This is a genomic window from Desulfovibrio sp. JC022 (genome assembly GCF_010470665.1).
Lineage (GTDB): Bacteria > Desulfobacterota > Desulfovibrionia > Desulfovibrionales > Desulfovibrionaceae > Maridesulfovibrio.
The window spans coordinates 57,672-173,014 of the sequence record NZ_VOPZ01000004.1 but is presented as its reverse complement, the minus strand read 5'-3'; the positions used below and the strand labels follow the sequence as shown (position 1 = coordinate 173,014).

The window sequence follows — 115,343 nt, the reverse complement described above, 5'->3', positions numbered from 1 at the left end:
TCCGGGATTCCGTTTTCTCACCGAAGAGAAGGTCAAAGCCGTGCGCGAAGCCGGGGTGGCTGTTAATCCTTACACTGTAAATGAAGTGGAGGATATGCAGCGGCTTACCAAATGGGGCGTGACTGGTTTGGTCACTGACTATCCGCAGAATATTTGAGTTATTGCAATTGAAATCAAAAAAGAAGGCCGATTCCAGATGGAGTCGGCCTTCTTTTTTGGGTATGGGTAAATGAATTTTACTGCTGTGCAGCCTTACTGGGTTCCCAGTATTCTTGATCAAGTTCATTTTCGCTGTTGGCTACAGCACAGGTTACGGCAAGGTCACCGGTAACGTTGGTGCAGGTGCGGCCCATGTCGAGCAGGGCGTCAATGCCGAAGATCATGGCGTAAGCCAGCGCGGTGGGTGATCCGGCTGTAACTTCCAGACCTACGGAGTTAAGCACGATCATGAGCATGATTGCGCCTGCTCCGGGAATACCGGCAGTTCCCAGCGATGCCAGTACAGTGGTTCCGATGACGGTGATCTGCTGGCTGGCGGTCAGGGGTTCGCCAATGGCATAACCGATGAACAGGGCACATACGCCCTGATAAATAGCGGTTCCATCCATGTTGATGGTTGCGCCCAGCGGCAGGGAGAAAGAATAGATGCTCTTATCCACGCCCAGTTCCTTGTCAGCAGTTTCCATGCTGATGGGCAGTACGCCGCTGCTGGATCTGGTGACAAATGCGGCAATGGAAGCGGTTTTTACCTTTTTGAAGAAGCTCATCGGGTTAACGCCGAAGAGCAGAAGTCCGCCGCCGTAGATAAAGAATATGTGGCAGGCAAAAGCAAGATAGGTGGCGATAACAACTACGCCCAGCGGGCCGAAAGCCTTAGAACCCTGAGCACCGAAAACAACGGCGATCAGCGCGAATACGCCGATGGGAACGTATTGCAGCACCCAGTCAATGATGATGTACATGACCTCGGCAAGGCCTTCAAAGAGGTAAAAGAGGGAATCCCCGGCATTCTTGATGCGTGCGTCTTCGCTGTGGCGCAGAATGGAGATGGCAATACCTGTGATGATGCAGAAAAAGATGGTTGAGAGAACATCACCGGTAGTAATCGCTGCAAAGGGGTTCTTGGGAATGATGTTGATCAGGATATCGAGAAAGGAAGTTGCTTTGGGAGCTGCTACCTTGAGAGTAGCACCTTCTGCGGCCAGTTCAAGGCCGTTGCCGGGCTGGAGGATGTTTCCGAAAAAGAGGCCGATGGCAACTGCGAATCCGGTGGTCAGCATGTAAAAGCCCATACACTTCGCGCCGACCTTACCGAGCTGACTTGGTTTTACACTGCCTGCGCCCACAATGATGGTGGAGACGATTACAGGCATGACGATCATTTTTAATGAGCGGACCAGAATATCTCCCAGCGGTGAGAAAATTTTGGCTTCAGGTCCTAAAATAAGCCCTGCAATTGCCCCTAAAACAAGGCCAATAATAATACGAATCAACAGGTTACTTTTGAAGTACCAAGAAAACATCTTCCCTCCTGATGTTAGTTAAGAGTGTGCTCGAATAGGATTTTCAGATTAATAAAATTTAATTAATCGAAAAAATGTATGGGATTTTATGAGAAATCCGAAAAAGAGAAGGGTTTGATAGCAGTTCTTGGTCTTCTTCGCAAGGTTGGCGGGATTGGGGTGATTTGCGATCGAATAAAGTCCCCCTACTTGACATGTTTTATATTTGGCAATATCGCCAAATAAATAAAAGGAGTGAATAATGAAAATTCAGGTTCTCGGACCCGGCTGCCCCAAGTGCGCTAAAGCTGAACAGAACGTAAGGGAAGCCGTCGCAGAAAGTGGCATCGAGGCGGAAGTCATCAAGGTTAGCGATTTTCAGGAAATAGCAATGATGGGTGTTTTTTCCACCCCTGCTGTTGTTATTGATGGTGAAGTGAAAGTTTCCGGTAAGGCTCCCAGTAAAAAAGAGGTGCTCAAGTGGTTGAAATAAAACAGAAGCGGGATTGTAGGGGGATGTTAAATCGAACCGTTGCATTGCTGGGGTGCCTGATGGTTGCGGGAATGTGCTTCATTGTTGGCCCGGCAACAGCTGACGATTCCGGGGAAAAAGCTCCCACAACAGCTGAGTTAATTTCCGGTAAACCGCATGAGCTGCCGATTAAGGGAATGGTAACTATGGTGGATATCGGGGCTCATGCCTGTATTCCCTGTAAGATGATGACCCCGGTGATCGAAGAGTTGTCAAAAAAATATGATGGACGTGCGGCAGTTGCCTTCATAGATGTCTGGGAACACCGCGAGGAGGCTGCTAAGTATGGCATCCGCACAATTCCCACCCAGATTTTTTATGATGCGCAGGGAAATGAACGATATCGCCATGTGGGTTTTCTGGACAAAGCAAGTATTGAAGCGAAGTTTAGCGAACTGGGCGTGAAGTAGGCTATGGATCAGTTTCTACTTGCCATCAACGGATGGATCGTAAGCGGGACGGTATGGGCTGCCTTTGGCTGCTTGCTCTGGGGGGTGGTCAGTGTCTTGTTTTCACCGTGCCACCTTGCCTCTATACCGCTTATCGTCGGTTATGTGGGAGGGCAGAATGAACTGGTGGAAGGGCGCAGAGCTTGGGGATATGCCGGACTGTTTACTCTCGGATTGTTCATCACCATAGCAGTCATCGGTATTGTCTGCGCCGTACTGGGCAGGCTCATGGGTGACGTAGGCCCATGGTGGACGGTTGTCGTCGGTGCGGTGCTGCTTTGGGTTGCGCTTGATATGTTGGGTCTTGCCAAGTGTTCCATGTCCGGTAACCTTATGGGCAGGTTCAAGCTTAAGGGGTACACTGGGGCGTTCGTGCTGGGACTGGCTTACGGTATTCTGTCCGGATCATGCACTTTCGGTTTTATTGCACCTATTCTGGCTATAATTACTGTGCAGGGCCAAATTGCCACCGGAATTTTGCTGATAGTCCTTTTCGGGATCGGTCATTGCCTGCCCATTGCTGTGGCCGGAAGTTCAACGGCTTTGGTCCGGCGCATGCTGGAAAGTAGCCGCTGGCAGCAGGGTGGCAATCTTTTCCGCAAAATGGCGGGAGCCTTGATAGGCCTGCTCGGGATATATTTTGTGGGGCAGCCGTTCTTTTAAGAAGTCAGAGATTTGATTAATCGGTCTTGCGCCCCTCTCCTCCTTTATTTCTTTCCAAATTCCAAATCCGTTTTACAAATAATCCGCATTTGCGTATTTTAAAAATAGGATGGAATAGCCATAAATAAAGGGGAGTGATTGTGCCTGAATCCAGAGATGCGATCTTTAAAGATTATATAAAAAAGCAGGTCCTTGGTGCCGGTGGGTACGGCACTGTCTATTTGGTTGAAAATGACAAGGGTATTCAGTTTGCCTTGAAAGTTTTGCATAAGGACGTGACCCTCTTTGAACGGGAAGCTCGGGAAACCCTGGGCATCAACGATTCCAGACTGGTAAAAGTGATAGATTACGGGGAATCGGTGGATGGTGAGCCTTGTATCCTCATGGAGTATGTCCCGGAAAATCTGGAAAATGCTCTCGACTGGGATAATGTTTCTGAGGAAAAGGCAGTGGCCCTGTTCAGGGAAATTATGCACGGCCTACAGACTCTTGAGAATCATGGGCTTTTGCATCGGGATATAAAACCGGAAAATCTGTTCCTGACCGGAAATGTTGTCAAAATCGGCGATTTTGGTTCATCGAAGATTACCAGCGGGGAAAGTGTTTCCATGTCTCAGAATGCGGCCCTGACTATCCATTATTCCTCCCCGGAACGGTTCGATACGCATTACGGATTTGAGGTGGACCGCTGGGCTGCTGCGGTTATTTTTTGCCGTATGCTTGGCGGGTATGTCCCTTTCGGTGCCGAGTCTAGCGATCTTCAGTCCATAATGAAATCCATTATTCTGGAACCGCCGGATCTGAGCCGGATGCCGGACCGCTTCAAGCCGTTTTTAGAAAAAGCTTTTGAGAAGAATCCTGAAGACAGGCATAGCGATGTGCAGGAGATGCGTGAGCATTTTGAGGAATGCTGCCGTATGGAGTTCAAATTTTCAACTTATGATGAAGAGGTGGAAAGTTCACCTGCTCAGGAATATGTCGAAGAGGCGGAAGAGAACGGTGATGATGCCGAAGACTCCTACGATTATGACGATGGTTATGAATACTCTCTTGAGGTGGATTGGGAGGATGAACCGGGGGAAGGCGAATATATCGATGATCTTGATTTAGGTGAATATATTTGGATTTGGGTGGAGCCGAGTACGGGTATTGAATTCGTATGGGTCTTTTCCGGACAATTTGATATGGGGGATGACGAAGGTTATGATGATGAGCAGCCTATCCATCTTGTTGAGTTGGATGGTTTCTGGATCAGCCGCTATCCCATCACCCAGCAGCAGTGGACGTCTCTTATGGGGAAAAACCCTTCGTATTTCGAGGGGGACGATCACCCTGTGGAAACGGTTTCGTGGTATGATACCCAGCAGTTTATCCGTAAACTGTCTTCAGCAGCGAATGGTAAATATACCTTTTCCCTGCCCACTGAGGCCCAGTGGGAGTACGCGGCACGGGGTTGCGGTATGTTCGATAAGTATGCCGGTTCGCAGAATGTGAACCGGGTGGCCTGGTACAGTGCCAACAGCGATGAACAAACCCATCCGGTCGGACTGATGATGCCTAATAGAATTGGGATTTACGACATGTCCGGTAATGTCTGGGAGTGGTGTGAGGACTGGTTCAGCCCGGATGCCTATGCGTCACATGACCGCAAGAATCCTATTCATAGGGAATACGGTGAAGAACGCAGCTTGCGGGGCGGAAGCTGGGGGCATGATGAAGAGCATGCCAGAGCAGTCAACAGATTCGGCCTTGATCCTGAAAGCAAGTTCAGTGATCTGGGGTTTCGCTTGATCAGGGAACGCTGATATAACTATGTGACCTGAAGGCATATCCAGCTGACGTTATCTTCAGACCTGTCAGGAATTACCGTTTCTTTCAGGTGTTGCAGGAGATATTGATAGGGATCATTCTGCTGCAACGCCTTTCTGCCCAGTTCTTCCACGCTTTTCAATTGTAGAAACTGGTTCAATCCGTCCGAACAGAGCAGGAATATATCTCCCCGCATTGTTCTTCCTTCAAAGCCCTGCAGTTTCATTTTTTTTCCCATACCCACAAATGAAAGCAGTCTGTTGTGTCCGCCGCCGCTAAGGTATTCTTCGTAAGTTTTGCGGCCCATTGAATACATTGTGAAAGCAATGTTCTGGTCTTCAGTGAGTAGTTCGGTTTTGTTGCTGTTGATGCTGAATATGCGTGTGTCGCCGGTATGGGCTATGAAATATTTGTCTTTTTCCAGCCACAGCGCGGAGCAGGTAGCACCCCGTCGGGACTGTTTTGATTCATTTATCCTGATGTTGGCCCTGTGCAGTACATTCTGAAGTTCTTCCAGACGGTTCGGGGAATCCATGATCTCGGTATAAGCCATTTTAAGAGAATTTTTGACCTCTTGAGCTGTTTCAGCTCCGTCCGATAATCCTCCCATGCCATCCACGACTGCGAAAAGAGCACAGCTGGAACCGTTTTCATCCCGGTTGATACAAAGCAGCCGGTCCTGATTTTCATTTCTGGTCCCCTGATGGGTAAATTCGGTGTGTTTGATTTTCATCCCAAGTCCTTCCTGCCGGAAATAATTACAGCAAATAATAAATTATAGCTGCACTGAACGTTACAAAGACAATGACTTTCAGGGTTACCCGTGTCGTTTTCGGCAGGTCCAGTTTGTAGCCTGCCGAGGGGATAATATAAAAAAACAGTATCAGGAATGATCCGGCCAAAAGGCCGAAAAGCCAGTTGCTTAGCAGGCTGAAATCGCGCAGTTTGGGTGACCATATTTGATCACTCCAGATTATGCGCCCTTTCTGGTCTGTTGCTTTGAGAAATATTTTTATGCGCACATGAGGCTGCTTGAAAAATCCGCTCTCGTGAATGCTGGATTTAACGTGTAGGGTGTGGGTTCCGTTCGCTGAAAAATCGTATCTGTTGGAAGAATCGGCCATGTTTGCCAGCAGAATTGATTCCAGTTCCGGGAAAGGACCGGATACTTTGAGCCGGATATCCTCATTACCGAGCAGGAAGATGCTTTCCGTATTTATGACCATGACTGCTGACTGGGCTGCCTCTTCAAGAAGTTTGGAGCTGCGGACATCAAGCTTGGACGCGGCTGAAGCGGGCAGGGCGTAGAGTAGCGTCAGAGTGATGATGAATATTTTGAGGTAGGTTCCGTTCACTTTATCTCACCTCGCTGTTGAAGGTGAACGATACGTTGCTTTCCTGAAGGGTTATTTCTGCGCCGGGCTTAATCTCTTTGTTGCCGTCTTTGCTGTACAATTGCAAAGAGTTATCCGAGCGGAGCAGTTCGAACTGGTGGTGCAATTGCGGAATTTTTATATGTCCGGAGTTGTCTGCGGAGAAAAGCAGGCGACGGTTAATCAGAACGATGGATTTTATCTGCGATGCAGATGCAATTTGGGATGCGACATGCGGTGTGAGTACAAGGGCGTTGCTGTCTGCGGCATCAACTCTGCATCTGAAGTTCAGCCCGAGTTTCAATTCGTCACCCTTGTTCAGACTCAGTTTGTCGCATTTTTTTCCGTTGACTGTTAATTTTCCATCAATTGATTCCAGTACAGGAATATCATCAATGAAGGATATTTTGGCATGTTTTTCTTTGATCATCGGTGCAGTCAGCGCAATGGCGTTGTGATTTTCAGCTGCCTTGCGGTTTCCGAAATAAGATTCATCCATAAGTATCAAATATCCCCCCCTGTTGACGATATGCAGCAGCATTCTCCCTTTGATCCCTGTTTGCTCGGTGACCATGCGTCTATAATCGGAGATGGATCCATATTTCAGGTTAAGCAGTCTTAGATTGCCTTCTGCCGGAAGGAGACGTGCCGCCCGGTCAAGTTCGGAGGATAGCTCTTCAAGCTGTGTGTCCGACATGTCGGCCGGAGAGTCTAGATTACGGTCCACTCTGAACATAATTTCCTGACCCTCGGCGATTCTTTCACGCATATCCATGGCCGAGATAAGTTGAGGTAAGTCAGAGCATATGGCTGAAGCTTTTTTTATATATGCAGCTCCCTCCGGGAGACGCAATTTTTCCAATTCCATGATAGCGAAGCGTGCCTGTTGTCCGGCTTCTTCGAGATCGCGCTCCAGTCTGGATATATGCAGCGGGTCGTTTTCGGCAAAGCTCAGGTAATCCCTTTTAAATGCATCAGCGGGGAGTTTCAGGAATTTTCTGTACAGGCTGCGGGCTTTGTGAAGTTCTTTGTTCTCTGTTTGTGCAATATATGAATCTTGTATGGCCGATGCCAATAGATTTATTTCCTTGGACATGTGTGGATGGGTGCCGTGTTTTTTTAAAGATTCAGTCACGACATCCTGATCCAGCAGGGCTGTTATGTTATTACCGTATTCCTGCCGTAGTTCCGAAATGGTCAGGATTTTGTTGCGTATGGATCGTTCCATTTTAACCATTTCCAGCCGTTCTTCTATCACTGGTGAATCCTTGAATGATTCATTCAGTAGCGAGAGGCTTTCCCGCATAGTTGAAAGATCCGCATCTGTTGCTTCTGCCAGTGGGTATGTGGTTGCATAATCAAGCTCCGGTAAAATCTTGCGAGCCTGATTGTTGTATAGCTCTGCGTCGGAGCGTGCTTGTTTAAGAAGCTGTGCTGCTTCTGAGCTGAGATTGATATCGGTAACAGCGGAAAGGGAAGAGATGGCTTTGTTCAGCTGGTGCTCAGAAAGTTCTTGTTTACCTTTTTCAAAGGTTTGATTCTGAGTACGGTATTCATTTCTTACCGCGGACAGCCGTTTTGCTGAATCTGTATCGTTAGGGTGCAGGGCCAGTAGTTGGAGCAGGCATTGCTGTTCGCGGTGCAGGTCCTGATCCATGCGGGCCCTTGAGGCTTCAATGCGAAGCTTTTCGGTCTGCAATGTTCTAATTTTTTTTTCGGCTTCCCGTCCAACTCTGCCATCGTCAGCCTTGCTGATTGTTTCCAGTTCGGAAATAGCTGTGGCAAGGTCCGGGGAGGACAAATCATGGTAGGGGGTATTGATGACGCTCAGCATGGCGGCCAACTTGTCGCCACGTTCAGTGCGCAGTTCCGAAAGGGGAGATCCTTCATATGCATCAACTGCAATGCATAGTTCGTCAAGCAACTCTTTTTCGTTGTGGATGTCCCGTGTGCTGTTCCTGAATCTTTCTATTCGGTCGTGTAGTTTTGATCTGCGCCCGGCTTCTTCCAGTGAATAAAGTGAGCAGGTTCGGTGGTCGAAGCGGCTTAGTTCCGCAAGGGTATCGTCAAAGAGCAGGGCAGTTGTTTTTGTTTTGATTTTTTTTAGGCTTGATTCAAAACAGCTACGAAACACGGCTTTAAGCTCAGGATATTCAGAGAGGTTACTGAAACTCGAGGCAAAATTAGATGTCAGCACGTATTCGGTAAACCATTTCACTGCTTCGTCCGGCCCTAAAGTTTCGTTTATGTGCAGGGTCTTGCCGAGCAGGTATCTCTTGGTTTTGCTTAGGAATTCCTGCTCCAGTCTGCGGGCAGCCGGCATCTCCGGGTTAAGTTTTACAAAATCAAACAGGTCGCTCCTTAGAGTTTCCAGTTCTTCAAGACTTAAATATGAGGTTGTTGCGCTTAGTTGTTTAACCCGCTGTTGCAGTGATTTTCCGTCAAGCAGAAGTCTTTTTCTTTCATTTTCAATTCTGAGTTTAAGCAGGGCTATTTCCGATGAAAGGTTTTTGAGGCTTTCTATTTCGCTGCCGTAGGTCGTGATAATATCCTTCAGAACAGATTCCGCTTCATCGTAGTTTTCATTTTTGATCAGGAACTCTATCAGTTCTTTCTTTTTCAGAATAAGATCATCCCGCCTGCTTCTGATCTCTTGATACTCCTGAAGGATTCTCTCCATTCTTTCCTTGAGATCCAAGTTTGCATCCAGATACTTCAGTTCCTGTTGCAAGCGGCTCACAGCCAGCCCCGAACGTCCGGTATTGGACATGTCGTCCAGAATATCGCTGACTTGGGCGCAAAACTGTTCTTCGAGTTTCAGCTTGTCTTTATGGCCTATGTAATTCCAGATATTGCTACCGAAGATGGTACATGCTTCAGCTATGGAGCCTTGCTTTGCGTCAAGAATATCTCTTACTCGGTCCATGGAGTACAAGATTGCCGGAAGCTCCACTTCAGCTGCCCGGTTAGCCTTTTTAAATCTTAAGTTTAACCATTGCGGGCTTCCGACCAGTTCGTTGATAGCATCGTAGTTGTCGTGACTCAGATGCTTCTTGAACTGTTCGAAAAGTTCTCTGAAGTGATCTTTTTCTGCAAACATTTTGACTTTCCTGATTTTCTTTGGGCGGTCTTCCACTTAAATCAAGTATATCTTTTTATTAAGGGCGGGTAAACCGGGAAAGGGAGAATGGTGTAGAGGCGAGGTGGGTAAATTTCTGGTTACCCGACAGAGTCCCCCATATGAAAAAAGGACTTAAGAGTTTCTTCTTAAGTCCTTGAACCCTAGTCAGTTGCCTGTTATGGAATTTGTGCTGAAATAATATAAGGAGTTGGAGATGCGAATTAATGTTTTTATCCTTTTTTTATTACTAAATGTTTGGGGAGTGAGCTTTGTTGAAGCCAAGGAAGATTTTGTTTCTTATATTTTAAAAACGGATTCAGGAAATCATTATACGGCACTAACTTCGATCACAGATAAGGAAGCTAGATTTTTTCATGATACTCTTAGGGTAAGGCTGGATCGAATGCATGATACTGCGCGGTATGAGATGAGTAATAATGTGAGGCCGGATAAAGAAAAATATCTAGGAAAGGTGGCTGCTGCAATTAAAGAAGCTGTCCATGATCAGAAACAGAACCCCATTAAGCCGAGTCTATTGCATAAGGTCATCAACAATACTTATCCATATAGGCAAGAAATAATCGATAAAATCGGCAAAATATACGGTTGGAATAAACTTTGGAACTTATATTCTGATAGTTTACATATTAGTAAAGTTGATATTGTTAAGGACACGGTTGATGCTATACTTGAAAACCCAACAGGTTTTGGTGAAATTAAGGGAGCTGCCAGAAATTTTTTAGAGATGGCTATACGTGCTGATGCCGCGGAGCGGTTGTACAAAACATTGTATTCCGGAGCATGGGAAGGCGATGAGTTTTATCTATATGATGTTGAGGTAAGGGTTTTTCTTTTTAAAAGGAATGGACATGAGTGGGATGGAGATGAAGAGGAGCGAGAACATAGAATTTATCACAAGCCAGACTTAGCATTGGGACTACGGTCAAGCTCAGTTAATTTTGATTACGAATATTTTCCTGTAAAATTTAACTCTGATGATAAAAATGAAGACCGCTATAAGAGATGGCTTGAACGTGCCTGCTTGTTTAAAACTTGTAATCAGCTTAGTTACAAGTTTCATAAAATAGCTATCAGGGGAAATGTTATTGATGTTGCGTTAAGAGATATTGATTATATGCCAAGTCCAGGAAGAGCCGAAGAGATCGGAACTGAAAAAAACTTTGATATGAATGCACATTTAGATCCATATTACTCCACAGATGAATATAACGGTTTAGTTAAGTGTAATATGAAGAATGCCGTCGTGCGATTTTATAAGCGCAGAACGGCAATTAATTCGAAGAATTTTAAAGTTTTTTTTGAACAACAGAACTCCCAACCCTCAGCCCTCGGAGTTATCTTGGAGCAGGACAGCAGTACAGCTGGAACCCTATCCGATCCCGGCAGTTCAAAACCTGTGCAGATCAATTGGTAATTAATATCAAAATATCCGCTAAAAAAAATCCCCGGATGTTTTGTCCGGGGATTTTTTTGCGTTAATTTTACTACGGTTTTATTGTTCAATAAAACACTTAGATTCTTTAAACTGAATATTCTTATCGGGGATGTTTATGCCCATCCCTTCAAGTACAGCCAGCAATCTTTCGAATACAAATTCATCAGATGTTACGCCTGCGGCAAGTGAAATTACAAGATTCTCGCCATCAATGCGGCTGTTTTGTACCATATTGTCTGAAAGTTTCTTTTTCAGATTGTACATGGTCCGTTTTGAATTGAGTTTTACATACACGTTGGCAGTGGAGGGATTTACGCTTCGTGTTTTAGCTTGAGCCATGGAACTCATTCGTCTTGCTTCTTTTTTGGCTCGGTTCATCAATAAGGACGCTGCATTGGACGCCACATCAGCAAGGCCGTCACGAATAGCAAGCCCCGGCTGTCCTTCTGGAATCATGGATACAAATTCCTGACTTCCGACAGATTTTGTTTCACCTGAATTCAGGTCATGCAGGGAGATGGACAGGGTCACGCTCAGTTTTCTGCTGACCTGGTCAAAATACAATGAGGCGATCCGGTAATAGAGAATGATTGTGTTTTTCGCTGCGAATTTGTTTTTAACGATACTGGTAAGTCGTCTATTGATAGCAAATTCTTCCGTGTCATTATCAAAGTATACGCCTACCAACGGGTCGTCATTGGACATTTTCATCCGTTGAAAATCGCTGATTGTGTCCAAACGGGTCAGTTTCAAGCCTTCCCGGTTGGCTCCTTCAATAATGCTGTCCCTGATGGCTCGCTGATATGATGTGTAGAAGATGACAAATGGCCCCAGTCCTCTAAGTTTGCGAGTTCCTGAAGCATCGGCAGAGTTCAGGATCATGGCTATATCGCCTTTGGTCGGCGGTTCTTCCATTATCAGCATTACTACTTCAGCGGCTCCGGATTGGGAACCACAGCCCAACTCTTCTAATCTGTAGTTGAGTTTTTCATCATCAATTCTGACCAGATAGGATGCTTCGAAAGCATTGTCCAACTGGGCAAATCCTTGAGCTGTAACACGTTGAATCAAAACCGCACGGTCATCCAGTAACTGCTTTTCGCATGAGCTGCCAACCGCAGCAGGACTTACCCGTTTTAAGTAATTGGTTATGGCTTGTTTCTGGGCTTTCATTTTTGCGGCTTTCTTGGCCTTGAAGCTGCGTTTGCCCTTTATTGTTACGGACACACCTACGTCTTCATAGGCGTGTCCGATTTTTATTGTTGTCAACAGAAACGCTACTGCTATGAGTATGATTGTTATCGATGATAACCGGCGAATCACGATGTTCTCCTATTTCTTAAGTCTGGTCATGCTTTGGGCGTCTTCTTTTGCTCCTGTGGCTTCATCTACTCTGGCGACCATATCCAGAGCTAGTGAACAACGTCCGATTCCGTCAGCCATATCCTGATCGGTATTTTCATACTCAGTGAATGCATAACGGTATATCTCAAGGGATCTTTCGAAATCTCCCAATCCTTCAAGGGTCAGTGCCAGATTGTATATATCACTGGTCATACCATCCAGATAATCCTTTGCGTCTTCCGAGAGTTCATTTGCAGAGGGCGCAGTGAAAGGCTGGCGTTCTTCTTGAGGCAGTTCCTGTTGCCGAGCTGTATGCTCGGCCTGCATCTGTCTTAAAAGAACCTCCTGAGCAACTTCCTCAAAGGTTAAGTCCTCAAGGAGGGTATCAGCCAAGTCTGTGTTCTTGTCAGCAATTTTCAAGGCTAAATATTTGGAAAGCCCATTATATGCTTGGGTAATGAAAAGAGTTTGAGTTTTTTTATCCTTGCCATGCATTTGTATATCGAATGATTCGAAATGCGGTTGAATAACATCGCGTAATCTTCCACTCGCGGTATGGGCAAGGGCGTTTTTCATATGTAGTTTTGCCGGGATACTGTCATTGTTATTGGTCACATTGACATCAAGATTTGATTTTTTTTGTATCGTATCCGGTTTGCCAAACAAGGACGACAGTGACGAGAGGGATGACAGTGAAGAAAGATCGAGGCCTTCAGTGGTCTTTAGAGTCGCGGATCTGTCTTTCATTTTTTCGAAGCCGATAATTTCCAGATCTGTTGAATATGCTCCGTTACGGATAATTGCCGGCTCTCTTGCAACTTCAAAAACTTGAGCCACCTTGTCTATTTTTCCATTGGGAGTAATCCGGTATACGGAAAGGCTCAGCATCAGACTGGCTGTAACTGCTCGGTAATGAGATTTGAAGAACTCATCTCGGTTTTGAGTGGTTACTTTTGTGGAACAGTATCTTGGGGATCCGTCATCCTTTGTTCCGCATACATAATCAACCATTCGCCACTTATCCAAAGTGATTTTGCTTGGAGTGAAGTTTTCATATTCATCAGAAACCTGCCACCATACCTGTCCGTAAAGAATGCCGTCCAAGCGATGTGTAGGTTTTGCTCCTTTATTAATTTTAGTCAGCTGTTTTTCAATGTCCAGATCAACCAATTGAAAGTATGGTTCATTGTATAATTTGTCAGTAAGACAGCGACGTGCAAGAGTGCAAACACGTGGAGATGCTGCGTATTTTCCTGCTGCAAAGTTTGGTTTAATGGTATTGAATGGAATCACCGAAATTTTACTGATTCCGGTGATTTTTATTTCTCCCGGTTGCAGGAGATTGATCTTTACTTTTTTTGCACAACCAGATCCAAGAAAGATCATGAACGACAACATTATTATCAAGAGTAAGTTCTTGCGCATTTAGTTCTCCTTAAATTTTTTCTGTATGTAGTTGTCGATTTTATTAGGGTCAGAGACCTTGAGCGAAGATTTCAGCATGTCACCAATTCTTTGGACTGAATCCAGTGCGGTTAGGTTTTCAGGATCCGCGTTCACGGCGACCTGATAATAATGCAATGCTTCGTTTTTATTACCAACTACTTCCTGAATTATGGCTAGGTTTTCATAATCCGGAGAATAATCTCGAGTACAATCAATTAGGTCTTCAGCTCTTTGTTGTTCAAGTGCGAGTCGCTTTTCTGGATCAGACTCTACTGCTATAAGCTGATCATACTCAGCATTAACTTCGGCTGAGGATTTCTCGATATTTTCCTCTGCCTCGGTCAGAAGCTCCTCAAGTCTATTTCTTGCATCAAAAAAAGCGGTACCCTTGATCAATGCTACAATAGTGGGATCGCCTTTTTCATTTACAGCCAAAGGCTTCTTTTCCTTGTGCGGGGAGATATCGGAAACTACTTTTGTGATTGCGTCGTTGAGTAATTTTTGGGCAACTTCAGGGTAGGGTGCTTCAGCTTTGCTGCCGGAGTCGCCGCCGGATTTGTTTTCAAATTCCAGATCATCAAATACCCTAGAATATACTTTTTTGCCGTTGATGTCGTACAACGTACAAATCAGCACACCCTTGGCCTTGACCTCAATATACGGAACGTTGCTGAATACTGTCCGTGATTTTGAGGAAGATGCCTTTGCGTACGGCACACCTTTGTCGGAATACGCAACACTGTAATTTTGCGTGGTGAGTCTGGTTTGTATCCGGTCGGTCCCTTTACTTCTGACATAGTTGATTCTTGCTTCAACTTTGAGCTTCGCTGTTTTATGGAACGGGGTGATTTTTACATTGTAACCGTGCTTGGATCTAGCCAGCTTTTTCCGTACCTGTTTAAGGCCGGCTTGAGCGCCGCAAAGTTCATCGGTAGTTTTAATATAGCCATTATAGTACAGCTTGGAGCTAAAATCGTTGACTATGATGTGGGTAAAAATATCTGAAATTTCCCGTGAAGATCTTTTGCTTAGCCCGGAAGTCTTTATCTGAATTTTGGGTTTGTCTATTTTCAGTTGCTGTATTTTGCTTACATCTGAAATTACTTTGGGGGGCATGATGTATTCAGCGTAGACCATTCTCTTGGTGCTTTTACAGCCTGCAATGACCATAATGGTCAGTATCAGTATTAATTTAAAAGCTAAGATATATTTTTTATTCTGCATGGATATTTCTCCTTGGATTAGAGCCTGATGCCCAAACGACTTGCCGTTTCTTCAAGTCTGGCCATTGAATCAGCTGCTGCATTTATCAAAGATTTGTCATCAGCCTGCAACATTATCTGGATATATCCGGTATGGATTGTATGTGCGCTTTGCTCTGATACTCCTCTGGCTTCCTGAGCCATGAAGAGCAGATAATAATTTGCCAGGTCCTCGTCCATGTCTCGTTTGGGAGTCCCGTTCTGCTCTGCTTCTTCATCCCATTTTTCATATAATTGCGGGGTCAGTGCCGTTATCTGTATAGGGGGAAGGATGCTTTTCAATCTTTCTTGAGCAGCTTTAGCTTTTCTGGACCGCAAGAGATGTTTAACCTGACCGTCGCCTCCTGAAGGGAATACTACCGGAACATTGCGATGTTCATTAGAAAGAAGGCTATTGATTTTGGTGATTATTTCACCTGTCATTTTTTTGCGGGCTGCTCTGGTATTGCAGGGTGATTTGGACTGCCTTTCTGATCCGGACCGTACCCACACAGTGTCTTCAGCGTTTACATTGAAATATACGAGAGGCTGCATGTTTTTCACTTCATAAATGCTAATCGCTCCGATAAGCGACGCGGTATATGATTTGCCGTGCTCTTTGACCAAATATTCATATCCACTTCCGTCTTTGTTCTTTTTAACTTTTTTCAGGAAACGGACGTTGTATTTTGTCTGTTGTTTGTTGTCGCAGCGTTCATCCCAGAATGTATCAAGATTAAGGACATAGCGGGGATTGGCTCCGTTATTGACTTTGAAGTACCCGATTTTATTTAGTTGTGAGGAAAGTTCCTTGGCTAAGCCGGGAGTTTCTTTCTTGCTTTCTTTAGTCGAAATAATTCTTAAAAGTGAATCTTTTTTGATGATTGAGAGCTTGGAAGGCACCTCAAAGTTGACCTGAGCATTAGGAACAGGACGTTTAGCGGCACATCCTGCTAAAAGGATGGTTAGCACTATTCCTGTTATGATAACCAGTTGATTTGACCTCATTTATTCCTCCCCGAATATCTTTAATTTGTTTAGCGCAAATTGCTTACCAAGAATTTTTCTGCATCATTTTGGATTTAAGTCCGCGGTTTTTGGCGATACTTATTTTCAGCCCGGAAACAGAAATGGTACCCTTTATGTTTAACTTGCCAAGCATTCGCGTAAAATCACGCTTTAGCTTTGCGGAATCGGCATTGGATTTATAGAAAAATTCATCATGACCTGATCTCGAACCTGAGTTTGGTTTGACCCGGTGAGCATCATATCCACTGAAAGTCCTGAACATGTCTTCCATGTCCATGACATCATATCTATTGAATCCATCGAAAACGATTACCCATTCCTGTAATCGTCCACCTTCAGCATCTACATATTGGATGATGCGCCCGGTCAAGACCTCACCGACTTCTTTTCCAAGGATATGTGCAGTGTCGGTGAGAGCTTCCTGTGAGCCATATTTATTGCTGATCGGTTTTGAAATCTGGGATTTAATATTGAAATTGCCCAATCGAGAGCCATCATAAACAGAGACAATGCGGCCTTCTACCCGTGGGGTAATTCTTGTGGAGTGAGTGTCGTTGTTAATGTTGGGGAAAATTGAAAATATGATTGCTATGTCGATCCCGAGTTTTTTTGCCTCCCGGATTAGCTCTGCGTCATCGCGTCTGATCTTTTTCCGAGTGGCGGATCCAGTGGAAAAAGCAGCTTCATCTTTTACATCAAATCCTTCGTTGAGAAGCGAATTAGAGATGGTATTGATAACTGCTTTGAAAGGCTGGGTTTCGCAGGATAAGCTTTCATGGCTGGAATCATCTCCCACGACCAAGAGGCGAGGTAAATCTGTGGCTGTAGCCGATGTAACTGAGGCTAATGCAAAATATAAAAAATAAATGACGGTAATAAATAACGAACGACACATATGAGAATCACCTCTTATAAATTATGTTAAACCGATGATTCTTTATCTAAAAAACATACTTATTACAAGCTAAGAGAAGCAATTTATGGAAACGTAATTTTTCACGCCACCATAGGCTTGTGGCCTTGTTTTTGGCGTAGACGCAGTGGTTTCCCAAACGGAAAAAGGACTTAAGAATTACTTCTTAAGTCCTTGAATCTTCTGGTAGGAACGAGCAGCTTTGAACTGCTGACCCCTTGCATGTCAAGCAAGTGCTCTACCCCTGAGCTACGCTCCTACTTTTTGATGCCGACTCGCTGTCGACGAAGAAGGTTCTACGTAAGAGGGGCTTCACTGTCAAGCAGGTTTTTTATGTTTTTGCATGATTGTGTTTCTTTTTTAGAATAATCAAATGGTTGGCACCTTGTTGTTTGCTGAATTGATGCTGTTTCATGGAAATATTTTAATCGAAATTCATTATTATCAGGAAGATATTTGCCTGTTTAGGCTTTTCTAAGGGGGTGCTCTCTGATAATAAGTTTTCTTATGAGTGGGCAGAGTGAAGAAAAAATTTATAAGATCGGGCAGGCGGCTAAGGCTGTCGGTTTGAAATCTTACGTGCTGCGATTCTGGGAAGGCGAATTTGAGCAGCTGGAGCCGATCCGTACCCCGTCCGGACAGCGTTTATATAATGAAGGGCACATTTCCTTGATCAGCCGGATAAAGACTCTTCTGCACGATGAGGGGTTGACCATTGAAGGTGCCCGCAAGCGTCTTGATTCCCCGGATGAGGAATCTGTCGAAATGGCGCAGGACTCATTTGCTCCCGCTCCTGATGCGGTCTCGCAATTGCCGCTGTTCAGTCATGAAGAGTTTGATTCTGGAGAGGATAAGGCCCTTTTAAGGGAAATTCGTACGGAATTGTTGGCGATCAAGGATTTACTGGGCTGATGCGCATTTTTCCAAAAACGAAAAGGGGAAGAATCAGTACTGATTCTTCCCCTTTTTATTTTGTTAGGGCAGCCTTTATTGCATGGGAAATTTTCGGGTATCCCTTGAGTGCAGATAGAGGCAGAAAGCCACAAATGACGCAATGAAACCGGGCAGCATAGGCTCCCATGGAATTTTATGGAAAACCGGGATGACCATGGATGCCCCGTAAAGGGTGGCAAAGCAGGCTATGAATGAGAGGTAAAATGACCTTGAAAGTGCCCCGGCTGCGGCAATGGCTATTCCGGTCCAGAATATTTTTTCCGGTACGATATGCGGATTCAGCGTATATACCTTCCATGAAATGAGCATGGTCCCGCCTGCAATGAGGGCTTCAAGGATGGGTGAGTATTTATTCTGGTCCAACAGGTACATGATTGAACGCGGCAGCAGGAAACAGGAATAGATACATAATCCCAGCGAGAGTGGGAAAATATAAAAGAAAGCCTCGGTCATATATGCCGGATTGGGGTCCGGGTTAAGCATATTGGGCAGGAATCCTTGATAATGGGCGTAAAAGAGAAAAGCACCGATGAGTACGGCAATGCTTGGCCATAGTATGGTTGCAGGCACTTTTCTATGCGGTTTGAGTTCAAATTTTTTTGCGATGACAAGGGGAATTATGGCTCCGAATACCGCCATGTGACCAAGGCAAAAATAGAGCAGAGGGGTATCACTCATCTTGCGGGCAAATCTGTACCCCACCATTTTGGGCCAGTTCGAATCTATTAGACTGTCCAGCATGCCGGGCAGTTTGACCATTGTCACCAGATATAATGTATAGGCGGCTATACTCGCCAAAAGAAGAGACCACTTATTTTTCATGAGCATTTTTTGCCTCATTCTCCGGTTCTTTGCAAATCATAATTGCACTGTTTGTGAGTGTGGGGATTCGCATCCTGAATAGAATCAGCTTTTTATATTTTTATAGTTTGATTTTATCAGAGGAGCAGATATATTTGAGGTGTGTATTTAATGATAATTGTTTTTCCGGGTCTGAATGACTTTTTTATAAACGCCGTCCATGGCAACGCTAAGCGGAGAGTTTAATAATGAGTAAGGCAGTTAAAATTATCGTAGCGTCGGTTTCGGCTCTGATTCTGATCGTGGGCGTAGCCATGGTGCTGGCCGTGGTATTGATTAATCCCAATGATTACAAAGGTGAAATTGCAGAGGCTGTGCGTGGCAAAACAGGGCGCGAGCTTGTTTTTGACGGAGATCTGGAACTATCTGTGTTTCCGTGGATCGGGGTTAAAACCGGAGGGATCGCACTTTCCAATGCGGTTGGTTTTTCCGAAAAGAATATGTTCAGTCTTAAATCAGCTGATGTTAGTTTGAAACTTTTACCGCTTATTACCGGTAAGGTTGAGCTTAAAAATGTTGATGTTGCCGATTTACAGCTGTTTCTGATGCGGAATAAAGATGGTCTCACCAACTGGGATGACCTTACCGGGGATAAAAAGAGTGAAGAGAAAAAAGATGAACCTTCCTCTTCCGGCAAGTCGGAATTGAATCTTTCGGTGGGCGGGGTAAATGTCCAGAATGCCCGCGTGGTCTGGGATGACCGTAAGGAAAATGTCCGTCAGTCTGTTGATGACTGCGATATCGTCATCGAAGGATTTGCGCCGGGCAGCCCTTTTAATTTTAATGTTCATGTTGCCCTTTCTTCCACCAAGCCTGAAATCAGTGCTGATATTAACACGTCCGGCGAGGCTTCAATTTCCGCAGACTTCAAACAATTGAGCGTGAAAGGGTTGAATGTTGTGGTGGATGCCGAAGGTAAAGCTGTTCCCGGTGGGAAGGGGCAGGTCAAGCTTTCCGGCGATGCCGCTGTTGATATGATTAAAGGTGCTGCCGATGTGGCCGGGCTGGTGCTGGAAGCATACGGCATGAAGGCGCAGGGGTCGCTTACTGCTGCCGGACTCAATTCCAAAGCTATGAGTTTTTCCGGTGATATGAGCATTCCCGGATTTAACTTGAAGGATACGCTTGATAAAATGGGTATGGGGCTGAAAACCGCAGACAGCAAGGCCCTGACTTCAGTGGGAATGAATTTTAACTATGCTGGCAGCAGCAAGTCTGTTGAGATAAAGGATTTGCAGGTTAATCTTGATGAAACCACCATCAAGGGCCTGTTTTCATTCGCCAATCCTGATCGACCCAATATTGTGGCCCAGTTGGGCATTGATAAAATTAATGTGGACAGCTACCTGCCTCCTGCGGAAGAAAAGAAGGCTGAAGCAAAAGACGAAAAGGCTGCTGAAAAGAAACCAGCCGAGGGCAAGCAGGAACTTATCCCGGTGGATATGCTGCGTAAACTGACCCTTAAAGCAGATTTGAACATAAAGCAGCTCATAGCCAAAAAGGCCAACATAACCGATGTGGTGGTCCGTGCCCGTGCCAAGAATGGAGTGCTGACCGTAAAGCCGGCATCGTTTAATCTTGCCAAGGGGGCTTTTACTTCCTCGGCTGTTGTGGATGTGCGTGGTAAGAGCCCGCTTATGTCCGTGACTGCGGGACTCAGCGGATTGGACGGCAAAGAGCTTGCTTTGCAGATGACCGGACAGGATAAATTCTCCGGTGAGATGAGTTTCAATACCGGCCTTAATACTCGTGGTAACGATATGAAAACCGTATACGCCAACCTTAACGGTAAGCTCGGTTTCAAGGTTATGAGCGGTTACGTATCCGGTTTTGACCTTCTTTATCTTGCCGGGGACGCTTTTTCCGTGCTGACCGGGGGAGCTTTCGGTCAGCGGGACAGCAAGCGTACCGAATTCGGTGAAGTTTCCGCTACAGCAGTCATTAAAAATGGTGTGGCTGATAACCGTGACCTGCTGATGCAATCTCCGCTGCTCAGAGCTGCCGGGGCCGGTAAGGTTGACCTGAATACCATGAAGATCGATTACGGTCTTGATACTAAGATTGTCGGGACTCTGGAAGGTCAGGGCGGTAAAGGTATGAAGGATCTCATAGGATTAACTGTTCCGGTTACTATCACAGGCGATGTTGCTGATCCTTCGGTTATGGTTGATCTGCCTCGCTTTGCGGCTGTTCTGGCAAAGTCCGGATTCAAAGTAGTAGGCAGCGTGATTGAAGGTGTTGGCGATGTCCTTGAAGGAATTGGTGATACTTTCAGTGGCAAGAAAAAGGCTGGTTCCGGTGATGAATCCAAGAAAAATCCGGTTCAGGAACTTGGTGGAGCGATCAAAAAGTTGTTTTAAGTCAATGTGATAGTTAGTATGTGGCGGGCCGTCTTTTATGTAAAGACGGCCTTTTTTTGTGTGCTGACAAGTTCTGCCAGAAAGTGTCTTTTTTATACTGTATTCTATATCTAGTTTTGAATATGTATATGGAGTTTTATAGATGAGGGAAAATGTACTCTATGATGTTCTGGTCCGCGAGATGAGTTATGTTAAATCCGGTATAAAGTGCCCGGAAAAAGCAGCTCTGTGTGTAATGAGTGAGTTTGCGCATGAAAGTGTCTATGTCTCGACCAGGTTTTTGAAGCATGCCGGGTTGGCTGTAAAGGTGGCCCGGCTTAAGGATTACGGTGTGGAAACATGTGATATTGCCGAACGTCTGGGGATCAGCAAACGGCATGTGCGCAGGTTGTACGCGTCTATGAAGAATTAATAGGAGGAGAAGAAAAAAGGCAGGCAGTTTATATAAAACCGCCTGCCTTTAAATACTAATGACATAAATTAATAGGGATTCCAAAGGGCCTTAGGTCCTTTGGCCGCCGGAGGCGAAATCTCCTATCAAAACGCGAAGCGTATCAAATTTTGTCTTTATTTAGTCCAGTCAAGGATGACTTTTCCGGACTGGCCGCTGCGCATCACATCAAAACCTTTCTGAAAATCATCGATTTTGAAGTGGTGGGTGATAGCGGGGGTTACGTCAAGGCTGGACTGGAGCATGGAAGCCATTTTGTACCATGTCTCAAACATCTCACGTCCATAAATACCTTTGAGTTTCAATCCCTTGAACACTACCTGATTCCAGTCAATGGCGGTGTTGTCAGGCAGGATACCAAGCAGGGCGATGTTTCCGCCGTGGTTCATTTTATCCAGCATTTCACTGAACGCGGCGGGGGAGCCGGACATTTCAAGGCCTACGTCAAAACCTTCGGTCATGCCCAGTCCGTTCATCACATCTTCGAGCTTTTCCTTGCTGACGTTCACGGTGCGGGTCGCGCCCATTTTTCCGGCCAGTTCAAGGCGGTAGTCGTTGATGTCAGTGATGACAATGTGTCTTGCACCGGCATGGCGGGCAACAGCAACGGCCATCATGCCGATGGGACCTGCTCCGGTGATGAGTACGTCTTCACCCACGAGATCGAAGGAAAGGGCGGTGTGGACCGCGTTTCCAAGGGGGTCGAAGATGGACGCCATGTCATCGCTGATTGAGTCATCGACTTTGAATACGTTGACAGCGGGGACACAGACGTACTCGGCAAAACAGCCGGGGCGGTTTACGCCTACGCCGATGGTGTTGCGGCAGAGGTGGCGTTTACCGGCGCGGCAGTTACGGCAGTGTCCGCAGGTTACGTGTCCTTCAGCGGAAACACGGTCGCCAAGAGCGAGTCCCTGAACTTCGCCGCCCATCTTTTCGATGGTGCCGACAAATTCATGGCCCACGACCATGGGGACAGGAATGGTCTGCTGAGACCAGCTGTCCCAGTTGTAAATGTGGACATCTGTTCCGCAGATGGCGGTCTTTTTGACCTTGATAAGGACATCGTTATGACCGCATTCAGGAATCGGAACTTCTTCCATCCAGATGCCTTCTTCGGCCTTGCTTTTTACGAGGGCTTTCATTGTACTCATTGTATTGCGCCTTTTCTATTTGATGATCTCGAGTTCCCGGCCGACTTTAATAAATGCGTCAACCGCTCTGTTTACCTGCTCCGGAGTGTGTGCAGCTGACATCTGGGTCCTGATGCGGGCCTGTCCGCGCGGAACTACCGGGAAGCTGAATCCGATTACGTAGATGCCTTCCTTGAGCAGTCCTGCGGCCATTTTCTGGGCCAGAACAGCATCGCCGAGCATTACCGGAATAATCGGGTGGTTGCCGGGTACGAGGTCAAAACCGGCTTCTTCCATACGGGTGCGGAAGATTTTGCTGTTTTCATTGAGTCTTTCGCGTAGCTCAGGCTTTTCAGCAATCATATCCAGAACCGCAATGGAAGTGGAGGCGATAACCGGGGCAAGGGTGTTGGAAAAAAGATAGGGGCGTGATCTCTGGCGCAGCCATTCGATGATTTCTTTGCGGCCGGAAGTGTAGCCGCCGGAAGCACCACCAAGGGCTTTACCAAGAGTTCCGGTGATTATGTCGACACGGTCCAGAACACCGCAGTATTCAGGGGTGCCGCGTCCGTTTTCACCGATAAAACCTACTGCGTGGGAATCGTCAACCATGACCAGTGCGCCGTACTTGTCAGCCAGGTCACAGACAGACTTGAGATCGGCGATGATGCCGTCCATGGAGAACACACCGTCGGTGACGATGAGCTTGTGGCGGCATCCTTCAGCTGCTTTAAGCTGTTCTTCAAGGTCAGCCATGTCGTTGTTTTTGTAACGGAAACGCTGGGCTTTGCAGAGGCGCACGCCGTCGATGATGGAGGCATGGTTGAGTGAGTCACTGATGACAGCATCTTCTTTACTGAGGATGGTTTCAAAAAGACCGCCGTTGGCATCAAAGCAGGAACTATAAAGAATGGTGTCTTCAGTTTTGAGAAAATCACTGATTTTCTCTTCCAGCTCCTTGTGTACATCCTGCGTTCCGCAAATGAAACGTACAGAAGAAAGTCCGAATCCGTATTTATCGAGAGCCTTTTTGCCTGTCTCGATGAGATCGGGGTTGTTAGCCAGTCCCAGATAGTTGTTGGCGCAGAAGTTGAGCACTTCCTGACCGCCCTCTACCGAAATAAGGGCTTGTTGCTGGGATGTTATGATTCTTTCATCTTTGTAAAGGCCGTTGGCTTTCAACTCTTCGGTCTGGGCTGAAAGTGCCTGAAGTAAATTATTTTTCATATACGTTTCTCCCGTCCAGAAATAATGTTGCTTCGTTTTATTTAAAGAACAACTATATAAATTCTGTCAAGCAAAATTTTAAGGATAAATTTTGCGTAAAATTTAAAATGCAGCCTGTTTTGATGAAAATATGTCTTTGAAATCAGATATTGACGGAATTGTTATTTTCCTCCTATGTATGTTTCGTTAAATGATAAAAAGTGAATTTATTTTAAGAAAAGGAGATTTCGCGTGAAAGAGCGTCCTTTGGTTCTTGATGAAGTTGATCGTAAAATTATTGAAGAATTGCAGCGCAATGGGCGTGAGTCGTACAAAAATATAGCTCGCAAGCTTGGAGTTTCCGATGGAACAGTGCGGCTGCGTACAGAGCGGATGATTAAAAATGATTATCTGAGAATTACTGCTTCTGTAAATCCGCTTTATTTTGAGAACAGCCTTATCGCCATGGTCGGTATTAACCTTGAGGAAAGGGCCAACCCTGAAGTTATGGAAAAGATGGCTAAAGTGCCCGGTGTTCAGTCTGTGATGAACGTGTCCGGAAGATTCGACCTCCTTGTTGAAGTTTTTGTTTCATCCCGAAATGCTTTCCGTCAGTTTCTGGTAGATGACCTGTCCAGTGTCGGCGGTGTAAAATCCACCGAAACTTTCATGTTTCTTGAAGCTGTCAACAAATGGGCTGAGCATAAGGAGTAGCACTGGCTGCTCCTTATTATGGTTTAAGAAATCTGATATTGCCTTTTTTGTAAGGATCAATCTTCAATTGCCCGTCCGGGCATATTCCCCGAAATGCAGGATCGCTACAGTCTATCTTTTTAGATGGTCTGTAACGGCGTTGCTGTATCAGCATGATTTTGCGCCTGCGTTTGCGGCGGAGCATCTCATCAACATCTTTAACGTGTTCACTCCAGCGTTTGTAGGCTCTGTAGGTCTTGCTGAGTTTTTCGTAGTCAACGGCCTCATCCTTGCGCCTGATTCCCAGCATGTTGAGTACCTTGCGGGCAAAAGTTTCTTTGGGTTTTATTTTGATTTTTACCTGTGATTTCTTGTGTTGCTCCCCGTGTTCGTCGGTTTCTTCGCCTTGTTTTTGTTTTTCCTTGAATTTGATGGCAGTGATGGTCAATTTAAGGTCCTTAATTCGGCGTGACCTCAGTTCTTCAGCATTTTTGCCGTTTTTTGAGAGAGGTTGATAATCAAGGGAAAGAAAAACATCCCGTCCGGTTTGGAGCATTACCAGATCATATACGGAAGCCATATTCATTTCAGCATAGGGTTGGTGGTAGAATAGTTCTTCTTCCACTTCCCGGATGTCGCGCTGTGTGTAGTCTAAACTGCCGTTACGATAGGCCTCAAGAACAGCTTTTAAGGCCGGAGAGGGGCTGACTTCTTCTGCCTTTAATGTTCTTCCGCCTGATTTGATAATGAGAAGGTCTTCCTCACTGACTGAGTAGTTAAATTTTGTAGTCGTTTTATTCGAATATTTCGGCAAGGTTCCGTTTTTTACTCTTTCTATAATTTCCTTAAGTTCAGTGGACGGTTTGATTTCATCGGCTTTCTGCGGGGTCACTTCCTCTTTGTTGGGGATAGGTGCCAGTCTGGGCAGCAGGACATTGGCGTCTGTGGTTTTCTTTTCTGCTCCTCTATGGAATTCTAAATTGATATTGCGGGCTGATTGCTCTTTGGGGCGTTGTGATGACAGAGCTGCTCCCGCAAGAGATGTGTTTAGCAACAGCAGTAAAATAAACAATGCCTGTGGCAGCAATGTTCTTTTTGCAGGATTTAAAGCTCCGGGCGTACCTTGCTGTGGGGCCATTTTTTATCCTTAAATGAAAATTATCGTTCCAGCTGTTTGTTGCATGAAAAAGGTGCCGGGGTTGTTTACAGCTAAATTTAATTCTTTTATTACAAAAGAATCTTTTATCCTTTAGCAATTTATGTCAATATACGCTAAAGAATACGTGTATAGAAATCATTTTCATTTGTTACTTTAGCTACACTTGCCCCGGTGGAGAATATGGTCAAGTTTTTTAGAATACGAAAAGGACAGGTCCTGCCATACAAGCTGCTTGTATACATTTTAATTTGCAGTTCCTTTTTTACGATTCTCGGCACCAGCGTGCAGCTCTATATGGAATATCGCAGCGATGTCGGTGAGATTCAGAAAGGATTCGGGCAGATTGAAAACAGTTACGTAAACACCATTGCAGCCAGTCTCTGGGATATTAATATCGACCATGTGAAAATTCAGCTTGAAGGAGCCATGAAGCTGCCCGGGATGCGCTATCTCGAAGTGGTGGAAATGTCTTTCGGATCGGTTGATCCGGTGGCTTTTATCGGCAAGGTTCCTGAAAGTGCCAATGTAATAGAACAAAATTTCCCATTGATTCATGTGATTGACGGCAAGAGTGTTGAAGTCGGGCAATTGCGCGCTGTAGCCGATCTGGATAATGTTTTTAAGAGGTTGCGACTGAGGGTTTTTGTGGTTTTGCTCACGCAGGCCGTGAAGACATTTCTGGTGGCCCTGTTTATTCTCATGATTATCCACTACATGGTTACCCGTCATTTGCAGACCATGGCCGAATATGCGCAGGACATGGATCTTAGCACGCTTGATCGGGAACTGGTTCTCAACCGACGTACAAAGCATTCCAAGCCGGATGAAATTGACCGTGTAGCTGAGGCATTTAATGAAATGCGGCTTAACCTGATCAGGGATATTGCTGAGCGTAAAAAGGCCGAGGAAGCTTTGCGCCAGTCCAATATGATTGTTGAGAAAAGTCCTATGGTCCTTTTCAAATGGAAGAATGAGCCTAACTGGCCTGTAGAGCTTGTCTCCCAGAATGTAAGCCAGTTGGGATTCAATGCGAATGACTTTATGTCCGGAAAAATAAAATACGGTGAAGTTGTTCATCCTGATGATATTGAAAGGGTTGAGTCTGAAGTCAGAGAATATGTTGAGTCCGGTGTGGACCATTTTAATCATGAGTACAGGGTAGTTGATCCGACAGGGCGATCCTATTGGATTGCCGATAGTACTGTGATTGTCAGGGACAGTGAAGGTGGTGTTTCTTCGTATCTTGGAATTACTTATGATTTTACTGAGAAGAAGGTTGCAGAAAATGAACTTGCCCGGTTGCGTAACCTGCTCAAGAACACCATCGACTCCATGCCAACCATGCTTGTCGGTGTGGATGAATCCTTACGCATCAACCAGTGGAATAGATCCGCTGAAGAAGAAACAGATTTGACCTACGAACAGGTGCGTGGAACGCAGTTGATGGATGTTTTTCCTCAGTTGAAGGATGAACGGGACTTGATCATGGATTCGGTTGAGAAACTTGAGGTCCGTGAAAAAAATAAAATTCCGTTTAATTCTGACGGGCACGTTCAGTACAAGAATATTAAAATTTATCCATTGCTTGAAAGCGAATCAGGACGTGGGGCAGTTGTGCTTATTGATGATGTGACCATGAAGTCCCGCCTTGAAGATATGATGATTCAGACAGAGAAGATGATGTCTGTGGGCGGATTGGCTGCGGGAATGGCTCATGAAATTAATAATCCGCTGGGAGCAGTTCTTTCAGGGGTCCAAGGAACGGAAAGAAGATTATCTCCGTCATTGAAGAAGAATGTTGAGGTGGCCTCTGAGTTGGGATTGGATTTGAATAAGGTCCATCAATATATGGATAGGCGGGGAATTCTCGGCTATCTGCGCGGTATAAGTGATGCCGGACGCAGGGCTGCCGTAATTGTCCGTAATATGCTTGAGTTCAGCCGCAAGAGTGAATCTTCCCGTATGCAGGTTCCGGTGAAAGGTATACTTGAAAAAGCCCTTAGCCTCGCGGAAAACGATTATGACCTTAAGAAAAAGTATGATTTCAAAGTCATCGAAATCCGCAGGGATTATGAACAGAGTCTGCCGGCTGTAAGCATCACCGAAACAGAGATTGAGCAGGTCTTTTTGAATATATTCAAAAATGCAGCTCAGGCCATGGCTGATAAGGAATTTGGTGCTGAACGTCCGACCCTGACCCTTAGAACCCGCAAGGATGGCGAGTTTGTGCGGGTTGAAGTGGAAGATAATGGTCCGGGAATGGATGAAGATGTTCGCAAAAGAGTTTTTGAGCCCTTCTACACCACTAAGCACGTGGGGCTTGGAACCGGGCTTGGCCTTTCGGTATCCTATTTTATTATTACCCGGAATCATGAAGGGGAATTCCTTGTGGAGTCTGAAAAGGGCAAAGGGTCAAAGTTCATAATAAGGCTGCCAGTCGGACCGCGTGCTGACAGTGTTTAATTGTTGTCATCTTATTGATAAAATTTGAAAAAAAAAGCCTTCTGTTTTTGCGGAAGGTTTTTTTGCAGGTGAAAATTGATTTATTAAGTTTATACTTCATTGTTTTTTGCAAATACCTTAAGGAATGCCCAACAGGAACGATAGTATATAATAGGTGGTGCTTACATTTATTTCGATGGAAACTATGGGAGGTTTCTTAAATGAGGTTAAACATTAAGAATAAGCTGATTCTGCTTATCCTGACAGCTGTGCTGCTCTGTGCAGGCGGTATGGCTTCTATTTCTTTTGTGAAGATGACTGATATGGCAAAGATTGCTTTTGGGGAGTCCTCGCTTAATGAATTGCAGCAAATAGATATGTATATATCTGAATTTATGCATGAGGCCGAGCTTAACGCGAAATTTCTGGCCGGTGAACCTGTTGTGATCAACTCTTTGGGGTCCAATCCTAATTTTGTCCAGGATTCATCCCTCGATGCGGTCAACCGGGAGAGGATGGACGATAAGGGAAAAGTGGCTTTCGATTTGATGAAAAGAATCGTAAAAAGTCATGACGCATATGACTTTGCCTTCTATGGTATGGAAGACGGTGGATTTAACATGTACCCCGAAGATGGCATGCCCAGTGGTTATGATCCAAGATCAAGACCATGGTATTCTGCGGCTCTTTCTGCATCCAAGGATACTTCAGTCAGTAAAGCTTACAAATCCACAACCGGAAAGGCAGTCAGTTCCGTTACCTCGAAAATTAGGGATAATGGTAGGGTTATCGGTGTAGTCGGCTTTGATATTAACCTTTCTACTCTTACCGACGTTGTTTCGGCTATTAAGATTGGGAAGACCGGGTATGTCATTCTGATGGAAGGTGACAATACGATTCTTTCTGATCCTATGAACAAGGATCATGCTTTCAAGAAAGCTGAAGAAGTAGGTGATTCCGGAATGGATGTATTGGCAGCCATGAAGGATGATTTCACTCAGGTTAATCTCGGGGGCGAGGATAAATTTGTGCGCGTATATACTTCTCCTGCTCTTGACTGGAAATTGGCGTTGTTGATTGATAGGTCCGAGATAATGGAAGGTGCCTACGACACTGTTAAGGATACTCTACTCATGGGTCTCGGTATTGCGTTGGTACTCTGTCTCTTTGGTTGGTTTGTGGCTAAAACTATTGCTACTCCTGTTCAAATGCTTGTTGTGGCGGCGCAGGCTGTCTCAAAGGGTGATTTTGATGCCATTCCCGATGAATCCCGCTTTTCTGGGGAGTTGCTTACTTTGCAACAGGCCCTGAAAGGTATGGTGGTTGATCTCGGGAAGTTGCTTAAATCCACAGAAGAGAAAAGTCTCGAAGCTGAAGAGCAGACCAAGCTGGCCAAGGAAGCTCTTGCGGATGCCGAAGAAGCACGCAGTGCTGCTGAAAGAGCCAAGCGTGAAGGTATGCTGCATGCTGCTGAGCAATTGGAGCAGATTGTAGATCAGGTTACCAGTGCTTCAACTGAGCTTTCCGCACAGATTGAGCAGTCCAGATCCGGTGCTGAGCTTCAGCGTGAGCGTTCTACTGAGGCTGCGACAGCCATGGAAGAAATGAACGCTTCTGTTTTTGAGGTTGCCCAGAATGCTTCACAGGCTGCCGAGAGTGCTGATGATGCCCGCAAGCAGGCTGAAGGCGGGGGCGGTATTGTAAATAATGTTATTTCAAGCATCGGTGAAGTTGATAAGGCCACCGGACAGATGTCGGACGGTCTTCACACCCTTGGGGAACGTGCTGAGGGGATCGGGAAGGTTATGAACGTGATTACCGATATTGCGGATCAGACCAACCTGCTGGCACTTAACGCAGCAATTGAGGCTGCCCGTGCAGGTGAGGCCGGACGCGGTTTTGCCGTTGTTGCGGATGAAGTCCGTAAACTGGCAGAAAAAACAATGGATGCAACCAAGGAAGTGGGGGATGCTGTTTCCGCCATTCAGTCCGGCACTCGCGACAGTATCAGCGATATGGAAAAAGCTTCCGGTATCGTTGAAAGGAGTACTACTTATGCATCTGAAGCCGGGGAGTCTCTGTCGTCCATAGTGAATATTGTTGAATCTACTGCTGATCAGGTCAGGGCCATTGCAACTGCTTCCGAAGAGCAGTCTGCCGCTTCTGAGGAAATCAACCGCAATACTGATGAGGTCAACCGTATTGCCGGTGAAACTTCTCAGGCCATGGAGCAGTCTTCTCAGGCGGTTCACGAATTGTCCCGTCTCTCTGAGGATCTCAAGAATGTTATTGATGATTTGAAAAATGTATAGACCGTAAATATAAAATTGATTCAAAAGCCGTTCTCTGTATGGAGAGCGGCTTTTTTATTTACTTATTTCAGGTCGACGCTGAAAATATAGATTGTTTCTGAACTCAAGAATATTGGAAATTGAAGTGATATGTTTTTGTAACATTGTGAGGCTGCAAAAGGTTGCGCTGCTCTACTTTGAGATATTAAGCAATGTGAAACTGTTGTATTAAATGATATGGTTTATAAATTTAAGTAGTATTATGTGGATGTTGGTTGTAATGCAGCTAAAGGTGTGCTTTGCTTGCTGTTAGTGTGTTTGTGGTGTGTCTTCTTTGGATAATATATTGTTAAGGTGCATACTTCCTCTCTTGATATTGTTTTGAAAAGTGGTTAGGTTCCGCTCTCAAAGATAGTGCATTTTTGAGGGGGAATGCAAAATCCGGCCTTTACTTGAGGGGGAAAACCTATGGTAGCCAGTGTTGGACTGAAAAGACGAGTTTTGCGTGATGATGTGGTAGAGCACATTGTTGGCTGTATTTTAAAAGGATACCTGAAGCCTGGAGATAAAATCGTTGAGACCAGAGTCTCGCGGGAATTGCAGGTAAGTCAGGGGGCTGTACGTGAGGCGATCAGGGATTTGACCGCCAGAGGTTTCGTTGAGACCGAACCTTATAAAGGGTCACGGGTGAAAGTCCTCTCCTCCGGTGAACTTTATGAGTATTATGCTGTTCGAAGCGAATTGGAGCCTTTGGCTCTGGGATGGGGATTTGAGCTGGACAGGATTGACGCTGAGGCCCTCATGTCTTCTGTTGAGAGTATGTTTGACGGAGTTGAGCATAAAGATATGACTGCTGTAGGGCAGGCTGATCTTGATTTTCACAGGACCATTATGGAATGCTCCGGAAATGGCTCACTTGTGCGTTCATGGGAAGCTCTTGCCAATGATTATTGGATGTTTACCCTTGCCAAGCAGCATGTTGAGAATGGTGTGGACCTGAGCGTGCACGCACAGGAACACAAGGATATTGTGGATGCTGTTAATGCCGGGGATCTTGAACTGATGAAAGATCGGTTGAAGAACCATTTTTCACTTTAAGCCCCTGAGCTTCTTTTCCGTGTTCAGCGCATTGCGGCGGCTATTTTTTGCTGCTGTCCCAGATATTTGTTGTGTCGGGTGGAGCGGATAAACGACTTTACTCCCTTCACCCCGTCTATGCTTGCGGCTATCTGCTTGGCATTAACGGCTTCATTGATACTGGCAACCCTGCCCATTAGCACCACATTACATTGTACTGATTTTACGGCGACGTTGGCACCCCATACGGAGTCATCGTTAAGTAATGCGCTTTTGACTGCCATCTGAATCATGTAGTCATCAGTCTTGTCACATGTGTTTTCTTTTTCTGCGAAAAGGTAGGTGGTGAGCGAGTTTACCTTTTTGTTTTTCTTGACGATTTTGCGGATAAGCTGAAAATCTTCCTTTTCATCATATTCACCAACAACATACACATGTCCGTTGTATGAATAGGTGCTCAGATCCATGATGTTGAGTTTCTTTTCATTGAGGATGTCAGATTGAATACTTGTTTCGAGCATTTCATCTTCAACTATAGTCTGGAAACCGCGTTCATCTGTGCTGATGGCGTAGGCTGTGTAGATTGACCCTACTGACGATGGAATCATCATAGGTCCGGGTAGTGGTGGTATGAGCACTGAAGCGGAGCAACCGCTCATGCAGGCTATGGCGAACAGGGCAAGGCAAATCTGTAGTTTCCGCATCTCGTCATCATCCTTGATTAGAGGTTCTGAGATCAGAAAAAGCAAAAGCTGTGCCGTTTTGTTTTAAACGTATTTAGTCTATGAAATTAAGTATGTTGTGGATTCTGTTTTTATATGTGTGTTTAGCCGTCGTAAGTTCCTGCCAATTTTTTGAAAGCTCTTTTTTCAGCTGCGGATGACTTTTAATGAAGTCTGTCTTTTCCGGGATTTGTTCAGGTGTTTTGAAGGTGCAGTATTGCAGCAAATCTTCCGGGAAAATGGAAAGCCCCGGTGTGTAATCGCTGAGCAGGAATCCCCCTGTGGTCCAGACATCGAAATTGCGCTGGGTCAGGCCGCAGGGCAGCAGCGGGCTGGTCATGTTCAGGCTGATTCCGGCACCGGCGTAGATTGAAGGCAGGGCTGTAAAATAATCCACCGGGGGACGCAGGTCCGCGTCAGGCAGGTATTGTGTCCAGCCCTCGTCGCCGAAGACCGTGAGTTTATTTCCGGCATTTTGGAGTGAAAGAATTCGCCAGATCAGCCCTGATTGTTCAGCCCTGAATCCTGTAGCTCGTACTTCGCGTCCTGGCCAGAATTTATCTAACCCATCTTTTGCGGCCCACCATTCAAAATTCGGTTTGATGTTATTCTCGATGGCTTGCAGGGCCGCTTTTTCGTCTTCAATGTTAAAACTACAACCTGAGAAAAAATTGTCCTTGGCCGGGAAGCTGGAGCGACCCACGAAAACTGTGCGTTCGCCAAGCTGCGGATATGGGCTGAGTTTAGCATTAAAAATAGCCGGATCGGTGGCAAGGGGCAGGTGTCGGACTTTTTTTGCCCCGTGTTTTTCAAGTGCGGGAATGAACCAGTGATCGGTGACCAGCAGCGGTACTTCCTGCCAATAATTTGATTTGATGCCGGATATGATGTGGAAAGGATTATCCACCATCCAGACAATAATTTTCACCCCGGCCTCGCGGAGCATGAAAAATGTTTCGCCCGCATTATCCAGTCCGTTGAAATTCACACTCAGGACAAGTTCCGGCAGGTCGCTGCTCAGCAGATTAAGCAGATCTTTGCGCATTGCATCCGGTTCGATAACCCTGTAAGAGAAGCCCTCGGCCTTGAAGGCCCGGCAGAGTTCCGGCAGCAGCAAGGAATTTTCGTCGCCGGGAATCCATACTGTTTTACTTCTTTTTTTGCGTCTGATTCCGGCGCGGGCTACGCTCAGCTTGGAGAGTCGCGGTTCCCAGAAAGAGGGAAACAGCCGTTTGCCCGGTGTGTATAGAATTATCCTGAAACCGGACAGGTCACCAGCTTCGTCTGCGCTGATTTGCTTAAATTGGGCCGGGGTTGTATACCCTTCGGGCAGTTGCGTCGAGAGTTCGGTGCATTCCATGTAATATAAAATTTTCGCCTGCGGGAATAGCTCCGCTGCCAAGGCCGGATTCGGGCCAAGACCGAGGAACAGGATTTCTCCCTCGCCGCCTAGGTCCTGAAAGTATCTTTCGCCTTCGGGCAGGGATTGCAGTTGGGCGGATTCGTTTTTTATGCGGATTCTTTCGGGGCGTTGCATTGCTTATCGATACTTGGCTTGCGGGCCGTAATAAGTTAATTTCCAGACACCTTATAACGCAGTCGGTCCTAAATGTCTTTGCTGGATCACTGCGAAACATAAATTCAGATTATGAAACAATATCGCGATCATTATTTTAAAAGGGCCAAAAAGGAAAACTATCCCGCCCGTTCCGTTTACAAACTTCAGGAACTGGACAAACGTTTCAAGGTTTTCGCAAAAGGCCAGAACGTTATGGATCTCGGGGCTGCTCCCGGTTCATGGACCCTTTTTGCCGCCAAGAAGGTTGGGGACAACGGACGTGTACTTGCAGTAGATATCCAGTCTACCGACACCGTCTTTCCTGATAACGCAACTTTTTTGCAGGCCGACGTATTCGAGGATTCCCCGGAACTTTTGGCTGCAATGGATAAGCAGTTGCCCTATGACCTGATCATCAGTGACATGGCTCCCAAGACTACCGGGGTAAAGTTTGCCGATCAGGCTAATTCTCTTGAGCTTTGCGAGCGTGCGCGTGACATCGTGCCCAGCAGACTTAAGGAAGGCGGTCATTTTATCGTTAAAATTTTCGACGGACCCGACGTTAAAGGGTATACCGATTCTCTGCGCAAGATGTTTTCCAAGGTAAAAAGATTCAAGCCGAAGAGTTGCAGAGAGGAAAGCAAAGAGTTCTTTATCGTAGGACTTGGCTTTCGTGGCATTGAAGGGTAAGAAGACTGGTTCTTCATACATATATAAATACTGTCCCGCCAAATTTAAGAGCGACGGGACTTTGATATTCTCAGGAGGAAAAAATGGCCGGACATAGTAAATGGGCTAATATTCAGCACAGAAAAGGTAGACAGGACGCCAAGCGCGGTAAAATTTTCACCAAAATGGCAAAGGATATCATCCTTGCAGCCAAGGGCGGAGGCGATCCGGCCATGAACGCTTCTCTGCGTCTTGCCATTTCCAAGGCTAAAGCTGTGAACATGCCTAACGATAAGATCGATACCGCGATCAAAAAAGGTACCGGCGAACTGGCCGGTGGCGATATTTCTGAAGTCATGTATGAAGGTTACGGTCCCGGCGGTGTAGCGATTCTTGTTGAAGCTGCAACCGATAACAAGAACCGTACTGTTGCTGAAGTGCGTCACGCACTTGGTAAAGCCGGTGGTTCCATGGGTGAAGCAGGCTGCGTTGCATGGATGTTCGATAAAAAAGGCGTCATGGTTTTTGATGCTGAAAAGTACACCGAAGACCAGCTGCTGGAAATCGGCCTTGAAGGCGGTGCTGAGGACGTAATCGCTGAAGACGATTCCCTCGAAGTTCACTGCATGCCCGAAGATTTCACCGAAGTTCAGAAGGCTTTTGAAGCAGCTGAGTGCGAAGCAAAAAGCTCCGACCTCGCTTTCGTGCCCAAGAACCTCGTAGAAGTTGATGTTTCCAACGCCAAGAAGCTCATGAACCTCATGGAAAAGCTGGAAGACAACGACGATGTGCAGAACGTGCACGTTAACGCTGACTTCCCCGATGAGCTTATGGCTGAAATGGAAGGCTAGATGGGAGATTCCGGTATTGTAATCATCGGCATTGACCCCGGAACCCGCGTAACCGGATACGGAATTGTACGCGAACTTTCCGGGCAGGTTTCCCTTGTGGATGCCGGGACAATCCGGACCAATACCAAGAATCCCATGTGCTCAAGGCTTGGGGAAATTTACTCCCGCATAGCTGAGCTTATAAATGATCATTCACCGGATGAGGCGGCAATCGAAAATGCGTTTGTCGCCTCTAATCCGGCTTCGGCCCTTAAGCTGGGGCAGGCTCGCGGCGCGGCTATGGCTGCCTGTGCGGTATCCGGGCTAGTGGTTTCCGGGTATGAGCCTACCAAGGTTAAACGTAATCTTGTGGGTAGCGGGCGGGCTGATAAATCACAGGTCGCCTTTATGGTGGAGCGTATCCTCGGGGTGAAAAACACCAAGTGGGCCAACGATACCACCGATGCACTGGGCATTGCGATCTGTCATCTCAATGAACGAAGATTCGCAAAGGTAGCTGGAAAATGATCGCCTATATCCACGGTAAGCTCTTAGAAGCTACAGATAAATCCTGCATCATTCTCACTCCCGGCGGAGTGGGCTATGAACTTTTCCTGACCCTCACCGCTATTTCCACCCTGCCGGAATCCGGCTCGGATGTGACTTTTTACGTTCATTCCGTGATCCGTGAGGACGCTTTTGATCTCTACGGCTTTCCCTGCTTTGATGACCGTGAGGTTTTCCGCACCCTTATTTCAGTCGATCGCCTCGGCCCTAAAAAGGCATTGGCTATCCTTTCCCAGTTCGGTCCCAAGGAATTGCAGGATCTCGTTTTTCGCGAGGATGTGAAGACCCTGTCCATTGTTCCCGGTATTGGCCCCAAGTCCGCTCGCCAGATTTTGTGGTCTCTTAAGGATAAAATGGAGACTCTCAAATCCGCCACTGTGCGTAGCGGTGCCTGTCCGGTGGAAGGTGACCGCAGTGAATTTCTCGATGCCCTTTCCGGCCTACGCAATCTTGGTTACGCTGACGACGAAGTACGTGAAATCCTCAAGGAAATATTTGAAGAGGAAGCGGATCTTGACGCTGGTGGAGCTATCCGCGTAGCTTTGAAAAAGATTTCCCAGAACAAGTAATTTTTCAGCAGGCAGTACCGGAATATGATTGAAAGCAACGGTTCAGACGATCACATCAGACCGCAACGGCTGGCCGATTTTATCGGGCAGGACGATCTGCGCGACAACCTTGATGTTTTCATTCAGGCTGCGCGTGGGCGCGGCAATGCCATGGACCATTCTCTTTTCTACGGCAACCCCGGCCTTGGTAAGACAACTCTTGCCCGGATTATTGCTTCCGAGCTTGGGGTCAATCTTATTACCACATCCGGTCCTGTAATAGAACGCAGTGGTGACCTCGCTGCTATTCTAACCAATCTTTCCCGCAACGATATCCTTTTTATTGATGAAATCCACCGTGTGCCTGCAAATGTAGAGGAAGTGCTCTATCCGGCCATGGAGGATTTTAACATCGACCTCATCATCGGGCAGGGACCTGCCGCCCGTACTGTGAAGATCGACCTTGAGCCGTTTACTCTCGTAGGTGCTACAACCCGTTTGGGGCTGCTTACTTCACCTTTGCGTGATCGTTTCGGCTGTATTTTTCGTTTAGAATTTTATTCTCCAGAAGAACTGGCCCGCATAGTTACCCGCGCGGCCCGTATTTTCGACCTCAAGGTCACCGACGAAGGCGCGCTGATAATCGGCAAGCGTTCACGTGGCACACCGCGTATTGCCAACCGACTTCTGCGCAGGGTTCGTGATTTCGCCACCGTGCATGGTGATGGGGTCGTAACCGGCGAACTGGCCGACATGGCCTTGAACAAGCTGGATGTTGATCCCCTTGGACTCGATTACATGGACCGCAAGATTCTTTCTATTTTGATAGACCAGTTCGGTGGCGGCCCTGTAGGTGTAAAAACCATCGCTGTGGCCTGTTCCGAAGAAGTGCGCACCATTGAGGATATTTACGAGCCGTATCTCATTCAGTGCGGTTTTTTAAAACGCACATCCCGCGGGCGTGTCGCTACCGCTAGAGCTTATCAGCATCTTCAGAAGGTTGCTTCCGGGGGACAGGGAAGTTTGTTTTAAGTGCCGGTGGTGGAAAAAATTATGGTTAATAGTAGCAAAGGCCGTTAGGCCTTTTTTTTCGCGGAGAATAAATGTCCATACGAGTTAAACTGATAATGGCAGTGACCGCTATTCTGGTTGGCGCATTTGTTCTCATCAGTCTGTTCAACTATAATGTTACCCGCAAAAATATTCATGATGAAATAGTTTATTCCGCCTTACCGCTGACTCGTGACAATATATATTCAGAAATTCAGTCCGGGTTGATGCGTCCAATTTTTGTTTCATCGCTCATGGCAAATGATACCTTTCTTCAGGATTGGACTGCTTATGGCGAGAAAGATCCAAATGCCATCAAACGTTATCTGAGCGAGATCCAAGACGAGTATGGATTTTTCAGTGCTTTTTTTGTCTCAGCGAGTACCAGAAAATATTATTATCCCGGCGGGGTTTTAAAAAAGGTTTCCGAACAGGACAGGCACGATGTCTGGTATTATGATTTTGTCAAATCCGGTGAGGGATTTGATCTTGATGTTGATACTAACGAGGCGGCGAGTAATATTCTGACTATTTTTATTAATCACCGAGTTGAGGATAATGATGGAAAGTTTCTTGGAGTTGCCGGTGTTGGCCTTAAGATGGATAAGGTTTCAAAGCTTTTAGCAAGTTTTTCTGAAAAGTATTCCAAGCAAATATTTTTAGTGGATTTAGCCGGTGTGGTGCAGGCGCATAGCAATGTGAATTTAATAGAAAAGGTAAATATCAAGAATTTACCGGGCCTGATGACAGTGGCAGAACAGATGCTCAGTCCCAACAGCGAACCCGCAATATTTGAGTTTTCTGCTGGCGGTGAAAAGGAATATTTGACTACTCGTTATATCCCTGAATTTGAATGGGTACTTGTGGTGCAGCAAAGTGAGAGAGGTTCCCTCGGCGCGGCGCGGGATAATTTATCAAGAACTCTTTTGGTTGGTGGCGGCACAACCCTGCTGATTCTTTTGTTAAGTATTCTGACTATTAATCATTTCCAAATACGGCTGGAAAAACAGGCCGGAACAGATGCCTTGACCGGGTTAGCCAACCGTCGTGCATTCGAGAATCGTTTTGATATTGCGATGAATAATTATTTCCGTAATGGGAACGATTTTTCAATAATTCTGCTGGATATTGACGGTTTTAAACGGGTGAATGATTTATGTGGGCATTTACAAGGTGATAATCTGATTAAGGACATTTCATCCAAAGTATGTTCCGCAATCAGAAATGATGATTTCTGCGCCCGTTGGGGTGGCGATGAATTTATTATTCTGGTTTCCGGTAATGTGGATATAGCCATGAGTGTGGCAGAACGCATTCGTTCATCCGCGTGTTGCAACTGTAAGTGTGGTGATGATTCTGCCGAAGGCGAAGAAGTCAGGATCACGGTCAGTTGCGGTGTAGCCGGATTTAACATGGATGATTCCCTTGATTCATTGGCTCAGCGTGCTGATAAGGCTATGTATGAATCGAAAGTGCTGGGGAAGGATCGGGTTGTTAAGGGTTGAGATTAGTTTTTTAGATATCTATGGGAAAGCCCCTTGCAGCTTTAGCTGTGAGGGGCTTTACATTTGAGCAACAGTTGTTATTTGATCAACTGGCATTTTGATTTATAAAATTACATAAATGTTTCAGGAGGTGGCATGGGCCAGCCGATCAAAGTTTATTTGGACACTCAAGACTACCACAATCTAGCGCATGCTTGTAATTCGGACCTTAAAGAGTACTTAATAGGACAAAGGCATAGTGGGGATGTTGAGTTTGTTTGTGGCCCTATTACTTTCTTTGAATTCATTCAGGACATTGAAAGTCCTAATGGCGAGTATTTTCAAAATCGGGTTGATCGAGCAAAGTTTGTAGGTGAGTTCGTTTCAGCTATAGACATTTATTTTCCTGAGATGCCCTTTCCTTTTTCATTTGAAGGTCTGATTACTTGGTTATCTGATTTGCATTTTAGGAAGAAGAAAAAGAGAAGTTTGTCTAGTAGAGTTAAAAAGTTAAAAGAGCATATTAAAGAGGTTAGCGCATTTGAGGATAAGCTCTCAAGGATGAATGAGTTAAACCTAGATAGAACAACGCAAGATGTTATGCATTATGTTTTTTCGAGGAAACCGATAACCAGATACCTTACTAATCAACTAACTAAGCAAGGTGTGGATGATATTGTTACTCGCATGTTTAGACCGGATGTGATTGTTAATGTTCTTGCTGTAAGTGGTGGAATTTCAGGATTTTCAGCTCTAGTGGATAATATTCCTGCAAAAATGGAAAACTTTATCTTACAATATAGAAAAGAGGCGCTGAAGACAGATGAGACTTTTGATGATTTTAGACAGAAGTTGTTGTCAGTCTGTAGATCCAAAGAACGTTATAAAAATACGCCTGTTATCAATAATATCTTGTTTTGGGATATTTATTCAAGGTATCTTTTTTCATATATAAAAGACACAAGTCGTAAAGTAAAAAGGTCAGATTTTTATGACGCAGCTCAAGCTGTATACCTGTATGAATGTGATCTATGGCGTACGGACAAATCTTTTGCAGCATCAATTGCAAAACATGAATACAAAGATAGAATTGTATCAAAGCTTGGATCGTTGAAGGGGCGAATCGAAAATTTAATTTCTCATTAACTTTTTAAATCCAGCGCTAAAAAACCTCCCCCGCTTACCAAAGCAGGGGAGGTTTTCCATTTCCTACCAATCAAAAAATCAATAAATACTAATCCACGTCCGGCACAATCTTACAAATATAAGTAGTCAATAAATCGAACAAATCCTTCGAACGATTGTTGAATCTAAATTCCAGTTCCTTCAAATATAAAGGAAAGCGATGCGGGGAAATTCCTTTGTAGCGCTTGAAACGCTGACGGGCGAATTGCCAGAATTCCCCGCCGGAAATTTCTATGTGCGGGGTGATGTCCGGGTACTTGCGGATGTAATCTAGCGGTAGGGAATCATCTCCGCATAGGATCAGGGAATCGTACTTCTGGTATCGGTCGGTGTGGATGATGCTTCCGTGACGGACCAGCTTTAGGTGGAAGTTGTGGTTGAAGTGGAATACCGATTCGGCGCTGATGTTCTGCATTAAGTCGATGAACACCCAGCCGTTTTTTTCCATTATTCCGAAAACAGGGATGGTTCCGGTGGACTTTTTGGAAGGCACTCCAGTGAGTTTTTTGTTCTTGAGATGGGTGTGCAGTCCTGTTTCGGAACTTAGCAATTGTTGGGCATCGATGGCCTGTGCCAGAATTGCAAATCTGAGCGCGGTGATGGCCTTGTAGGTTGCGTTGTAGGAAAGTTCAAGGTCTATGGAGATTGCATGTGCGGTGTGATCCTCGGCGAACATCTGGATGAGGCGCACCCATTCGCGGCAGGAGAGGCCACCGTTGTTGATCCAGCGACCGCTGAAATCCTGAAAGGTGTATTTGCAGGAAGAGCAGCGGTAGCGGTCGCCATTGAGATTATAGAGCTTATGCTCCCGGCAGCGGGGGCAGAAGGGGTTGCGGTCTCCCAAGGCTTTGTGCAGCAGGAAATTTCTGGCTTCCTCTTCGGAGGATACCAGCCGTTCAAGCAATTCATCCCTGCTTTCGGAAACAGCTTCCAGAGCCGCTTCTTCTATCCGCCTATTGCCGACATCTGTGTTTCGCATACACCTTCACATCCTGATCTTTGTTCTAAGAGATGGTACCCCAGCGGTTTGTCGAGAGTGGCTTCTGCGATTACTTTGCGCAGTGCGTCGTCATCGAGCTCGGGGTTCCTTAAAATGTCACGCAGCCCGTAGGTCTTGTCGGAAAAAAGACAGGTCCGCAGCTGACCGTCAGAGGTGATGCGCAGCCTGTTGCAGGTGGCGCAGAAGTGGGAGCTGACCGGGGAAATAAGGCCCAGCCTGCCTTTGCCGTTTTCAATGGCATACACGCGCGCAGGGCCGTGATTCTCAGGTCTGACTTTTTCCTTTGTGAGGACCGCATATTGCCGGGCTTGTTCAAGGATATCATCCGCAGACCAGAATCTGCTGTCGGATTTGGTGTCATCGCCCATGGGCATGAATTCGATGAAGCGCATGTCGATGGGATTTTCCCGCGCAAAATCAATGAAAGACCCCAGTTCCTTGTCGTTGATTCCTTTCATGGCAACAGCATTGACTTTAACCCTGATCCCGGCTGAGAGGCAGGCGGAAATAGCAGTCAGCACCTCGTTGAGGTGATCACGTCCGGTAACTTCCTTGAAGGTCTCACGGTCAAGGGTATCCAGCGATATGTTCAGCCTGCTGACCCCTATCTTTTTGAGTTCCGGCACCAGCGGTTCAATGAGTGTTCCGTTGGTGGTGATACGCAGGTCCAGCTCCGGGTGGCTGTTCATGACCGCTGAAATAAAATCCATGAAACCGCGGCGGGCAAAGGGTTCTCCTCCGGTTAGCCTCAGTTTGGAAATATTCATGGAAGCAGCCAGATCCACCAGCCGCAGCATTTCCTCGTAGCGCAGGATAGCCGGGTGGGGGATGAACTTGAAATCCTTGGTCACGCAATACATGCAGCGCAGGTTACAGCGATCGGTAACGCTCAGCCGCAGATAATTTACAGTGCGGCCTATCTTGTCGGTAAGCACCATTTTAGAACCCCCAGACGGATAGGGTGCCCCGGCTGTAACCTTCTTCCACTGCTACAAAATCAAGGGGCAGGGACTCAAGGTCGTTAAGGGCGGGCACGGACGTTCTGTCCAGCTTTCGGAAGTCGGTAGTTTTTAGGTAAGTCTTGCAGGAATCGCAGACATCGACCCGGTAGCCCGGTGCTTCTTCCACAGTGAAAAATTTGAGGTTATCTGCGTTGGTCTCATCGCAGTAAGCACAGGCCATTCTGCGCACTCGGTACTCGGTGTGGCAGAAGGAACAGCTGGCATAGCGGAAGCCCTGCTGGTGGTGCAGGGTGTGCATGAAAGGCACAGAGCCGCAGATGGGACAGTGTCCGTGGTTACGCGGCGCGGGCTGTTCCAGTTCGAAGTCCAGTTCTTCATTGTCAGCCCGTTCAGAAGTGTCTGCTTCTATCTCAGGCAGCTTGTCTGCCAGTGCAGCGGCAACGGTTTTTATGGAAGGAGTCAATGCAGACTGGATGAGAAAACTGAGCGTGCGCGGAGCTTCGGGCATTTTCTCCGCCCAGCCCATGAAAAAATCTTCGTTTGTTTCAAGGTAGGCTTTGAACGCTTCTTTCAGGTCTAATTCACCGGATTTGATGTTTGCAGTGATGAGTGTGCTTGCTTCGGCAATGGGCCCTTCTTCTTTACTCACCATTTCGGCCAAGCTGTCTACCAGCTTGCAGGCCTGTTCATAATCATAAGTGAAGTCCTCGCGGGTCAGCAGCGGGCGGCCTTGAAGGTTGGCTTCAGCAGAAGCCAGATTTGTCGGTATGGTTGGAGAGGAGTGCTGCTGTGCTTCCAGCTGGATGGCGGCAACATTTGCAATTAAATTGACAAGCTCTTCCGGAAGAAAGGGCTTTTCCCGCAGCTCGGATACTTTTTTGTCCAGCTGTTCCTTGGCATTGTTGTAATCAAAATTCATTATAAAAAACACTCCTTAAGGGGAACCCGGCAGTAGGGTCAGCCGGGTTTGTTTCATTCCTGTTAAAAAAAGCATATGCCTAATCTTAGGCAGCTGCATTGGAGTGTTAATTAATCACGTTTTGACACAAAGTCTAATCGATTATTTCAAAAAAATATTATGGTTAAAATGGTATAATTTAAGTGCCTGTAAAGATTACAAGCCGCTGATACGGCCTTGATCGTTGTAAACCCAGAATCCGGTTTTGGAGATATTGCCGATGAGGGTGATACCGATCTTGCGGGCCAGCTCTACGGAAAAACTGGTTGCCACAGCAGTGGAGGCCAGCACCGGAACTCCGATGCGTACGGCTTTGAGCAGGATTTCCGAGGCCACCCGCCCGGTGGAAACAATCATTTTGCCGTCTGTGGGCACATTTTCAAGAAAACACTGGCCTACGATCATATCAATGGCATTGTGGCGGCCGATGTCTTCCCGGAAGTAGAGCATTTCTTCGGGGGTACACAGGGATGAATTATGGCAGCCGCGGGTCTTGTTATAAAGAGTGGAGCGGGAATGCAGCTCGTTGGCATGTTTGAGAATCTGCTCCGGTGTAACCGTCAGTTGTGAGTTGATATTCCGTTTGGAAATGGTGGAAACATTGCGTCCGAAGTTGGTGCCTTTACCGCAGCCGGAAGTGATTGAATATTCGAGGACCCGGCCCTTCCATGGATCATGGCTGGTACTTACGTCCGCGATGATGCGGTCTTCGTATTCAGTTATTTTAAGGTCGGTAACCTGATCGCGGGAAGCTATATAGGCGTCCGATTTAAGGAAGCCCACGGCAAGGTAATCCGGATAGCGGGCAGTGGTCAGCAGAGTTACCACTTCACGGCCGTTAAGATTGATGGTCAAAGGGACTTCAAGGATGCTGCTGATCTCTTTTTCCTTGAATTCACCACCGGAATATTCTTTTATTGTATAGCTGAAACTTTCTTTCATCATGCTCCGCCTGATATATTTAAATTAGCATAGGGGTAACAGGCATTGCGGGCAAGTTCTTCTTTTTTGCGCCTGTTTCAGCACATTTTTGGTGCTAAAACGGGTTAAGACTAAGCGTATAATTGTGCTTGTATTGACATAGAGCACTCTTTCTGATCTATATTTATGCTGGTCCCGCCTATTATCAGTCGCGGCCTTAATTTTGCGGATGATCTGGATTTACGAATTTTTTAAACAGAGTTCTCTTTGGAGGAAAAATGAAAAAACTTAAAGTATTGCTGCTTGCTTTCGCTCTCGTTTCCCTGCTCGTTGCTCCGGGACTGGTCAAGGCTGAAACCCTGATGATGGCTACCACCACCAGTACAGATAACACCGGCCTGCTTGATGAACTGGCTCCTATGTTTAAAAAGGATACCGGAATCGAACTGAAATGGACCGCTGTAGGCACCGGTAAGGCTCTCAAAATGGGCCAGAACTGCGATGTTGATGTTCTTATGGTGCATGCTCCCGCTGCTGAAAAAAAATACGTTGGTATGGGCGCGCTCAAAGATCGCCGCGAAGTAATGTACAATGACTTCGTAATTATCGGTCCCGATTCCGATCCCGCAGGTGTTAAAGGTCTTCCTGTTGTGCAGGCCATGAAAGCTATTGCTGATTCCAAGGCTGCTTTTGTTAGCCGTGGTGACAACTCCGGTACCAACAAAAAAGAAATTTCCCTCTGGAAAGTAGCTGGCATGGCTGTTCCTGATAAAGCCAAATGGTACATCCAGACCGGACAGGGCATGATCAAAAGTATCACCGTTGCTGAAGAACGCGATGCTTACATCATGACTGACCGCGGTACTTTCATTAAATACAGTGCCAACAAAAACGGCTCCCCTGAACTGAATGTTCTGGTGGAAGGCGATAAGTCCCTCTTCAACCAGTACAGCGTATTGGCTGTTGATCCCGCGAACTGCAAGAATGCCAAGTACGAACTGGCAACCAAGTTCTCCGAGTGGATGGCTTCCCCCAAGACTCAGAAAGCTATCGGCAATTTTAAGCTGCTCGGTAAAAAGCTCTTCATTCCTAACGCTAAATAATTAATGTCTCCGATGGCCTGAGAGGGAGGACTTTTAGACAAAGTTCCCCCCTCTCGAGGCTCTCTCCCTTCAAAATTTTAACGGGCTTTGCTCTTGTTATTGGAAAACCCGTTTGGTATTAAGAGTATTGCATTGATAGGGAGGGTTTAATACTACATGGATTTTATTTTAAATGGTTTCTGGCAGGCGTTTGTACTGCTTTTTTCAGCTGACCCGGAAACCTATTCCGCCATTTTCACCACCATATGCGTGACCACTATTTCTATCAGCGTAACCCTGATTCTCGGTGCGCCGCTGGGATTCCTGCTCGGCTATCACGAATTTCCCGGTAAAAGGGCTATACGCCTTATTGCCGATACCCTGCTTTCTTTTCCCACTGTTGTTATCGGGTTGCTGGTTTATGCCATGCTATCCCGCAGGGGCCCTATGGGTGAGATGGAACTTCTTTTCACCATTCCCGGTATTGCCGTAGGGCAGACTCTGCTCGGATTGCCTATTGTCATTGCCATGATGGCTACGGCGGTGGAAAATCTTGACCTGCGCCTCAAGCAGACCCTGCTTACCCTTGGTGCTTCCCACAGCCAGATTTTACGCACCACCCTCTGGGAGGCCCGTTACAGCCTCATTCTTGCTGCTGCCGCTGCTTACGGACGCATTGTTTCCGAGATCGGTATTTCCATGATGGTCGGCGGGAATATCAAATGGCATACCCGGACCATCACTACCGCCATTGCCCTTGAAACAGGTAAAGGTGAGTTTGCCATGGGCATCGCGCTTGGTCTGGTGCTGATGATGATTGCCTTTACAGTTAATTATTTTATGTCCGGCATCAGGAAAAGGGCGGGCCAGTAATGAAGGAATTGTACAGGCTGGAAAATGTCCGCCAGCGTTACAACGGACGGCAGGTGCTTTCCATAGAAAGATTTATTGTAGGCGAGGGGACCATCGTGGGGCTTGCCGGGCATAACGGCAGCGGAAAAAGCACCCTCATGCGTATGCTTGCTTTTTTGGAAAGTCCGGATTCCGGTAAAATATTTTATGACGGCAGGGGAATTGAGGGACCTGAGCTTGCCCTGCGGCGTGAAGTTACCATGCTTACTCAGGAACCATACCTGCTTAAGCGTTCCGTAGCCGCAAACGTGGCCTACGGCCTTGAGTTGCGCGGAGAAAAGAATGTCCGCGACAAGGTATGCGACTCCCTTTCACGGGTCGGTCTGGAGCCGGAAAAATTCATGCACCGCCATTGGTTCGAACTTTCCGGCGGGGAAGCCCAGCGAGTGGCCCTTGCGGCCCGTCTGGCCCTTAACCCACGAGTGTTGCTCCTTGACGAACCTACTGCCAGCCTTGATTTGGAATCTACGCAGCTGATACACGATGCTGCTGTTTCCGCTCGTGATAAGCAGGGAACCACCCTTGTTATTGTCAGCCACGATCATTTTTGGCTGGAAGAGGTTTCTGATGTGATTTTCCGTTTGGACAGCGGTCAACTTGCGGGTTGATGTTCAGACTTTAGTAAATCATTCACGGTTTTTACCGGTGAAAAAGTACTTAGGGGCACTTCAACAAAAATTGTGGTCCAGTCGGCCATGGAACCGTTCCATAGTCCGGGAAGTTCCATGGCTTTCAATTCCTTTCCATCTTTTGATTTTACTGAGATAAAGCCGGAATCCTTATCGATTCTCTCGAGCAGGTTAAAAGGCTTGCCTTCGAAATCGCGCAGTCCGCAGATAATATCCACCGGGTTGAAGTGCGTTGCCTTACTTAAGCATTTTGCCTGAGCCGGATCATCAAGATCTACCTGACTTTTTTCTACAATCTGCCTTGCCGGAACACCATCCGGATCAGCCACCCAGAATGGCCCGCCGCCGGGTTCTCCTGTATTTTCAACCATCCCGCAAACCCTGATCGGCCGGTCGAGCTTGGAAAGCAGCCATGCGGATTTATCCTCTTTCGACATTAAACCATATGAGTCCGGCAGCGGTAAGGAAAGGCGGTCGGTAATGAATTTTTCTATGGTTTTCAGCATGTTTGTATCAATGGTTTCGTGTTTGATGCGGCGAACATGGCTGAAAATTTCTTTTTGTAATTCTACCAGTAACCCGCCTAGAATTTGCTTGTACTCAATGGTGTCGGATTTCAGATGATCCGGTGCAACGTTATCGATATTTTTCAGGAAGACGATGTCACCCTGTAGATCGTTCAGGTTTATCAGCAGGGCACCATGTCCGGCGGGCCTGAAAAGTAGGCGGTCATCGTTTGTGCGGAATCCTTCCCCACTGAGGTCCACGGCGATGGTGTTGGTTTGTTTGCGTTGCTCTGAATATGAAATCCTGAAATCCATTTCCGGGTACCGTTTTAATATTTCGGAGATGTGCTTTTCAATTCTTTCCCTGTGCGCCGGAGGGACAGTAAAATGAGCTCGAACTCTGTTCTTTGTATCTCGGGCATATTCCATAGCCTCGATAATGTGCTCGGCAAACGGAGTTCGCGGATGGTCGGGATAACCGTGGAAAGGGATCAGTCCTTTGGGCAGTCCGCCGTAATTCAACCCTTCCGGGCTGAGTACATAATGCAATATGGTTCTGAAATCCATGGTCTGGAAGGCATTATCCAGGTCTTTGCCATTACCTGCCATGAGTTGTTTCAGTTCATCATGAAATGCGAATTTTGGCAGTGAATTAATAAATGTGCGGCAGAATACGACGTTTTCATCACTGCTTTCGAGGTTGGGGATTTCTTCTTCGCTGGAATTGTAAACTGCCAGCAGGGATTTGAACATGCGTGTAGCTGCCCCGGAAGCGGGAACGAATTTGGTTATCCGTCCATTTTCAGCAGCTTGTTTGAAAATTTCAATCAGTCGTTGGCGTTCATGGTCGTTTATTATGGTTATGCCGTCATCGGGGGTGCACGGCCTGAGCAGCGGGGTGCTTGGAAAGCCCGCGCGAAATCTTTGTATTTGTTCTACTATGGTGTCTTCAGCCACTCCGCTGTTGATAATTTGTTGAATGACTTTTTCAGCTTTCCTTAGCGTTTTTTCCAGATTTTTCATGCTGTTTTTATTATCTGACGATTTCATCAGGCTTTCTCCTGCAATAGAATAAACTTATTCAAATTGATGTGTTTTTCTTATTATGATTTGACTTTGATTACTGTGTTTATAGCATCTTGTGTCTAAGCACGCCATAACTGAACTTAAAATGCCTCCTCTTTTTTGGTTCATAATGATTTCAAGTGGATTTAGCCCCTTCAAGCTGTTATCCTAGGCCTAATTCCCGTAGCAGCAGGAGGAGCCATGAAAAAAAGCAGCTTCAAGGTCAAAAAGCAGAATGACCGCAAAAGTCTTACCGAGGATATCAGAGACCATGTTATTTATTCTCTGAGTAAGGAAGTTAAGGATGCCAGTGAATGGGATGCCGGTAAGGCCCTTGCTCTGGCATTGCGTGACAGACTGGTGGAGAGGATGATCGGGACCCGTGACCGTTACCGCCGGGTGAAAGCCAAGCGCATGTATTATTTTTCTATTGAATATCTGCTGGGCCGTTGCCTTGGTAATTCCCTGTGCAATATGGAGCTGCTGGATTTGTGCGAGGATATTTTTAAGGACCTCGGTTACGATCTGGATGAGGTCCGGGCCAGTGAACGCGATCCTGCTCTAGGTAACGGAGGACTCGGCAGGCTGGCTGCTTGTTTTCTTGATTCGCTGGCAACACTTGACCTTCCCGGCTGCGGTTACGGGATCCATTACGAGTACGGTCTGTTCAGGCAATCCATTCATAACGGTTATCAGAAAGAGCTTGCAGACTACTGGATGAAAGAAGGTATGCCGCTTCAGATTGCCCGCCCTGACCAATCAGTTATCGTTCCCCTTTACGGAAGGGTGGAGAATGCGGTTACGCCCAGCGGCGAGTATTTGCCTATGTGGGTGGATTGGGATGATCTCATCGGTGTTCCGCATGATATTCCCGTGGTCGGGTACGGTGGTAAGACGGTAAATTATCTACGTTTGTTTGCGGCACGGGCATCTGATAATTTCGATATGGGAATCTTCAACCACGGCGATTATATTCGGGCTGTGCAGCGCAAAGTTGAGTCCGAGATGGTCTCTAAAGTTCTATATCCGTCGGAGTCTGTATCGTTCGGTAAGGAGCTGCGGCTGGTTCAGGAGTATTTTCTTGTGGCTTGCGGTCTGCGTGACATTACGCGCAGGTTTATGGTCCAGAACAAAAATTTTGAAGAATTTGCTGATTACGTTGCCATTCAGCTTAATGATACCCACCCGGCTCTGACCGTTGTAGAGCTGATGCGTTATCTGGTGGATGAACGGCGTGTTGAATGGGAGAAAGCCTGGGAAATTACTCGTGCTACCTGCGCCTATACCAACCATACTCTGTTGCCGGAGGCCCTTGAATTGTGGTCCGTTTCTTTGATGGAAAAGGTTCTGCCGCGCCATTTACAGATTATTTATGAGATTAACAGCCGTTTTTTGAAAAAGGTTGAGGGCAAATATCCCGATGACACTGAGAAACTGCGCCGGATGTCTCTGATCTGTGAAGATGGGGTAAAGAAGGTCCGTATGGCTAATCTGGCTGTGGTCGGTTCCCATTCTGTGAACGGGGTATCCGAACTCCACTCAGAGTTGGTTAAAACCCGTTTGTTCCTTGATTTTTATGAGCTTGATCCCAAAAAATTCAACAATAAAACAAATGGGGTAACCCCGCGACGCTGGATGCTGAAAGCCAATCCCGCGCTCTCTTCGCTGCTGACCGAGACCCTTGGAGATGGCTGGATTACCGATTTGAACCAGCTGCGTAAATTGGAAGAACACGTCAATGACAGTGAATTCCGTACCCGATTCATGGCGGCCAAGCGGGCCAATAAAATTCGGCTGGGCAATTTCATCAATGCCACTTTGGACATTAATATCCCGCCGGATGCCATCTTCGATATTCAGGCCAAGCGTATCCATGAATATAAACGCCAGTTGCTGAATGTGCTCCACATCATGCATCTCTATCTTGAGTTGGTGGACAATGAAGTGGAGCCTTCCTGCTCCCGTGCATTCATTTTTGCGGGTAAGGCCGCTCCCGGTTATTGGGAGGCCAAGCAGATCATTAAGCTGATCCATTCTGTGGCTGATGTAGTCAACAATGATCCTCGCGCCGAAGGCATACTCAAGGTGGCCTTTGTGCCTGATTACCGGGTTTCTCTGGCAGAGAAGATTATTCCGGCCTGTGATGTGAGTGAGCAGATTTCAACCGCTGGCACCGAGGCTTCGGGAACCGGAAATATGAAGTTCGCCATGAACGGGGCCTTGACTGTGGGCACCTACGACGGGGCAAATATTGAGATGCTGGAAGAGGTGGGAGGTGATAATTTCTACCTCTTCGGGCTGAAGCAGGAAGAAGTGGAAAAAGCCTTGCGCGAAGGAAGTTACCATCCGCGTGAAATTTACAACCATAGTCCTGAAATCAGGCAGGTCTTCACTGCTTTGCTGGAAAACAGGTTTTCACCCGACGGCCCGGACCTGTTCCGCTGGATAGTGGATAAGCTGCTCACTGATAATGAGCAGTACATGCATCTGGCTGATTTTAAATCATACAGCGATGCCCAGAAACGGATCGATAAGGATTATACCGATAGGGAACTCTGGGCAGGAAAGGCAATTTTAAATACCGCACGTATGGGCAAGTTTTCTACTGACCGGACCATGCGCGAGTATGCGGAAGACATCTGGAAAATTAAACCAGTCAAAGGTAAGTCATAGATAAGTCGAAAAACAGGCAGGGATCGTTCTGATAAACGATTCCTGCCTGTTCTTTTTATTTAGGCTGCTTAATCTTTTTGAGTCGTACGGCTGTTCCGTAGCAGGAATAAAATTTATCCCCTTCTGGGTGGAATGAAACAGATTCCCTGTAACATACAATGGCATCGGCATTAGCATCTATTGCCTGTGCGATGAGGCCGTAGAAGGCATTGTCGAAGTTGTAGCTTCGGCAGACAATCAGACCGAATGTCCCCAGAATTTCTCTGTTGGGAACTTCCTCGGTGGTCACTATTTTTACTTTTCCGCCCAGATACAGGGTGCGGGCCATATCAAGACGCTGGTCCTTTTTGGCATCTTCAATGGTCCTGCTTGTCTTGCGGTTGGGGCTTCCGAACATTAACGCCATATTTGAAATCCTTTTTTACAGTCAAGTTTGATTGCTGATTTCTGCCTCAAATATAAATTTATTTCAACTGAATGAAAGTGCAGAACCTTGAAAATTGAGGAAAATCATCCGAAATCTTTCTCAAGCAGAGAAATTTCTTTATGGAGTAGATTCAGTTTTTCCGTTGTTTTTTCAAGGGCTAGTCCGGCTTCTTCCCTGAGATCAGATTTACAGGCTTTTTCCAGTTCAAGGGCCGCCATGGTCAAATCGCCAGCTGAGATATTTGCGGCAGACCCTTTCAGGGTGTGAGCCTTATCCCCGGCTTCTTTGAGCTGGTCGGCTTGTAGCATTTTTTGTACATCTGCGCTGAACTGGGTGTTGTAATCTTTGAAGTTACGCAGAATGCTGACCAGAATTTCCATATCTCCGCCAATGCGCTCCAGAACATCAGAGATATCTATTTCATGACATTTAATATCACTTGAACCGGGGTTTGACGGTGTTTGCGTTGTTTCTAAAACAGCAGGCTGCTCCTGTTTTTTGTTCTGCTTGAGATAGGCCCGGATAGTGCTGAACATCTGCTCTTTATCAATAGGTTTTGGAATATAGTCGTCCATGCCGGAGGCCAGACACCTTTCTTTGTCCCCACGCATGGCGTGGGCGGTCATGGCGATAATGGGAAGCTCTTTCATGCCGAGATCATTGCGGATTATTGCTGTGGCCTCATAGCCGTCCATTTCAGGCATCTGGATATCCATGAGGACTATGTCATAGCCTGTTTCCTGCACCATTTTCACAGCTTCCGCTCCGTTGGGGGCAGCCACAATTTCAATTCCGGTGGGTTCCAGCACCTGTTCTGCTACTTGCTGGTTTATGGGGTTATCTTCCACAAGCAGCAGTCTGAAGTCTTTGAATTCATTTTCAACAGGCTTGGACGGCTCGTTAAAGTATTCTTCAGGGGCATCGTAGCCGAAAACTTCCATTATTGAGTTGAATAAGGTGGCCTGCTTGAGCGGTTTGCTGATCATCCTGTTGATCTGGGCTTTTTGGGCTTTTGCAAGGGCCGTATTCAGCTCAGTGGCTGTGATCATCATTATGGGCAGTTCTTTTGTATCGTATGTTTTGCGGATTACAATGCTCGCTTCATCGCCGCTCATGCCGGGAAGCTTGAGGTCGATAATAACCAGTTTGAACTGGTTGTCCTTTTTCTCTTCGATGAGTTTGAGAGCCTGCTCTGCGTCTGGAACGCTGGTAGGTTGAAAGCCGAACTGTTTGAGGTAACGCACCAGTACACTGCGAACAGCAAAGTTGTCGTCCACTACCAGAACCGGATAATTATTAAGCTCCTGCGGTACTTCAAAATCAACTGAGGACGGTTCTGCTGCCACATCTGGAGTGATGGTGAAAAAGAAGGTGCTGCCGTCTTCGGGTCTGCTGCGGAACCAGATGTTGCCGCCCATAAGGTTGACAATGCGTTTGGAGATGGAAAGTCCCAGCCCTGTTCCGCCATATTTACGGGTGGTGGAACCGTCCGCCTGTTTAAAGGCTTCAAAAAGATGGGGTTGCACGTCTTCGGGGATACCTATTCCTGTGTCTTTGATGGCGAATACTATTTCAGCCTTGTTGGAACTTATCTGGTCAGCGGAAACTGTGATGATAATTTCACCTTTGCTGGTGAATTTAAAAGCGTTTGCGGTGATGTTGACCAGTACCTGTCTCAGGCGCAGGGGGTCACCTATAATGCGCTGCGGAACATCCGGGCGGATATCTATTACAAGTTCTGTCTGCGAGGCGACCATTTGTTCCACAAAAAGATCACTGATGTCATGGATGAGCTGGTGCAGATTGAAGTTGACTTCTTCGAGGCTGAGTTTTCCGGCTTCGATCTTTGAAAAGTCGAGGATATCGTTTATCAGTCGTAGCAGAACTTTTCCTGAGCTGATAATTATCTTCAGAAATTCCCGCTGTTTGTTCGAAAGACTGGTCTCCATAGTCAGGTCTGCCATACCGATGATGGCGTTCATGGGTGTGCGGATTTCATGACTCACGTTGGCCATGAATTCACTTTTGGATTTAGATGCGGCTTCTGCTTCGTCTTTGGCCATTTCCAGCTCACGGTTGATGATTTTAAGTTCCCGGTAGCTGTTTTCAAGGTTTTTGTTGCTTTGGTGGATTTTTTCCTGCAACTGCCCGCTGTATTGTTTGAGTTTTAAATCCTGTTCTTCAATCTGCTGGAGCATATTGTTGAAGTTTTTGACGAGACTTTCCATCTCCCCTTTACATTCGATTTTAACCCGCGCGCTGTAATTCTTATCAAGTGAAATCTGTCTTGCGGTCTGGCTCAATTTGGTAATGGGTGAGATGAGGATTCTGCGCATGGTAACAAAAAGCGCGAGGTTGATCAGAATAACCAGAAGCATGGTCCGGAGCAGGGAACTCAGCAGGGACTGGTACAGCTCATCATCAATGAATTTCGGCGAAAGAAAAATTTCAACAGCTCCGATAGGCTGGTTCATGATGGAAATTTCAGCTTTGCGTTTTACAAATTTTCCAATTGGCCAAGCCGAAAAATTAACTATCTCCCAAACTTCATTGCGTATCTTTCCGGAAAAAACATTGTTGCCGTTATCTTCGGTAACCAGGATTGCTTTAATGCGTTTATCGTTCATTTCTGATAGCAGGATACGGTTGATGGCTGCCTGATCAACGTTCCAGAGTGGGGTGATCAGGGATTCGGAAAGCCTTTCAACCAGGCCGTCAGCTTTCTGGTTTAATTCCTCCAGCATATTGTTACGCATGGAGTTGTAATCATATGCCCCTGAAACGACGAACGAAATCAGGGAAATGACAACAATCAGAACTCCAATTCTGGTTTGGACTTTATCTATTTTTAACAATTTCAATCCATTGGCTGATTAATTTATCCAATTTTTATGATCCTTCTATAGATATAGACAACTGTTTAGCATTCCAGCATATTCAGTGCAAGGTAAACAGTTAAAGCAGGGGGCGATTATTTGGCTTCTGACAATGGACAAGCCTCCTTTCAAACGTTAGATACTCTCCATTCCAAATATCTAAGGACGGACATGAATCAATGAAAATAGCCCTGTTACAGCTTAACCTGACCGTTGGTGATCTTGAAGGAAACGTGGAACTTATTCTCGACGGAGTGAATAGGGCCGCTGAGCGCGGCGCAAGGCTTTGCATTACCTCTGAACTTGCTTTGACCGGTTATCCTCCTCGGGATCTGCTGCTGAATGCGGATTTCGTTAGCCGTTGCCGTGAAGCTGTTTCCGAAATTTCACGGCGCATGCCCGAAGGCATGGCTCTGCTGGCCGGCGGCGTAGATCTCAATCATGAGGGAATCGGCAACCCTTTGCGCAACGGTGCATGGCTGATCGAGCATGGTGCCGTGCCCAAGGTTTTCTATAAATGGTTGCTGCCTACTTACGATGTTTTTGATGAGCAGCGTTACTTTGAGCCTGCTGAAAATGTAAATTTCTTTGAATTTGACGGTTTGAAAATCGGGGTGACCATCTGTGAGGATGTCTGGAATGACCGTGAGAACCGTAATGGAAGGCGTTACGGAAGCAATCCCATTCCGCAGATTATGGATATGAATCCGGATGTGCTGGTCAACCTTTCCGCTTCACCGTTCAGCATTGGCAAGCAGAGAATTCGCGAAAAATTACTTGGAGACATTGCTTCCAAGTACAAGGTACCTGTTTTTTACGCCAATCAGGTGGGCGGTAATGATGACCTTGTGTTTGACGGGCGCAGTTGCGCTTTCAGTACAGACGGCAATCTGGCTGCGCGTGGGCACGGCTTTCAAGAAGATGTAGTTATTGTTGAATCAGACTGTTCTGCCGGGCGCATTGAGGAAGATGATTTTTGCGAGGAAGCAGAGGCATGGCAGGCCATGGTTCTCGGACTGCGGGATTATCTGGGCAAAACCGGGTTCAGTAAGGTTGTGCTCGGGCTTTCCGGAGGTATTGATTCTGCCCTGACTGCTGCTGTAGCTGCTGAGGCCCTTGGAGCTGAGAATGTAACCGGGGTGCTCATGCCTTCCCCGTATTCAAGTAAAGGCAGTGTTGATGATTCACTTGATCTGGTAAAAAATATCGGCATCAATTGTACCACCATTCCCATCGACAAACTCATGGATCAGTTTGAGGACTCGCTCGCTGAAACTTTTGCAGGGTTGCCTGCCAACGTGACTGAAGAGAATATCCAGTCTCGTATTCGCGGTAACCTTGTCATGGCTATTTCAAATAAGATGGGTGCCTTGCTGGTCACCACCGGAAACAAGAGTGAGCTGGCTGTGGGATACTGCACCATTTACGGAGACATGGCCGGGGGACTGGCAGTTATTTCCGACCTCTATAAGACTCTTGTCTTCCGGGTCTGCCGTTGGCTCAATGAGCAGGGCAGGGGCGAAATCATCCCGGTGGCGATCATTGAGAAGCCGCCGTCCGCAGAGTTGCGTCCGGGCCAGAAGGATGAGGATTCTTTGCCTCCTTATGAGGTGCTTGACCGTATTATCGAGTTACGGGTTGAGGGCCACAAGGCGGAAAGTGAAATAATTGCTGAAACAGGATTCGATCCGGAAACTGTCCAGCATGTCCTGCGATTGATCAGAATTTCGGAGTTCAAGCGCAAGCAGGCCGCTCCGGGACTCAAAATTACATCCAGAGCCTTTGGTACTGGGTGGCGTATGCCCATAGCTTGCAGGTTTACCGGATAATGGTCCCTGTGCTTTAATAATGCAGTTTTTGATATTCAAAAATTAGCCCATCAAGTTCCCCGCTGAGGATTTGATGGGCTTTTTATTATACTTCACCGGTTTCGTCTTCCATGAGTTCTGCGCATATTTGCAGCCATTCCGGAAGCTTGATACTGAATTCATTTTGTTCAAGCCACTCTGCCGAAAGCAGGTGCGGGGCATAGTCAACGTTAGTGACTCGCAGTTCGTGATCAAATGAATTGGCTACATGGACAGCTACCGCCGGACTCAGGTCTACACTGCCCAGCCGTTGCGGTTCGTGGTGGCAATAAATGGCTTCGATAATATCTTCATCAAATCCCCAGATAGCCAGCAGGTACGCTCCAACTTCTGCGTGAGTAAAGCCAAGTATGTCTTTTTCTGCTTCTTGAACCGGAATATTTGCATCACGCACGATACTCAGGATAGTTCCGTATTCCTCAGCGTAGGATGTGGAGAGGACCAGCTTGCCGATATCATGAAGGAATCCGGCTAGGAAGGTGTGTTCAGCAAGTTCGTTGCTGCCGCCTTCCGCTTTGATAATGGCGCGGGCCATGAGCGCAGTATATTGACAATGTTCACCCAGTTTTTCGATTGAAAAATCTATTTTGTTTGACCCTGCTGAATTGAACAGGTGAATTCCGAGCACCAGCCCTTTGAGGTTGTCCAGCCCCAGCAGGGTGACAGCCTGTTCCGGGTTGGTTACCTTGGAGTAAAGGCCGAAAAAGGGAGAATTTACAAGTTTGAGCAGTCCAGCGGTCATGCTCATATCTTCGCCGATCATTTTACCGATACTGCTGATCAGTACGTCATCTTTACTCAGCTCCCTTTCAAGCTCCATAAAGAGCTCCGGCATTGTGGGAAGCTCTTCAATGGAAGCAATTCCTTTTGCTGCACGCTCGTTAAGGAAAATATGTTTAAGACGCAGGCTTTTCTTTATTTTCCCGATTAATTCCGATTTTTGATACGGCTTGGTTATGAACTGGTGGGCGTATTTGACAAATTTCAGGCAGTTTTCCGAATTTACTGATTCGGATATGATGAATCGTATACTTCCGGGTTGGCGGGTTCTGATCTCCTCAAGAAGTTCATCACCTTCAAATCCATCCACCTGAAGTTCCATGGCGATTATATCAAAGGGCTTTGTTCTGAGCAGGGTCATGACTTCGTCTTTGTTTGACGCGTAATTAACCTGCCACCGTTTTTTCATGGCACTCAGTTGTTTGTCCAGCATTTCAAGCTGAGCTTTATCTTCATCAATGAAAAGTATGTTTTTAGAGCGGCTCATAGTCATCTCCGAAAAGCTGAAATGTATTGGATGTATAGTTGGTTGTGCCTGTTCTTTATGGTTTCACGATAGCACGGTCTGTGGCTTTTGGAAAACAAAAAACCCCGCTTCGGATTGTCCAAAGCGGGGCGGGGCATATTAGCGGTTGGCAGTTATTTTTTTATCAGTAAATAAGGTCGATCAGAGATGAACTGCTCGTGGATTACAGCGATTCCGTCAGGGCGGTTTTCCCAGCGGTCATAATATTTTTTCTGCATGACCAGAATTACATTGTCTTCTTCAGCGAGAACCTGCTCAATCTCATCGATCTCGCTGGTCTCGTGGATATTGGTTCCGGCGTAGAAGGAGAAAATGCCGGAGTATATTTTATGAGCCAGCGGGTAACTGCCTTCTTGGACATATTCTTTCATGATTTCACCGGTCTGGCGGGGGCTCATGAGCGGATCAAGTGAAGGCAGGGTCATCAGGGCCAACGGCTGGAGCCAGAGAACCATGGCAGCAGTCATGACCAGCAGTCCTTTGTACGCGCCGGATTTTTTGAGAGCGAGCAGGCCCAGCCCTGCAACTCCCATGATCAGCACTGTGAAGGAAAGTCCGTTCAGGGTGATGTCAAAGGGAATGAGCACTTCTGCAAACGGGGTTGCCACAGCAAGAAGCAGGTAGAATCCGGCTATAGCAGTCCAGAGCTTTTTGGAATTGATAGCCGGTTCTTGTCCATCTTCACCAAGAAGGCCGCGCGCGGTCAGCATGGCAAGGGGAGCGAAGAGGGGCAGGATGTAGATCAGTACCTTGATGCTCAAGCAGGTCAGCAGCACAAAGCCGCTGATGAACATAAGCCAAGCCCAGTCTCGACCGTCATTCGCATTGTTTTTGCGGTCGGCGGTGACTTCTACCCAGTGATCGATGTTGAAGATTTTTTTCAGCGGCACGGCGAAGATAGCCAGAGTCCACGGCAGCCATGCCAGCGGGAAGGCGATCAGGTAGTACTGGAAAGGTTCTTCATGATGGAAAGAGCTTACCGCACGCTGATAAATCTGTTTGTAAAAGATATTGTGGATAAAGGAAGAGCCGTCCACGATGAGCGCGCCCACAACCCAGGCCAGCAGGATTGCCAGAAGGATGCCCAGCCCTTTGAGCAGGCCTTTGTTACGCAGGAGCTTAAGCCTGCCTTTCCAGATCAGGAAGCAGGAAGCGGTGAGCAGGGGAAAGATAAGTCCCAAGGGCCCTTTGGTCAGGGTTGCTATGCCCATGAAAGCGAAGGCCCAGATGAAGTATTTACCGGAATCGCGGTTCTGGAATCCTTTGAATAGACAGATATTGGCCCAGAGAATAAAGCCGCCGAAGAGCAGGTCCATCCTTGAATAGTGGGCAATGCCGATGAAGAAAATATTACTTAGCAGCACCAGTCCGGCGGCAAGGGATGTTTTGCGCCCACAGCCCAGAGTGCGGGCAAAGCTGACAGTGGAAAGCAGGAAAAATGCCGCAGAAAGAGCCGAACCGAGGAAGAATACACTGATGCCGTCCGCCGGGGTCAGGGTATCGATCAGTGACAGGAACCAGAAGTACACGGGCGGTTTATCCGGGTAGGCTACGCCGTTCAGATACATGACCAGCCAGTGCCCGGCGTCCTTCATCTGATGGTAGACATCGGCGTAGCGGACCTCATCGGAAAACCACAGGGAACGGTAGTCCATGGTGAAGATGGACTGCAAAAAGAGAATGAGCAGGACACTAAGCCACGGATTGGCTTCCATGATGTCCCAGATGAATGGTCTTTTTTCATAGCGCATGGGCTAGTCCTCTTTGGAAAAAAGGTGAATGGCGAATCCGGCTACTGACCCAAGCATCCAACCGCAGAAAACATCACTGGGATGGTGCCAGGTCAGGTAAATGCGGCTGAAGGCCACGGCTGCGGCAAAAGAGCCCAGTCCCAAAGTCAGCAGCAGGTTCCGGTAGCGTAGAATCAAGGGCAGGCTTGCCCCGTAAATTTCACATGTATGGCCCGAAGGCATGGAGTGGTAAGCCCCCCGTGTGGACATAGGTTCGAAGAACGGACCTTCTCCAGGGCGGGGCTTGCCGATGGCGATTTTTAGAAAGCGGACAGCTATCAGGCTGACAGCCAGCTGTACGCCTATAAATACAAGGGCGAAACGAAGACGCGATTTATCGGTCTTGCGCTGTTTGATGCCTGTGATCAGAAACCAGAGGTAAATGGGATAAAAACAGGCGTTACCCCAGTTGGTAACGATTTTGGCAAAGGATTTCATATCCGGGTGGGCCTGCGCATGGGCATCGAAAAAGGCCAGCACTTCCGCTTCGCTGCCGAAGTTGAAATAAAGGGCTGCAAAAATCAGCAGCAGGGGCAGGGAACCCAGAAAGTAGTGGCAGAAGGTCAGGTTTCTATGAATGAAGGAATTCAATTACCTACTCCTCGTCATTGTCTGATTCGTCCTTGGCAGGAACATCATCCGGGTGCTTGTCCGTGGTGAATTTATACCATGTTTCCTTGTCCGTATTCAGTTCCGCAAGTACTTCAGAAAGTTTTTTACCTTCCTTCTTCCAATACTTGTATTCGTGGTCCGGGCAGGAGAACGGGATAACCAGTGTGCCGTCTTCCATGAGATAGGGCATGTCTTGCTTAGTATCACTCATGGGCACGGTTTACACGTTGACGGGAGAGGATTCAAGCAATGTTTTCGTAAGAAAATATATTGTAATGATCAAAGCGAAAGTCCCTTGCAGCGGGCAGGTGCTGCAAGGGATTTTCTTATGATGAATTAACTTACTGGACGTTGTTATCTGGCTGACCCTTTCAGGCCGCCTTGCGGTTTGCGGACACATTCATGGCCCGGTCCATGTGGCGGACTTTGGTCAGAATTTTTTTGACGATCCGTTTGTAGTGGGGCAGATCCTTGGGCACGTAGCGTGACTTGGCCCTTGCCAGACCTGCCATGTCGAGGATTTCGTTGTACAGGTAGGGCATGTAGAGCAGGTCCTGCCTGATGAAGAAATATACATCGTGCAGAGTCTTGTGGATTTCTTCCTGATTCTTGCCGTGCTTGCGGAAAAGTTTTTCCAGCCGCTTGGTGACGTGATTCAGGGATGAGGTCCACTTGGGGCTGCGTGGTTCAAATACCGGCATGTTGCGCGGGGTGGCGGTCATGTTCATGGCGGTCTTGAAGTGTTCCATGCTTCCCGGTACCGCGGAGAGCAGCCCTTCCATGTTTACTTCATTCATATCCACATTGCGGGTGCCTTCGATAACAGCACAGCCGCCGTAGAGGTTGAAGAACGGTGCGCGGAGATTTTTGATATCGTCTTCCATTTCGCGTTTGGAAGTCATGTACTGAATGGTGGAGGTCAGTTTTTCTCCGTCCGCATTTTCCAGCTCCACCAGCATAGCCGGGTTGTACTGGGCTCCGGAGTTCTGGTGACCTGATGCGTGGGAGACCTGACCTTTCCATGCGAAATCCTGTCCAACCATCAGGATGTGGTTGAATCCGCACCAGTCCAGAAATCTTGCCAGAGTGATACTGACGTTACTACCCGCATCGAAAACTTCTTCATGGTTGTTCAGGGCGAATGTTCCCAGTCCGCCGACAGTCCACATGGGGATGGTCGGTCCGGGGTATGCGGCAAGCACTTCATGATCTAGCTTGGTGGAGTAAATGAGCGGGATATCCTTGGCCCATTCATGGTCCAACTGATCATAAACCCTGCTCATGGAAGCGTTGTAGTCAATACCGATACAGAAGTGAGGCTTGATTCCGGTTTTCTGCACAGCGGGGAGACCCTGCAAAGAGGTGGTGAAGATTGCCTGTCCCGGATTCTTAGCCAGTTCCGGTCCGAACTGGGCCAGAGAAGGACCGGCACCAAGAACTACCGCACCCATGCCGCGTCCGGCTCCCTTGAGCGGGGAGATGCTGCCGTCTTCGAGAATGCGTGAAAAGTTGTCCAGCTCGTTGCCGACCATGACGTCCTGCTTGAGACGCAGGGTGGTCATTTCCACGGTAAAGGATTCCATTTTGTTGCGGATGGTGGCGGACCAGCGTGCGTATTCCGGTCCAAGCTGCTGGCTGGCCATATCCAGCCGCAGATAAATTTTACCGTATACGAATTGAAGGTCGAGGTCTTTAATGATACTCATCAAACTGTTTTCATCGACTGTGCAAAAATGGAGTTTTCCGGCCTCCATAAAAGGACGGTAGTCGGTCTGTCCCAGACAGGCGAGTATCATTTCCGGATTAGGGTCGGTAACAATGACTTTGTGGGTGTCGGGGGTGCTCATCAGTACCTGATTGAGTCCGTAGCCCACATTGCAGCCGACAATGAAAGTTGCACTGGTTTCGGCCTTTTCTTCGGCCTTCCAGCTTTTGTAGATCATGTTGGGCGTGACGGATTCAAACATCCCGGTGCCGTTTTCCATTCTCCAGTCGAGAATGCCCAATTTATTATTGAAGAGAGAGTCATGTAATTTCTCTTCGTCAATATCCTGACTGCTCAGCCAGGCATAAAAGGGCGGGTTGTATGTTTGAAGAGCTTCGATGTTGTCTTTAAGAAAAGGATAGGCTGACATTTGTTCCGTCCTTGGCGACTGTTTTTATTAGCTGTAGCTTGTACCGGGTTCATTCCTTACCCCGGTTTTCCAACCAGATTGATGATCTTCTGCTTTGTATTTGCAAAATGATTGCCAGAAATAAAAGGACGCGGACTCTTTTTTACTTTCTTAAAGATAATTAGCTGAAAGGATTAAATAAAATGTTTGCTCGTAATATTCTTGAATTGGTAGGCGAAACCCCCCTTGTTGAAATGCGGGGGCTTAATCCCAATAAAAATGTCAAGATTCTGGCTAAGCTGGAAGCCATGAACCCCGGCGGCTCCATTAAGGATCGTGCGGCAGGGGCCATGATCCGCAAGGCTGAGAAGTGCGGGGAGCTTACCGCGGATAAAATCATAATTGAAGCCACTTCCGGCAATACCGGAATCGGGCTGGCCATGGCCTGTGCAGTGCGCGGTTATAAGCTGATGCTGATCATGCCTGAGACCGCCTCCGAAGAACGCAAGATGATCATGCGAGCCTACGGGGCTGATATTATGCTTACCCCGGGGCATCTTGCCACGGACGGGGCCATTGAACAGGCTTATCGTTTCTACCGCGAGGAGCCGGAAAAATATCTGCTCATGGACCAGTACAACAATGAAGCCTCCATCGAGGCTCATTATGATGGAACCGGGCAGGAAATATGGGACCAGACCGAAGGAAAGGTTACTCACGTTGTGGCCTGCCTCGGTACTACTGGAACGGTCATGGGGATCACTAAGCGGCTCAAGGAGTTGAACAAAGATATCCAGATGATTGCCGTGGAACCTGAACCGGGGCACAAGATTCAGGGTCTCAAAAATATGCAGGAATCTTATCCTCCCGGCATCTACGATAAGCAGAAGCTGGACCGCATTATCCGGGTACAGGATAATGATGCATTTGATGCCTGCCGCCGTCTTGCCAAGGAAGAAGGCGTGTTTGTGGGTATGAGTTCCGGGGCTGCCATGGCCGGGGCTGCTGCTATCGCCTCTGAGCTTGAAGACGGACTGGTAGTGACAATTTTTCCCGATGGCGGCGAGCGTTATCTTTCCACTCCCTTGTTTCGTCCGCAGGTACTTAAGGGGCCGAAACTTTTTGACCACAGCAGCGGCGAGGACCGGGTGCTTTCCATCTCCGAGGCGGAGACCGGGCTTTTCACCATGGGACCGTCTTTTGATAATCCCTACGATCCTGAAGTGTTCCGGCGCATTGTGCTGCTGGATGTGCTGGCCCGTCATCTTGAGCGCGAGGGAGCCAAGGTTTCCGCGCTGGTGGGCCTTGCCGATCTTGAGGATCAGACTCTAGCCGCCTCCCGTGAGCGGGGTGTGGACCGGGAATCATTTTCTACTGAAGTTGCTACAGCCGTGCGCAAGGCCGCTTACTTATTGGGTGTACGCAAATCCATGCGCTTTGAACGTGCTTCCGAATCCGTTGATCGCACAGTGGAGCTTTGCCGGGCATTGCTGGCCCACGGCTTGGCTTACGAGAAGCTGCGCTCTGTATATTTCGATATTTCCCGCGACAAGGGCTACGGACAGATGTCCAACATGGATATCGACAAGGTAAGCCTCGGCAAGACAGTGGATATGGATGATTACGTGAAGGAGAATCCGCGTGATTTCACCCTGCTTAAGCGGGCTACTCTGCAAGACCTCAAGCTTGGTGACATCATCGAGACCGAGTGGGGCAATGTGCGTCCCAGCTGGTTTATGCAGCAGGCGGTCACCGCCCTTGAAGGGCTACCCGGAGTCAGTCTTATGCTGGCCGGGGAAATCCACCGTTTTCCGCATCTGGAAAATCTGCGAGCCATCTGGGCCGGGGCCGGGGTTTCCCCGCAGGCATGGATGGTGGCACAGCCGGTACTTCCCGGCGGTCCGGTACTGCCCTGTGTTGATGAACTCATCGAGCAATCCGGTCAGCCCATAGCTGTGCGTATGTGGATGCTTTCATCATCCTACAAGAAGCCGCTGGTTTGCAGCGAGCAATCCATTTCCATGTGGGTTAAGAATCAGCAGAAATTGCAGGAACTTGCCGCAGGGCTGAGCATCCATGCCGGGGATTCCGGTGAGGTGTCAGAAGATATTGATCAGGAAGTCTTCACCCTCAAGTCCGGGCTTTCGCAGGCCCTGAACGACAACCTCAAGCTGCATCGCTTCTGGCCCATCCTGTTCAGTTTCACCAAAACCATTAATTCCCAGCTGGGCAGCGCAAAACTTTCAGCCAAGGAAGCAAAATTCTGTCTTGATCAGCTTCTAGAAGTTGACGATATCCTAGGTATCCTCGATCACGAAGCCATGCCCGTTCCGTTCGTCTCTCTGCCTGAAGAAGCAAAGGATCTGCTGGAGCAACGCGAGCTTGCCCGCGCAAATAGGGATTTTGCCACTGCCGACGGCTTACGCGACAAGTTGCTGGAACTCGGTTTCAATGTAGAAGACAGCTCTGAGGGGGCGCGGGTTTTCCGGGTGAAGAATTAGTTGGTGCGCTTCGCGTTTTTGATAGATGATTTCGCCTCCGGCGGCCAAAGGGACTAAGCCCCTTTGGAATCCCTAATAGTTTTGATTATGGATGAAAATTAAACTTCCCCTGCCGTTTGGTGCGGCAGGGGGATTTTGTTTTGTTGCTTAATTAATATTTGTGAACTATGTTTGTTTCATGTTTTTGAGTTTTTAACTTTTTTTGTTATAAATTTTAAACAAATATATTTTCAAAATGTCTGTCAAAATATCTGTTGTTGAGCATATGACCTTTAAGACGGGAAAATTTAAATTTTCTTGTGAATTTGATTCAGCAGAAATCTTACCCCTGATGGTTGAGGCCCGTTCTTTGTCTAATTTGTTGCAGTCCCTGCCTGTATTGCCGGGGTTTCTGGCAAAGATGGAGACGGAGCTGATTCGGCGTTCCATATTCGGTACCGCCGCCATTGAAGGGAATCCTTTGAGCGAGGATGCTGTAGGCGAATTGTTGAAGATGGCTGACAGCTTGTCTGATGGTAAGGAAATTTCAGCAAATCAGGCTGAAAGGGAAATTCGAAACCTCAAGCGATTGTATAAAACTCTTGAAGATAGGGAGGTTGTGACGGCTGACCTGACGGAGAATTTTATTAAAAGTGTTCACGAGACAGTTACAGCAGGCATAGATTATTACCATAATTCTCCGGGGAAATATCGCAATGAAGTGGTGAAGGTCGGAAATGCCGAGCATGGCGGAATTTATACTCCTCCGAAAACCCTGTCGGATATCCGTGCCTTAATGGAAATTTTCATATCGTGGATTAATGCGCCAGAAATGAAAGTGGCTGACTTGTTGTTGCGTGCTGCTGCGGCCCATTACCATCTGGCAATGATTCATCCGTTTCAGGACGGTAACGGGCGTACTGCAAGGTTTATCGAAGCGGTGCTTTTGAGTTCAGGAGAGGGCGGCTTATTGCCCTTGATGATGTCCAATTTTTACTATCGCAACATAGATCGTTATTTCATCGCTTTTTCCGATTCCAGAAAAAGCGGAGACATGACCCCGTTCCTGAAGTTTTATTTTGAAGGCGTGATTGAAAGCCTCAGCGAAGTGCAGCAAAAAGTTCTTTCGGACTTGAATGCAGTACTTATCAGGGAATATCTTTCAGTTCTTCTGCGGGAAAAGAAAATTGTCAGCAGGCAGCATGACCTAATGCTTCAGCTTATTGAGACAGGTAAGGACGTATCTTTACGTGCTCTTTACGGCGATCCGGTTTTCAAACCCCTCTATATAAGTGTCGCGGAATCAACCGCACGCCGTGACCTCAAAAAGTTAATTGAGCTTGAGCTGATCAAGCCTGTTGCGGGCAAGAATTATGCTGTGAATTGGGATCGGTTTAAGCGGTTGTAAATTTGGTATGTTTTTAAATTAAGACTCCCCCTGTCGTTTGGTGCGGCAGGGGGAGTCTTGTTGTGTATTATAATTTATGCGTTACCGGAGAACGGTCACAAAGCATTTCAAGTTTGCGTTTAAGCATTAATGATCTTTTTTGGCTTTGTATAAAACTGTTTTCTTTCGGTTTTCCCGTGAAAGAAATAATTCCTGTTTTCTTTATGTTCTTATGGTTGTTTTTGTAGAAGTCCGCGGCATGTATAATTTGTCTGTGACCTTCTCGAATATCTGATCCTTTTAGTTCGACATATATTGCGCGTTTATCTGTGGTCACAACGTAATCGCAGGCTTTGGTGTTTTCCATAACACAGTTGTCAAAATCAATTACAGTGAATTTAATTTGAGCTTTATTTTCTAGCCTTACCGTTGCTTTGGATTTATTCTTTTTATCTTCTAAGACATGAATTTTCTTTTTTAGAACCTGTTCGCAACTCTTAGGCATCTGAAGCCTCTTCATTGAATTCTATGTCGAATATTTTATCGAATTCAACTCCGATTTTATCCGAAACACTGTCAATGCTATCAGCGTCAATTAACCCACTTTCTTCATCCATGATTGAACGAACTGTTCCATCTGCTTCTACCATGTACGCAGCTACGTCTTCTGAATTCAACCACTGATCTTCAGGGATAATATCTTTGACTTTTGAAGCTTTTTCTTCACTTTGCTTGCCTACAGTTCCTGCGTAAATGAGGTTGTTTACTGCTGTTAGGATGTAGGGGCTGTGGGTTGTTAGGGTTATGTTTGTATTTGTTTGGTTGTGTATTTCCGAGATGTAGCGAGTTAATAAATATTGTGCTTCTGGGAAGATGTGTGCTTCTGGTTCTTCGATGTAGGTGTGTTGGACAGAGGCTTCATTTACTCTGTTTAACCCAACTAAAATGGGGAGTGTTGCTTGCTGCCCAGATGAAGCATTAGCTAGACTTACAAGTCTTCCGTTTTCATTTATAACGTATCCTGAGTCTTGTCGTTCAATCTGTCCTTTGGTTATTGATTCTAGGGTGTTGCATGTAAGAGGTTTGTCTGTGGTATCTTTTTTTAGCTGTCTTGAGTATGCTTGTCCAAAGCGGACTAATAATGCGTCTACGTTGCTTTCTCGCATCCAAAAAGAATTATCTGCAATTATGTTAACTAAAGATCTTGATGCAGGTATAAATAAGTGAGTGTTTTGTGGTAGGACACGCATCCAGTCAAATGCTTCTTCCAGTTTTTCTCTTAATTTAACTATTTCAGTATAACTTAGTTCTGAATTATCCTTTGCAATTTCAATCGTGTCTTCTAGTCCAGCCTGTAGTTTCTTTATATGTTTTAGATCAGATTTAAGTATTTCAAAGTTTATCTGGTGTGCATCCGTTTCGGAGGATTCTTCGAAATTGTATTCATTCGGTGTTAATCCGGAATTTTGGAATATCCATACGTTATTGTTGTTGTCTGTTAACGTTATTTTAAAATCATTATTTATATGTCGTTGTTCAAAAATAGAATAGAAAAGATTAATGTATGCACTCTGCATATCTTCTGTGATGCTTTCTTCTGGTGAGATTATTTTGATTTCATACTCAGCTACTACTTCTTCCAAAAAATACAGCACCTTCGCAATCAAACTCTTCCCCGCAGCCTGCGGTCCGATCAGTATATTGAACTTTTTGAAATCCAGTTCGGCGTGCTTGATATTGTAAAAATTCTCGATCAGTAATTTCATATTTTCCTCGCAAAGTTATACCCGTGAAGTTCTTCATTCTTAGGAAATTGTCAATATTTCCCGAGAATTTTTAACTGCACGGGTAACTTGTGCTTGCGTTAATTCCCCTACTTCTTAGTCATCCGATAAACCCCATCCCAGATTTCTCCTTCTGGTACCGGGGGATTGAGCTTGTGCTCTTCGGCGCGCTTGATGAATACATCCGAGGGCGTGAATTTGGTATCGTCGTAGAGTTCGTATTTGTTGGCTTCCTTGTATAATTCAATGGCCTTGTCCCAGTTCTGGGCAACGTATTCTTCGCGGGCTTTGTTGAAGAGATCGAAGAGGATCTCCTCGTTTTCGGTCAGGCCGCCTTTCATTGCTACCAGTTCGTAGATGCGTACCGGTTCGTTTTTACCGACCACCTGAATATTATCGATAAGACGTGCTTCCACGAGATCAAGAAGTTTGTGGGTTTCGCCGTCAACTTCCACATCCAGATCAAGGGTGAAATGGGAGACTGCGGTAAAGATACCGAACTGTTTGGCTCCTTCTTCCAGACGGGCGGCGAGGTTAACCGCGTCACCCATCATGGTGTAGTTCATGCGCATGGATGAGCCCATGTTTCCGACCACTATCTCACCTGAGTTGACCCCGATTCTGGTACGCATGTTGTGTACAACCTTAGGCCATTTTTCGCCCTTGGCCCATTGTTCTTCAGGGAAATTCTTGGTGTTGCGGTCCGGTTCATCAGGGAGCTGAACTTCTTTGGCCCACTTGTCGCGCAATTCGAGTCCGGCCTGTTGCATTTTTACAGCTACCCGGCAGGCGCGCAGGGCGTGATCCGGCACATCCATAGGTGCACCGAAAAAGGCGATGATCGCGTCACCTTCGTATTTATCGAGGGTTCCTTTTTCTTCGATGAGAATATCGGTCATGACCGAGAGGTATTCGTTGAGCAGTTCAACCAGCTGCGGCGCGGTCAGCTTTTCCGAGAAAGTGGAGAAGCTCTGGATGTCGGTGAAGTAGGCGGTTACCTGCCTTGCTTCACCGCCCAGTTCCGGCATTTCGCGGTTGGAGAACATTTCGTCAATGAGCTCCGGGGCCAGATAGGATGAGAAGGTTGCTTGCAGGAATTTTTTCTGCCCTTCCTCGCGCCAGAATTTGATCAGGGTCAGCAGGGTGAAGTTTATTCCCAGTGCTATGAGTGCGTACATGGGTGTGAAGTATGCATTGTAAGCTTGGAAAATATAGAGCGATCCGTAGACAATGCCCGTTCCCATGGCCGCGATGGGCAGGATCATCCACATGGAGCGGGTCCATGTCAGCAGGATCATGGAGACTATGCCCGCCACAAGTACCAGCAGTAGCTCTAGCCCCGGAACCCAGTCCGGCTTGAGGAGGAAATCGCGGGTCAGGATGTTGTCTACAATAGTGGCATGCACTTCCACGCCGGGATAATCCGATGCAAAAGGGGTAACCCTTAAATCGCGTAGTCCTGCGGCAGAGGTGCCCATGAATACTATTTTGCCCTTGAGTTCCTTTTCACCGATCTTGCCGCTGAGGATGTCTTTGGCACTATAGTAGGGGAACTCTTCCATACCGCCCCGGTAGCGAACCATCATTTGCCCCTTGGCATCCACGGGGATGGTTGTTTTACCCACGCGGATGGATTCAATGCCGATGAGGCTGGTTTTGGCGATGATATTTTTACGCCCAAGGGCCTTCATTAATGTAGCAAGGGCAAGGCTGGGGTATTGCTTGCCGTTCAGGGTAATTATCAGCGGTACCCGGCGGACCACCCCGTCATAATCAGTGATGGAGTTGTAGAAGCCGCACAGGGGAGAGGCTTTTGCCAGCACCGGAAGCGGGCAGATGGCATCCAGCGCGGAGAGAGTCAGGTCCTTGAGCTGAGGGGCACCTTTGGCCCTGATCTGGGCAATGGGGACTGGTTTGGCAAAGCAGGGTTGGTCATTCACTGACGGAGCCTGTCCTTCCAGAAAGTCAAAATAAAATCCTAATACATAACGACCTTGCTTAAGAACATCTGCCAAAACCAGATCATTATCCATCAGCCCTTGAGGCAGACCTTTGAAATTGACGGTAACGCCTAGTTCTTCGCGCAGGCTTTTTTTAATGGTAGTCGGGGAAGTGCGGTCCGGCTCACCGATGAGAATATCAAGCCCGGTGGAAAGTGCCCCGGCCTGTTGGATTTTAGCCAGCAGCAGGGCCATGCGGTAGCGGGGCCACGGCCATTGTCCCAGCTCGGCGAGACTTTCATCGTCAATATCGACAATAACCGGGATGTTTGTTTTTTTTCCGACCGGACTGGAGCGCATGAACTGGTCGTAGATCTTGTAATCCACGAACTGAAGGATGGGCGGTTGAAAAATGTACAGGGAAGCCGCCATAATAGAGACTGCCAGCCCGGTAAGGAGCAGGAAAAATGAATCGGACCCGGTGATTTTTTTTAATATGTTCAGCATTTTTTTTGGATTGGGCTTGATTTTATGTTAAAAGATATTTGTAAATACTATTTATATATGTATGAATCGTCTGGATTTTTCAATTAATATTATATATATACTGAAAGTATAAAGAATAGATTAAGATAGAATTATACTGCAATGTTTTAATATAGTTGGATCTTTTGGGAGGGATTTGTTGTGAAATTAGTTCGAATTTTTATTCTGGGAATGGCGGTCAGCTTGCTGTTCGGTGCGTTCAGTGTTGCCTTGGCGCAACAGGAAATGTCCCCCATGAATCCAAAGCAGTCTGACGGCAAGCCTTATCTACGGGCAATTCTCAATGATCTTCTTTCTACCCATGATCGCATCAAGGCTGCGGAAGCCCGTGTTGAATCCGCTGAGCATCTTGTCTCCCAGAGCTGGTCCGGTTGGACTCCATCCGTTGATGTCTCGATTGAAGGTGGACGCGAGGAGATCGACAAGCCCGGCGGCGGTACCAATAAATACCGTAATGAACAACGTATTGAAGCCACCCAGATGCTGTACGATTTCGGCGGGGTGAATAGTAATATCGATAGCACCAATGCGCTGCTGAATGAATATAAAGCAGTCCTTGAGCAGACCCGTCAGGAATTGATGATTCAGGGTGTACAGGCTTATCTGGAGCTTATCCGGGCACGGGAAACCCTCAAGTACGCTCTTCAGTCCGAAGAAAGTATGAAGCGTCTTTCCGGTATGGAAGAAACTCTGGTTAAGCGTGGTGCCGGGCTCTCCTACAAGGAACTCCAGATCAAGGCACAGCTTGCCGGGGCGACTTCGTACAGGGTTACTATAGAGCGTTCTGTGCAGACTGCGCGTAACCGTTTCAAGGCTGTTTACGGCTTTCCCGTTACCATGGATGAAATCGAGAAGATGGTTCCGGTTGAAATGCCTTCCAGTTACATGCCTGCATCTCTTGATGACGCCATCACTCAGGCTCAGTCCCAGAACCCCATGCTGCTGCAACTTAAATTTACCAAGGAAAGGCTTTCCCACGATGTTGATGTGCAGGAAGCAACCCTTTATCCCAAATTTGAGTTCGTGGCTGAAGGTAAAAGAAGGGAGCAGGATCAGGGTGCAAGCGGTGTAAGAATGGAGAACAAGGCCACATTTCAGGTCAGCTATACGGGTTTCTCCGGTCTTTATGAATATGAAGCCACTCAGGCTGCTAAAGCCAATTTGCGCGAAATACGAAAAATGACTCTGGACGTGAGACGTGATGTTGAGGAAAAAGTCCGCAACGCATGGCTTGAGCTTATGACCCTGCGCAAAAACGCTGAGCTGTACAGAACTCAGGCCAACATCACCGCGGAATTCCTTGAGCTGATTAAGAAAAAGAGAGCCACCGGTGAACAGGTGGAGCTGCTTGATATTCTCGTCGGTGAAAGGGATTATTCTACAGCAACCAGTGCCAGCGTTACCGCTGACATTGACAATATTATCTTCGCCTACAAGCTTCTGTACGAAATGGGTATGATGAACATCGAAGTTTTCAAATAAGTTACAGGCGTAATTTAGAAGTTTACTGAAAATTCCATGTGTGCATGCTCATGGAATTTTCTTTTTCCGGGCAGTTTTTTGCTTTTCTTACTTTGGATAGGGGATAGGTCACATGAGAGAGTTGTTGAGGAGATTGTCGTTACACCCGTTTCTTGCCTTTGAGATCTGCCTCGCTTCTTTTTTTATCAATATACTATCCCTTGCTTCACCTATCTTCGTTATTCAGGTCCTGAACCGTTATGTCGGGTACGGCTTTGACGGAACCCTGATCACCCTGACCACCGGGATGCTCATTGCCGGGGTTTTGAATCATGCTTTTACTTTGGTGCGGGTGCGTCTGGCTTCAGCTGTTAATGTGGGACCGGACCGTATGCTTTCCGAGACCGTGCTGGGCTGCCTTGCCCGCGCCAAGATGAATACTCTGGGCAGGATTCCCCCGGCGCGTATTCATGAACTCATGGGAGGGATACAGGTTGTGCAGTCCGGTTATGACGCATCAGTTATCTGTTCTGTTCTGGATATGCCGTTCTTTATCCTATTTGTGGGGGCGACCTTCTTTTTGAGTCCGGTGTTGGCCCTGATTACCGTGCTGGCTATTGTTTGTTCCATGCTGGCCGGTTGGCTGAACATGAGGCGCGGCAAACGGATGACCGATGTCATGCGTAACGAGTCGGTGATACACCGGGGCAACCTTGCCAATGCCATCAGCGGTGCCGACACAGTCAGGGCTTTTGGCGGGCGCGGATATCTGAACAATGTTTTTCAGACCCAGATGGGTAAATTGCAGCAGATCAAGCGTGACATGGTTCAGAGCGGAACGCGCGGACAGGCTGTTTTGCAAAGTATAGCCATGCTGTTGCGGGTTATGGTTTATGCAGTGGGTGCACGTGAGGTTGTTGCCGGATCAATGAGCACCGGTGGACTTATCGGGGCATCAATCCTTTCCGGTAAGGCTCTTGCCGTATCTGCATCTTTCATGAAATCACGGGCAATGATCGCGCAGGCTGGGCAGATGATGCAGTCCTTGCAGGAGTTCGTCCGCCAACCCCTTGAATCTGAAACAGGGACAGAACTTAAAAATTACAGAGGCGGCATAGAGATTAAAGATCTCGGCTTTGCCTATCCCGGTTCAACCGGACCTCTTTTCGAAGGTCTGGATGTGCGTATTGAGCCGGGCAATATTGTGATTATTACCGGGCATAACGGGGCCGGGAAAACTTCTCTCGTGCGTCTCTTATTGGGGCTTATCGATCCCGGACGGGGTCAGATTCTTGTGGGAGGAGTTGATGTGCGTCAGCTTTCAGCTCCATGGTGGCGCAAGCAGGTCATGTATCTGCCGCAGGAACCGACTTTTCTTAATGCCACCATCAGGGAAAATATCTGTTTGAACAATCCCGATATGGATGAGGAGCGGGTTAAGCGTGTTGTGGAGATTGCCGGACTCAAGAAGTATCTTGATACCAGTGCCCAGGGGCTTGAAGCGCAGGTGGTAAACGGCGGAGCAGAGCTTGCCGTGGGTATCCGGCGCAGGCTTGCTCTTGCCAGGGCTTTGTCTGTTCAAGGGGCGGTTGCCGTGCTTGATGAGCCTGCCGAGGGCTTTGATATTGAAGGGTTGCGGGTCATGGATATGATTATCCAGAGTATGGCTAAAGCGAAAAAAACTATGGTGATAGTTTCACAGGATATGCGGCTCATGCAGCGTGCGGATATTATTATTGATCTTGGGCATAAACCGAAGCCGAATGTGCTTTTCCCGAAACTGGATGTTGAAAAGGATAAGGCTGAACCGTCCAAAAGCGGGAGTGTGCAATGACCGGTATGACCCCGGAATATTCCGGTGAAGTAAAGGGTGCCAGTCATTTTTTCCTTTTCCTGTGCATTGCCATGTGCTTGGGATTTTTAGGCTGGGCCTGCTTTTTTCAATTGGATATCGTCAGTCAGGCGGAAGGTGAGGTTATTCCCAGTTCAAGGGTTAAGCCCGTGCAGCACCTTGAGGGCGGCATTATCATGAAGATTAACGTCCGCGAAGGGGAGAGCGTGGCAAAGGGGCAGGAACTTGTCGTTCTTGAAGCCACTGCCAGTGATTCCACTGTGGATGAACTGGAGGTCCGGGTTACTTCCCTGCGGGTCAATATCGCCCGTCTTTCCGCTGAGGATAAGGGACTTGAAGAGCCTGATTATCCCAAAGATATTTTTAAAAAATTTCCCGCTTTGATTAAACGGTCCCTGAAATTATTCCAGACCCGTAAGGCCCGGGTTGAGAGCGATCTGCTTTCGGAGCGTGAAAAGATCAAGCAGCGGGAACAGGATATCAAACAGATTACTTCCCGGCAGCGAAACTCCCGCAACAGCCTGAAACTTTTGCGTGAGCAGATTAAAATCAGTGCCGGACTGCTGGAAGACGGCTTGACCTCCCGTTACAAGCACCTGGGTTTTCTCAAGGAAGAATCAAAGCTCAAAAGTGCCATTGAGGAGGATTCCGCCAAGCTGGGCAAGGCTCGTTCTGCATTGGCGCAGGCCAAGGCTGATATCGGGGAGATCAGGAATTCATATCTGGCTTCTGTCCGTGAGGAGTTGCAGGAGGACCGCAGGGAATTTGATGAGCTTTCACAGCGGCTCAGGAAATTTGCGGACAATCTCAGCCGTACTGTCATCCGTTCCCCGGTGGATGGAGTGGTCAAGACACTTTACGTGGTCAGTATCGGTGAAGTTGTGCGACCCGGTATGACCATCATGGACATTGTTCCGGCGGGTGATAAGCTTGTTATTGAAGCGCGGCTGCCCATCAGTGATATCGGTTATGTAAAGGACGGGCAGAAGGCGGTGGTTAAGCTGGCTTCAAGTGATGCATCCCGTTTCGGCAATATTGACGGTAAGGTCGTGAACATCAGTCCTGATGCAGACTCCACCGATAGGGGTCTGACTTTTTACCGGGTGCGCATTGTGACTGATAAGGATTTTTTTGAGCACGATGGAAATTATTATAAGCTTTTCCCCGGCATTCGTGTAATTGCCGGAATCCACATCGGGACCCGGTCAGTGATGGAATATCTTCTTGAGCCGTTTATGGGGTCCATCAGTTATGCCATGAGGGAACGATGAGTAATAAAGAACCAGCTTCCGGGCAGAAAGGGAATAGACAGCCGGACTGGATTGATACGGTTCCTCTGCGGGTAAAGGAAGTTTTTATCAATGCGGTAAAGGAGCACTCTGCCGGCAATTATGATGAGGCCATTGCTCTATACTCCGTTGCGTTGGGGCAACTGCCGGATGATCCCGTATTGCTGGGTAATCTTGGAGTGGCCCTGCGTGCTCAGGAGAAATTTAAGGCTGCTGAGGTTTGTTACCGTAGGTCTATTGCGGTAAAGCCGGACAATCCCGGTACATGGAGCAATCTGGGTAATGTACTGCGCAGGCTGGGGCGACTCAAGGAATCCGTAGCCTGCCATCGCCGGGCAATTGAACTGGATCGCAAATTTATTGATGCCTATTACAATCTTGGATTGGTTTTGCAGGATATGGGCAAGTTGGATGAGGCCATCCGACTCTTTAATCATTGCCTGAAATTCAAACCCGATGATGACAGGATTAATTGGGATAAATCTCTGGCCCTGCTGGCAAAAGGTGATTTCATCAACGGCTTTGAGCTTTATGAATACCGCTGGAAGCGTGAAGAGCTTGTTGTCCGTCATTTCCGCCAGCCGCTTTGGGATGGCTCCCCCCTGAACGGGAAAACGATTTTCATTTATGCGGAGCAGGGTTTCGGGGATACCCTTAATTTCTGCCGTTACATTCCCTTAGTGGCCGAGGCCGGGGGCAGGGTTGTTTTTGAGTGCCAGCCGGAACTTGTTTCTTTATTGCAAGGGATGGACGGGATCGCTGAGATCGTAAGTGGTGGAGATAAATTACCGGAATTTGAGGTGCAGATTCCGCTCATCAGTCTGCCGAGAATTTTGAAACATGATATGGATTCTATTCCACGGGAATGCCCCTATCTGATTCCTCCTGCACAGGCCGGATTTCCGGTCCATGTTCCTGACGGTACAAAATTCAAGATCGGAATTGTCTGGGCAGGAAAGCCTACCCATAAAAATGACCATAACCGTTCGGTAAGTATTGAAAATTTTCTGCCTTTTGCCGAGCTTCCCGGCGTGAGTCTATATTCACTGCAAAAGGGACCTGAGACCAGACAGCGCGATGAATTCGGTTGTGGGGTGCTTGTGCGTGATCTTGGCAGCGGCTGTGAAGATTTTGCGGATACGGCCAAAATCATGGGACAGCTGGATCTGATTATTACCGTGGATACCTCGGTTGCCCATTTGGCTGGAGCCTTAAATCTTCCTGTCTGGGTTGCGATCCCTTATAATCCTGACTGGCGGTGGATGCGCAAGCGCAAGGATTCTCCATGGTATTCGAGCATGACTCTTTTTCGTCAGAAAAAGCCCGGCGATTGGAATTACGTTTTTAACACCATGCTGGCTACTTTGAAAAAGAAACTTAAAAGTTAAGTTAATATCAATTCGATGCTTTTTGCTAAGAGAGGCTGGACTGAAAGGTTTAGGTGATGTAACGATTTAACTGAGTTCAAGAAATACATTAAGATTCTAAAGCGAATTGAGGGGATAGCCAGTAATGACGGGGAGTAGAATTCTGCTTGAATCCGGAACCAATGAGGTGGAGCTTTTAGAGCTTTACCTTGATGAGGGCAGCGGTGATTCATATAAGCGCTGGTCTTTCGGTCTGAACGTTGCGAAAGTTAAGAAAATTGTCAGAGAAGCGGATCTTAAAAATTTTTCCGGACGTAAGCAGGATGGTTCTATTTCCAGAGCTTCTTCCTCAATTGATACCAAGAGTCCATTGGTACTGGGCATATTTGAATTCATGGGTACGGTCATTCCGCTTATTGATCTCAGCGGCTGGCTGCATATGGAGCCGGTTACAAATGAACGCCGCATGGTGCTGGTCACCGAATTTAATGAAATCGTCAGTGCTTTTCTTGTTTCCGGGGTTAACAGGATTCATCGCGTCAGCTGGAGCGAGCTTGAATCCCTGCAAGGCAATATGGCTAAGTATGCTGAAGGGACCATCATCGGAACGGTAAAGCTTACTGATCCAGACCGCATTTTACAGGTGCTTGACCTTGAGCAGGCCATGGAAGATCTAAACCCGGCACGGGACAAGGCTGCCCTTGAAGAAGTGGAAGAATCGGTGGAATGTGTCTATCAGGCACTGTGCGCTGATGATTCCCGTTCCATGCGTAATCTGGTTAAAATGTCCCTTGAGCGGGGTGGATTCGATGTTACCGCTTATCCCAACGGTCTTGAGATCTGGAAGGCCTTAGAAGAAATTTCTGCAAAGGTTAGTAAGACCGGTTTGCATGTTTCCGAATTTATCCAGATTGTGGTCTCGGATATCGAAATGCCGGGTATGGACGGTCATGCCCTGACCAAGCGCATCAAGGAAGATCCTAATCTGCGTGACCTTACTGTTTATCTTTTCTCATCTTTGATTAATGAAGAGTTGCTGCACAAGGGGGAGGCCGTAGGTGCGAACCGCCAGTATTCCAAGCCGCAGATTGCAACGTTGGTCAAGCAGGCCAGAGCTGATCTTGATGGGCTGTATAAAGGCTGTATCTAGAGCTGCTCTTCACCGCTGGCAATCAACTCAAGCGTTGCTTCATCAATAATTTCAACTGTTTTTCGTTCTACCTTGATAAGCCCCTGTTCGCTCATCTTTTTGAAGACGCGGGATAGGGTTTCCTGAATGGTGCCCAGATATGAAGCGATTAGCCCTTTGGGCAGGTCCAGTTCCAGTTTGTTGGAATTCTGGGTGGATTTGAGCAGGAGCAGGTAACTGGCAAGCCTTGCCGGAACCTCGCTTAAACTCAGGGCTGCCACCTGGTTGACCAATTGACGCAGCCTTCCAGAGAGCAGGGCCAGCATGGACATGGCAAGGTCCGGGTCTTCGCGGATAACTTTTTCAAAACGGTCACGCGGGAAATAGAGCAGGGTGGATTTAGCAAGAGTAACTGCGCTTGCAGGATAGCAGGCTCCCTGAAAAACCGGCACTTCCCCGAAAATCTCTCCAGCCCCGAAAATATGAATAATCTGTTCTTTGCCTGCCAGTGATTCCCGATAGATTTTTACTTTTCCCGACTCGATTGAATAAAAGCCTGTGGCATCGCTTCCGGCAATAAAGATCTGTTCACCCTTTTTTAATTCACGTGGGACGATGATTTGTGAGATTTTATCCAGTTGTTCACTGTTAAGACCTGCAAAAAGGCTGATTTTTTCCAGATTATGTGTCTTTTTCATTACATCTTTCTTTATAATTAATGGTGCCCGGTAAATGACTTAAGTCAGGGCTTGTGCCCAATTTGTATTCTATGGTTAACTAACCGATAAAACGAAGAAAGGAAACAGCATGGATAAATCATCTGTAATTAATGCCTGCCGTGGAACTGCCGGGGGGTGCCGTTTTGCCTTGTTTATTGATGAAGATTTTTCAAAGCGAATTGAGAAGGCAATTGAGGAAACAGGCTGGCCTGAATTCCTTGAGCAAAAGTTCGGTGATAAAGTAAGCAGGCATAAAATGGCCAGTGTAAATGTGGCTGCATGTCCCAATGGTTGTTCACGGCCTCACATTGCTGATATCGGCCTGATCAGGGCCTGTGTTCCGGTTATTGACCATGAGGGATGTATCGGATGTGAGGAGTGTGTGCGCCACTGTCCCGACGAGGCTATGGAAATGGTAGACGGCAAGATTCTCATAAACCGCGAGAAGTGCCTTGTCTGCGGATATTGTACAAATGTTTGTCCTACTGAAGTTATTTCCTGCTCCCGTAGCGGATGGCGTTTTCTGGTGGGCGGTAGGCTTGGACGCCATCCCCGGCTGGGAACCGAGCTTCCCGGCGTCTACACCACTGATGAAGTACTGGGTTTGATTGTCAGATGCATGAATATTTGGATGGAAAATTATGTGGATGGCAAACGTTTTGGATGGGTCATGGAACGGGCCGGACATGACAAACTTCTGCTCGAGTAATATGAAAACTAATCACAGGATGGTCAGGTGACGGGACTTTTTTTGCTTTCCATTGCATATCTGCTGCTTGCGGCTCATGCCGTGCGTGGTGGGGATGGTGGACTTGCGGTATTTCTGATCGGTTCGGCAGGACTCGCTTTCAGCCGGGAACGCTGGGCCGGGAATATTGCCGGCATTTTACTCGGTTGCGGTTCACTGCTCTGGCTTGATAAAGGTTCCGCGCTGATAAATTTGCGCATCAATGCGGGAGCTGACTGGATTCGGCTGGCCCTGATTATGGGGGCTGTTTTTGCTTTGACTATCTTTTCTGCTGCCTATTGTTTTTCCCCTGCCGGAAGGGAACGGTTTAAGCGGGGCAGGGAACAGGGCTGGTTTAAAGCATCCATTTTCCTGCTGACCGCAATTCTGCTCGAAATTACGCGCAGCAAGGTTCCCTTCCCTATACTCCTTGCCGACCGCTTTTTTCCCGGTTGGGGCAGGGCGGAAATCTTTCTGCTGGCTCTCTACGCGACATGGCTTGGGGGCAGGATGCTCAGCCCGGAAGGCGCTAAAACCATGCGCCCGCGCATCTGGGCTTTGTTCTCGCTGGTCTTTTTCGGGCAACTGGCCCTCGGCTTAGCCGGGATTGAACAGTGCTTGATGAGCGGGAAACTCCACCTGCCCGTGCCCGCATTAATTGCCGCAGGTCCGGTATTTCGCGGTTCCGGTTTTTTTATGCCTATCCTTTTTACTGTATCGGTACTTCTGGTCGGTCCGGCGTGGTGCAGTCATCTTTGTTATATCGGGGCATGGGATGACCTGTGCAGCCGCATCGGTAATCTTAAACCGTCGAATAATTTCAACTCCCGGCTAATCTGGATGCGGCTGGCTTTGCTGACACTTGTTCTCGTTGCAGCGTGGGGGATGCGTGCGGCAGGAGTTTCAGCTGTGATTGCGGTCTGGTCTGCTGCTCTGTTCGGTATGCTGGGCATCATGATCATGCTTTGGTTTTCCCGGCGTATGGGCATGATGGTCCATTGCACGGCTTTTTGTCCCATGGGCATTGTTTCCAATCTGCTGGGCCGTATTTCCCCTTGGCGGATGAAGATTTCAGCAGATTGCTGCAAATGTATGAAGTGCAGCAGGACTTGCCGTTATAATGCCCTTAGGCCCGCAGATATCGAATCAGGGAGCCCCGGAATTTCCTGTACTCTTTGCGGGGATTGTGTTTCCAGCTGCGCTTCAGCAAGTATCGGTTACCGGTTGCCATTTATGGCTCCGGAAATGTCGCGTAAAATATTTCTGGTTCTGGTCATATCACTGCATGCACTGTTTTTGGGGGTAGCCCGCATCTGATTTTTTCCTTTAAATTCAAAATTTATACTTTACAAAACACTATTAAGAACTATTCTTAATAGTGTTTTGGTGTTTAGAAGGAAATATGTTTCGCAAGTTTTGCGAGTGTGATAATTTCAAACTTGGATTGTCTGGTTTGTCCTATTTTTAGGAGGAGGCAAAATATGAGTCGTACTGTAGTTGTTGACGTTGATGAATGTGTTGGTTGTGAAGCTTGTGTTGAAGTTTGCCCCGGTGTGTTTGTAATGGGTGCTTGTGATTTGGCTCAAGTTCAGAATCCCGAAGGGGCCGGCGAGTCTGATGTGGAGGCTGCAATGGAGCTTTGTCCTACCAATTGTATTCACTGGGAAGATTAAAAATTAGAAAATTATGTCTCCTTTGACCTGAATCAAATACTTTTAAGCGTCATTTGCCTAGTTTGGACTCAACAAATGAGAAATCAATCCTGACGCGGGCTGGGTCGAAGTTTTAAAGCCGTCTCAGGTTAATCTTTAAAACAGTATTTAACGGAAGGGGAAAAATTATGGCTTTTGATCTGAATCAAATACTTAAAAAGGTTGTTTCGATATTCGGTAGTGAAGAAGTAGAAAACCAAATACCTGAAAAGGAGTTTAAAATGTTTTGCAACCAGTGTGAACAGACAGCAAAAGGCCAAGGCTGCACCGTTAAGGGTGTCTGCGGTAAGACTGATGAAGTGTCCGCCATTCAGGATCTTCTTGTTCAGCTTTGTGTCGAGCTTGGAACAGCAGCTACCGCAGCACGTAAAGAAGGTGTTGCAGTTTCAGCTGAAACAAACCGCCTTACTGCTGAAGCAGTTTTCTCTACTCTTACTAATGTTAACTTTGATGATGAAAGATTTGTTCCGGTCATTAAGAATGTTGCTGCCGCCCGTGACGAACTGGCCGCCAAGGTCAGCGCGGACTGTGGTCCTGTAACCAAGGTTGCTGCCACTGCTGCTGAGCTGAGCAAGCAGGGTGAAGCATTTCCCGTAACTTCCTTTGACGAAAATGAAGATCTTCGTTCCCTGAAGCAGATTCTTGTCTACGGCCTCAAGGGTGTAGCTGCTTACGTTGACCATGCAGCCATTCTCGGTCAGGAAGACGACGAACTCTACGCTCAGATTCACGAAGCACTTTCCGTTGTTCCGCAGCAGCTCGGCCTTGAAGAGCTGGTCGGCTGGGCCATGAAGTGTGGTGAAATGAACCTCAAGGCCATGGAACTTCTCGATGCAGGTAACACCGGTTCTTACGGTCATCCCGTGCCCACCGAAGTTCCCCTCGGTGCCAAGGCTGGTAAGGCTATCCTCGTTTCCGGTCATGATCTTAAGGATCTGCGCCAGCTCCTCGAACAGACTGAAGGAACCGGAATCAATATTTACACCCATGGTGAAATGCTGCCTTGCCACGGTTACCCCGAACTGAAAAAGTTTGACCATTTCTACGGTCATTACGGAACCGCATGGCAGAATCAGGCCAAGGAATTCGCAGCGTTCCCCGGTGCCATTCTGATGACCACCAACTGCATTCAGAAGCCTGTTGAAAGCTACAAGGGCAACATTTACACCACCGGTCTCGTCGGCTGGCCCGGCGTTACCCACGTAACCAACGGTGATTTTGCAGCAGTAATCGAAAAGGCCAAGGAACTGCCCGGTTTCGCAGCAGATACTGACAACGGCAAAGTTCTCTGCGGTTTCGCCCGCAATTCCGTACTCGGTGTGGCAGATAAGGTAATCGAAGGCGTGAAGGCCGGTGCCATCAAGCACTTCTTCCTCGTCGGCGGTTGTGACGGTGCTAAGCCCGGACGTAACTACTACACTGATTTCGTTGAGCAAGCTCCGCAGGATACCGTTATTCTGACCCTCGCTTGCGGTAAGTTCCGTTTCTTTGACAAGCAGCTCGGCGACATCGGCGGCATCCCCCGTCTGCTCGATATCGGTCAGTGCAATGATGCCTACTCCGCAATCCAGATCGCAGTAGCTCTTGCAGGCGCATTCGAATGCGACGTGAACGAGCTTCCCCTGTCCATGATCCTGTCCTGGTACGAGCAGAAGGCTGTATCCATCCTGCTGACTCTGCTGCACCTCGGCATCAAGGACATCCGCCTCGGGCCCAGTCTTCCCGCTTTCATCACACCTAACGTGCTGAACTTCCTCGTTGAAAATTTCAACATTATGCCCATCAGCACCCCTGAAGAAGATCTCAAGGCAATTCTCGGTTAATTGCCTCCGGCGGCTGGGGAGGGGAAAACTCTTGCAAGAGTTTTCCCCTCCCCAGACCCCACCCCTTTCAGAAACTTTTAATAAGCTGTCGCTCTGTTTTGCCGGAAGACTCTATTAACTCTTTAAATTTATTTTTACCCGGCAGAGCGTCGTTGAAAGATTTAATACAAATTTCCGCTAAAGGTTTAATTATCTGAGGCACAATTGAATAAGTTTACAATACCTGAAACCAATTAAAACGTTTTGGGATTCTTAAACCCTTTTGGAAAAGGGTTTAAGGCCTCCGGCAGGATCGCCGAAGGCATCTTAGATAAAAAGCGCGATAGCGCATCAAATCCCAGCCGCCGCAGGCCTATAAGGCACGGCGATGGAGGATAATAAAATGAAAGTATTACGTAAGATGATTTCTATAGACGAGGAACTTTGCGACGGTTGCGGCCAGTGTGTACCGGGCTGTGAAGAGGGCGCATTGCAGATAATTGACGGCAAGGCCAAGCTTGTTGCTGAAAAGTACTGTGACGGTCTGGGGGCCTGTCTGGGCGAATGTCCTACCGGCGCGCTGAAGGTTATTGAAGTGGAAGCTGACGACTTTGATCCTGAAGCAGTTAAGGAATTGCTGACCGAGCAGGGCCGTGAAGTGCCGAACCATATGCCTGACCCTGAAAGCCTGCGTCTGAACGGTGCAGGAGCCAAGCCTGTCTCCGGCGGTTGCGGTTGTGCGGGTTCCAAGCTTGAAGCCTTTGCTCCTGCTGCATCTCCCTGCCAGCAGGCCAATGTTCCAACTGATGCTGAGGCCGGACCTTCGCAGTTGACCCACTGGCCTATCCAGATTCGTCTGGTGCCTGCGGACGCTCCTTTCCTCAAGGGCGCGGACCTGTTGTTGACTGCGGACTGTGTTGCGGTCTCGCTTCCGGGTTACCATGAAAGATTTCTGCCCGGTAAGAAGGTGCTCATGGGCTGTCCAAAGTTTGATGATGTGCAGATGTACGTGCAGCGTCTGACCGAAATTTTCAGTGTGAGTGGACTTAAATCCATCACTGTTCTGGAAATGGAAGTTCCCTGTTGTTCCAATTTCAGCAAGATTGTTGCTGCGGCTCTTAAGCAGGCCGGAGCGGACATTCCGGCAGAAAAAATAATTGTTAAGCGTACCGGTGAAATAAAGGCCAAGACTACTCTTGATCAGCCTGTACCGCTTTAGAGTTTTGTAAAGAAAGGATTCATCTACCTCCTTTGACTATATAAGCTGAAACGGGGCATCGCCGAGTTGATCGGAGATGCCCCGTTTCTATTTAAGTGATAAACTATTGGGTTAAGCAGCGAAGCTGAACTAAAGGGTTTAAGGCCCCCGGCAGGGTCGCCGAAGGCATTCTTAATTCATAATATCCTGCTCAAAGCCGGGCTGGTTGTGAAATTGGTCCGGCACGTAACGCGGTTGTGATGTGGATTGTGCGGGATCATTTCTTTCAATTGGCCCGGAGGTATTGACCATAGGGTAGATATCCGGGTCTTCCTTGATGGGCAGCAGAGCCTTTGTTTTTGAATTGAGGGGCACAGTCCAGTCCCATGAACCTAGAATTTCTCCGTCTGCAACGGTTGAAACTGCGGCAGTTACAAAAATTTGTTTTTTGCCGACGGAATATGCCCCGGCGAGTACACATTTTTCCGGCGGAGCCAGATCTTCATCAAGGGCGGTTGTGGGAAAGCGGGAACTGTCAGCAACAATGGCAAATCCTTTTTGCGCAATGCGTGAAGCTACCTGCTCGGTGAGAACTTTGGCAAAGTCAGTTTGCAGGGTACTGCCGCGCAGCCGGAACATGCTCACGGTGATAGGTGATCCCGGAGGGAGTCTTTCTTCAAGTTGATTGGATATCTGGTCCCCTGCTTTGTAGTTCAATTCTACCATGGGGGTATTATCTTCCTTGAAAAACGGTCCGGTGGTGGGGCGTTTGCCGAGGTAGTCCAAGGTCCGTTCTTTGTAGCCTGCTGAGCATGCGCTAAATGCCAGAAGCGCGGTCAGTGCCATTATCAAGCTTATTGTTCTGCCTTTCATGAAAGTTCCCTGTTTTTAAATATGAGCAACATTGTAAGGGTTTGCTGACGCTAAATTGTTTGCAATGAAAATGCCACGGTAGAAAAGAGACGCTTATACAGACTCTTGACCCCGTGGCATTTTATTTGCGATGACAAAATCGGGCAAATAGAGCCGGAAAAATGGCCTTCCTGACAGTTAAAAAACTAATCCAGCCGGGAAATAATTTCTCGAATCAATGCGGACATGGCGGCTGAAGACTTGGCAGCCTGCTCGATTACTGCTTCGTGAGTTGTCTCAGCCATGCAGTCCGGCAGGTTTTTGTTGGTCAAACAGGCTATGCCCATTACTTTGATGCCCATGTGCACTGCGGCAATGGCTTCGATGGCGGTGGACATGCCTACTGCGTCGGCACCAAGCCGTTTAAACATGCGGGTCTCAGCCGGGGTTTCGAGGTTGGGTCCGCTGACTTGAACATACACACCGCGCTCAAGGCGGATTCCCTTGTCTTTAGCGGCTTGAACAGCTGTTGCACGCAATTTCTCGCAGTAAACTTTGCTCATATCCGGGAAACGGACTCCCCAATCGTCGTTATTTTGTCCGGTCAGCGGGGAGTGCCCGGTAAAATTGATCTGATCGGTGATCAACATAAGGTCCCCGGCATCAAATTGAGGATTGAGTGCTCCGGCGGCATTGGTAATGAAAATTCTTTTTATGCCCAACTCACCCATAACCCTTACCGGAGTGCAGGCTTCGGCTGCGCTGTATCCTTCGTAAATGTGAAACCGCCCGCTGAAGACAAGTATTGGTTTTCCTTCCATTAAACCATATATGAGGCTTCCGCTGTGGCCCTTGACTGTGGATTGCGGAAATCCCGGAATTTCAGAGTAGGGGATTTCAATTGCTGAATCCAGACGGGTTATGGCCTCGCCAAGACCTGAACCGAGAATAATTCCGGTGGCAGTTGCTTGAAAATTATCTATCTTTTCTAGTATATGCCTGCTAATAGTATGTATAGATTCCGGGGAGGTCATAGTTTTTTTACTCGTAGTTTCGGGTTTAATGTACGGATGGAGCATGTGGTTGCTCCTTGTTTCTCTAACTATCCGTCTTAACTAGTAACTTAAAAGAGAACGGGTTTCTATGGATTTTTCCACTTTAATCGGGATGCTGGTCGGGCTTTCCCTGGTTGTCGGTGCAATTTTTATTGGCGGTGCGGTGGACGTATTTGTCAACGTTCCCGGTATGATGATTGTTATCGGCGGTACTTTGGCTTCTATTTGCGTTGCTTTTCCTTTTGAAGAAGTTATTCAGGCCATGATCGCAGGATTCAAGGCTTTTTCTTCCAGAAAAGTTAAGGTCAACGAAGTTGTTAGCATCATGGTCAAAGTTGCTGAAATCAGCCGTCGTGAAGGTCTGATTGCCCTTGAAAACGTCCAGACCGAGAACGTGGTCCTGCGCAAATCATGTCAGCTTATTGCAGATAATGCTGATCCTGAACTTATCCGCGCCACTTTGCAGATTGAAATTTCGGCCATGAAGAGACGCCACAAGATTGCTCAGGACGTGTATAAACGCCTTGCGGGACTTGCTCCTGCGTTTGGTATGCTCGGTACTCTGATCGGTCTGGTCCAGATGCTGTCCAACCTTTCTGACCCTGCATCCATCGGTCCGGCCATGGCTGTTGCTATTCTGACCACTTTTTACGGTTCCCTGCTGGCAACCCTGCTTTTTATCCCCATCGGAGCAAAACTTAGGGCGAGGACTCTTCAGGAGCAGCTTCATCTTGAGATTATTTTTGAGGGTGCCAAGTCTATCCTCGAAAACAATAACCCCCGACTGGTTTATGAGAAGCTTTCTTCATTTCAGGCTCCCAGAGACAGGACCGGAGATTAAGCCATGGATGATGAACTTCTGAAAGGCGGGCTGATTGTTGACGATGAAGCAGATGAGGATGAGCCGAATGAGTGGATAACCACTTTTGCTGACTTATCCATGTTGCTGCTGGTCTTTTTTATTTTGCTTTATTCCATGTCTGAAATTGATGCTAAGAAATTTGATATGACTTTTCAGTCGGTGAGCAAATCCATCAGTGGTAAATTGCAGAAGATCGCCACCAGCAAGGTCTCCCGTGAGGAGGCCGGGGCCATCCTCAATCAGGTTGTCACCCGCAGGCAGATAATCAAAGCCCAGCGCAAAGTCTTTGAAGATGTAAAATATCTCCAGACCACCAAGGGGGTGGAAGGGATTATGAGTGCCAAGTTTGAGGACGGCAAGATAACTATCAAGTTGCCCTCGGATGTGCTTTTTAAACCCGGACAGGTGCAGCTCAGTAAAAAAGGGCGGGCCGCGGTAAAAGCCTTGAAAAACTTTTTTATCAGCCACTCCGACCAGTATATCAATATCAAAGGGTACACTGATGATACCCAGCCAAGCAGTAAGAGCAGGTTGAAGGATAACTGGGAAATTTCATCTTTACGTGCAGTAAATGTTCTGCGCTACCTTATGAAATTGGGAATTAAGCCGAATAGACTTACCGCAACGGGCTTGGGCGAGATGGATCCCCTTGTTCCTAATAATTCGAAGCGCAACCGTCAGCGTAATCGGCGTGTTGAATTTGTGTTGGATAAAATTATGACCGGGCCGTAAGTCTGCGGTTATAAAAAATTAGTAAAATTTAAATTCCGCTCTCAAAATATATATGATTATATTCTGCGGGTGTGATGTTTAGACCTGAGTTTGGTGTCATCGGTGTTAACCGGTTGAACATTATTGGAGAGAAGAATGGACATTTCATTCGATAGCAATACGTCAAGAGGTGCGTTCCGGACGAGTCTTCCCGGACTGGCACTCAGGATTGAAGGGTACCCTTCCACTTACAGTGTGAAAGATTTCAGTGTTAACGGTCTGGCTTTTTCTGCCGGGAAGGATACTTTTGAGGTGGACCAGCAGCTCAAGGCGGACTTTGTCCTCGGTAAAAAAGAGCTTTTGACAGGTCTTGATATCAAGGTTGTACGTGACATTGGTAAGGGACTGATGGGCTGTATTTATGTTGAGCTGGACAAGTATCAGGAAGCGCGCCTTGATAAGCTCGTTCTTGAGGTCCAGAAGCGTATGATTCTGTTGCGCAAGAAGAAAGGCGCATCCTGATTATGCCGGTGCTGAAAAGTGTATAAAGGAGAACACAAGGTCCTGATCGCCAACCGTGGCGAGATTGCGATCAGGATTGCTAAAGCCTGTCTGGAACTTAACCAGAATTTCGTCTGCGTCTATACCATGGCGGACAGTGAAAGTGGTCATGTTCGTTTTGCGCGGGACAACGGCGGCGAAGATAGTCTCTTTTGTATCAGCTCCTACCGGGATGCCAATGAGATATTCAGTGTTGCGGACCGCAGTAATGCTTCTGCCATCCATCCGGGATACGGATTTTTTGCTGAGGATTTCAGGTTTGCGCGCCGGGTGGTAAAAAGGGAACAACCGCTTATTTTTATAGGGCCTTCGTGGCGGGTGATTCAGGAACTTGGCGACAAGATTAATACCAAACGTCTTGCGCGTAGTCTTGGGGTACCCACTGTTCCGGGGTCCGACAGTCCTATTTATGATGAACTTGAGGCTGTTGAGCTTGCCGACAGCCTTTTCGCATTTCAAAGGGAACAGGGATTTCAAGCCCCGGCCATTATGGTCAAGGCTTCCGCCGGGGGCGGAGGTATGGGTATTGAAGAGGTCAATGATCCCGATGAGTTCCGTTCTGTTTATCGGCGTATTCGCAACTATGCCAAACGTCAGTTCAATGATGAAGGCGTTCTCATTGAGCAGCGTATCTACGGCTTCAACCATCTTGAAGTTCAAGTGGTTTGTGAGAAGAGCGGGGAAAAGCACGTTCATTTCGGGACCCGTAACTGCTCGGTGCAGAGCAGCGGTAACCAGAAGAGGATTGAGGTCGCTCCCGGTTTTGCGCCTGATGAAATTCACTATATTTTTAATGCTTCCGGGGTGCTGGACAGTATTACCGAACACTCCCTGTCCATGGCCCGTGCTGTAAATTATGACAACGTGGGAACATGGGAATGGATTGTCACACCGCGCGGCGAACCCTTTCTGATGGAAGTGAATACCCGTATTCAGGTGGAGAACGGCGTCTCTGCGGCTATTTCAGCCATCAAGGGCGAGCGCAACGTGAATATCGTACGCGAGCAGATCCGGCTTGGTCTGGGCGATTCAATCAATTATGATCAGGATGATGTGGATCTTTTCGGGGCTGCCATTGAGTTCCGTATTATTGCTGAAAATCCGGATAATGATTTTGCCCCTTGGGTGGGCACAATTGAAAAGTTCGGCTGGCAGGAGCAGGACTGGCTGGAAGTCTACACGCAGGTGCCCACTGACCGGGCTTATGAAATCCCCACTGAATTTGACCCCAACCTTGCGCTGGCCATTGTGCGCGGGAAAAATCTGGAGCAGGCTAAGCAGCGGGGAATAGAGTTTTTGAATAGTCTGACTTTGCAGGGGCAGGACCGGGCGGGACGGAAGCTTGAATCCAATATTTCTTATTTGATTGATAAAAGTTCCGGTTTGCTGGAATTTTAGTATCTTGTGCTGAAATAATTCAGGAATTTTATGAATATTGATAAGCGCATCAACGCTCTTGCAGAGCGGCTGAGTTACATCAAGGACATTTTCGGTAATCTTGAAAATGCCAATATTTCCATGCTCAGTTCCGAGCTGGATGAATTTCGTGGTTTGCGGGGGAGTATCTCCACCAAGGATTCCCTGCGTAAACTGGCCCGTCTTGAAGATCTGTTTTCTTTTCTTGAATCCAAGCTGGAAAAAGAGCTGACTCCCATGGACCGGGTGCGCATTGTGCGCCATCCCCAGCGCATCTGTCTTACGGATATTCTGGAAAATGTTTACGATAACTACACCGAACTGGGCGGGCTGGGTGAATTCAGCATTGATCCGTCCATGCTCATTGCGCAGGCTTATATTACCCGTAGGGTGGGGCAGAAGGTCGTTCATCAGCCGGTCATGGTTATCGGGCAGGAGAAAGGGCATGGGCAGGAGTTCCGCAACGGTGGTTCAGTCAAGCCGTGGGGCAATGCCAAGGCTCTGCATTATATGAAGGTCGCGCAGGCTGAAGGGATTCCCATCCATACTTATATATTCACCCCCGGTTCCTACCCGGTGGAGGATTATCCCGGCGCAGCTCAGCAGATTGCCAAGAATATTTACGAGATGGGCAAGATTGATGTGCCCATCATTTCTATTACTTCTGAAGGCGGGTCCGGCGGTGCTGAGGCTATCGGCCTTGCCGACCGCAGGCTCATGCTTTCCCATGGCTATTACTCCGTTATTTCCCCGGAAGGAGCGGCTGCCATTGAGGCTAATCTCAGGGATGGTAAACGGGTTGATGATTCCCTGATAGCAGGTTGTGCGCGCAGGCTCGGTATTACTGCTGAAGATAATCTGGACATGGGGTACATTGACCGTGTTGTGCAGGAGCCGCATTTAGGTGCCAAGCCCAACAGCTATGAATTTTTCCGTAATCTTCGTTCAGAGGTTATCAGAGCTACTAATGAGGTTTGTATCTCCGTAAAAGGGCTTAAGCTTTTCCGGGCTATGGCCCTTAAACATAAAGGACCTGAAGAGGGCGAGGACGTCTTTATGCGCTGGGCTCTGAGCTCCCGTGCCCGCGCAAGGCTGGTTGAAAAGCGGTACGAGAAATTTCGTACTCTTTCCACTTCTGCTTACATGGATCAGCGGTCCGTATTTTTGAAGATGGGCGCGGTTGTGCAGGGTATGGCCTGGAGCACAAAATCCCTCTTCGTATATAATCTTGTGGGGCGTACTGTTCGTGCTGCCAAGCAGGGTATGGAAGAGATTCAGGCCGAGGCCCATCTGGTCAAGGAACGCACGGCTCGTCTTTTGAAGAATAAGGATGAATCCGGGCCGGATATTAAAATTTCAAGTGATGTGCGTGATAAACTGCTTTGTCTTTCAACTTCGGACCAGTCCCCTTGTTATGAGGAGGGGAGCTGGAAATACAGCAGTCCCAAGTGTCGGGATGACCGTACTTTTTCCTGCCCTAACTCGGCTACCGAAGGCTGTCTGGATCTTTGGGCGCCGGACTTGTTCGGGGATTTTGCCGGGGTCTGTAGCAATTGCGGGCATCATTTTCCTATGGAATATCAGTGGTATCTGTACAATGTTTTTAATTATGCCGAAGGCTTTGAATTCAATTCCGGCATAGAGTCAGCCAACCCGCTTAAGTATGAGGGTTTTGATCTCAAGCTGGATGAGGCCCGCAAAAAGACCGGGTTGCGTTCTTCCTGCATCACCTTTGAAACCCGTATGGATGGGATCAACGCTGTAGTTATCTGTCTTGCAGCTCCGTTTCGGGGCGGTTCTGTGGGGGCGGCTGAAGGTGAGAAGATTATCCGGGCCGCGGAAAGGGCGCAGCGTAAGCAGCTTCCGCTCATCTTTTATGCGCACGGTACAGCCGGAATCCGCATTCAGGAAGGAACGAACGGTGTGCTTCAGATGCCGCGTTGCACCATGGCCCTGCGTCGTTACGTTGATGCCGGTGGACTGTATCTGGTAATTTACGACACCAATTCTTATGGCGGGTCGGTGGCTAGTTTTCTGGGCTGCTCACCTTACCAATTTGCTGTCCGGTCTTCCAAGATCGGATTTGCCGGGCCGAGGGTTATCACCGAAACAACCGGGATTGCCATTCCGCCCGACTACCACAATGCGTGGAATGCCCTTGCGCGTGGTCATATTCAAGGGATCTGGGATCGACGTGAAATGGGCCGCAATATCGGGCAGTCACTTATGACCATGGGCGGACGGAATTTATATTATAGGTAGGAATGCCTTCGGCGACGTTTTACCTACGTTTGTGTAGGTTCTTATCTTCTCTGCTTTTCTGTGTTAGGGAGTTTCGCAGCAGGTTGACTTTGCCTGATAATATCTGCAAATTGCCCGGACCGGACGCTGTCCGAAATTAAGTGTATAATCAATGACCGTTCGCAGAAACGGTATATAAGTTTAAAGTAATTCAGAGGTTAATATAATGTTGAATATTAAAGAACTGCTTGAAGAGATCAAGGCTTCCCCTTACGATGAAATCGAGATTTCCGTACCTCATACCGGAACTGTGGAATTTACCGGACTTAAGGTTGGTGATAAAGTCAACGGTCCTTCCGGTGAGTGGAAGGAAAAGCCCGGAACCGTCCTTGCCAAGCTCACTCGTGAACGTAATACCAAGAGTATTACTGCTCCTGAAAAAGGTGAAATTGTCTCCATTCGTCAGGATCTGGAAGGCCAGTTTGTTGAAGCCGGGGAAGTGCTGATCAAAATCCGCCACTTTCTTTCCAAGGAAGAGGTTATTCAGCTGATTCTTAAAAAAGCACTTTTTCTGTTCAATGCCCCGGAAAAAGCAAAATACTACTTCACCCCCGAAGTTGATGCCAAGATTAAAGGCTCCGGTGAGCGTTCAGTTAAGGTTACTGAGGGAATGGAGCTGTTCATTGTTTCCCGTATGAAAAGGGAAACCCCGCTCAATTACAGCGGTCCCGAAGGTCTCATTTATTCTGTATACTTTCATAACGGTGATAACGTTGATGCAGCCCAGCCGCTGATCGGTGTTTGCCCTGCCGACCAGCTCAAGCAGATTCAGGAAGTTGTCAACCGTGTTCAGAGTGAATGGGAAGAGGTTGATTAATAAGAGCTTTTCACTTTTGTAATGTTGCCATTGACGGACTCTTTTTTTCCGTATTAATAAAGGATTTTTCGCATGGGAAATGTGCTTCAAATCAGGGTTATGGCCCGTACATATGACGAAGCCGAAGTTGAGAAGAATTGGCCCTATCTGGTTAAGACCGCATGGGAAGAGCCGCAGGTCGAGGGGCGTCCGCACGGGGTTATCGAGCTTATCGAAGACCTTAAGGACCGTCTTGAGCTGGGTATGATCCCGGAAGAAAAGGCCGAAGCCATGGCTGAATCCATCCGTAAAGCGTACGATTTAAAGCTGCGGATGGAGAAAGCTCTTGGTGATTGGAAAGCTTCGGAAGCAAATACCATCAGCTACGATCTTGAAGATGAGTTGAGTATTGCGGAAAAAATCGCTTCAAAAAGAAAATTCAGATAAATGGGGGCCTAGATGGCAGGAAGCATGAACAAAGTAATTTTAATAGGACGTCTCGGACAGGATCCGAAACTTTCATACACAACCTCCGGTCAGGCCTTTGCCAACATTTCTGTGGCTACAGATGAAGGCTACAAGGATCGTAATACCGGGCAGAAGGTTGATAAGACCGAATGGCATCGTGTTACCGCTTGGAGACACACTGCTGAATTTGTGGGCAAGTACCTGACCAAAGGCCGTCTTGTTATGGTTGAAGGTAAATTGCAGACCCGCAAATGGCAGGACCAGAACGGTCAGGACCGCTACACCACTGAGATTGTCGCCAGCAATATTCAAGGGCTCGACAGCCGTCAGGACGGTGGATATCAGGGCCAGCAGCAGGGTGGTTACCAGCAGCAGGGCAGCGGTGGTCAGTACAATAATAACAACCAGCAGCAGGGTGGCGGCTATCAGGGCCAGCCCCAGCAGCAACAGTACAACAATAACCAGCAGCCCCAGCAGCAACAGCAGGGCGGCGGTTTTCAGGAAGAAGAGGACCTCGGTCCCGCATTTCCTTCCGAAGCAAGTGGAATGGATGAAGTGCCGTTCTAAGCAAGCTTTCGAATTGTTAAAAATTAATCCCCAATCTCACCGAGATTGGGGATTTTTTATTTTCAAGCAAAATTTCAAATACGAAGCGGCGAAGCCTTAATAGGGATTCCAAAGGGGCTTAGCTCCTTTGGCCGCCGGAGGCAAAATTAGTTCATTCTTAAAACCGCGAAGCGCATCAAAATGTATTTTTATCTTGGCATATCAGGAAACATTTCCTTCACGATAGCCGAAGCTTCCTGTGTAGACATGATGGCCCCGAATTCGCTGGTAAAAGGCTTCAGCTCGTCGATTAGCCGGGGAAGCTGCTCTATGCAGGCCCGTGCAGGGGTGAAAGGTTTCGGGGCAGGTTCCTGTTGCGTGGAGTTGCCTGTTGATTGAGATTGCGGGGCTTCGGTTACTGCTGGCAGCTGCGGGGTTGGGAAAGTCTGATAGATATGGCAGGAGAGCTTCCACGCTACTTGCAGATCCCGATAGGCATAGCGGTATTCTTTCAGCGATGTATAGGCCTCTCCCCGGAGCATGAAGGCTTGAGCTTTTTCTTCCTCCGAAGCGTCCGAGTCGATAACATCGGTCAGTTTGTCCACCGCAGCGTCGTATTGCTGTAGGAGTGCATATTGTTGTGCTTGCTCAATGGGCTTGTAAAAGAAAGAGCAGCCCGTTGTTGTAACAAGGGTGCAGAGCAGCAGAGCGGCGGTCAGGCTGTGGATTATCTGCGCAGGCTTATTAATCATAATGCTGCATTATCGCACAGCCTGCCGCTGTGTGTCTATGTGCTGTTGATGTGATGCATTTTAGCTGATTATTTTATGCCGGTGACGGTGGCTTTTATTTCCTCCTGCTGGTCTTTTTTGATATCCAGAAATTTTGTGCGGACCCCGCAAGGGCAGTCGGCTTTGCATTGTTCACTGCATAGTCCGGCAAAAATAGGTAATCTGTTTTTTAGTGAGTCAATTTGTAGATACAGGAAGTTTGCGCCTTCAAGCTCTGTGTCTGTGTGGAATATGCATCCTTGTTCTGAAATGTAGTGGATCGTTCCATTAAAGCTCTGGGCCATGGCCGGATCATTTTCCATGCTGATTTTTACCGGAAGACTTACATTTATGGGGCAGGATGACCGCGGCCCGGTGCATGGTGCTGTCAGGCAATCGCAGATGAAGTCCTCATGGTTGTCCAGAAAAACGGTCTGCTTGTCTTTTTCAAGAGTTCTTATTGTGGGGACTCCTGATGAAATTGTGAGTATCCGGTTTCTGTCGCAGCAGGGAGTTTGCATCACTTTGCGGACATCAAGTACCAGCCCTGAATATTTTTTTCCCAGCATGGTGTGGCAAAATTGATCCGGGCAGGAGCAGAATTCCATGTTGATGTATTTTGAAAGGTTGGAGTTTTCATAAGGTTCAGGATTGTCGGTATAAATAATGACTTGGTTGTTTGGCTGACTCATTTTTTTTGTTCCGTATTCCAGAGCTTGTTAGTATTTGAGAATCACGGGAGGAATCTGTTCACCCGCAGGCCGGAGCGGGTGCCGGAGACGGACTTTCCTCTACACGATCAAGTAGGAAAGTCTGGTCAGATTCCCTCCCGTGAAATATGGATTTTTTTAACCTATAAAATCAAAGTGGCAGGGCGGGATTGAGATGTGCATGTCCGCGTCAATTTCCGGTACATGGAAAAGAAAGTAGAGGTGTTTTGAAGGCGGTGCCATATATAAGTTGCCTTTCATGTGTTCCTTGATGATTCCTTCTGGCAAGCCGTGCTTTGCAGCCTGTTTTTTTATTCCCATGCCGATCAGGATCATGGCTTTTTTGCTGAACTTGACCTCGAACAGGGAGACTTTTTTAGCTTCCCGGTTGTTGAGCTTTGTTTCCGCTGAGCATCCGCACATTGATTCAGGTATAAACATTTCGTCCTCCAAGAACTGTTTCTTTTGATATTGACTTTCGTTTTCAATTAACGTTTGAAGTTAATATTAGTCAACCTCAAAATGGAATTAATTTTCAAATTTGAAGTACGTTCAGAAAATAGAAAGCCCGGAATCTCTGTAAGATTCCGGGCTTGATTATCTTTTATTGTCTGCTGGAATTAAATTTCAAAGAGCATTTCAAGGTCGTCACGGGTGAGCGACTTGAGTGCAGACTGACCGGGAATAATGGCGTCTGCAACGCTTTTTTTCATTTCCTGCAAGCCGAGGATCTTTTCCTCAACAGTATTCTGACAAATCATCTTGTATGCGAATACCTGACGTTTCTGGCCGATACGGTGGGTTCGGTCAGTGGCCTGATTTTCTACAGCCGGGTTCCACCATGGATCGTAGTGGATAACGTAGTCAGCTGAGGTCAGGTTCAGTCCGGTACCACCAGCCTTCAGTGAAATCAGGAAGATGGGGATGTCCGGGCTGTCGTTGAATTTGTCCACCTGCTCGAAGCGGTCCTTGCTGGAGCCGTCGAGGTAGGTGAAGGGGATGTCCTTAATGGTCAGCCATGAACGTATCACGTGCAGCATCTGTACGAACTGGGAGAAGACCAGAACCTTGTGTCCGCCTTCGACAATATCAAAGATGAGGTCTTTGAAGGCGTCGAATTTACCTGAAGGCAGGTTGGTGGACAGGCCGGGCATATCCAGTTTGAGCAGGCGCGGGTGACAGCAGATCTGGCGCAGTTTGAGCAGTGCGTCGAGGATGGACATCTGGCTTTTGGCCATGCCTTTTTCATCCACATCCCTGAGCACCTGATCTTTGAGCCGCTTGGCAAGGGCTGTGTACAGTTCCCGCTGTTCCTCGATGAGTTCGCAATAATGGACGGTCTCAATCTTGGGCGGCAGGTCCTTGGCCACTTCGGATTTGGTACGGCGCAGGATGAACGGTTTTACCCTTGTGCGCAGGTAGTTGAGGGTCTCTTCATCGCCATCCTTGATGGGTTTGACGATTCCCCGCTGGAACGCATGCTGTGAACTGAGGAAACCGGGCATGAGGAACTCGAACAGGGACCAGAGCTCAAAGAGGTTGTTCTCAATGGGCGTACCGGACAGACAGAGACGCATGTCACTTTTGAGCTTGCGTACTGATTTGGCGGTGATGGTGTTCGGGTTCTTGATGTTCTGGGCTTCGTCAAGAATCACGGAAGTATATTCGTGCTTGAGCAGCTCTTCAAGGTCCCGGCGCAGCAATGCGTAAGTGGTGATTACGATTGTGGAATCCGGTATTCTCTTGAACAGGTCTTCGCGCCTTGAACCGTAAATGGTCAAAAGCGGCAGGTGCGGGCAGAATTTCTGTGCTTCGCGCTCCCAGTTGGGCATAACTGAAGTGGGGACGATAATCAGGTTCGGCCCGGTAATGCCCCGTTCATGCAGGGAGAGGATGAAGGACAGGGTCTGGATGGTTTTACCGAGACCCATTTCATCCGCAAGGATGCCGCCGAATTTATAGTCGCGCAGAAAGTTAAGGTAACTGAGTCCCTGAACCTGATAGGGGCGCAGGGTTGCGTTTAGTGCCTTGGGCTGATCAAGCATTTTGATTTCGTCGAAGTTGTGTATTTTTTCACGCAACTTAACGAATTGTTCATCGGTCTTGGTGTCCGGGAGATCCTCGATGATCTTATCCAGCACAGGGGTTTCATACTGCTCGAACTGCTGGCGTGGAGGCTGCTCGGGATCGTACCCCAGAGCCTTGAGCTTGTGGCTGAGTTTTTTGAGCCACGATTCGGGCAGGCTTGTGTAGGAGCCGTCTTTGAGCTGAACGTAACGTTTGCCCTGACTCCATGCTTCCCAGATTTTATCAATGGGAACACGCTGGTCATCGTACTCAACATTAATGTCGAGATTGAACCACTTGTTGTCTTCGTCGGTTTCAACTTCAGCAACAATCTGCGGAGAAGTGAGCCTTACCTTGTAACGGGTCAGGTTCTTTTCGCCGTAAATTCTGTATGCTTCAACCAGCTGCGGATAGTGGTCCAGCAGGAAGGTGATGGCAGCTTCCTGTTCCATGAACCAGATGGAGTTGTTACGCGGCTGGAAACCCATGTCGCGAAGCTCTGCGAAAAGCTGGGCTTCCTCGTCCTGTGCGCGGCGTACAAGGTAGGATTTTTCTCCGTCCTTATAGCTTCCGGTTTGCAGGTCGGGGTTGGGTTCGCCCATGGAGATTTCCCCGTGCTCAGTATCATAAGTATTGTCGACCCTGATGGTCAGGAGCGATCCTTCCTCATTGAGGTAGAGCTTGGGATTGAATGTCGCCGGTACAAAGAACGGCTGCATTTTCTCAAGGAATTCTTCATGATCGTGCAGATCGGAAACCGGAATCTGGGTCCAGACGCGATCAAGGAATTCCGGAATATCCGCAGGCGGGATAATCGGGTTCTGGATGCGCATTTCCTGTACCAGCTTGGGCGCAAGTGTGGTCTGGACCGGGTAGAATCCCTGTTTCCAGTATACCCACAGCGGCAGCCTTCCATAGAAAAATACTTCATCGTCATCCATGATGGAGAAAGGCGGTTTGCCTTCATCCGAAAGCAGGATGTCGAAACGCAAACCTTCCTCGGAAAGTTCCGGGGAAAGTCTGAGCTGCATGGTTCTGCTTTCAATACGGATGGGAATATCCGTATCGCGCAGGAACATGTAGTATTCGTCTTTGATGGCAGTAAAGAACCACGCATGCAGTCCGGCGGGAATCTCCACCCGGTGTCCGCGGTAATCGAGATAATGCCCGATCTGTTCGGCAACATGCGGTAAGCTGGGGGAGGTTTCGCTCCATTCCGGCTTTTCGATTACATTTTGCAGCTCTATTTCGTTCTGCACCTGAGAGAGGCCGGATTTATTCTGCCGGGCCCGGAAAAAGGCCACCTGCAATCTTTCCGGCTCAGGGTACATGCGGTAGATAATATAATGTTTGCCTGCTTCCGGTTCCAGCTCAGTGGCAAAGAAAGAACGGAAATTCTGGCGCCAGTCAGCTTGCTTCTGACTTTCAGCTTTCTCTTCTTCTGAATCAAGAGAAAGGAGCAATTTTAATGCGGCAGCAGCCACGTGTTTGCACACTCCGGAAAAAGATTCCGGGCAATTGCAGTAGTGGTTGATGCTTTCTTCTGCCAGATTAAGACCCAGCTCAGAAGAGTAAATTTGAAAATCATCGCCTTGGATGGAGGCGTCTATATCCCAGTATCTTTCGCGTTTCTTGAGATCAAGCTTCTGGACCCCGTCAGAGCTGACAATAGTACGGGCACCTTCCAGAATGTATTCCGGAACGGTCCCTGAGACGAATGATTTGAGAATTGATTTTACTACAGCTTCTTCATTTTGAGACATGATGATGTTTTCCCCAGAACTGTAACTTTCCTTAGTTAATTATATCTAATATGAAATAAATGTCTTGTTATACAAAATAATTGCGTTCAAAACGCTTCCGCTGAATCCGTAAAGTAAAAAACTATTCCGGTCAATCTGTAACGCTGGGTTACTTGGCTTTTACTCCACAATAGTCCATACTGAATATATTATCAATGTAGTTGGCTTAATGGAAGATTTTTATTCTAAAAAATAAGGTTAGCATGAACAGATTGATTTCAGCCTTTATGATTATGTCCTGTCTGGCTTTGCTCCCGGCCTGCGGTCCGGAAGAGGGGGCTGACAATTCAAAGCAGGTTGCGGCTGCTGTGGCAGTCAAAAAAGCTGCCGAATCCAAGCCGGTTAATGGCGGCAGGTTCAGGGAACCTTCGATTGCCGAACCCCTGTGCCTTATTTCAACTTTGTCTTCAGATTCTGCAAGCCATTCGGTCGCCAGTAAGATATTCGTTTCTCCGCTTAAATACAACAAAGATATTGAACTTGTTCCATACGCGGCTGAATCTTTCGAGGTATTGGAAGGCGGTAAGCTGTTCAAGTTCAAATTGCGTGAGGATATCCGGTGGTTTGACGGTCAGCCCCTGACGGCTGAGGACGTTGAGTTTACATACCAGCTGATGATTGATCCCAATACGCCCACAGCTTATGCCGGGGATTTTAAGAATGTCAAAGAGTTCAAAAGGACCGGGAAATATACTTTCGAGGTCCGTTACGATAAGGTTTTTGCCCGTTCCCTGATAACATGGGCTTCGGACATTCTGCCCAAACATGTTCTTGAAGGTGAAGACCTGAATACCACCAAGTACAGGCGCAATCCTGTAGGGGCGGGGCCGTATAAACTTAAGGAATGGGTATCCGGGCGCAGGCTGGTTCTTGAAGCCAACGAGGATTATTTTGAAGGACGCCCTTATATTGATGAACTGGTCTACCGGATTATTCCTGATCTCTCCACTCAGTTTCTGGAATTAAAGAGCGGCAGCCTTGATACTATGGGTTTGACCCCGCAGCAGTATTCCTTTCAGACTCAAGGGGGAAACTGGGACCGTGATTTTCAGAAATTTAAATATTTATCTTTTTCCTACGACTATTTAGGTTTTAACATGGAAAGTCCCTTTTTTAAGGATGTGCGGGTCCGCCGGGCAATTAATTATGCAATTGACAAAGAAGAGATTGTTAAAGGCGTGTTGCTTGGAATGGGCTATCCGGCCATGGGGCCTTACAAGCCGGGAACATGGGTCTATAATGACAAACTAAAACCTTACGGATATCAGCCGGAGAAAGCAAAGCAACTGCTCAAGGAAGCGGGCTGGTGGGATAGTGACGGAGACGCAGTAATTGACCGTGAAGGTAAGCCGTTTTCATTTACTATTATTACTAATCAGGGAAATTCCTTGCGTATTAAGGCTGCAACAATTATTCAGAATCGTTTGAAGGGGATCGGAATTGAAGTTAAGATCAGGACTGTGGAGTGGGCGGCTTTTCTTAAAGATTTTATTTTAAAGGGCCGTTTTGATGCAACTCTTCTCAGTTGGAATATTTTACAAGATCCTGATAGTTATACAGTCTGGCATTCATCCAAAGCCGTTGCCGGCGGGCTGAATTTCATCAAGTACAAGAACAGCGAACTTGACGAGCTGCTTGAAAAGGGGCGTTCCACTCTGGACCAGAAGGAGCGCAAGGTTATTTATGACCGCATTCAGGAGATAATGCATGAAGAGCAGCCCTACTGTTTCCTTTATGTGCCCATGTCCCTGCCTATTTTCAGCAGTAGAATCAAGGGATTGAAAGTGGAGCCCGCAGGGCTGGGTTATAATGCCAACGAGTGGTGGATTCCTGCACCGTTACAGAAGAAACCGAGTTTACAGCAGTAATTATGATACGCATTAACGAAATCACTGACGTTGTCAGTTCCTATATTGATGATCCTGATCTGGACCTGATCCAGAGGGCTTACGTTTTTTCCGCAAGAGCACATGAGGGGCAGGTGCGTCTTTCCGGCGAACCTTACCTTGCCCATCCGCTGCACGTTGCCAAGATTCTGGCTGACATGCGTCTTGATGAGCCTACTGTCGCCGCAGGGCTGCTGCATGATACAGTCGAAGATACCGACACCACCATTGATGAAATCGCCGATCTTTTCGGGGAAGAGGTGGCTGATATTGTTGACGGTGTGACCAAGATCAGCATGATGGATTTTGAATCCAAGGCCATCGCCAAGGCTGAGAATATCCGTAAGATGATTCTGGCCATGGCTGAGGATATCCGTGTACTCATGGTTAAACTTGCCGACCGTCTGCATAACATGCGTACCCTTGATTTCCAGAAGAATTACAAGCAGCTGCTTATTGCGCAGGAAACCATGGACATTTATTCCCCCCTTGCCAACAGGCTGGGGCTGTACATGGTTAAGCGTGATCTTGAAGATCTCTGTCTTTTTTATCTTAAGCCTGATGTTTATCAGGATATTACCGACGGGCTGGAACGCCAGCATACCATCGGCAAAGAATATGTGGATAATGTCATCGGGCTGTTGAACGGGATCCTTGATAACAACGAGCTTAAGGGAACCATTTACGGGCGTACCAAGCATAAATACAGCATCCATAAGAAGATGCAGCGTCAGAATCTGAGTCTTGATCAGGTTCATGATATTATCGCTTTCCGGGTAATCGTGGATTCTGTGAAGGACTGTTATTCCGTGCTCGGTCTGGTCCATTCCATGTGGAAGCCGGTATCCGGTAAATTCAAGGACTATATTTCCATTCCTAAAGCCAACATGTACCAGTCCCTGCACACCACGGTTATCGGACCGGAAGGGGAGCGCATCGAGATCCAGATCAGGACCGAAGAGATGCAGCAGGTGGCGGAATACGGTGTTGCCGCCCATTGGCAGTACAAAGAATCCGGTAAAAGCGATGCCAAGCAGAACCGTGATGCCGAACGTTTTTCATGGCTGCGTCAGATCATGGATTGGCAGCGGGAACTTGAAGATCCCCGCGAGTTCATGGCTTCGCTCCGTTTCGATCTTTTCAACGACGAGGTCTATGTTTTTACTCCGGCAGGGGAGATTAAAGAGCTGCCCGATGGTGCCACCCCGGTTGATTTTGCTTATTCTATTCATACCGAGGTCGGTAACCACTGCACCGGGGCCAAAGTCAACGGGCGTATGGTCCAGCTTAACTCTGTGCTTAAAAACGGTGATACCATTGAGGTCTTTACAGATAAGAAGCGCAAGCCCAGCCGCGACTGGCTTAAGTTTGTAAAAACAGCCAAGGCCCGGACCCGCATTAAGCATTATATCCGGACTGAGGAGCGGACCCGCTCTATTATCCTTGCCAAGGAAATGCTTGAGAAGGAAGGCCGCCGCATGAATCTTAATGTGGCTAAGGCTATGAAAGACGGTTACTTCGTCATGCTTGCCGATGAGTTCAATTTCGGTCACGTGGATGACCTGCTTTCCAATATCGGCTACTCAAGGATTACCCCGCGCAAGGTTCTGGGGCGTCTTTATGCTGTTATCAATGAAATTGAAGGTACTGAAGAAGAGCACAAACCGGAACAGCATCATGAGGCCGAAGAAGACAAGAGCAAGGGCGCGGCAAGTTCCATTGATATTGAAGGTGTGGACAATGTCCTGATTCGCTTTGCGGGTTGCTGTACTCCGCTTCCGGGTGAGCCTATCATCGGTTACATCAGCCGTGGGCGTGGGGTGGTTATCCATTCTGCAACCTGTCCCAATATCAAGAATCTTGAAGAAGAAAGGCTGCTCAATGTTTCATGGACCGGAGGTCAGGAAGAATCCCAGCATCCGGCTCAGATCCGCATCCGTTGCCGTAACAGCAAAGGTATGCTGGCAAAAATCTGTACCGTGCTTACAGAGATGGATGTGAATATTGATTCCGGTGAATTCAAGTCTGATCTTGATGGGAGTTCCGTGTTGGAATTCACCGTGGAAGTCACCGACCTCGGGCATCTGCACCGTTCTTTGAACAAGCTTAAGACCATTGAGAATGTGCTGGAAGCGACACGATTGAGCTGATTTCGCCGGCGGCTTAAACCCTTTTGCAAAAGGGTTCAAGAATCCCAAAACCTTCTATTAAGGCTTCGCCTATTTCAACAAAAAAAATCCCGCTGAACTGAGTTCTGCGGGATTTTTTTGTCTGAATTATATTTCTTCAAGAATATTTTCGGTGGGCAGTACCTCAATGGGATGCGGGCTGTATAATTCAGACCAGACGAAGTTGTGGTGTTTGATAATCGTTTCAGCGTCAAGGTAAGGCTTGTCTGCTGTGGTGTGTGCGTCGGAAGCTACAATCACTTTGTAGCCCATGCTTGAGGCCTGTCTGACGGTGGAGTCGATGCAGAAATCCGTGCAGCATCCGGTGATGATTAACTCGTCTGCATCTGCGTCAGTTAATTTTTCTGCAAGATCAGTGTTGCAGAATGAATCGCAGCAGGTCTTTTCAACTCTTATATCTGTCTTCCTGAAATCCAGTTCATCCAGTATTTGCCATCCTTCGGAGTTTATCGAGAGTTCATCTTCATCGCTGTTATGACGAATAAATATTAACGGAATTTTTGTTTCCCGTGCTTTTTCTATAAGCAAATTTATCCTGCTGATTACCCCGTCTGCGTCATAGCGGTTTCCCGCAGCAAACAATGCTTTCTGCATATCAATGACCAGTAATGCTTTCATGTTGATTTCCTGTCGGTTCGGCCGTTTGAGGATTTAATCGTGAGATTCTTAGGTTATTTTTAAATAAATGGGAAGTCTTGTGTCTTGTTGTTTACTTAACTCATTTTAATTACAGCTGAAATTTGCAAACAGAAATTTTAAACGCTTCTTTTAAACAAAGTTTTTAAACAAACGTTTGACTTTATGTGAAGCAGTGTTTAATTCTCAAATCAGAAAGAATGAGAAATTCTCAATTGAGAGGTTTAAATATGACGGTTCATCCTAAAGGAAAAACAAACAAGGCCCGTGGCGAAGAGACCCGCGAGAAGCTTATTGAAGTAGGTCTGCGGCTTTTTGCCATGAACGGATTCAACGGCGTGAGCATGCGCAGTCTTGCTTCTGAAGCGGAAGTTAATCTGGCTACTGTCGGTTATCATTTCGGCGGTAAACAGGGTCTTTACGAAGCTGTATTAAAGGAGATCATCCGCTTTCGCGATGAATTCATGCCCAGCGTAGATGTCACTCAGGAGCAGGTTGAACGCTATAAAGCAGGTGAAATATCCAAGGAAGAGATGGTGGCCTGGTTTTTTCGTTCTCATATGGAGGGAATTCTCGCTGATCCGATCACCATTTGGGGAATCATGCTCATCAACCGTGAAATGGCCGCCCCCAGCGAAGTTTATCCCATGTTGGATAAAGAGTTTTTTGAACCGGCTATAAATGCCCAGAATATCTTGCTTGAGGCCGCTATGCCCGAAGGAACGACCCACACTGAAATTATGGCAGTGGGTACCGCATTTATCGGCATGGTGCTTAAGTTTGTGAGGGCCAAGGCTTTTACTGACCGGGTGGGCTGGGATGAAATGACCCCGGAGCGAATTGAAGAACTTATAGAAATCCTGTCCAGAAGGGTTGTGGCGTTTATCTGCTGTTAAGGGGATATTATAATGAAAAGATTAATAATTATTTCAATGTTGGTACTCGGTTTTGCCTTAACCGGGTGCAAGGAAAAGCCCGCTCCGGTGCAGGAGATTCTGCGTCCGGTAAAGACCATGCAGGTCGGAGAAGGAGTTTCCGGCAGGCTGTGGGTTTTCTCCGGTACTGCCGAGGATGCTTTGCAGTCCGACCTATCCTTTCGCGTGGGCGGAAAGATAACTTCTTTTCCCGGTGACCAGATTGGCCGTAAATTCCGTGCCGGTGAGGTTATTGCCCGCCTTGATCCTGCTGATTACGAGCTTGAGGTTCGTCAGGCTGAGTCTAATCTGGAGCAGGTCCGCGCAAATTATGTTCGTGCCAAGGCAGACGTAAAGCGTGTCAGCCAGCTTTTCGAGCGCAAGGTTGTTTCCAAGTCCGAGCTTGATCAGTCTGATGCGGATTTTAAATCATATCAAGCCCAGCTTAACGCTTCAGCTAAGAAACTTGATATTGCCCGCAAACGTCTGCGCTATACCACACTCAAGGCTCCCTTTGACGGCTGGGTCGGTGCGGTTGCCGTGAATGTGCACCAGAACGTGCAGTCCGGCCAGAAGGTTATCGGCTTTAATGCCGGTAAACAGATGAAGATGTATATATCCCTGCCTGATACGCTTATTTCATCGGTCAGAGAGGGTGAGAACGTTCAGGTTACTTTTGATGCCCTGCCCGGAAAGGTAATGAAGGGCGTGATCATGGAAGTGGGTATCGGAACCAACGAAGGTTCTTCATACCCGGTCAAGGTGTATCTTGATAATTCCGAGAAACTTGTCCGCAGCGGTATGTCCGGAAATGTGAGATTTGCGGGCCGCTCTGCCGGTACCAATGTAAATATTTTTGTGGCTCCTTCGGCAATTGTGGGCAACCCCGACGGTAGCAAGCATGTCTGGATTGTTGAAGATGGTTCGGTGGTCAAGCGTCGTGATGTTGAAGTTGGGAATATTTCATCCAAGGGCGTTCTGATCAAAAATGGCCTTAAGTCCGGAGAAGTTGTTGTCACCCGTGGTGTCCATTCCCTTAAGGACGGTTTGAAGGTCCGCAATGTCGGGGGGCTGTCGTGAACCTTGCCAGATGGTGCATAGAAAACAACAGGACTTCCATTGCGCTTTTTGTGCTGATTGCCTTTGCGGGTGTTTCCACCTTTTTCAGTATTGCAAAATCTGAAGATCCTGATTTTACAATTCGTACCGCAGTAATCAGCACGGTTTTTCCCGGTGCTTCCCCGCAAAGGGTGGAGGAACTGGTTACTGATAAGCTGGAAGAAAAGATCAGGGAAATCGACGTGATCAAAAACGTCAAATCCCAATCCATGACCGGTCTTTCGATTATTGAAGTCGAATTTCAGGAAAATCAGAAAGATATGACTCCCATCTGGCAGCGTCTGCGCAACAAGGTGCTTGATGCCAAGAAGACTCTGCCTGCCGAAGCTTACGAGCCTGTGGTCAACGATGAGTTCGGGGATGTGTTCGGCATTGTGGTCGCCTTAACCGGGGATGGATTCAGCTATCGTGAGCTGAAAGACGTTGCCGACTATACCCGTGATGAACTGCTTTCCATTTCCAGTGTAGGTAAAGTTGACCGTTGGGGGTTGCAGGATGAGCGGGTTTTTGTTGATTTTTCCAATTCGCGCATGGCTGCGGCGGGGATTACTCCCTTTGCGCTGGCCCAGATGCTCAGTCAGCAGAATATGATCCGCCCCAGTGGTTCGGCTAAAGTTGGACCGGAGCGTATTTATATTGAGCCTACCGGGGAATTCAAATCCGTTGATGACATCAGGGATATGTCCTTGCGCATTGAGGGTATGAAATCTTCGCTAAAACTTTCCGATGTAACCAAGATTACCCGAGGTTTTGCCGATCCTCCGGGGGTCATGGCCCGTTACGATGGTGAACCGTGCATCATGTTGGCTATTTCCATGGCCGACGGCAACAACATTATGGAAGTTGGTGAACTGGTTTCCGCCAAGCTGGAAGAACTTTCTAAAGATCTTTACCACGGTATGGAATACAACGTGGTTGTCTATCAGCCGGATTACGTTGATACCGCTGTTACCGACTTTATGATCAACCTGCTTGAGTCATTTATATTTGTAGTTATTGTCATTTTGGTTTTCGCAGGATTTAAAACCGGGCTTGTAGCCGGTTCGCTGGTGCCTATGGCCATGCTTGCCTGTCTCGGTTTGATGCCCCTTTTCGATGTTGAGTTACAGCGTATTTCTATTGCATCGCTGATTATTGCCCTTGGTATTCTGGTTGATAACGGGGTTGTTGTTTCAGAGGCTATCCTTGTACGCCTTGCTTCCGGTGAGGAGCGGCTGAAGGCTGTTGTGGGAGCGGTTTCAGAATTGTGGATGCCGCTTCTGGCTGCCTCGCTGACTACCGTTTTTGCTTTCCTGCCTATTCCGCTGGCAGAAAATGCTACGGGTGAATATTGTTTTTCCCTGTTTGTGGTGGTCAGTCTGACGCTGCTTTGTTCATGGGGGCTGTCCATGTCCATGGTGCCCATGCTTTGCTATTACGTGCTTAAACCCAAGGTTGTGATCCAGACATTTTCCAGCCGCATGTATCGCATTTATCGGGCTATGTTGCTATTTTGTCTGCGCCACCGCCCCAGCTTTCTTGCGGTAGTGCTTATCGGTTGCATGGCTGCTTTCTGGGGATTCCAGTTTGTGCCCAAGATGTTCTTTCCACCCAACGAGCGAGCCCAGTTCACCATTGATTTCTGGCAACCGTTCGGAACTGATATTACTGCCACTGCGGATGAGGTCGGCAAGCTGGAGCAATTCCTGCTCGCTGATGAAGGTGTGGATAGTGTGGGAACTTTTATCGGGCACGGTGGGCCGCGCTGGTATCTGCCGCTCAACCTTGAGCAGCGCAACGACAACCTTGCTACCTTTGTGGTTAATACCAAGAGCGTTGAAGCTACCGACGAAGTTATTGAGCGTACCCGCATGGAACTTAAATCTGAGTTTCCCGATGCAGACTTCAGTCTTAAGAAACTGATGAACGGTCCTCCGGTGGGTGCTCCGGTGCAGATCCGTATTTCCGGTCCGGATCAAAGAACTTTATATAATCTGCGAGACAAAGTTGTTGCGCTGCTGGATAAGACGCCCGGCGTAGCCCGTGTCTGGGATGACTGGGGACAGTGGACCAAGAAAATGGAAGTGAACGTGGATCAGGACAAGGCCCGTCAGGCCGGATTGACCAGTTCCGATGTTGCCCTCAGTCTGCAATCCAGCATGAGCGGTTATCAGGCTTCCAACTATCGCGACGGGGATACCAATATTCCCATTATGTTGCGGACCGAGGGAGATTTTCGTAACCGTCTGGATAAGCTGGAAAGTTTGAATGTTTATTCCTATCAGGCCCAGAAAAATGTTCCACTCAGTCAGATTGCATCATCCGAACTGGTCTGGCAGCCTTCTGACATTCGCCGCAGAGACCAGACCCGGACCATGACTGTTAAAGCCGATCTCTTTGGCGGTTATTTTGCTATGCAGACCCTTGATGCGGTGCGTCCTGAAATTAATAAATTGATGCAGTCTCCTAACTGGCCTGTGGGTTATTCCGTGGCCTACGGCGGTGAGTTTGAAAAGAGCCAGGAAAGTCAGGAAGCTATTAATGCCAACATGCCCCTTGCCATGGGACTGTTGGTGCTGGTGCTTATTTTCCAGTTTAACTCCTTCAGGCGTCCGCTGATTATTCTGCTGACCCTGCCGCCCATGATGTGCGGTATTACGCCGGGAATGATTCTGACTAATTCGCCCTTCGGATTCATGCCCATGCTGGGAATGATCAGTCTGCTGGGGATTATCGTTAATAACGCCATCATGCTCATTGACCGCATTGAAATTCTGCGCGGGCGGGGACTGACGCTGGATAACTCCATCGTACTGGCCTCTCTTGAACGTGCAAGGCCGATCATTATGACTGCGACTACCACCATCATCGGTATGGTTCCGCTTTCATTGCAGGGTGGGGAAATGTGGCGGCCCATGGCTAACTGCATCATGTCCGGTCTTATGTTTGCCACCGTGCTGACTCTGATCCTTTGCCCGGTCCTCTATTCACTTTTTTTTAAACAGGGTTTCAAAAAATATGAGTGGAATCAGGCTGTGGTTGAACAGGGTAGAGATGTGTAGATAAAATAGAATAAAACATAAAAAAATCCCGCAATTCTCAATGAATTGCGGGATTTTTTTGGATCAGAATAGTATTACAGATCTTCAAGAATCTTCTGGATACCGTCCACCAGACGTTTAGGGGTGGAAGCTCCGGCGGTGAGGCCGATTTTTTTCATATCCTTGAGGTCCTCAAGGGGTAGCTCATCGGCGATCTCAACGTGGGTGCATTTGGTGCCAGCGGTTTCCACCACCTGTACCAGGCGGCGGGTGTTTCCGGAAATGCGACCGCCTACGACAATCATGTGGTCCACTTCTTCGGAAAGGGAAATGGCCTCATCCTGACGCTGGCGGGTGGCGTCGCAGATTGTTTTCAGGGTTACGAAATCAAGTCCTTTGCTTTTAAGGTAGTTGATGCAGTCTTCGTATATGACGCGGTCTTGAGTAGTCTGAGCCGCAAGACAGTATTTCTGTTTTGGGTCAAGATCGATGTCCTGAAGTTCTTCAAGGGAGTCGAAAAGGTGCGGTCCTGCGGGACCGTAGCTGAGCAGACCTTTTACTTCCGGGTGGCTGTCTTCGCCGTAAAGAAGCAGCACACGGTCATCTTCGGTATTACGCTGGATGAGCAGCTGTGCCTTTTTGACTTTTGGGCAGGTGGCGTCAATGACGTTTACCCCGCGTTGGCGCAAGTCATCTTCCACTGCTTTGGGTATTCCATGGGCACGGATTACTACGTAGGCACCATCAGGGACATCTTCCGGGGTCTTGGCGGTGAATACACCTTGCTTTTCATAATCTTCAAGAACCTGCGGATTGTGGATAATCGGCCCTAAAATGTATATTTTTCTGTCTTCGTCTTTCTCGATGAGGGAATCCAGTTTGTTAAGGGCAAGATCAACGCCCATGCAGAACCCGGCTGTTTTAGCCCTGATAACTTCTACCATTTAAGGCCTCCATATATTTTGCGGCACAGGCCGCATAATTTCGATTTGGTATAACTTTTTTATATTACATTTCATTGTTTCATTTGGCAATGGTCCCGTTTTGACGTGAACTTGGCTATAACCCATTGACCATAGGGGGGAAGGGGGGTATTTTCCCCAAAAATAATTCAGCAGTTAATATTGGAATAAATTGGAGCCTGATGAAATGAGTTCTGAAATTGTAAACAAATATAGAAATAGAATGGCGGAAGCCTATGAGCTGCACCGCAAATATGTGAATCCCCAGTTTGTGCGGGTTCTTGAAGTTATCGGATATGATCGTAATTATGTTTCTTCCGAGGGGGCATATCTCACCGATGCCAAGGGTGTTAAAGTCCTTGATTTTCTGTCCGGGTTCGGGGTGTACAATATCGGGCGTAACCATCCTTATGTTGCCGATGTACTTAAGGAAGTAATGGACGAGAAGACTGCCAGCATCGTGCAGATGGATCTTGGGGTCATGTCCGGCATGCTGGCTGAAAAGCTGGCAGAACTTGCTCCCGGTGACCTCGAGGCTGTATTCTTTACCAACTCCGGCACTGAAGGGGTTGAGGGTGCTCTGAAATTTGCCCGCCAGGCCAGCGGTAAGCATAAGCTGGTCCATTGCCATCATGCTTTTCACGGGCTGACTCTCGGTTCCCTATCAGTAAATGCGAACCGGGAATTCAGGGATCGTAACGAGCCGCTTTTGCCTGATTGTGTGCCAGTTCCTTTCAATGACCTTGGAGCCTTGGAAGAAGCTCTCAAGGGTGGAGATGTGGGTGCATTTATTTTCGAAACCGTGCAGGGCAAGGGTGTTTTCGTGCCTGATGACGGTTATCTCGAAGGTGTCCGCGAACTTTGTGATAAGTACGGTACCTACATGATAGCTGACGAAGTCCAATGCGGCATGGGCAGGACCGGAAAGATGTTCGCCGTGGATCATTGGGGAGTGCAGCCTGATCTTCTGGTCATTTCCAAAGCACTTTCCGGCGGTTATATCCCTGTGGGCGCAGTAATCACTACCCGTGAGATTCATGGCAAAATTTTTGATTCCATGGAACGTTGTTTTGCCCATTCCAATACCTTCGGTCAGAACGATCTGGCTATGGCAGCGGGCTTGGCGACCATTGATATTCTAGAGAAAGAAAATCTGTCGGATAATGCAGCCAGAATGGGATCGCGCATTGAAGAAGGGATGCAGAAACTAGCCGATAAGTACGAGATGCTCACTGAGGTACGCGCCAAGGGACTCATGATCGGAATGCAGTTCGGCGAGCCTAAATCCATGACCCTTAAAGCCAGCTGGAAGCTGCTCCATAAGATGAATGATGATCTTTTCTGCCAGATGATTACCATGCCGCTGCTGGAAAAGCACAACATCCTCAGTCAGGTTGCCGGGCACGGTCTTGATACCGTGAAAATCCTGCCTCCGCTGATGATCAACGATGATGATGTGGATAAGTTTTTAGCCGCCATGGACGATGTGCTTAAGGAAGCGCATAAGATTACCGGGTCCGCATGGAAAACAGTGAAGGATCTCGGAATCCGTACTGCTAAGACTTCATAGCTGATTTTCCTTTCCAAGGTGGAAGGCTGAAAATCGTGGATATTATAGGAGGCAAACTGTATACTGGTTTGCCTTCTTTAATTATCTGCCATGTCTAAAAAAGACCCCTGTCGAATCATTGCACAGCGGGCAGAGTTTAATGAATATTTTTTATAGTCTCTTAGAAAAAATCATCCGCTCCATCTGGGGGCTGGTCCGTAAGGCTCCTGTTGCCATAGTTATCTGCGCCGTATTGCTGGCGGCAACTTGTGCTGTTTCCTCCGCTCTCTGGCTCAAGTTGGATAGCGATCAGGATAACCTCATTTCCCACGATCTCCCTTTTCAGAAACGTAATATTGAACAGATCAAGAATTTCGGTGATCAGGAATATATGTTTGTGGTCATCAAGACCGGGGGCAGTGAAGCGGGTAAAACAAAAGCTGCTAAGTTTGCAGGTACACTTGCCACAAAGCTTAAAAAACGTCCCGATCTGGTCAAAGAAGTTCATTACGCCATGTCCGCCCGTGACATGGGGCCGGGGGTGCTCATGTTCGCCTCCCCGGACGAGTTGCGCCAGTTTGTTTCTCTTGCCCGTGATTTCGGTCCGCTGGGGAGGGAATGGTTTGAAGAGCCGGGGTTGTCCCGTTTTCTGGACATGACCGCCGGGCTTCTTTCCGGTGAAAAGGGCGGCGGTGCCGATCCGGAAATGTTTGGGCCGTTCATGGGTGCGCTGGATGATCTTGTAGGCGAGATGCATTCCTCCCTTGTTTCCGGGCCGACTCTTGAAACCCTGAATGCCCCGGTGTTCGATCTGGACAAGGCCGGAATCCAGTATTTCTTCACCCGCAACGGTAAATTGCTGATCATGCGTATCCTGCCCAAGAAGGATTTCCGGGTTATGGATGTGATCGGGCCTTCGCTGAATTTCGTGCGTTCATCACTGGAAACAGTGCGCGGAGAATTTCCTGAAATCGAAGCCGGGCTGACCGGGCGTCCGGTTCTTTCCGCTGATGAGATGCACACCACAGATCAGGATATGACCATTGCCGCCATTATTTCGGTGGTTGTAGTGGGACTTATGTTCATGTTTATCCTGCACGGCTGGCTGCGGCCCATGCTGGTTATGGGCTCACTTTTTTGTGCCATGGCCTGGACCTTCGGATTTACGCTGGTGGCGCTGGGCAGTCTGAACTTGTTATCCATTGTTTTTGCCCTTGTACTGGTCGGCATCGGGGTGGATTTCGGTATCCATATTGTTATGCGTTATGTGGAAGCTTCTGCTTCCGGCATGACCCCGGATGAGGCCGTGGAAGAAGCTTTAGTCCATACCGGACCCGGTGTGCTGCTGGGCGGTATTACTTCAGTCTGTGCTTTTTACGCTGTGCTTGGTCAGGAATTTGTGGGCTTAGCCGAGCTGGGGCTTGTGGGCGGAACAGGTATCATTTTTTGCCTGATCTCTATGCTTACCGTGCTGCCTTCCATGATGCTAATCGCAGGGCGGCGCAATTGGTTTCCATCTTCCCAGCCACGTATGGCGACCATGCCGTTCATGGAAAAAGTTATTTCCCGTCCGGTGACCGTGCTGCTTGTTTTCGGTGCGTTAACCGCGCTGGCTTTTCCGGGATTCCAGAAGGCTGGGTTTAACTACAACCTGCTGGAGTTGCAGGCCAAGGGGTTGGAATCCGTTGAGTACGAACATGTACTGATTAACGATTCCGACGAATCCACATGGTTTGCGGTCATGACTCGCCCGGACCTTAACTCCGTGAAGTCTCTGACCGCAGAACTCAAACAGGTTCCGTCGGTGGGGCGTATTGAGTCCATTCTCGATTTTCTTCCCGAAGGACAGCAGGAAAAAGCTGAAATTCTGCGCGGTGAGGCTGAGGCTTTGCAGGGAATTAATCTTGAAGCCCGCAATTCCTATCTTGTGCCCTCTGAAGTGACGGCTTCCCTTGAGAATCTGATTGAATCTCTTGAGGGCCTTGAGGAAAAGCTTTTTTCTGCCGGTGCAAAAAAAGAATTACAGCAGGTTACGGAGATCATTGACCGCGCGGATTCCTGTCTTGAAATATTGGAAAAGAATCCTGCGGATGCGGTTAACCTGACCCCGCTTCAGGCTCGTTTGGTCAGTGAGCTTTCCAGCTCTTTTGCGTGGCTTAAGGAAATTCTGGAGGTACAGTCGGTCGTTCCGGATGACCTGCCTGACCATCTGCGCTCCCTTTATGTGGGCAAAGACGGCAGTTTCATGGTCAAGATTTCCCCGGTGGAAAATGTCTGGGATTTTGATAAGTTGACCGGATTTGTGGGCGACCTGCGCAAGATCGACCCTGAAGTTACAGGGGTTCCGGTGGTGGTTCTTGAGTCTTCCCTGCTCATGCGCGAGACCTTTCTTGAGGCCGCTGGGCTGACCATCATTCTTGTTTCAGTTATCCTGTTCCTCAGCTCTTTCAGCATCAGTTATGTGCTTTTGACCCTTGTTCCGCTCTTTGCCGGAATATTCTGGCTGCTGGAGGTTATGGGGATTACCGGACTGAGCTTTAATTTAGCCAATTTCTTTGCTATTCCAGTGCTTATAGCTATCGGTGTTGACGGCGGGGTTCATTTTCTGGCCCGCTGGAAGGAACTTTCCCAAGGCGAACGTCTCTACCACACCAGCACTCCGGTGGCTGTGGGACTCAGTTTCTGCACCACCATGATCGGGTTCGGTGGATTGCTGCTGGCGCATCATCGCGGCCTTGCTTCGCTGGGTGGGATTATGGTTACCGGTTCCGCTACCTGCCTTGTAGGTTGTATGGTGGTTCTGCCTGCCGTGTTCAGATTGATTGAAAGGATTAAAGGAAAATAGTTTATGTTCAGAAGAGTCATTGTTTTTGCGTTTGTTCTGGTCCTTACCCTTAGCTCTGTTGCTTTTGCCGGAAGATTTGATTTCGCTATTCTTCAACCCGGGCAACCGGGAACCACTGCCGAAGCGCAGCCGGTTATGGATGAACTTGCCAAATATCTTTCCGCTAAGCTGGGTGAAAATGTGAAGGGTGTTTACTATAACGACCTGAACGCAGCCCTTGATTACCTCGGCAAGAACAAGCCGACATGGGCCATCAGCGGGCTGACTTTTTACAAATCATATGTTGATAAGTTTGCCATGGTTCCTGTGGCATCCACTTTGCCGCAGGGTATGGAAAAGGATGTCTGGCGGCTGATCGTTCCTGCATCCGGTCCTGATTCCCCGGAGAAGGTTCAGGGCACTGTTTACGGCTCTATGCTCTATACCCCGCAATCTCTTGGAATTCTGTTCAGCGGGAATAAGAGTGGAGAATTTACTGTGGAAGGTACGCATAAGGCATTGCGTATGCTCCGCAAGGTTAACAAAGGAAAAGTGTCCGGCGTGGTTCTTGATGCTGTGCAGTATTCGGTGATCAAGGACTCTAGCCGCTATTCCAATACCAAAGTTATTTATACCTCTCCCAAGCTGCCTAACAGCCCGGTGGTCTGGTTCGGCAATACCTCTGATGATGCTTTCCGGCTTCAGGCTGTGCTGCTGGATATGGATAAGGACCCGGCTGCAAATGATCTGCTTAAACTGTTGCAGACAGCCGGATTTAATCCTGCTGATAAGGATTTGAGATAATGAGGCTCTTTCGTATTCTCCCATTGCTGGCAATGCTGCTCATTTGCGGCTGTTCCGTTCAGTACAATCTTCCTCTTTATGAATATGAAGCTGACGGAGTGGTGCTTTGGAAGCCCTGCTCAAGGGCGCAGGCGGAGGCTCTGTCCAGTTCTTCTAAGGATAAGGATATATTGCAGGGTGCGGCTTGTTCCGCATGGTTGCTGGAGAGCGGGGCGGTTAAGGCTGCCGATTACGCTAAGTCTTCTCAGGAGAAGTTGAAGAAATATCTGGCTAAAAAATCGCAATCCGGTCTGGGCCACTATCTTTTGGCTTATTTAATTGCTAAAGAGGCTCAGCTTGCTCCCATGAAGGGCCTTGACCTTGTGCCGCTGATGGAGCAAGAAGCACTCGTAGCGTCCAAACTTTCTCCGCAGGTGGATCATGCTGGCCCGGATCGTTTTTTGGGTGAACTTTATTTGAAAGCCCCTTCCGCGCCTATAAGTATCGGGGACATGGATAATGCTTTGGAATATTACGAAAAGGCCGTTGAAATCGCGCCGGATTTCGCCATGAATCGTCTTGGACTGGCAACTGCATTGCTGGAAGATGATGAAGTGGAGGAAGCCTGTGTTCATTATAACAAGGCCCTGCAAAGCAAATGTTTTGATGCAAAATTATTAAAAGTTGATTCCTGTAAAAAGCTGGTCAAAGCCTGTGATGGCAAAAAGGCCGCTGAATAATAAACCCGCCCCTTTGCGGCGGCAATGAGGTTAAGACCTTGGCAATTCCCGCAATTCAAGTAGCTAGACTCGGTAAATACATTCTCACCCAGACCCTCAAGGGTAACAAACATTACCCGCTGGTACTCATGCTCGAGCCCCTTTTTCAGTGCAACCTGCGTTGCAAGGGCTGCGGTAAGGTTAACCAGCCGCCTGAGATTCTTAACAAGCGTCTTTCTGTGCAGGAATGCATTGATGCTGTGGAAGAATGCGGCGCGCCTATCGTATCCATTCCCGGCGGTGAGCCGCTGTTGCATCCGGAGATTCCGACTATCGTCAGCGAGCTGATCAAGCGTAAGAAATTTGTTTATCTCTGCACCAACGGCATCCTCATGCCCGAGCGTATTCACGAATTCAAACCCAGCCCTTACCTGACTTTCAACCTTCATCTGGACGGTCCCGCAGAGATTCACGATAAGGTTGTCTGCAAGCAGGGTGTTTTTGATTCTGCGGTCAGGACTATCAAGCTGCTCAAGTCCAAGGGGTTCCGGGTAAACACAAACACCACTCTCTTCGGCGGTCAGACTGCTGAAAAGGCTGCTGATTTTTTTGA

Annotated in this window: 94 protein-coding genes and 1 tRNA gene (2 of these 95 cut by a window edge); 55 read left to right on the top strand and 40 right to left on the bottom strand. The window is 47.6% G+C overall.

Annotated elements, in window-relative coordinates:
• Positions 1–157 carry the 3' portion of a glycerophosphodiester phosphodiesterase family protein gene (locus FMS18_RS07835; protein ID WP_163293195.1) on the top strand. It extends 671 nt beyond the left edge of the window, so 157 of the gene's 828 nt are visible here — the last part of the coding sequence; its start codon lies beyond the left edge, outside the window; the stop codon is at positions 155–157.
• Positions 158–236: 79 nt separating this feature from the next.
• Here the strand turns inward: FMS18_RS07835 and FMS18_RS07830 are convergent, their stop codons facing one another.
• Positions 237–1,523, bottom strand: a complete 1,287-nt coding sequence (locus FMS18_RS07830) for a dicarboxylate/amino acid:cation symporter (protein WP_163293194.1) — start codon at positions 1,521–1,523, stop codon at positions 237–239.
• Positions 1,524–1,764: 241 nt separating this feature from the next.
• On the opposite strand from FMS18_RS07830, the gene FMS18_RS07825 reads away from it, so the two are divergent.
• From FMS18_RS07825 to FMS18_RS21035, 4 genes are all read left to right on the top strand, one after another.
• A complete protein-coding gene (locus FMS18_RS07825; RefSeq protein WP_163293193.1) occupies positions 1,765–1,995 on the top strand; it encodes a thioredoxin family protein in 231 nt (76 codons plus the stop codon).
• Positions 1,996–2,018: 23 nt separating this feature from the next.
• Positions 2,019–2,444, top strand: a complete 426-nt coding sequence (locus FMS18_RS07820; protein WP_239060984.1) for a co-chaperone YbbN — start codon at positions 2,019–2,021, stop codon at positions 2,442–2,444.
• A 3-nt stretch (positions 2,445–2,447) separates the two neighbouring features.
• The gene (locus tag FMS18_RS07815; RefSeq protein WP_163293192.1) at positions 2,448–3,146 is read left to right on the top strand and encodes a cytochrome c biogenesis protein CcdA; all 699 of its coding nucleotides are present in this window, start codon (positions 2,448–2,450) and stop codon (positions 3,144–3,146) included.
• 140 nt (positions 3,147–3,286) lie between these two features.
• Complete coding sequence (locus FMS18_RS21035) at positions 3,287–4,951, top strand: bifunctional serine/threonine-protein kinase/formylglycine-generating enzyme family protein (RefSeq protein WP_163293191.1); 1,665 nt, start codon at positions 3,287–3,289, stop codon at positions 4,949–4,951.
• A gap of 5 nt (positions 4,952–4,956) precedes the next feature.
• Here FMS18_RS21035 and FMS18_RS07805 read toward each other — a convergent pair whose 3' ends face one another.
• Genes FMS18_RS07805 through FMS18_RS07795 form a run of 3 tightly spaced genes read right to left on the bottom strand, consistent with a single transcriptional unit; the run spans position 4,957 to position 9,428 of the window.
• Entirely contained in the window at positions 4,957–5,688 is a 732-nt protein-coding gene (locus FMS18_RS07805) for a PP2C family serine/threonine-protein phosphatase (protein WP_163293190.1), read from the bottom strand.
• A gap of 25 nt (positions 5,689–5,713) precedes the next feature.
• Positions 5,714–6,310, bottom strand: a complete 597-nt coding sequence (locus tag FMS18_RS07800; protein ID WP_163293189.1) for a hypothetical protein — start codon at positions 6,308–6,310, stop codon at positions 5,714–5,716.
• Between the two features lies 1 nt (position 6,311).
• A complete protein-coding gene (locus FMS18_RS07795; protein WP_163293188.1) occupies positions 6,312–9,428 on the bottom strand; it encodes a hypothetical protein in 3,117 nt (1,038 codons plus the stop codon).
• 235 nt (positions 9,429–9,663) lie between these two features.
• On the opposite strand from FMS18_RS07795, the gene FMS18_RS07790 reads away from it, so the two are divergent.
• Complete coding sequence (locus FMS18_RS07790; protein ID WP_163293187.1) at positions 9,664–10,884, top strand: hypothetical protein; 1,221 nt, start codon at positions 9,664–9,666, stop codon at positions 10,882–10,884.
• A gap of 78 nt (positions 10,885–10,962) precedes the next feature.
• Here the strand turns inward: FMS18_RS07790 and FMS18_RS07785 are convergent, their stop codons facing one another.
• The 6 genes from FMS18_RS07785 to FMS18_RS07760 all read right to left on the bottom strand — a co-directional run bounded on the left by FMS18_RS07785 (position 10,963) and on the right by FMS18_RS07760 (position 17,137).
• A complete protein-coding gene (locus tag FMS18_RS07785; RefSeq protein ID WP_163293186.1) occupies positions 10,963–12,174 on the bottom strand; it encodes a hypothetical protein in 1,212 nt (403 codons plus the stop codon).
• A gap of 63 nt (positions 12,175–12,237) precedes the next feature.
• A complete protein-coding gene (locus FMS18_RS07780; protein ID WP_163293185.1) occupies positions 12,238–13,674 on the bottom strand; it encodes a hypothetical protein in 1,437 nt (478 codons plus the stop codon).
• Positions 13,675–14,919 carry a hypothetical protein gene (locus tag FMS18_RS07775; protein WP_163293184.1) on the bottom strand — a complete coding sequence of 415 codons (1,245 nt, stop codon included), beginning with the start codon at positions 14,917–14,919 and terminating at the stop codon, positions 13,675–13,677.
• Positions 14,920–14,936: 17 nt separating this feature from the next.
• Entirely contained in the window at positions 14,937–15,944 is a 1,008-nt protein-coding gene (locus tag FMS18_RS07770; protein ID WP_163293183.1) for a hypothetical protein, read from the bottom strand.
• 43 nt (positions 15,945–15,987) lie between these two features.
• Positions 15,988–16,860, bottom strand: coding sequence for a hypothetical protein (locus FMS18_RS07765; RefSeq protein WP_163293182.1), 873 nt, complete (start codon positions 16,858–16,860; stop codon positions 15,988–15,990).
• Between the two features lie 202 nt (positions 16,861–17,062).
• Positions 17,063–17,137 (bottom strand) — tRNA-Val (locus FMS18_RS07760).
• A 248-nt stretch (positions 17,138–17,385) separates the two neighbouring features.
• Between FMS18_RS07760 and FMS18_RS07755 the strand changes: the two genes are divergently transcribed.
• Positions 17,386–17,790 carry a MerR family transcriptional regulator gene (locus FMS18_RS07755; RefSeq protein WP_163293181.1) on the top strand — a complete coding sequence of 135 codons (405 nt, stop codon included), beginning with the start codon at positions 17,386–17,388 and terminating at the stop codon, positions 17,788–17,790.
• 75 nt (positions 17,791–17,865) lie between these two features.
• On the opposite strand, the gene FMS18_RS07750 is transcribed toward FMS18_RS07755, so the two are convergent.
• The gene (locus tag FMS18_RS07750) at positions 17,866–18,660 is read right to left on the bottom strand and encodes a hypothetical protein (RefSeq protein ID WP_239060983.1); all 795 of its coding nucleotides are present in this window, start codon (positions 18,658–18,660) and stop codon (positions 17,866–17,868) included.
• Positions 18,661–18,881: 221 nt separating this feature from the next.
• On the opposite strand from FMS18_RS07750, the gene FMS18_RS07745 reads away from it, so the two are divergent.
• Positions 18,882–21,053, top strand: a complete 2,172-nt coding sequence (locus FMS18_RS07745) for an AsmA family protein (protein WP_163293180.1) — start codon at positions 18,882–18,884, stop codon at positions 21,051–21,053.
• A gap of 142 nt (positions 21,054–21,195) precedes the next feature.
• Entirely contained in the window at positions 21,196–21,465 is a 270-nt protein-coding gene (locus FMS18_RS07740) for a hypothetical protein (protein WP_163293179.1), read from the top strand.
• A gap of 155 nt (positions 21,466–21,620) precedes the next feature.
• On the opposite strand, the gene tdh is transcribed toward FMS18_RS07740, so the two are convergent.
• Together tdh and FMS18_RS07730 are read right to left on the bottom strand one after the other, a co-directional pair.
• Positions 21,621–22,649 carry an L-threonine 3-dehydrogenase gene (gene tdh, locus FMS18_RS07735; RefSeq protein WP_163293582.1) on the bottom strand — a complete coding sequence of 343 codons (1,029 nt, stop codon included), beginning with the start codon at positions 22,647–22,649 and terminating at the stop codon, positions 21,621–21,623.
• Between the two features lie 24 nt (positions 22,650–22,673).
• Positions 22,674–23,864 (bottom strand): glycine C-acetyltransferase, encoded by a 1,191-nt coding sequence (locus FMS18_RS07730; RefSeq protein WP_163293178.1) that lies wholly within the window; start codon positions 23,862–23,864, stop codon positions 22,674–22,676.
• 231 nt (positions 23,865–24,095) lie between these two features.
• Here FMS18_RS07730 and FMS18_RS07725 point away from each other — a divergent pair, with 231 nt between their 5' ends.
• Positions 24,096–24,557 carry an Lrp/AsnC family transcriptional regulator gene (locus FMS18_RS07725; RefSeq protein WP_163293177.1) on the top strand — a complete coding sequence of 154 codons (462 nt, stop codon included), beginning with the start codon at positions 24,096–24,098 and terminating at the stop codon, positions 24,555–24,557.
• 16 nt (positions 24,558–24,573) lie between these two features.
• On the opposite strand, the gene FMS18_RS07720 is transcribed toward FMS18_RS07725, so the two are convergent.
• Entirely contained in the window at positions 24,574–25,674 is a 1,101-nt protein-coding gene (locus FMS18_RS07720; RefSeq protein ID WP_163293176.1) for a hypothetical protein, read from the bottom strand.
• Positions 25,675–25,875: 201 nt separating this feature from the next.
• Here FMS18_RS07720 and FMS18_RS07715 point away from each other — a divergent pair, with 201 nt between their 5' ends.
• The 3 genes from FMS18_RS07715 (at position 25,876) to FMS18_RS07705 (ending at position 31,526) form a co-directional block, all read left to right on the top strand.
• Positions 25,876–28,158, top strand: a complete 2,283-nt coding sequence (locus tag FMS18_RS07715) for an ATP-binding protein (RefSeq protein WP_163293175.1) — start codon at positions 25,876–25,878, stop codon at positions 28,156–28,158.
• Between the two features lie 200 nt (positions 28,159–28,358).
• A complete protein-coding gene (locus tag FMS18_RS07710; RefSeq protein ID WP_163293174.1) occupies positions 28,359–30,449 on the top strand; it encodes a methyl-accepting chemotaxis protein in 2,091 nt (696 codons plus the stop codon).
• A 447-nt stretch (positions 30,450–30,896) separates the two neighbouring features.
• On the top strand, positions 30,897–31,526 hold the full coding sequence (locus FMS18_RS07705) for a GntR family transcriptional regulator (RefSeq protein ID WP_163293173.1): 630 nt from the start codon (positions 30,897–30,899) through the stop codon (positions 31,524–31,526).
• 23 nt (positions 31,527–31,549) lie between these two features.
• Here FMS18_RS07705 and FMS18_RS07700 read toward each other — a convergent pair whose 3' ends face one another.
• Positions 31,550–32,209 (bottom strand): BON domain-containing protein, encoded by a 660-nt coding sequence (locus FMS18_RS07700; RefSeq protein ID WP_239060981.1) that lies wholly within the window; start codon positions 32,207–32,209, stop codon positions 31,550–31,552.
• 73 nt (positions 32,210–32,282) lie between these two features.
• A complete protein-coding gene (locus FMS18_RS07695; protein WP_163293172.1) occupies positions 32,283–33,764 on the bottom strand; it encodes a glycosyltransferase in 1,482 nt (493 codons plus the stop codon).
• Between the two features lie 111 nt (positions 33,765–33,875).
• Here FMS18_RS07695 and FMS18_RS07690 point away from each other — a divergent pair, with 111 nt between their 5' ends.
• The 7 genes from FMS18_RS07690 to FMS18_RS07660 all read left to right on the top strand — a co-directional run bounded on the left by FMS18_RS07690 (position 33,876) and on the right by FMS18_RS07660 (position 40,079).
• The gene (locus FMS18_RS07690; protein WP_163293171.1) at positions 33,876–34,475 is read left to right on the top strand and encodes an RlmE family RNA methyltransferase; all 600 of its coding nucleotides are present in this window, start codon (positions 33,876–33,878) and stop codon (positions 34,473–34,475) included.
• 83 nt (positions 34,476–34,558) lie between these two features.
• A complete protein-coding gene (locus FMS18_RS07685) occupies positions 34,559–35,305 on the top strand; it encodes a YebC/PmpR family DNA-binding transcriptional regulator (protein WP_163293170.1) in 747 nt (248 codons plus the stop codon).
• Positions 35,306–35,812 carry a crossover junction endodeoxyribonuclease RuvC gene (gene ruvC, locus FMS18_RS07680; RefSeq protein ID WP_163293169.1) on the top strand — a complete coding sequence of 169 codons (507 nt, stop codon included), beginning with the start codon at positions 35,306–35,308 and terminating at the stop codon, positions 35,810–35,812.
• The gene (gene ruvA / locus FMS18_RS07675) at positions 35,809–36,420 is read left to right on the top strand and encodes a Holliday junction branch migration protein RuvA (protein ID WP_163293168.1); all 612 of its coding nucleotides are present in this window, start codon (positions 35,809–35,811) and stop codon (positions 36,418–36,420) included. Before ruvC ends, ruvA begins: the two co-directional genes overlap by 4 nt.
• 24 nt (positions 36,421–36,444) lie before the next feature.
• Positions 36,445–37,431 carry a Holliday junction branch migration DNA helicase RuvB gene (ruvB, locus tag FMS18_RS07670; RefSeq protein WP_163293167.1) on the top strand — a complete coding sequence of 329 codons (987 nt, stop codon included), beginning with the start codon at positions 36,445–36,447 and terminating at the stop codon, positions 37,429–37,431.
• A 71-nt stretch (positions 37,432–37,502) separates the two neighbouring features.
• Entirely contained in the window at positions 37,503–38,954 is a 1,452-nt protein-coding gene (locus FMS18_RS07665; RefSeq protein ID WP_163293166.1) for a sensor domain-containing diguanylate cyclase, read from the top strand.
• 135 nt (positions 38,955–39,089) lie between these two features.
• Positions 39,090–40,079, top strand: a complete 990-nt coding sequence (locus tag FMS18_RS07660; RefSeq protein ID WP_163293165.1) for a hypothetical protein — start codon at positions 39,090–39,092, stop codon at positions 40,077–40,079.
• Between the two features lie 88 nt (positions 40,080–40,167).
• On the opposite strand, the gene FMS18_RS07655 is transcribed toward FMS18_RS07660, so the two are convergent.
• The 4 genes from FMS18_RS07655 to fdhD form a co-directional block, all read right to left on the bottom strand.
• Positions 40,168–41,097: an IS1595 family transposase gene (locus tag FMS18_RS07655; RefSeq protein WP_239060980.1), complete on the bottom strand. Its 930-nt coding sequence runs from the start codon at positions 41,095–41,097 to the stop codon at positions 40,168–40,170.
• The gene (gene moaA / locus FMS18_RS07650) at positions 41,064–42,056 is read right to left on the bottom strand and encodes a GTP 3',8-cyclase MoaA (protein ID WP_163293164.1); all 993 of its coding nucleotides are present in this window, start codon (positions 42,054–42,056) and stop codon (positions 41,064–41,066) included. The genes FMS18_RS07655 and moaA overlap by 34 nt, the downstream gene beginning before the upstream one ends.
• Position 42,057: 1 nt before the next feature.
• Positions 42,058–42,999 (bottom strand): formate dehydrogenase accessory protein FdhE, encoded by a 942-nt coding sequence (locus tag FMS18_RS07645; protein ID WP_163293163.1) that lies wholly within the window; start codon positions 42,997–42,999, stop codon positions 42,058–42,060.
• A gap of 195 nt (positions 43,000–43,194) precedes the next feature.
• A complete protein-coding gene (gene fdhD / locus FMS18_RS07640; protein WP_203544567.1) occupies positions 43,195–43,983 on the bottom strand; it encodes a formate dehydrogenase accessory sulfurtransferase FdhD in 789 nt (262 codons plus the stop codon).
• Between the two features lie 254 nt (positions 43,984–44,237).
• On the opposite strand from fdhD, the gene FMS18_RS07635 reads away from it, so the two are divergent.
• From FMS18_RS07635 to FMS18_RS07625, 3 genes are all read left to right on the top strand, one after another.
• A complete protein-coding gene (locus FMS18_RS07635; protein WP_163293162.1) occupies positions 44,238–45,062 on the top strand; it encodes a substrate-binding domain-containing protein in 825 nt (274 codons plus the stop codon).
• 156 nt (positions 45,063–45,218) lie between these two features.
• Positions 45,219–45,914: an ABC transporter permease gene (locus tag FMS18_RS07630; RefSeq protein ID WP_163293161.1), complete on the top strand. Its 696-nt coding sequence runs from the start codon at positions 45,219–45,221 to the stop codon at positions 45,912–45,914.
• On the top strand, positions 45,914–46,561 hold the full coding sequence (locus FMS18_RS07625) for an ATP-binding cassette domain-containing protein (RefSeq protein ID WP_163293160.1): 648 nt from the start codon (positions 45,914–45,916) through the stop codon (positions 46,559–46,561). Before FMS18_RS07630 ends, FMS18_RS07625 begins: the two co-directional genes overlap by 1 nt.
• On the opposite strand, the gene FMS18_RS07620 is transcribed toward FMS18_RS07625, so the two are convergent.
• Positions 46,546–48,138 carry a DUF4301 family protein gene (locus FMS18_RS07620; RefSeq protein ID WP_163293159.1) on the bottom strand — a complete coding sequence of 531 codons (1,593 nt, stop codon included), beginning with the start codon at positions 48,136–48,138 and terminating at the stop codon, positions 46,546–46,548. The two genes, FMS18_RS07625 and FMS18_RS07620, sit on opposite strands and share 16 nt — an antisense overlap.
• A gap of 216 nt (positions 48,139–48,354) precedes the next feature.
• Between FMS18_RS07620 and FMS18_RS07615 the strand changes: the two genes are divergently transcribed.
• The gene (locus tag FMS18_RS07615) at positions 48,355–50,826 is read left to right on the top strand and encodes a glycogen/starch/alpha-glucan phosphorylase (RefSeq protein ID WP_163293158.1); all 2,472 of its coding nucleotides are present in this window, start codon (positions 48,355–48,357) and stop codon (positions 50,824–50,826) included.
• 55 nt (positions 50,827–50,881) lie between these two features.
• Here FMS18_RS07615 and FMS18_RS07610 read toward each other — a convergent pair whose 3' ends face one another.
• On the bottom strand, positions 50,882–51,232 hold the full coding sequence (locus tag FMS18_RS07610) for a hypothetical protein (RefSeq protein ID WP_163293157.1): 351 nt from the start codon (positions 51,230–51,232) through the stop codon (positions 50,882–50,884).
• 104 nt (positions 51,233–51,336) lie between these two features.
• Positions 51,337–54,108, bottom strand: coding sequence for a response regulator (locus FMS18_RS07605; protein ID WP_163293156.1), 2,772 nt, complete (start codon positions 54,106–54,108; stop codon positions 51,337–51,339).
• A gap of 200 nt (positions 54,109–54,308) precedes the next feature.
• On the opposite strand from FMS18_RS07605, the gene FMS18_RS07600 reads away from it, so the two are divergent.
• A complete protein-coding gene (locus FMS18_RS07600; protein WP_163293155.1) occupies positions 54,309–55,958 on the top strand; it encodes an NAD+ synthase in 1,650 nt (549 codons plus the stop codon).
• Positions 55,959–56,043: 85 nt separating this feature from the next.
• On the opposite strand, the gene FMS18_RS07595 is transcribed toward FMS18_RS07600, so the two are convergent.
• From FMS18_RS07595 to FMS18_RS07575, 5 genes are all read right to left on the bottom strand, one after another.
• Positions 56,044–57,264, bottom strand: a complete 1,221-nt coding sequence (locus FMS18_RS07595; RefSeq protein WP_163293154.1) for a response regulator — start codon at positions 57,262–57,264, stop codon at positions 56,044–56,046.
• Between the two features lie 152 nt (positions 57,265–57,416).
• On the bottom strand, positions 57,417–59,054 hold the full coding sequence (locus FMS18_RS07590; RefSeq protein ID WP_163293153.1) for a glycosyltransferase family 39 protein: 1,638 nt from the start codon (positions 59,052–59,054) through the stop codon (positions 57,417–57,419).
• Positions 59,055–59,057: 3 nt separating this feature from the next.
• Positions 59,058–59,684, bottom strand: coding sequence for a phosphatase PAP2 family protein (locus FMS18_RS07585; protein ID WP_163293152.1), 627 nt, complete (start codon positions 59,682–59,684; stop codon positions 59,058–59,060).
• Between the two features lie 4 nt (positions 59,685–59,688).
• The gene (locus FMS18_RS07580) at positions 59,689–59,916 is read right to left on the bottom strand and encodes a hypothetical protein (RefSeq protein ID WP_163293151.1); all 228 of its coding nucleotides are present in this window, start codon (positions 59,914–59,916) and stop codon (positions 59,689–59,691) included.
• Between the two features lie 160 nt (positions 59,917–60,076).
• Positions 60,077–61,840, bottom strand: a complete 1,764-nt coding sequence (locus FMS18_RS07575) for a 6-hydroxymethylpterin diphosphokinase MptE-like protein (protein ID WP_163293150.1) — start codon at positions 61,838–61,840, stop codon at positions 60,077–60,079.
• 182 nt (positions 61,841–62,022) lie between these two features.
• Here FMS18_RS07575 and FMS18_RS07570 point away from each other — a divergent pair, with 182 nt between their 5' ends.
• Complete coding sequence (locus FMS18_RS07570; RefSeq protein WP_163293149.1) at positions 62,023–64,320, top strand: cysteine synthase; 2,298 nt, start codon at positions 62,023–62,025, stop codon at positions 64,318–64,320.
• 349 nt (positions 64,321–64,669) lie between these two features.
• On the top strand, positions 64,670–65,707 hold the full coding sequence (locus FMS18_RS07565; RefSeq protein ID WP_163293148.1) for a Fic family protein: 1,038 nt from the start codon (positions 64,670–64,672) through the stop codon (positions 65,705–65,707).
• A 67-nt stretch (positions 65,708–65,774) separates the two neighbouring features.
• On the opposite strand, the gene FMS18_RS07560 is transcribed toward FMS18_RS07565, so the two are convergent.
• The 3 genes from FMS18_RS07560 to FMS18_RS07550 form a co-directional block, all read right to left on the bottom strand.
• Positions 65,775–66,191, bottom strand: coding sequence for a hypothetical protein (locus FMS18_RS07560; RefSeq protein WP_163293147.1), 417 nt, complete (start codon positions 66,189–66,191; stop codon positions 65,775–65,777).
• Positions 66,184–67,452 (bottom strand): AAA family ATPase, encoded by a 1,269-nt coding sequence (locus FMS18_RS07555; RefSeq protein ID WP_163293146.1) that lies wholly within the window; start codon positions 67,450–67,452, stop codon positions 66,184–66,186. Before FMS18_RS07555 ends, FMS18_RS07560 begins: the two co-directional genes overlap by 8 nt.
• Before the next feature lie 107 nt (positions 67,453–67,559).
• The gene (locus FMS18_RS07550) at positions 67,560–69,917 is read right to left on the bottom strand and encodes a CHASE2 domain-containing protein (RefSeq protein ID WP_163293145.1); all 2,358 of its coding nucleotides are present in this window, start codon (positions 69,915–69,917) and stop codon (positions 67,560–67,562) included.
• A 180-nt stretch (positions 69,918–70,097) separates the two neighbouring features.
• On the opposite strand from FMS18_RS07550, the gene FMS18_RS07545 reads away from it, so the two are divergent.
• The 5 genes from FMS18_RS07545 (at position 70,098) to FMS18_RS07525 (ending at position 77,075) form a co-directional block, all read left to right on the top strand.
• A complete protein-coding gene (locus FMS18_RS07545; protein ID WP_368854153.1) occupies positions 70,098–71,438 on the top strand; it encodes a TolC family protein in 1,341 nt (446 codons plus the stop codon).
• A 112-nt stretch (positions 71,439–71,550) separates the two neighbouring features.
• Positions 71,551–73,251: an ATP-binding cassette domain-containing protein gene (locus tag FMS18_RS07540; RefSeq protein ID WP_163293144.1), complete on the top strand. Its 1,701-nt coding sequence runs from the start codon at positions 71,551–71,553 to the stop codon at positions 73,249–73,251.
• On the top strand, positions 73,248–74,540 hold the full coding sequence (locus tag FMS18_RS07535; RefSeq protein WP_163293143.1) for an HlyD family type I secretion periplasmic adaptor subunit: 1,293 nt from the start codon (positions 73,248–73,250) through the stop codon (positions 74,538–74,540). The genes FMS18_RS07540 and FMS18_RS07535 overlap by 4 nt, the downstream gene beginning before the upstream one ends.
• A complete protein-coding gene (locus FMS18_RS07530; RefSeq protein WP_163293142.1) occupies positions 74,537–75,946 on the top strand; it encodes a tetratricopeptide repeat protein in 1,410 nt (469 codons plus the stop codon). Before FMS18_RS07535 ends, FMS18_RS07530 begins: the two co-directional genes overlap by 4 nt.
• Positions 75,947–76,070: 124 nt before the next feature.
• Positions 76,071–77,075 carry a chemotaxis protein gene (locus tag FMS18_RS07525; RefSeq protein WP_163293141.1) on the top strand — a complete coding sequence of 335 codons (1,005 nt, stop codon included), beginning with the start codon at positions 76,071–76,073 and terminating at the stop codon, positions 77,073–77,075.
• Here FMS18_RS07525 and FMS18_RS07520 read toward each other — a convergent pair.
• The gene (locus FMS18_RS07520) at positions 77,072–77,752 is read right to left on the bottom strand and encodes a Crp/Fnr family transcriptional regulator (RefSeq protein WP_163293140.1); all 681 of its coding nucleotides are present in this window, start codon (positions 77,750–77,752) and stop codon (positions 77,072–77,074) included. The two genes, FMS18_RS07525 and FMS18_RS07520, sit on opposite strands and share 4 nt — an antisense overlap.
• A gap of 109 nt (positions 77,753–77,861) precedes the next feature.
• Between FMS18_RS07520 and FMS18_RS07515 the strand changes: the two genes are divergently transcribed.
• From FMS18_RS07515 to FMS18_RS07495, 5 genes are all read left to right on the top strand, one after another.
• Positions 77,862–78,482 carry a 4Fe-4S binding protein gene (locus FMS18_RS07515; RefSeq protein WP_163293139.1) on the top strand — a complete coding sequence of 207 codons (621 nt, stop codon included), beginning with the start codon at positions 77,862–77,864 and terminating at the stop codon, positions 78,480–78,482.
• A 27-nt stretch (positions 78,483–78,509) separates the two neighbouring features.
• On the top strand, positions 78,510–79,817 hold the full coding sequence (locus FMS18_RS07510) for a 4Fe-4S binding protein (protein WP_163293138.1): 1,308 nt from the start codon (positions 78,510–78,512) through the stop codon (positions 79,815–79,817).
• A 164-nt stretch (positions 79,818–79,981) separates the two neighbouring features.
• Positions 79,982–80,173 carry a ferredoxin gene (locus tag FMS18_RS07505; RefSeq protein ID WP_163293137.1) on the top strand — a complete coding sequence of 64 codons (192 nt, stop codon included), beginning with the start codon at positions 79,982–79,984 and terminating at the stop codon, positions 80,171–80,173.
• Between the two features lie 260 nt (positions 80,174–80,433).
• Positions 80,434–82,035, top strand: coding sequence for a hydroxylamine reductase (hcp, locus tag FMS18_RS07500; protein ID WP_163293572.1), 1,602 nt, complete (start codon positions 80,434–80,436; stop codon positions 82,033–82,035).
• Positions 82,036–82,417: 382 nt separating this feature from the next.
• Entirely contained in the window at positions 82,418–83,233 is an 816-nt protein-coding gene (locus FMS18_RS07495; protein ID WP_163293136.1) for an ATP-binding protein, read from the top strand.
• A gap of 171 nt (positions 83,234–83,404) precedes the next feature.
• Here the strand turns inward: FMS18_RS07495 and FMS18_RS07490 are convergent, their stop codons facing one another.
• Positions 83,405–84,085: a hypothetical protein gene (locus tag FMS18_RS07490; RefSeq protein WP_163293135.1), complete on the bottom strand. Its 681-nt coding sequence runs from the start codon at positions 84,083–84,085 to the stop codon at positions 83,405–83,407.
• Between the two features lie 185 nt (positions 84,086–84,270).
• On the bottom strand, positions 84,271–85,098 hold the full coding sequence (locus FMS18_RS07485; RefSeq protein ID WP_163293570.1) for a purine-nucleoside phosphorylase: 828 nt from the start codon (positions 85,096–85,098) through the stop codon (positions 84,271–84,273).
• Positions 85,099–85,207: 109 nt separating this feature from the next.
• Between FMS18_RS07485 and FMS18_RS07480 the strand changes: the two genes are divergently transcribed.
• The 8 genes from FMS18_RS07480 to FMS18_RS07445 all read left to right on the top strand — a co-directional run bounded on the left by FMS18_RS07480 (position 85,208) and on the right by FMS18_RS07445 (position 92,801).
• Positions 85,208–85,960, top strand: a complete 753-nt coding sequence (locus tag FMS18_RS07480) for a motility protein A (protein ID WP_163293134.1) — start codon at positions 85,208–85,210, stop codon at positions 85,958–85,960.
• A 3-nt stretch (positions 85,961–85,963) separates the two neighbouring features.
• Complete coding sequence (locus tag FMS18_RS07475; protein WP_163293133.1) at positions 85,964–86,713, top strand: flagellar motor protein MotB; 750 nt, start codon at positions 85,964–85,966, stop codon at positions 86,711–86,713.
• Positions 86,714–86,848: 135 nt separating this feature from the next.
• Positions 86,849–87,214, top strand: a complete 366-nt coding sequence (locus FMS18_RS07470; protein ID WP_163293132.1) for a PilZ domain-containing protein — start codon at positions 86,849–86,851, stop codon at positions 87,212–87,214.
• A gap of 18 nt (positions 87,215–87,232) precedes the next feature.
• Entirely contained in the window at positions 87,233–88,651 is a 1,419-nt protein-coding gene (locus tag FMS18_RS07465) for a biotin carboxylase N-terminal domain-containing protein (protein WP_163293131.1), read from the top strand.
• A 30-nt stretch (positions 88,652–88,681) separates the two neighbouring features.
• On the top strand, positions 88,682–90,931 hold the full coding sequence (locus FMS18_RS07460; protein WP_163293130.1) for a carboxyl transferase domain-containing protein: 2,250 nt from the start codon (positions 88,682–88,684) through the stop codon (positions 90,929–90,931).
• A gap of 205 nt (positions 90,932–91,136) precedes the next feature.
• Complete coding sequence (locus tag FMS18_RS07455; RefSeq protein WP_163293129.1) at positions 91,137–91,787, top strand: biotin attachment protein; 651 nt, start codon at positions 91,137–91,139, stop codon at positions 91,785–91,787.
• 72 nt (positions 91,788–91,859) lie between these two features.
• On the top strand, positions 91,860–92,213 hold the full coding sequence (locus FMS18_RS07450; RefSeq protein ID WP_163293128.1) for a hypothetical protein: 354 nt from the start codon (positions 91,860–91,862) through the stop codon (positions 92,211–92,213).
• Between the two features lie 12 nt (positions 92,214–92,225).
• Complete coding sequence (locus FMS18_RS07445; RefSeq protein WP_163293127.1) at positions 92,226–92,801, top strand: single-stranded DNA-binding protein; 576 nt, start codon at positions 92,226–92,228, stop codon at positions 92,799–92,801.
• A gap of 188 nt (positions 92,802–92,989) precedes the next feature.
• Here FMS18_RS07445 and FMS18_RS07440 read toward each other — a convergent pair whose 3' ends face one another.
• From FMS18_RS07440 to FMS18_RS07425, 4 genes are all read right to left on the bottom strand, one after another.
• Entirely contained in the window at positions 92,990–93,532 is a 543-nt protein-coding gene (locus FMS18_RS07440) for a hypothetical protein (RefSeq protein ID WP_163293126.1), read from the bottom strand.
• Between the two features lie 68 nt (positions 93,533–93,600).
• On the bottom strand, positions 93,601–94,242 hold the full coding sequence (locus FMS18_RS07435; protein ID WP_163293125.1) for a hypothetical protein: 642 nt from the start codon (positions 94,240–94,242) through the stop codon (positions 93,601–93,603).
• Positions 94,243–94,398: 156 nt separating this feature from the next.
• Positions 94,399–94,701 (bottom strand): hypothetical protein, encoded by a 303-nt coding sequence (locus FMS18_RS07430; protein ID WP_163293124.1) that lies wholly within the window; start codon positions 94,699–94,701, stop codon positions 94,399–94,401.
• A gap of 179 nt (positions 94,702–94,880) precedes the next feature.
• Positions 94,881–98,090, bottom strand: coding sequence for a DEAD/DEAH box helicase (locus tag FMS18_RS07425; protein WP_163293123.1), 3,210 nt, complete (start codon positions 98,088–98,090; stop codon positions 94,881–94,883).
• A gap of 242 nt (positions 98,091–98,332) precedes the next feature.
• Between FMS18_RS07425 and FMS18_RS07420 the strand changes: the two genes are divergently transcribed.
• A complete protein-coding gene (locus FMS18_RS07420) occupies positions 98,333–99,997 on the top strand; it encodes a peptide-binding protein (protein WP_163293122.1) in 1,665 nt (554 codons plus the stop codon).
• A gap of 2 nt (positions 99,998–99,999) precedes the next feature.
• A complete protein-coding gene (locus FMS18_RS07415; RefSeq protein WP_163293121.1) occupies positions 100,000–102,165 on the top strand; it encodes a bifunctional (p)ppGpp synthetase/guanosine-3',5'-bis(diphosphate) 3'-pyrophosphohydrolase in 2,166 nt (721 codons plus the stop codon).
• A gap of 126 nt (positions 102,166–102,291) precedes the next feature.
• Here FMS18_RS07415 and FMS18_RS07410 read toward each other — a convergent pair whose 3' ends face one another.
• On the bottom strand, positions 102,292–102,822 hold the full coding sequence (locus FMS18_RS07410; protein ID WP_163293120.1) for a cysteine hydrolase family protein: 531 nt from the start codon (positions 102,820–102,822) through the stop codon (positions 102,292–102,294).
• Between the two features lie 248 nt (positions 102,823–103,070).
• On the opposite strand from FMS18_RS07410, the gene FMS18_RS07405 reads away from it, so the two are divergent.
• Genes FMS18_RS07405 through FMS18_RS07395 form a run of 3 tightly spaced genes read left to right on the top strand, consistent with a single transcriptional unit; the run spans position 103,071 to position 107,914 of the window.
• Entirely contained in the window at positions 103,071–103,736 is a 666-nt protein-coding gene (locus tag FMS18_RS07405; RefSeq protein ID WP_163293119.1) for a CerR family C-terminal domain-containing protein, read from the top strand.
• Positions 103,737–103,748: 12 nt separating this feature from the next.
• Positions 103,749–104,834 carry an efflux RND transporter periplasmic adaptor subunit gene (locus FMS18_RS07400; RefSeq protein WP_163293118.1) on the top strand — a complete coding sequence of 362 codons (1,086 nt, stop codon included), beginning with the start codon at positions 103,749–103,751 and terminating at the stop codon, positions 104,832–104,834.
• Positions 104,831–107,914, top strand: coding sequence for an efflux RND transporter permease subunit (locus FMS18_RS07395; protein WP_163293117.1), 3,084 nt, complete (start codon positions 104,831–104,833; stop codon positions 107,912–107,914). Before FMS18_RS07400 ends, FMS18_RS07395 begins: the two co-directional genes overlap by 4 nt.
• Positions 107,915–107,988: 74 nt before the next feature.
• Here FMS18_RS07395 and ispH read toward each other — a convergent pair whose 3' ends face one another.
• A complete protein-coding gene (ispH, locus tag FMS18_RS07390) occupies positions 107,989–108,837 on the bottom strand; it encodes a 4-hydroxy-3-methylbut-2-enyl diphosphate reductase (protein ID WP_163293116.1) in 849 nt (282 codons plus the stop codon).
• A 205-nt stretch (positions 108,838–109,042) separates the two neighbouring features.
• Here ispH and FMS18_RS07385 point away from each other — a divergent pair, with 205 nt between their 5' ends.
• The 5 genes from FMS18_RS07385 to hpnH form a co-directional block, all read left to right on the top strand.
• Positions 109,043–110,425 carry an aspartate aminotransferase family protein gene (locus FMS18_RS07385; RefSeq protein ID WP_163293115.1) on the top strand — a complete coding sequence of 461 codons (1,383 nt, stop codon included), beginning with the start codon at positions 109,043–109,045 and terminating at the stop codon, positions 110,423–110,425.
• Between the two features lie 139 nt (positions 110,426–110,564).
• On the top strand, positions 110,565–113,249 hold the full coding sequence (locus FMS18_RS07380) for an MMPL family transporter (protein ID WP_163293114.1): 2,685 nt from the start codon (positions 110,565–110,567) through the stop codon (positions 113,247–113,249).
• 3 nt (positions 113,250–113,252) lie between these two features.
• Positions 113,253–114,032 (top strand): phosphate/phosphite/phosphonate ABC transporter substrate-binding protein, encoded by a 780-nt coding sequence (locus tag FMS18_RS07375; RefSeq protein ID WP_163293113.1) that lies wholly within the window; start codon positions 113,253–113,255, stop codon positions 114,030–114,032.
• Positions 114,032–114,751 (top strand): hypothetical protein, encoded by a 720-nt coding sequence (locus FMS18_RS07370; protein ID WP_163293112.1) that lies wholly within the window; start codon positions 114,032–114,034, stop codon positions 114,749–114,751. The genes FMS18_RS07375 and FMS18_RS07370 overlap by 1 nt, the downstream gene beginning before the upstream one ends.
• A gap of 38 nt (positions 114,752–114,789) precedes the next feature.
• Positions 114,790–115,343 carry the 5' portion of an adenosyl-hopene transferase HpnH gene (hpnH, locus tag FMS18_RS07365; RefSeq protein ID WP_163293111.1) on the top strand. It continues 463 nt past the right edge of the window, so the window shows 554 of its 1,017 coding nt (coding positions 1–554); its start codon is at positions 114,790–114,792; the stop codon falls past the right edge of the window.

Excerpts from the sequence above, each read along its gene's own strand:
- FMS18_RS07830 (WP_163293194.1), bottom strand. The coding sequence starts at position 1,523 with ATGTTTTCTTGGTACTTCAAAAGTAACCTGTTGATTCGTATTATTATT.
- FMS18_RS07825 (WP_163293193.1), top strand. The coding sequence starts at position 1,765 with ATGAAAATTCAGGTTCTCGGACCCGGCTGCCCCAAGTGCGCTAAAGCT.
- FMS18_RS07820 (WP_239060984.1), top strand. The coding sequence starts at position 2,019 with ATGTTAAATCGAACCGTTGCATTGCTGGGGTGCCTGATGGTTGCGGGA.
- FMS18_RS07815 (WP_163293192.1), top strand. The coding sequence starts at position 2,448 with ATGGATCAGTTTCTACTTGCCATCAACGGATGGATCGTAAGCGGGACG.
- FMS18_RS07805 (WP_163293190.1), bottom strand. The coding sequence starts at position 5,688 with ATGAAAATCAAACACACCGAATTTACCCATCAGGGGACCAGAAATGAA.
- FMS18_RS07795 (WP_163293188.1), bottom strand. The coding sequence starts at position 9,428 with ATGTTTGCAGAAAAAGATCACTTCAGAGAACTTTTCGAACAGTTCAAG.
- FMS18_RS07790 (WP_163293187.1), top strand. The coding sequence starts at position 9,664 with ATGCGAATTAATGTTTTTATCCTTTTTTTATTACTAAATGTTTGGGGA.
- FMS18_RS07780 (WP_163293185.1), bottom strand. The coding sequence starts at position 13,674 with ATGCGCAAGAACTTACTCTTGATAATAATGTTGTCGTTCATGATCTTT.
- FMS18_RS07775 (WP_163293184.1), bottom strand. The coding sequence starts at position 14,919 with ATGCAGAATAAAAAATATATCTTAGCTTTTAAATTAATACTGATACTG.
- FMS18_RS07770 (WP_163293183.1), bottom strand. The coding sequence starts at position 15,944 with ATGAGGTCAAATCAACTGGTTATCATAACAGGAATAGTGCTAACCATC.
- FMS18_RS07765 (WP_163293182.1), bottom strand. The coding sequence starts at position 16,860 with ATGTGTCGTTCGTTATTTATTACCGTCATTTATTTTTTATATTTTGCA.
- FMS18_RS07755 (WP_163293181.1), top strand. The coding sequence starts at position 17,386 with ATGAGTGGGCAGAGTGAAGAAAAAATTTATAAGATCGGGCAGGCGGCT.
- FMS18_RS07750 (WP_239060983.1), bottom strand. The coding sequence starts at position 18,660 with ATGCTCATGAAAAATAAGTGGTCTCTTCTTTTGGCGAGTATAGCCGCC.
- FMS18_RS07745 (WP_163293180.1), top strand. The coding sequence starts at position 18,882 with ATGAGTAAGGCAGTTAAAATTATCGTAGCGTCGGTTTCGGCTCTGATT.
- FMS18_RS07740 (WP_163293179.1), top strand. The coding sequence starts at position 21,196 with ATGAGGGAAAATGTACTCTATGATGTTCTGGTCCGCGAGATGAGTTAT.
- tdh (WP_163293582.1), bottom strand. The coding sequence starts at position 22,649 with ATGAAAGCCCTCGTAAAAAGCAAGGCCGAAGAAGGCATCTGGATGGAA.
- FMS18_RS07730 (WP_163293178.1), bottom strand. The coding sequence starts at position 23,864 with ATGAAAAATAATTTACTTCAGGCACTTTCAGCCCAGACCGAAGAGTTG.
- FMS18_RS07720 (WP_163293176.1), bottom strand. The coding sequence starts at position 25,674 with ATGGCCCCACAGCAAGGTACGCCCGGAGCTTTAAATCCTGCAAAAAGA.
- FMS18_RS07715 (WP_163293175.1), top strand. The coding sequence starts at position 25,876 with ATGGTCAAGTTTTTTAGAATACGAAAAGGACAGGTCCTGCCATACAAG.
- FMS18_RS07710 (WP_163293174.1), top strand. The coding sequence starts at position 28,359 with ATGAGGTTAAACATTAAGAATAAGCTGATTCTGCTTATCCTGACAGCT.
- FMS18_RS07705 (WP_163293173.1), top strand. The coding sequence starts at position 30,897 with ATGGTAGCCAGTGTTGGACTGAAAAGACGAGTTTTGCGTGATGATGTG.
- FMS18_RS07700 (WP_239060981.1), bottom strand. The coding sequence starts at position 32,209 with ATGCGGAAACTACAGATTTGCCTTGCCCTGTTCGCCATAGCCTGCATG.
- FMS18_RS07695 (WP_163293172.1), bottom strand. The coding sequence starts at position 33,764 with ATGCAACGCCCCGAAAGAATCCGCATAAAAAACGAATCCGCCCAACTG.
- FMS18_RS07690 (WP_163293171.1), top strand. The coding sequence starts at position 33,876 with ATGAAACAATATCGCGATCATTATTTTAAAAGGGCCAAAAAGGAAAAC.
- FMS18_RS07685 (WP_163293170.1), top strand. The coding sequence starts at position 34,559 with ATGGCCGGACATAGTAAATGGGCTAATATTCAGCACAGAAAAGGTAGA.
- ruvC (WP_163293169.1), top strand. The coding sequence starts at position 35,306 with ATGGGAGATTCCGGTATTGTAATCATCGGCATTGACCCCGGAACCCGC.
- ruvA (WP_163293168.1), top strand. The coding sequence starts at position 35,809 with ATGATCGCCTATATCCACGGTAAGCTCTTAGAAGCTACAGATAAATCC.
- ruvB (WP_163293167.1), top strand. The coding sequence starts at position 36,445 with ATGATTGAAAGCAACGGTTCAGACGATCACATCAGACCGCAACGGCTG.
- FMS18_RS07665 (WP_163293166.1), top strand. The coding sequence starts at position 37,503 with ATGTCCATACGAGTTAAACTGATAATGGCAGTGACCGCTATTCTGGTT.
- FMS18_RS07660 (WP_163293165.1), top strand. The coding sequence starts at position 39,090 with ATGGGCCAGCCGATCAAAGTTTATTTGGACACTCAAGACTACCACAAT.
- FMS18_RS07655 (WP_239060980.1), bottom strand. The coding sequence starts at position 41,097 with ATGCGAAACACAGATGTCGGCAATAGGCGGATAGAAGAAGCGGCTCTG.
- moaA (WP_163293164.1), bottom strand. The coding sequence starts at position 42,056 with ATGGTGCTTACCGACAAGATAGGCCGCACTGTAAATTATCTGCGGCTG.
- FMS18_RS07645 (WP_163293163.1), bottom strand. The coding sequence starts at position 42,999 with ATGAATTTTGATTACAACAATGCCAAGGAACAGCTGGACAAAAAAGTA.
- fdhD (WP_203544567.1), bottom strand. The coding sequence starts at position 43,983 with ATGATGAAAGAAAGTTTCAGCTATACAATAAAAGAATATTCCGGTGGT.
- FMS18_RS07635 (WP_163293162.1), top strand. The coding sequence starts at position 44,238 with ATGAAAAAACTTAAAGTATTGCTGCTTGCTTTCGCTCTCGTTTCCCTG.
- FMS18_RS07630 (WP_163293161.1), top strand. The coding sequence starts at position 45,219 with ATGGATTTTATTTTAAATGGTTTCTGGCAGGCGTTTGTACTGCTTTTT.
- FMS18_RS07625 (WP_163293160.1), top strand. The coding sequence starts at position 45,914 with ATGAAGGAATTGTACAGGCTGGAAAATGTCCGCCAGCGTTACAACGGA.
- FMS18_RS07620 (WP_163293159.1), bottom strand. The coding sequence starts at position 48,138 with ATGAAATCGTCAGATAATAAAAACAGCATGAAAAATCTGGAAAAAACG.
- FMS18_RS07615 (WP_163293158.1), top strand. The coding sequence starts at position 48,355 with ATGAAAAAAAGCAGCTTCAAGGTCAAAAAGCAGAATGACCGCAAAAGT.
- FMS18_RS07610 (WP_163293157.1), bottom strand. The coding sequence starts at position 51,232 with ATGGCGTTAATGTTCGGAAGCCCCAACCGCAAGACAAGCAGGACCATT.
- FMS18_RS07600 (WP_163293155.1), top strand. The coding sequence starts at position 54,309 with ATGAAAATAGCCCTGTTACAGCTTAACCTGACCGTTGGTGATCTTGAA.
- FMS18_RS07595 (WP_163293154.1), bottom strand. The coding sequence starts at position 57,264 with ATGAGCCGCTCTAAAAACATACTTTTCATTGATGAAGATAAAGCTCAG.
- FMS18_RS07590 (WP_163293153.1), bottom strand. The coding sequence starts at position 59,054 with ATGCGCTATGAAAAAAGACCATTCATCTGGGACATCATGGAAGCCAAT.
- FMS18_RS07580 (WP_163293151.1), bottom strand. The coding sequence starts at position 59,916 with ATGAGTGATACTAAGCAAGACATGCCCTATCTCATGGAAGACGGCACA.
- FMS18_RS07575 (WP_163293150.1), bottom strand. The coding sequence starts at position 61,840 with ATGTCAGCCTATCCTTTTCTTAAAGACAACATCGAAGCTCTTCAAACA.
- FMS18_RS07570 (WP_163293149.1), top strand. The coding sequence starts at position 62,023 with ATGTTTGCTCGTAATATTCTTGAATTGGTAGGCGAAACCCCCCTTGTT.
- FMS18_RS07560 (WP_163293147.1), bottom strand. The coding sequence starts at position 66,191 with ATGCCTAAGAGTTGCGAACAGGTTCTAAAAAAGAAAATTCATGTCTTA.
- FMS18_RS07555 (WP_163293146.1), bottom strand. The coding sequence starts at position 67,452 with ATGAAATTACTGATCGAGAATTTTTACAATATCAAGCACGCCGAACTG.
- FMS18_RS07550 (WP_163293145.1), bottom strand. The coding sequence starts at position 69,917 with ATGCTGAACATATTAAAAAAAATCACCGGGTCCGATTCATTTTTCCTG.
- FMS18_RS07540 (WP_163293144.1), top strand. The coding sequence starts at position 71,551 with ATGAGAGAGTTGTTGAGGAGATTGTCGTTACACCCGTTTCTTGCCTTT.
- FMS18_RS07535 (WP_163293143.1), top strand. The coding sequence starts at position 73,248 with ATGACCGGTATGACCCCGGAATATTCCGGTGAAGTAAAGGGTGCCAGT.
- FMS18_RS07530 (WP_163293142.1), top strand. The coding sequence starts at position 74,537 with ATGAGTAATAAAGAACCAGCTTCCGGGCAGAAAGGGAATAGACAGCCG.
- FMS18_RS07525 (WP_163293141.1), top strand. The coding sequence starts at position 76,071 with ATGACGGGGAGTAGAATTCTGCTTGAATCCGGAACCAATGAGGTGGAG.
- FMS18_RS07520 (WP_163293140.1), bottom strand. The coding sequence starts at position 77,752 with ATGAAAAAGACACATAATCTGGAAAAAATCAGCCTTTTTGCAGGTCTT.
- FMS18_RS07515 (WP_163293139.1), top strand. The coding sequence starts at position 77,862 with ATGGATAAATCATCTGTAATTAATGCCTGCCGTGGAACTGCCGGGGGG.
- FMS18_RS07505 (WP_163293137.1), top strand. The coding sequence starts at position 79,982 with ATGAGTCGTACTGTAGTTGTTGACGTTGATGAATGTGTTGGTTGTGAA.
- hcp (WP_163293572.1), top strand. The coding sequence starts at position 80,434 with ATGTTTTGCAACCAGTGTGAACAGACAGCAAAAGGCCAAGGCTGCACC.
- FMS18_RS07495 (WP_163293136.1), top strand. The coding sequence starts at position 82,418 with ATGAAAGTATTACGTAAGATGATTTCTATAGACGAGGAACTTTGCGAC.
- FMS18_RS07490 (WP_163293135.1), bottom strand. The coding sequence starts at position 84,085 with ATGAAAGGCAGAACAATAAGCTTGATAATGGCACTGACCGCGCTTCTG.
- FMS18_RS07485 (WP_163293570.1), bottom strand. The coding sequence starts at position 85,098 with ATGACCTCCCCGGAATCTATACATACTATTAGCAGGCATATACTAGAA.
- FMS18_RS07480 (WP_163293134.1), top strand. The coding sequence starts at position 85,208 with ATGGATTTTTCCACTTTAATCGGGATGCTGGTCGGGCTTTCCCTGGTT.
- FMS18_RS07475 (WP_163293133.1), top strand. The coding sequence starts at position 85,964 with ATGGATGATGAACTTCTGAAAGGCGGGCTGATTGTTGACGATGAAGCA.
- FMS18_RS07470 (WP_163293132.1), top strand. The coding sequence starts at position 86,849 with ATGGACATTTCATTCGATAGCAATACGTCAAGAGGTGCGTTCCGGACG.
- FMS18_RS07460 (WP_163293130.1), top strand. The coding sequence starts at position 88,682 with ATGAATATTGATAAGCGCATCAACGCTCTTGCAGAGCGGCTGAGTTAC.
- FMS18_RS07455 (WP_163293129.1), top strand. The coding sequence starts at position 91,137 with ATGTTGAATATTAAAGAACTGCTTGAAGAGATCAAGGCTTCCCCTTAC.
- FMS18_RS07450 (WP_163293128.1), top strand. The coding sequence starts at position 91,860 with ATGGGAAATGTGCTTCAAATCAGGGTTATGGCCCGTACATATGACGAA.
- FMS18_RS07445 (WP_163293127.1), top strand. The coding sequence starts at position 92,226 with ATGGCAGGAAGCATGAACAAAGTAATTTTAATAGGACGTCTCGGACAG.
- FMS18_RS07440 (WP_163293126.1), bottom strand. The coding sequence starts at position 93,532 with ATGATTAATAAGCCTGCGCAGATAATCCACAGCCTGACCGCCGCTCTG.
- FMS18_RS07435 (WP_163293125.1), bottom strand. The coding sequence starts at position 94,242 with ATGAGTCAGCCAAACAACCAAGTCATTATTTATACCGACAATCCTGAA.
- FMS18_RS07430 (WP_163293124.1), bottom strand. The coding sequence starts at position 94,701 with ATGTTTATACCTGAATCAATGTGCGGATGCTCAGCGGAAACAAAGCTC.
- FMS18_RS07425 (WP_163293123.1), bottom strand. The coding sequence starts at position 98,090 with ATGTCTCAAAATGAAGAAGCTGTAGTAAAATCAATTCTCAAATCATTC.
- FMS18_RS07420 (WP_163293122.1), top strand. The coding sequence starts at position 98,333 with ATGAACAGATTGATTTCAGCCTTTATGATTATGTCCTGTCTGGCTTTG.
- FMS18_RS07415 (WP_163293121.1), top strand. The coding sequence starts at position 100,000 with ATGATACGCATTAACGAAATCACTGACGTTGTCAGTTCCTATATTGAT.
- FMS18_RS07410 (WP_163293120.1), bottom strand. The coding sequence starts at position 102,822 with ATGAAAGCATTACTGGTCATTGATATGCAGAAAGCATTGTTTGCTGCG.
- FMS18_RS07405 (WP_163293119.1), top strand. The coding sequence starts at position 103,071 with ATGACGGTTCATCCTAAAGGAAAAACAAACAAGGCCCGTGGCGAAGAG.
- FMS18_RS07400 (WP_163293118.1), top strand. The coding sequence starts at position 103,749 with ATGAAAAGATTAATAATTATTTCAATGTTGGTACTCGGTTTTGCCTTA.
- ispH (WP_163293116.1), bottom strand. The coding sequence starts at position 108,837 with ATGGTAGAAGTTATCAGGGCTAAAACAGCCGGGTTCTGCATGGGCGTT.
- FMS18_RS07385 (WP_163293115.1), top strand. The coding sequence starts at position 109,043 with ATGAGTTCTGAAATTGTAAACAAATATAGAAATAGAATGGCGGAAGCC.
- FMS18_RS07380 (WP_163293114.1), top strand. The coding sequence starts at position 110,565 with ATGAATATTTTTTATAGTCTCTTAGAAAAAATCATCCGCTCCATCTGG.
- FMS18_RS07375 (WP_163293113.1), top strand. The coding sequence starts at position 113,253 with ATGTTCAGAAGAGTCATTGTTTTTGCGTTTGTTCTGGTCCTTACCCTT.
- FMS18_RS07370 (WP_163293112.1), top strand. The coding sequence starts at position 114,032 with ATGAGGCTCTTTCGTATTCTCCCATTGCTGGCAATGCTGCTCATTTGC.